Below are 112439 nucleotides of genomic sequence, written 5' to 3'. Positions count from 1 at the left end.
CCACCTTGATGGCCGCGTACGTGTCGGTCTTCGACTTGGGGTCGATACCGTCTTCCTGGAGGTAGCCGACGGCCTTCTCGCCGCCCTGCCAGCCCTCGGCGTACTGACCGCGGACCGTGCTCTCGCCCAGGTCCTGGGGCAGCCGCACCGCGCCGAGCACCTTGGTCTTCTCGGCGGCGAGCGCGTCCGCGTCGAAGGAGGCGGGCTCCTCCATGGCCGTGAGGGCCATCAGCTGGAGCAGGTGGTTCTGGATGACGTCACGGGCGGCGCCGATGCCGTCGTAGTAGCCGGCCCGGCCGCCGATGCCGATGTCCTCGGCCATCGTGATCTGTACGTGGTCGACGTACGACCGGTTCCAGACCGGCTCGAACATCTGGTTCGCGAAGCGCAGCGCCAGGATGTTCTGGACCGTCTCCTTGCCCAGGTAGTGGTCGATGCGGAAGACCTGGTCCGGGGCGAAGACCTCTTCGACGGTGGTGTTCAGGTCCTCGGCCGACCTGAGGTCGTGGCCGAAGGGCTTCTCGATGACCGCGCGCCGCCAGGAGCCGCCCGTCTGGTCGGCGAGACCGTGCTTCTTCAGCTGCTGGATGACCACCGGGAACGCGCCCGGCGGCACGGACAGGTAGAAGGCGAAGTTGCCGCCCGTGCCCTGTGCCTTGTCCAGTTCACCGATCGTCTCGCGCAGCCGCTCGAACGCGTCGTCGTCGTCGAAGGTGCCCTGGACGAAGCGCATCCCCTGGATGAGCTGCTGCCAGACCTCCTCACGGAACGGCGTACGGGCGTGTTCCTTGACGGCGTCGTGGACCTCCTGGGCGAAGTCCTCGTTCGCCCACTCGCGGCGTGCGAAGCCGACGAGGGAGAAGCCCGGCGGCAGCAGGCCGCGGTTGGCAAGGTCATAAACAGCAGGCATGAGCTTTTTACGGGACAAATCGCCCGTGACCCCGAAGATGACGAGGCCCGACGGCCCCGCGATACGCGGGAGCCGTCGGTCCGCCGGGTCACGCAGCGGATTGCTGCTTGACAAGATTTCAGCCCTCCGAGGGGGCGAGGCGCTTGAGTTCCGCCTCGGTCGACTTGAGCAGGTCGTTCCAGGCGCCTTCGAACTTCTCGATGCCCTCGTCCTCCAGCAGCTGGACCACCTCGTCGTACGAGATCCCGAGCTTCTCGACCGCGTCGATCTCGGCGCGGGCCTGCTCGTACGTACCGGCGATGGTGTTGCCGGTGATGCTGCCGTGGTCCTCGGCGGCGAACAGGGTCGCCTCCGGCATGGTGTTCACCGTGTTCGGCGCGACCAGGTCGTCGACGTACAGGGTGTCCTTGTAGGCCGGGTCCTTGACGCCGGTCGAGGCCCACAGCGCGCGCTGCTTGTTGGCCTGCGCCTTGTCCAGGGCCGCCCAGCGGTCCGAGGTGAAGACCTCCTCGTACGCCTGGTAGGCGAGGCGCGCGTTGGCGAGGCCCACCTTGCCGCGGGCGGCCTTGGCCTCGTCGGTGCCGAGGGCGTCTAGGCGCTTGTCGATCTCGGTGTCCACGCGGGACACGAAGAACGACGCCACCGAGTGGATCTTGGAGAGGTCGAGACCGGCGTCCTTGGCCTTCTCCAGGCCCGTGACGTACGCGTCCATGACCTCGCGGTAGCGCTCAAGGGAGAAGATCAGCGTGACGTTGACGCTGATGCCCCGCGCGATCGTCTCGGTGATCGCGGGCAGGCCCGCCTTGGTCGCCGGGATCTTGATGAGCGTGTTCGGCCGGTCGACGAGCCAGGCGAGCTGCTTGGCCTCGGCGACGGTCGACTTGGTGTTGTGCGCCAGACGCGGGTCGACCTCGATCGACACCCGGCCGTCCTGGCCCTGCGTCGAGTCGAAGACCGGACGCAGGATGTCGGCGGCGTCACGGACGTCCGCCGTCGTGATCATGCGGATGGCCTCTTCGACCGTGACCTTGCGGGCGGCGAGGTCGGAGAGCTGCTGGTCGTAGCCGTCGCCCTGCGAGATCGCCTTCTGGAAGATCGACGGGTTGGTGGTGACGCCCACGACGTGCTGCTGGTCGATCAGTTCGGCGAGGTTGCCGGACGTGATCCGCTTGCGCGACAGGTCGTCCAGCCAGATCGCGACGCCTTCCTCGGAGAGGCGCTTCAGTGCGTCTGTCATGGAAAATGCATCTCCTACTGTTGTATGTCAGCGTCAGCGCTGGGCTGCGGCGATCGATTCCCGCGCTGTGGCGGCCACGTTCTCGGCAGTGAAGCCGAACTCCTGGAAGAGGACCTTGCCGTCGGCCGAAGCACCGAAGTGCTCCAGGGAAACGATGCGGCCCGCGTCCCCGACGAAGCGGTGCCAGGTCAGACCGATACCGGCCTCGACCGCGACCCGCGCCTTCACGGACGGGGGAAGCACCGAGTCCCGGTACCCCTGGTCCTGCTCGTCGAACCACTCCACGCACGGCACGGACACGACCCGCGTCGGGGTGCCCGCCGCCTGCAGCCGCTCACGTGCCTCGACGGCCACGTGCACCTCGGAACCGGTGGCGATCAGGATGACCTCGGGCTCGCCGCCGTCCGCCTCGAAGAGCACGTAGGCACCCTTCGCCGCGTCCTCGTTGGCCTCGTACGTCGGAACACCCTGGCGGGTCAGCGCGAGACCGTGCGGATTGCCCTTGCCGAAGACCTTGGTGTAGCGGCGCAGGATCTCGCGCCACGCGAGCGCGGTCTCGTTGGCGTCGGCCGGCCGTACGACGTTCAGTCCGGGGATGGCGCGCAGCGAGGCCAGGTGCTCGACCGGCTGGTGGGTCGGGCCGTCCTCGCCGAGCCCGACGGAGTCGTGCGTCCACACGTACGTCACCGGCAGGTGCATCAGCGCGGACAGGCGGACGGCGTTGCGCATGTAGTCGGAGAACACCAGGAAGGTGCCGCCGTAGATACGGGTGTTGCCGTGCAGCGCGATGCCGTTCATCTCCGCGGCCATGGAGTGCTCGCGGATACCGAAGTGGATCGTGCGGCCGTACGGGTCCGCCCCGGGGAGCGGGTTGTCCGCCGGGAGGAACGACGACGTCTTGTCGATGGTCGTGTTGTTCGAGCCCGCGAGGTCGGCCGAGCCGCCCCACAGCTCGGGGATGACCGCGCCGAGGGCCTGGAGGACCTTGCCGGACGCGGCACGCGTGGCGACGCCCTTGCCCGTCTCGAAGACCGGGAGCTTCTCCTCCCAGCCGGCCGGCAGCTCGCCCGCGGCGATGCGGTCGAACTCGGCGGCGCGCTCCGGGTTGGCGGTCCGCCACGCGGCGAAGCCCTTCTCCCACTCGGCCTTGGCCTCACGGCCGCGGTCGAGCGCCTTGCGCGCGTGCGCCAGCACCTCGTCGGCGACCTCGAAGGACTTCTCCGGGTCGAAGCCGAGGACCCGCTTGGTGGCCGCGACCTCGTCGTCGCCGAGCGCCGAGCCGTGGGCGGCCTCGGTGTTCTGCGCGTTCGGGGCGGGCCAGGCGATGATCGAGCGCATCGCGATGAACGACGGCTTGTCCGTGACGGCCTTCGCGGCCTCGATCGCCGCGTACAGCGCGGCCGGGTCGAGGTCGCCGTTCTCCTGCGGCTCCACGCGCTGGACGTGCCAGCCGTAGGCCTCGTACCGCTTGGGGGTGTCCTCGGAGACGGCCGTCTCGGTGTCGCCCTCGATCGAGATGTGGTTGTCGTCCCACAGCAGGACCAGGTTGCCGAGCTTCTGGTGGCCCGCCATCGAGGACGCCTCGCCGGAGATGCCCTCCTGGAGGCAGCCGTCACCGGCGATCGCGAAGACGAAGTGGTCGAACGGGGAGGTGCCGGGGGCCGCCTCCGGGTCGAACAGGCCACGCTCGTAACGGGCGGCCATCGCCATGCCCACCGCGTTGGCGACACCCTGGCCGAGCGGCCCGGTCGTCGTCTCCACGCCGGTGGTGTGCCCGTACTCGGGGTGTCCCGGGGTCTTCGAACCCCATGTCCTGAACGACTTCAGGTCGTCCAGCTCCAGACCGAAGCCGGCCAGGTACAGCTGCGTGTAGAGAGTCAGGGACGAATGGCCGGCGGACAGCACGAAACGGTCGCGCCCGGTCCAGTCGGCGTCCGCCGGGTCATGCCGCATCACCTTCTGGAAGAGGGTGTACGCGGCGGGTGCCAGACTCATCGCCGTACCCGGATGGCCGTTGCCGACCTTCTGTACGGCGTCGGCGGCCAGGATGCGGGCGGTGTCGACCGCCCGCTGGTCCAATTCGGTCCACTCGATGTCTGTTGTGGTCGGCTTGGTGCTCACCCTGGGTCAGGGCTCCTCTCCACATGTTGCACATGTCGAATGCCGGTGCACGCGGCGCCCACCGGCTCGCTGTCGAGCCTACCCCCGTGGCAACGCGCATTCTTTCGAGTCATTCCAGACTGCCGGGACTTGCCCTCTTCCGCCTCCCGACCGGCGGGTTCCGTATTCGGCAAGTGAATACGGAGCCGCTCGTCCGACTGCTCAATCCGAAGCCGATCAGTCCTTCGCGCGACCCTTTCAACACGACCTGACCCCCGCGAAGGCCGGGGTCTGGGCAACGTCTACAGTGGCGTGGTACGCGTGAGCCTTTACCGGGAGTTCACACCCGGGGCTCGCTGGGATGTCTCTGTCAGGGGTGTGCGTGACGGCCGTCGAATCCCGTCCAGCGGGAGTAACCGGTGGGACGAGCAAGGGCACGAACCACCGGCCGTTCGGGGCCCGGGTCATGGCGTTCGTCGCTCTCACCAAGCCGCGGATCATCGAACTGCTGCTGATTACCACCGTGCCCGTGATGTTCCTGGCGCAGCAGGGGGTGCCCGACCTGAAGCTGGTGCTCCTCACCTGCCTCGGCGGCTACCTCTCCGCCGGTGGCGCCAACGCGCTGAACATGTACATCGACCGTGACATCGACGCGCTCATGGAACGTACGTCGCAGCGCCCGCTCGTCACCGGCATGGTGAGCCCCCGCGAGTGCCTCGCCTTCGGCGTCACGCTCGCCGTGGTCTCCACGCTGCTGTTCGGCCTGACCGTCAACTGGCTGTCGGCCTGGCTGTCGCTGGGAGCCCTCCTCTTCTACGTCGTCGTCTACACGATGATCCTCAAACGGCGTACGTCGCAGAACATCGTGTGGGGTGGGATCGCCGGCTGTCTGCCCGTACTCATCGGCTGGTCGGCCGTCACCAACTCCATGTCGTGGGCCCCGGTCATCCTCTTCCTCGTCATGTTCTTCTGGACGCCGCCGCACTACTGGCCGCTGTCCATGAAGGTGCGGGAGGACTACGCGCGCGTGGGCGTGCCGATGCTGCCCGTCGTCGCCTCGAACAAGGTCGTCGCGCGGCAGATCGTCCTCTACAGCTGGGCCATGGTGGCCGTCTCCCTGCTTCTCACTCCGCTCGGCTACACGGGGTGGTTCTACACCCTGGTGGCTGTGGTGACCGGAGCCTTCTGGCTCTGGGAGGCCCATGGGTTGCAGTCGCGGGCCAAGGGTGGGGCCGTGGGGGCGAAGCTGAAGGAGATGCGGCTGTTCCACTGGTCGATCACGTATGTCTCGCTGCTGTTCGTGGCGGTTGCGGTGGACCCCTTCTTGCGGTGACGCCCCGCGTCCCTGAAAACACATGGATTGCGCCGTTCCCCGCACCCCTGACGGTGCTACTCGTCGGTAGCATCTGGGTATGGCAGATATTCAGCAGGTTGACGGCGGCGGGCGGCGTACGGGCAAGCTCGTCAAGCAGATCTCCTCCTTCGCCGAGGCCCATGGTGGAGCCGAGGGGCAGATCGCGTATCTCGGGCAGAAGGGTGCCCGGATCGTTCTCGTGGGGGAGGACGGCGAGTGGGGCGACCTCGTGGCCCCGACCCACGCCCTGGCCGAGGAAGCCGTGAAGCAGTCCGGCATCACCGTCCATGAGGCCTTCGACGGCGACTTCGCGAACAGGGTCAGGACAGGACCGTACGAGTGGACCCGCATGGCGGGCATCCAGGTGGGCGGCCCCAAGCCCCGTCAGGGGCGCCCGTAAGAGGCGCGGACCCGCACCCGACGACGCACCTCCCCCGTTAGGCCCTGCACAAGGCGGAGCCACACGTGGGGGAGGTCCGGATGATCGAAACGCCGTCGCTGGTGGACCAGTACTGCCACGGCGTACTGCGGACGGAGCTGGGCCTCGGCACCTTCGAGGCCCACCTGGCCCGCGGCGAGGGCCCGCCCGCCGCCGGCACCACGTTCTTCGACACCCAGACCGGTTTCGCCGTACGCCGCTGGTGCCCTCCTCTGCTGGGTCTCGAACCCCACTGCGCGCCCGCCCGCTATCTGGCACGCCGCCGTGAGCTCGGCGTCCTTGAGGCGGGACGCAAGCTGCTGCGGGGGAGCGGCATCACGACGTATCTGGTCGACACCGGACTGCCGGGTGATCTGACCGGTCCCGGCGAGATGGCCTCCACGGGGGCCGCCGACGCCCATGAGATCGTCCGTCTCGAACTCCTCGCCGAGCAGGTCGCCGACACCTCCGGCACCGTCGAGTCGTTTCTCGCCAACCTCGCCGAGTCGGTGCACGGGGCCGCCGCGACCGCGGTGGCCTTCACCTCGGTGGCGGGCGTACGGCACGGACTGGCGCTCGCGCCCGAACCGCCAGGACCCGGAGAGGTACGCGGCGCCGTGGGCCGCTGGCTGGCGGGCCGCCGGGTGGGCGGCGCGCTGAGCGATCCGGTTCTGCTCAGGCATCTGCTGTGGATCGCCGTCGCCTCCGGCCGCCCGCTCCAGCTGCATGCGGGGCTCGGCGAGTCCGGCCTGCGCATCGACCGTACCGACCCCGTCCTGCTCACCGACTTCGCCCGCGCCACGGCCGGGCTCGGCACCGACCTGGTGCTGCTGCACGGCTACCCGTACCACCGCCACGCGGCGCACCTCGCCGGGGTCTTCCCGCATGTGTACGCCGACCTGGGCGCCGCGCTCGTGCGTACCGGCGCGCGGGCGGCGGCCGTGCTCTCGGAGATCCTGGAGCTCGCCCCCTTCGGCAAGCTGCTGTTCTCCAGCGGGGCCCATGGACTGCCCGAACTCCATGTGGTCGGCGCACGTCTCTTCCGTGAGGCGCTCGCCCGGGTGCTGGGCGCCTGGGTGGCCGAGGGCGCCTGGTCGCTGGTCGACGCGCAGCGGGTCGCGGGACTGATCGCGGCGGGCAACGCGAAGCGGGTGTACGGAGTGCGGTGAGGTGCACAGACTGGGCGCATGACTCGCAGCGACGCGACCGACCGGCTCCTCGACCGCTTCCGCACCGAACTCCGCGGCCTCGACCCCGTGGCCGTGTGGGCACACGGCTCGCTCGGCGCGCTGGGCGGTGACGACTACCAGGAGGGCCGCAGCGACCTGGACCTCATCGTGGTCCTGGACGGCCCGATCACCGCGAGAACGGTCTGGCGGACGGCCCGGCTGCACGCCCGGCTGCGCGACGAACCGCTCGTCGCCAAGCTGCACTGCAGCTATCTGACGCCCGGGACGGCGGCCGATCCGGAGCGTCGGCACCTCACCTGGGCGCACGAGCGGCTCTTCAGGCGGCCGGTCACACCGGTGACCCGGCGCGAGCTGCACGCCTTCGGACTGGTCCTGTCCGGCGAGCGGCCCGAGACCCTGCTGCCGCCGGTGACGGACGCTGAACTCGCCGCGTTCGTGGTCCGGGACCAGCGGGACTTCTGGCGCCGCGAGGTGGACCGCGTCGGCAACTGGACCCAGGACGCCTGGGTGGACGTCGGCATGACCACCCACGCGCGTGCCGCGGTCACTCTGAAGGACGGCCGACTGATCACCAAGCGCGAGGCCCTGGACCTGCTGCCCGGTCTGGGCGCCCCCGTCGAGGTGGTCACGGACATCCGGCAGCGGCGCTACCCGGAGCCGGGGGCGCCGGTGACGCCGGTCCAGAAGGTCCAGGAGATCCGGGAGGTCCAGGAGTGGGTGGCCCGCAGAGGCCGGCTGACCAGGGACTACCTCGGCCCGGCGATCGACCGCCTCGTGGCCGCGTACACGCCCTCGTGACGGGTCAGGTGCGGCTGAGCGCCGACTCCGTCGACTGGCCCGGCAGGTCCGCCACGGCCTCCGGGCGTTCCCGCAGTGCCAGCAGGACGCGGAGTGTGGCGATCCACACCAGGCAGGAGCCGAACATGTGGAGGCCGACCAGGACCTCGGGCAGATCGGTGAAGTACTGGACGTAGCCGATGGCACCCTGCGCGAGGAGTACCAGGAAGAGGTCGCGGGTGCGCTGCAGGGGGCCCCGGGGAGCGTCGACGGCCTTCAGGACGAACCACAGGGCGAAGGCCAGTGTGACCACGATCCAGGCCAGGACGGCATGCAGCTTGGTGACGTTCTCCCAGTTCAGCGGGATGCGGTGGACCTCGCTCGAATCGCCGGCGTGCGGGCCCGCGCCGGTCACGACCGTGCCCACCGCGATCAGCAGGACGGTGGCGGTGACCAGGATCCACCCCATCTGCCGCACCGGCTCGCCGACCAGCGGACGGGGTGAGTCGTCACCCTCCCGGGTGCGCTGCCACATCACCGTGGCGACGGCGATCAGGGCGGTGGAGAGGAGGAAGTGCGCGGCGACCGTGTACGGGTTCAGGCCCACGAGGACGACGATCCCGCCGAGGACCGCGTTGCTCATGACGACCCAGAACTGCGTCCAGCCGAGTCGGGTGAGGCTGCGGCGGTACGGCTTCTGCGAGCGCGCGGCGATGATCGCCCAGCCGACCGCGGCGCACAGGACGTACGTCAGCATGCGGTTGCCGAACTCGATGACGCCGTGCACGCCCATCGCGCTCGTCGTGGTGAGCGAGTCGTCGGTGCACTTGGGCCAGGTCGGGCAGCCGAGGCCCGAGCCGGTCAGCCGGACGGCACCACCGGTGACCACGATCAGTACCGCCATGACAAGAGCGGCGAGAGCGGCGCGCCGGACCGTCCGGGGGGACGGGGTCCAGCGCCCGGCGATGAAGGCGAGTGGGTTGCGCACGGCTTGAGCGGCGTCCGCTCGGGTCACGTTCGGCACGGGAACCATCGTAGGGGGCAGCTTGTGCACGCGTTCACGAGCCCCCTCGCTGGGGCCGCGTGTCCGTGTGCCGTCACTCCCAGCGGAAGAACCTGCCGGCCGCCGCCAGGCCCACGACCGCCCACACGGCCAGGATCGCGAGATTGCCCCAGGGCATCCCGGCCCCGTGCTGGAGCACGTCCCGCAGCCCTTCCGAGAGGGCCGAGATCGGCAGCAGACCGAGGACGTCCTGCGCCCCCGGCGGGAACTTGTCCAGCGGGACGATCACGCCGCCGCCGACGAGCAGCAGCAGGAAGACGAGGTTCGCGGCGGCCAGCGTGGCCTCCGCCTTCAGCGTCCCCGCCATCAGCAGGCCGAGCCCCGAGAACGCCGCCGTGCCCAGGACCAGCAGGAGCAGCACGGCGAAGGGATTGCCGTGCGGGGACCAGCCCAGCGCGAGGGCGATCGCCGTCACGAGGAGCACCTGGAGGACTTCCGTGACCAGTACGGAGAGGGTCTTGGCCGTCATCAGGCCCCAGCGGGGCAGCGGGGAGACGGCGAGCCGCTTCAGCACGCCGTACCGCCGCTCGAAGCCCGTCGCGATCGCCTGGCCGGTGAACGCCGTCGACATCACGGCCAGCGCGAGGATGCCCGGCGCGAGGAAGTCGACTGCCTCGCCGTCGCCCGTGTCGACGATGTCCACCGCGCTGAACAGCACGAGCAGCAGCGTCGGGATGATCACCGTCAGCAGCAGCTGCTCGCCGTTGCGCAGCAGCATCCTCGTTTCGAGCGCCGCCTGCGCCGCGATCATGCGGGGCAGCGGAGCCGCTCCCGGCCTCGGCGCGTAGGTGCCCGCGGCCGTCGACCGGGCGCCCGTTCCCGGTCCCGTTCCCGTCGTTTCCGCGCTCATCCGCGCAGCTCCTTACCGGTGAGCTCCAAGAAGACGTCCTCCAGGGTGTGCCGCTCCACGGAGATCTTCTCCGGCATCACCCCGTGCTGGGCGCACCAGCTCGTGACGGTCGCGAGCAGCTGCGGATCGATCTTGCCGCCCACCCGGTACGAGCCCGGCGTCAGCTCGACCGCCGTGGAGTCCGCCGGGAGGGCCTTGAGGAGGGAGGCCACGTCCAGGCCGGGGCGCCCGCCGAACCGCAGGGTGTTCTCGGCGCCGCCGCGGCACAGCTCCTCGGGGGAGCCCTGCGCGACGACCCGGCCGGCGTCGATGATCGCCACGTCGTCGGCGAGCTGCTCGGCCTCGTCCATGTGGTGCGTGGTCAGGATCACCGAGACCCCGTCGGCGCGCAGATCGCGTACGAGGTCCCAGGTGGCCCGGCGTGCCTGGGGGTCGAGGCCCGCGGTCGGCTCGTCCAGGAAGACCAGCTCGGGGCGTCCGACGACGGCCATGGCGAGCGCGAGGCGCTGCTGCTGGCCGCCGGAGAGCCGTCGGTACGTCGTCCGGCCGCAGCTGCCGAGGCCCAGGCGTTCGATCAGCGCGTCCACGGCCAGCGGGTGCGCGTGCAGCCTGGCCACATGCCTGAGCATCTCGTCGGCGCGGGCGCCGGAGTAGACGCCGCCGGTCTGGAGCATCACTCCGATCCGGGGGCGCAGGGCCGAGGCCTCGCGCACCGGGTCGAGGCCCAGTACCCGGACCGTTCCGGCGTCGGGGCGCCGGTATCCCTCGCAGCTCTCGACGGTGGTCGTCTTGCCCGCGCCGTTGGGTCCCAGTACGGCCGTGATGCCCGTCCGGGCCACCAGATCCAGGCTGTCCACAGCGGTCTTGCCGCCGTAGCGCTTCACCAGACCGCTGACCTGGACGACGGGGTCACTTCGCATGGGCGGCCTCACTTCGCATGGTCGCCAAGTCTAGGGACGGCCGGGCGGGCGCATGAGGGCGGGGCGCGTCACGAGCGGCGCGGGAGAGCGCGCGGGACGGCGCGCGAGAGAGGCACGTCGTTCGTGATCCACTCCTCGCGCGAACGGTGCACAGCGAGCCACCGCTGGGCGTAGGCGACGGCGTCGACCAGGGGGAACAGCCGTACGCCGGCCGTGCCCACCCGGCCCCGTACGACCGGACGGTCCCGCTCGAAGTCGGCGCCCAGGGTGTCGAACTCCTCCGAGCTGATCGCGACCTCCGTGACGATCTCCCAGCGGGGCCCACGCGGCGTACGGACGGGCCGTCCCACCTGCACGCGGGGCGCGGGTATGCGGTACTCGGCCAGGTGGAAGCAGGTGCAGGTGTCGTAGCCCGTGCCCAGCAGCAGGACCCGCGCGCCCCTCTCCTCCAGCCGCGCCAGCGGGCTGCGCTCGCCCAGCCGGCAGTCCGGCGCGTGTTGCTCGACGATCGCCGCCGCGGCCGGGCCGACGGCCGCGAAGGAGGTCTGAGGATGCGCGCTGCGCAGGGCGCCGGGCCAGGAGCGCACGGTCTCCGGGACCACGCCCACCCCGCGCGAGGGCGTCACGAGCGGGTCGTACGCGGGCATCGTGTCGCGGATCACCGGCCACCACTCCTCGGGCACGGGCGGGTTGCTCCACAGGGCCGGGTCGGAGAGGTGGCCGGACTGGGTGGGGACCACGAGCGTGCCGTCGGGACCGAGTGCGTCGAGCAGTCCCTGGACGACGGCGACCGCGCCGCCGTTGACCCATCCGAGGGAACGCAGCGACGCGTGTACGAGGAGCGTCTCGCCGGGGCGTACGCCCAGTGCGCGCAGGTCCGCGGCGAGGGTGGCGCGCGTCACAAGAGGGCCGGTGGGAGGGGGTGTCGGCATGGTTCGCCAGTCTTGCCGACGACCCCGGTCCAGGCCACCGAATTGATCGATCAAAGATCGTTCCCGCAGGTCAGATTAGGTTCACCTAAGTGATGCACCGCACCCCATCGGGGGCGGGCACGGCTTGTCACTCTCTGAGGAATTACGCAACAATGGTGTTGTGAAATACGTCGGCGAGGCTCAGGAGACCCCCACGGGGGCCCCTCAGGAGGAACTCGCGACCGGGGAGCGCTCCACGCGCAACCGGGTCGCGCGGTCCATCCTGGACCACGGCCCGTCGACCGTGGCCGATCTCGCCGGACGGCTGGGTCTGACCCAGGCGGCTGTCCGCCGCCACCTCGACGCCCTGGCCTCCGACGATGTCGTGGAGCCCCGCGAACAGCGGGTCTACGGCGCTCGTACGCGCGGACGGCCCGCCAAGGTGTTCGCCCTGACCGACTGCGGCCGGGACGCCTTCGACCAGTCCTACGACAAGCTCGCCGCGGACGCCCTGCGCTGGATCGCCGAGCGCGAGGGCGGGGAGGGGGCGCTCGTCGCCTTCGCCCGCGCCCGGATGGCCGCCCAGGCCGGCGCGTACCGCGAGGCCGTCGAGTCCGCCGCGCCCGAGAAACGCGCCGAAGCCCTGGCCAAGGCCCTGAGCGCGGACGGGTACGCTGCTACGGCGCGCAGCGCACCGGTCGGTGAGCAGCTCTGCCAGCACCACTGCCCGGTCGCCCATGTCGCCGAGCAGTTTCCGCAGCTGTGCGAGGCGGAGACCGAGTTCTTCTCGCAACTGCTGGGTACGCACGTGCAGCGGCTGGCGACCATCGCCCACGGCGACGGCGTCTGCACGACCTTCATCCCCAAGATTTCCCACGCCCCGAAGATCTCCAAGGCTCCACCAGTTCCCACGCCTTCCAAGACCACTGATTCCAAGAGCACTGACAACGCATCCGCACGTACCGCCGGGAGGAACCCCGCATGACGCTCCCCATCGAGGAGACCGCCCACCCCGAGCTTGATGGGTTGGGCAACTACGAATACGGCTGGGCCGACTCCGACGTGGCTGGTGCCTCTGCCAAGCGCGGTATCAACGAACACGTCGTCCGGGACATCTCCGCCAAGAAGAACGAGCCGGAGTGGATGACCAACCTCCGTCTCAAGGGCCTGCGTCTGTTCGGCAAGAAGCCCATGCCGAACTGGGGCTCGGACCTCTCGGGGATCGACTTCGACAACATCAAGTACTTCGTGCGCTCCACGGAGAAGCAGGCGCAGTCCTGGGAGGACCTCCCCGAGGACATCAAGAACACGTACGACAGGCTCGGCATCCCCGAGGCGGAGAAGCAGCGCCTCGTCGCCGGTGTCGCGGCCCAGTACGAGTCCGAGGTCGTCTACCACCAGATCAACGAGGAGCTGGAGGCGCAGGGTGTCATCTTCATGGACACCGACACCGCGCTGAAGGAGCACCCGGAGCTCTTCAAGGAGTACTTCGGCACCGTCATCCCGGTCGGCGACAACAAGTTCGCGTCGCTGAACTCCGCGGTGTGGTCCGGCGGCTCGTTCATCTACGTGCCGAAGGGCGTGCACGTCGAGATCCCGCTCCAGGCCTACTTCCGCATCAACACGGAGAACATGGGCCAGTTCGAGCGGACCCTGATCATCGTCGACGAGGGTGCCTACGTGCACTACGTCGAGGGCTGCACCGCCCCGATCTACAAGTCGGACTCGCTGCACTCCGCGGTCGTCGAGATCATCGTCAAGAAGGGTGGCCGCTGCCGTTACACGACCATCCAGAACTGGTCGAACAACGTCTACAACCTGGTCACCAAGCGCGCCGTGGCGTACGAGGGCGCGACCATGGAGTGGATCGACGGCAACATCGGCTCCAAGGTCACCATGAAGTACCCGGCCGTCTACCTGATGGGCGAGCACGCCAAGGGCGAGACCCTCTCCATCGCCTTCGCGGGCGAGGGCCAGCACCAGGACGCCGGCTCCAAGATGGTCCACATGGCGCCGAACACGTCCTCCAACATCGTGTCGAAGTCCGTGGCACGCGGCGGCGGCCGTACGTCCTACCGCGGTCTCGTCGAGATCGGCGAGGGCGCCCACGGCTCGAAGTCGAACGTGCTGTGCGACGCGCTGCTCGTCGACACCATCTCCCGCTCGGACACGTACCCCTACGTGGACGTCCGCGAGGACGACGTGTCCATGGGCCACGAGGCGACCGTCTCCAAGGTCTCCGACGACCAGCTCTTCTACCTGATGAGCCGCGGCCTCTCCGAGTTCGAGGCGATGGCCATGATCGTGCGTGGCTTCGTGGAGCCCATCGCGAAGGAGCTGCCCATGGAGTACGCCCTGGAGCTCAACCGGCTGATCGAACTGCAGATGGAAGGCGCGGTCGGTTAGGACCCGCCCTCCGGAGCAGTCGCCAGATTTCTGACGTAGACGTAGGAAGAGAGCAGACCGACAGCCATGGCTGAGGCTCAGAACATCCCGGTGGGATCAACCACCGCCGGCCAGATCGCGGTCGCCGCCGAGTCGACCGTCGCCACGCGCATGAGCGCGCCCCCGTCCTTCGACGTGGCGGACTTCCCCGTCCCCCACGGCCGTGAGGAGGAATGGCGGTTCACGCCGCTGGAGCGGCTGCGCGGGCTGCACGACGGCACCGCGGTCGCCACCGGCGACGGCGTCAAGGTCGGCATCGAAGCGCCCGAGGGCGTCACCGTCGAGACCGTGGGCCGCGACGACGAGCGGCTCGGCCGGGCGACCCCGGTCGACCGCGTCGCCGCCCAGGCCTACTCGGCGTTCGAGAAGGCCGGTGTCGTCACCGTCCCCAAGGAGACGGTCCTCACCGAGCCGATCCGCATCGCCGTGCACGGCGCGGGCGGTGTCGCCTACGGCCACCAGGTCATCGAGCTGGGGGCCTTCGCCGAGGCCGTCGTCGTCATCGACCACACCGGTGACGCGGTGCTCGCCGCCAACGTCGACTACATCGTCGGCGACGGCGCCAAGCTCACCGTCGTCTCCGTCCAGGACTGGGACGACAAGGCCGTCCACGTCGGCCAGCACAACGCGCTGATCGGCCGCGACGCCACCTTCAAGTCCTTCGTGGTCACCTTCGGCGGCGACCTCGTACGCCTCCACCCGCGGGTCGCCTACGCGGGACCCGGCGGCGAGGCCGAGCTGTTCGGCCTGTACTTCACGGACGCCGGCCAGCACCAGGAGCACCGCCTCCTGGTCGACCACAGCACCCCGCACTGCAAGTCGAACGTCGCCTACAAGGGCGCGCTCCAGGGCGAGGGCGCCCACGCGGTGTGGATCGGCGACGTCCTCATCGAGGCCACCGCCGAGGGCACGGACACCTACGAGATGAACCGCAACCTGGTTCTGACCGACGGCGCCCGGGTCGACTCCGTACCGAACCTGGAGATCGAGACCGGCGAGATCGTCGGCGCCGGACACGCCTCGGCGACCGGCCGCTTCGACGACGAGCAGCTCTTCTACCTGATGGCCCGCGGTATCCCGGCCGACGACGCCCGCCGTCTGGTGGTCCGCGGCTTCTTCGCCGAGCTGGTCCAGCAGATCCGCGTCCCGGACATCCAGGAACGCCTTCTCGCCAGGATCGACGAGGAGCTGGAGGCGTCCGTCTGATGACTGCCGCCGACCGTGCTCAATTCCTTCGGGCCTGTGGGCTGAGCGAGCTGGAGGAGGACACCCCGAAACGGGTGGAACTCGACGGCACGCCGGTCTCCGTGGTCCGTACCGAGGGGGAGGTGTTCGCGATCAACGACATCTGCTCGCACGCGAACGTCTCGCTCTCCGAGGGCGAGGTGGAGGACTGTCAGATCGAGTGCTGGCTGCACGGCTCCGCGTTCGACCTCAGAACCGGCAAGCCGTCCGGCCTTCCCGCGACGCGCCCCGTCCCCGTATACCCCGTAAAGATCGAAGGGGACGACGTGCTCGTCTCCCTCACCCAGGAGTCCTGAGGAACCCATGGCTACGCTTGAAATCCACGACCTGCACGTCACCGTCGAGGCCGACAACGCCACGAAGGAGATCCTCAAGGGCGTCGACCTCACCGTGAAGCAGGGCGAGACGCACGCCATCATGGGCCCGAACGGCTCCGGCAAGTCGACTCTCGCCTACTCGCTCGCGGGACACCCGAAGTACACGATCACCGGCGGCACCGTCACCCTCGACGGCGAGGACGTCCTGGAGATGTCCGTCGACGAGCGCGCCCGCGCGGGCCTGTTCCTGGCGATGCAGTACCCGGTCGAGGTGCCCGGTGTCTCCGTCTCCAACTTCCTGCGCACCTCCGCCACCGCGATCCGCGGCGAGGCCCCCAAGCTCCGCCTGTGGGTCAAGGAGGTCAAGGAGGCCATGCAGCGGCTGAACATGGACCCGGCCTTCGCCGAGCGCAACGTGAACGAGGGCTTCTCCGGCGGCGAGAAGAAGCGCCACGAGATCCTTCAGCTGGAGCTGCTCAGGCCGAAGATCGCGATCCTCGACGAGACCGACTCCGGTCTGGACGTCGACGCCCTGCGCGTCGTGTCCGAGGGCGTCAACCGCGTCCGTGAGAGCGGCGAGGTCGGCACCCTGCTGATCACGCACTACACGCGCATCCTGCGCTACATCAAGCCCGACCACGTGCACGTGTTCGCGAACGGCCGCATCGCCGAGTCCGGTGGCGCCGAGCTCGCGGACCAGCTTGAGTCCGAGGGCTACGACAAGTATGTGAAGGGTGGACCCGTGACCGGAGGGAACTCGCAGGAGGATGTAGCGTGACACAGCTGTCGGGCCTCCTCGACACCGAGGCGATCCGCAAGGACTTCCCCATCCTGGACCGCCGGGTCCACGACGGTAAGAAGCTCGTGTACCTGGACAACGCGGCGACCTCGCAGAAGCCGCGCCAGGTGCTGGACGCACTCAGTGGCTACTACGAGAACTACAACGCCAACGTCCACCGCGGTGTGCATGTGCTCGCGGAGGAGGCCACGGCGCTGTACGAGGGCGCGCGCGACAAGGTCGCCGCGTTCATCAACGCGCCGAGCCGCAACGAGGTGATCTTCACCAAGAACGCCTCCGAGTCGCTCAACCTCGTGGCCAACATGCTCGGCTGGGCGGACGAGCCCTACCGGGTCGACCACGAGACCGAGATCGTCATCACGGAGATGGAGCACCACTCCAACATCGTCCCGTGGCAGCTGCTCGCGCAGCGCACGGGCGCGAAGCTGAAGTGGTTCGGCCTGACCGACGACGGCCGGCTCGACCTGTCCAACATCGACGAGATCATCACGGAGAAGACGAAGATCGTCTCCTTCGTGCTGGTGTCGAACATCCTGGGCACGGTCAACCCGGTCGAGGCGATAGTGCGCCGTGCGCAGGAGGTCGGCGCGCTGGTCTGCATCGACGCCTCCCAGGCCGCCCCGCACATGCCGCTGGACGTACAGGCCCTGCAGGCCGACTTCGTGGCCTTCACCGGCCACAAGATGTGCGGCCCGACCGGCATCGGCGTTCTCTGGGGCCGCCAGGAGCTGCTGGAGGACCTGCCCCCGTTCCTGGGCGGCGGCGAGATGATCGAGACGGTGTCGATGCACTCGTCGACGTACGCTCCCGCCCCGCACAAGTTCGAGGCGGGCACCCCGCCGATCGCCCAGGCGGTCGGTCTCGGTGCGGCCATCGACTATCTGAGCGCGATCGGCATGGACAAGATCCTCGCCCATGAGCACGCGCTCACCGAGTACGCGGTGAAGCGGTTCGCCGAGGTCCCGGGCCTGCGCATCATCGGCCCGACGACCGCCGAGGACCGCGGGGCGGCGATCTCGTTCACGCTGGGTGACATCCACCCGCACGACGTGGGCCAGGTTCTCGACGAACAGGGCATCGCGGTCCGGGTCGGACACCACTGCGCACGGCCGGTCTGCCTGCGGTACGGAATTCCTGCGACCACACGAGCGTCGTTCTATCTGTACTCCACGCCGACCGAGATCGACGCACTGGTCGACGGCCTGGAGCACGTACGGAACTTCTTCGGCTGAGGAGCTGGCTGAGTCGTGAGGCTTGATTCGATGTACCAGGAAGTCATCCTGGACCACTACAAGCACCCCCACGGGCGCGGTCTGCGGGACGGCGACGCCGAGGTGCACCACGTCAACCCGACGTGCGGCGACGAGATCACCCTGCGCGTGAAGTACGACGGCACGACGATCAGTGACGTCTCGTACGAGGGCCAGGGCTGCTCCATCAGCCAGGCCTCCGCCTCCGTGCTGAACGAGCTGCTCGTGGGCCGGGAGCTGGCCGAGGCGCAGAAGATCCAGGAGACCTTCCTGGAGCTGATGCAGTCCAAGGGGCGTATCGAGCCGGACGACGCGATGCAGGAGGTCCTGGAGGACGCGGTCGCGTTCGCCGGGGTCTCCAAGTACCCCGCCCGTGTGAAGTGCGCGCTGCTGAGCTGGATGGCCTGGAAGGACGCGACGGCCCAGGCCCTGAGCGAGGCCGGCGCCGAGAGGAAGACGGCATGAGCGAGACCATCGAGATGAAACCGGCCTCCGAGGAAGAAGTCCGCGAGGCGCTGTACGACGTCGTCGACCCCGAGCTGGGCATCGACGTCGTCAACCTCGGACTGATCTACGGGATCCACATCGACGACGCGAACATCGCGACGATCGACATGACCCTGACGTCGGCGGCGTGTCCGCTCACCGACGTCATCGAGGACCAGGCCAAGTCCGCCACGGACGGCATCGTGAACGAGCTCCGCATCAACTGGGTGTGGATGCCGCCGTGGGGCCCGGACAAGATCACGGACGACGGCCGTGACCAGCTTCGGGCGCTGGGCTTCAACGTCTGAGCACGTTTCTTCACGTATGCGTGCGGCCCTCGGCGATTGCGCCGGGGGCCGCGTGCGTGGTGCGCCGGCTGGGTGCTGTGCGGCTCAGCCCAGGCTCAGCCCAGGCCCTTGACCAGACGGAACGCCGAGTCGGCCTGATAGAGACGGCTGCTGTCGTACGGATCGAGGCGGAGCCGGAAGTCGCTGTGGCGCAGGAAGCGGCCGCGGTAGTTGACCGACTCCAGCATGACGGCGTCCGAGAACGCCGACGGGCGCGGGCAGAACGTGGCGTCCTTCTCGAAGAGCTCCGAGCCGTCGTGGCGGTCGGCGCGCAGCCGGAACTGCGCGTGCCGCAGATAGCGGCCGTCGCCCAGCGAGAAGGAGACACAGCCCGCGTCGGCGAGGCCCGGGACGAGCTTGAAGGAGGCCTCCTGCCTGGTCCGGGAGGAACTGCGCGAGTCCACCCGGTCGAGCCGCACGGAGTCGTGACCGAGATGCCAGTAGCGGTCGGGGTAGTTGACCGCCTGGACGGACTTCCGCGCGGACGAGGGCTTGGACACCGGAGGCTTGTCGCCGGACGCGGGCTTCGACGCCGACGCCGACGGCTTCGGTACGGGGTCGGCGCCGCCCTGCTGCTCCGCGGGCGACGCGGAGCCGTCCGGGGAACTCCCTGAGGGCGAGGGGGCGGCCAGTCCGCTCTTCCCGCTGGGAGCGGTGGCGGCGACGGGCGGAGCGGCCACCAGCGGCTCGTCCTGTGCGGAGGTGTTCTCCGTCCGGTCCTTCGGTGCGGTCCCCCTGTCCTCGTCCAGCACGGTCACCGCGGTCACCGCGGAGGCGAGAACCGCCAGCAGCAGCGCTCCGGCCAGCCAGAGCCTGCGTGTCCCGGGTATGGGGGACTGGTCCAGGCTCTCGCCGGTCTCCCACACCTGCGGGAGGTGGGGGGACGGGTCGGGAGCGGACTCGGTGTTTCTTTCGGGCATGCGCGGTTCCCCCCGGCGTCGCCGATGGCGGACGCGGTTCGGTCATTGGTCGTGGCACATGAGGATGCGGAGGCCGCGGGCACACGGGACGGCCATGGCAGGGCGGTCCGTGTGCGCGACGAGGGGAACATTAGTGGAACTTGTGCGGGTCGAGTAAGCGTTCCTGAGAGCGGTTTCCGTCCGAACCGGCGGGGCTGGTCGCCGAGTTGGCCGCGGCCTTCGGACTCGGTGGCCGGGACGGACAGTTCAAGGCCTAAGGATTTGAGATCAGGGCCCTGAGAAGGGGGTTTCGGCGCCCGAGGGGAAGCCGGGCGCCGAAGGGGCAGTTTCCGGTGCGGCCGGAAGATTTCCTCTCAGGGCACAGGGCACAGGGCACAGGACGTACTGGACGTACTCGGGTCGTGCGACAACGCCGCGAGGTGCCGTGCCGGGCGCCGCGGACCCGGGCTGATCCAAAAGAAACGCCCTAACGCCTTCCGAAGGCGGACAGGAGAGTGGCGATCCGTTCGCGGCTCCCGTCGTTCTGGACCGGGGCCGCCGTGAGGACGTCCAGATGCTGGTAGCCGGGGAGCACGACGGGATTCTTCTCCGCCGGAACGCGGTCCGCCAGGATGCCGTCACCGGCGACGAAGGTGATCGCCGGACGGGCGGTCGGGCCCTCGGGGTGCGCCATGTGCCGGGCGATCCGCGCGTCGTCCACCAGGGAGAGATCCGTGACGAGCTTCGTCGGGAAGTAGTCCTCGGTGAAGTCCAGCGGCTGCTCGGAGAGGCTGCGGGCCAGTTCCCCGATGTCCGAGACCTCCTTGGCGGCCGTGGTGAACGGCGTACCGTCGGCCGAGCGGTGCACCGGGTCGTCCGGCGCGCCCACCCGGTCGAAGTCGCGCCAGGTGTAGAGGGGGCCGCCCGGTTCGTCCGGGATCGCCTTCAGCTCCGTACCGAACAGGGCGGGGGAGCCCTGGACGTCGTTCGAGACGGGGAAGTCCTTGTCGGCGAGGCGCCCGCCGTCGAAGAGGCCCACGCTGGTCTGGATGAAGGACAGCGGGGCCGAGTTGTCGTCCATGAAGGCGCCGAGGACGGCCTCGTTGGTGAGCCGGAAGTCGCGGATCGTCGGTTCGCCGCTCAGGAAAACGGCCGCGTTCTTCGAGAACATCGTGCGGGTCGTCGTCTCGATGTTGTCGTTCGCGGGCAGGTCGCTCTGCAGCGTGGACTGTGTGCCGGGCGCGGTGCGCGCGGCGAGGCCGCTGATCGCGAGGACGTTCATGATCTCCGGGTTGATCACCGCGGGCAGCGCCAGGAAGCGGGGCAGGACCCCGGAGCGCAGACCGGCCTGTACGACGGTGTAGCCGAGGCCCGTCTCCGGGACCGTGCCCTTGGGCAGCAGATCACCGTTGAGGGTGCCCGAACCGCCGTTCAGGTCGTCGAGGTCGACGGCGATCGTGGTGTCCAGGGCGAAGTAGCCCGCGCACTGGTTGAAGCCCGCGTCCGCCTTCGTCGCGCTGTTCCCGTCGAAGTCCCAGGTGGAGAAGACGCCGGTGAGCACCCCACCGAGCGAGTGCCCGCCGCACAGCACCTTCTCCTTGCGCAGCTTCTGGTCGGGCAGTTCGGCGGTCAGCAGGTCGTACTGGTCCCGGACGGTCTGCTCCAGGCCGATCTCACCGAGCCAGCCCACCTGGTCGCTGGTGAGGAAGCCGTCGAAGGCACGCCCGTCGATCTTCTGGCCCTCGTAGTAGTAGCCGACTGCCCGGCTCACGCTGCCCGTCGCGACACCGGCGTTGTCCTCCAGGCAGTTGGAGCGCCGGTCCAGGGCCCAGAACTCGATGTGCTCGCCCTGGTCGGCCGCCGCCCGCACCGTGTTGCGGGCCACGCTGTCGAAGGCGCCCGCGCCCTCCAGGATGCCGGGCTGGGCGACCAGGACCCGGTCGGCTTCGGCGGATTGCGACGGCCCGTCGGAGGAGCGGTAGCGCAGGTACGACAGCCGGTCGCAGCGGGCCGGGTGGCTCCCCGCGGAGGCGGGCAGCGGGATCCGCAGGGAGACCTGGGTCTCGGTGATGCCCGTGACGGGGGAGGCGGAGGACACCGGTGTCTCGGTGCGGGCCGTGCCGGCGGCGGCCGGTGTTCCGTCGGCGGGTGCTCCGCCGGCCGAGGGGGCCGCGGTCAGTGCGGCCACGGCGAGCGCTCCCGCGAGGAGCGGGCGCGGCCATCGGGCACGGCGAGGGGGGACTCCTGTGCTCATGATTCTCTCCATCGGAAGGAGTGAAGGGAGGCGGCTCGGCGCCGGTGGTCCGGAGTGCCGAGTGCCGAGTGCCGCACAGTACCTACCGGTAACTTCCGTCTGCCATAGGGGAAATGAGCGAACGAGGGGTGCGTGCCGCGCACATTTCCACAGGCGTGCCGCGGGCCGGCCCGGTGTTGTGTACGGGCGTACGCATCGATGCGTACACTCGTACGCATGGGATATGTGCTGCTTGCCGGAGCCATCGCCGCGGAAGTGGCCGCCACGACCGCCATGAAGTACAGCGACGGTTTCAGCAGACTCTGGCCCTCCTTGCTGACCGCCCTCGGCTACGTCGTCGCCTTCCTGCTGCTCGCGCAGACGCTCAGGACGGTGTCCGTCGGCACGGCGTACGCGATCTGGGCCGGGCTCGGTACGGCGGCCATCGTGGTGATCGGGGCGGTGTTCCTCGGGGAGGGGCTCAGCTTGGCCAAGTGCGCCGGCATCGCGCTGATCATCGGCGGGGTCGTGGTGCTGAACCTGGGCGGGGCGCACTGATGGCCAGGCGGTACGACCCCGAGCGGCGGCAGCGGATCATCGACGCGGCGATCCGGGTCGTGGCGGCCAAGGGCATCGCGGGGCTGAGCCACCGCTCGGTGGCGGCCGAGGCCGATGTGCCGCTCGGCTCGACGACGTACCACTTCAAGACCCTCGACGAACTGCTGGTCGCCGCGTTGCGCCAGGCGAACGAGGGCTTCGCGAAGTCGGTCGCCGCGCGCGAGGCCCTGCGGGACTTCGACACCGACCTCGCCGCCGAACTCGCCGGACTCGTCGGCGAATGGCTCGCGGACGACCGTACGGGAGTGGAGGTGGAGTACGAGCTCTACCTCGCCGCCCTGCGCCGGCCCGTGCTTCGGCCCGTCGCCGACGAGTGCGGCCGGGACTTCGCCGACCTTCTCGCCCGCCGCAGCGACCCGGTGACCGCGCGGGCGCTGGTCGCGCTGATCGACGGCATCTGTCTCCAGGTGCTGCTGACGGGGGAGCCGTACGACGAGGAGTACGCGAGGGAGGTGCTGGCGCGGGTGGTCGGTACCTGAGACGGCGAGTGCGCTGGTTGGCTCGGGCAGGGTCGGCCAAGTTAGGTTTCTGTCATGACCGACACGACTGCTACACGCACCACCACCGGCGCCGTCGCCGCCGGACTCGCCACGATCGCCACCGACGGCACCGTTCTCGACACGTGGTTCCCGGCCCCCGAACTGGTCGCCGAACCCGGCCCCTCCGGCTCCGAGCGGCTGCCCGTCGAACGCGCGGTGGAACTGCTCGGCGAAGGTGCCGTGAAAGCGATCGGCCCGGACGCCCGCCGGGGCGTCGAGGTGGTCGCGGTCCGCACGGTCATCGCCTCGCTCGACGAGAAGCCGGTCGACGCGCACGACGCGTACCTGCGTCTGCACCTGCTCTCGCACCGGCTGGTGAAGCCGCACGGGCAGAGCCTGGACGGTCTCTTCGCCCACCTCGCCAACGTCGCCTGGACCTCGCTCGGACCGGTGGCCGTGGACGACGTGGAGAAGGTCCGGCTGAACGCCCGTGCCGAGGGGCTGCACCTGGCCGTGACGTCCATCGACAAGTTCCCGCGCATGACGGACTACGTGGCGCCCAAGGGTGTCCGTATCGCCGACGCCGACCGGGTCCGTCTGGGCGCGCACCTCGCCGAGGGCACCACGGTCATGCACGAGGGCTTCGTGAACTTCAACGCCGGCACGCTCGGCACGTCGATGGTCGAGGGCCGCATCTCCGCCGGTGTCGTGGTCGGTGACGGCACGGACATCGGCGGCGGCGCCTCCACCATGGGCACGCTGTCGGGGGGCGGCAACGTCCGCATCACCATCGGCGAGCGGTGCCTCATCGGAGCGGAGGCGGGGGTCGGTATCGCCCTCGGTGACGAGTGCGTGGTCGAGGCCGGGCTGTACGTCACCGCCGGTACGCGGGTGACGATGCCCGACGGGCAGATCGTCAAGGCCCGTGAGCTGTCCGGGGCCTCGAACATCCTGTTCCGGCGGAACTCGGTCACGGGGAAGGTCGAGGCTCGGCCGAACAACGCGGTGTGGGGCGGGCTGAACGAGATTCTGCACAGTCACAACTGAGTTGTGCCGGGGCTTTGACGCGAGCGCCTTTCCGCTGACGCTGTGCGGGAGGGCGTTCGTCGTGTGCGGGTGCGGATGCAGGTGAGGGTGCGTGTGCGGGTCCGGTGGGGGCTTGTCGCGCAGTTCCCCGCGCCCCTGTGCGCAGGGAACTGCTCGGGCGGCCCCCATGCACCCGCAGTTTGCGACGGTGGTGAGGAAACCTGTCCGCCGAGGCATAGCGGGGGTCCGGTCGAGGCGTCAGTTCAGGTGGGAGCGGGGGAGACGCCCGCGGGGAAGAGACGGTGACGATGGATGCCCAGGGGCACGAGGCGTTCAGAGAGTTCGTGGAGAACAGGTCGACGGCGCTGCTGAGGACCGCCGTGCTGCTCAGCGGCGGCGACCGCCACGCGGCCGAGGACCTGTTGCAGAACGCGTTGATCAAGGCCGCCGGACGATGGCACCGGATCGACGAGCCGGAGGCGTACGTACGTCAGATCCTGTACCGGCAGCAGGTGAGCCGGTGGCGGCTGAAGTGGCGCCGGCGGGAGCTGACCGTCGCCGAGCCGCCCGAGACGACGGACGGAGCGACGGGCGGGACTACGGGCGGGGCGGACGCCGCCGCAGCGACCGAGCTGCGGATCCTGATGCGCGGAGCGCTGGCGCGGCTCACCGCCCGGCAGCGGACCGTGCTCGTCCTGCGGTACTTCGAGGACCTGCCGGAGGCCGACGTGGCCCGGATCCTCGGCTGCTCGGTCGGAACCGTGCGGTCCACGACACACCGCTCGCTCGCCAGACTGCGCGTGCTGGCGCCGGAGCTGACCGCACTCGGTCCGGCCGACGCCGAACAGAGCCCTTCCCGCGACTTCTCGCCCGTGGAGGTTCGTCCGTGAACATGGATCAGCTCGTACGCGACGCCCTGAACGAGCAGGCCTCGCAGGCCACGGCCCCGCCGCCCGACTTCGGCAGCCGTGTCCTCGCCGTCCGGCGGCGCCGCCGGACCCGCAGGCTGGCCGGCGCCGCGGTGGCCGTGGCGGTCGCGGTCGCCGTCGGAGTGGGGGTGCCGGTCCTGAACGGCGAGGACGAGCCGCGGCTCGCCAGCCAGATGAACCGGAGCGACATCATCGCCCACCCGGACCAGACACCGCCGCGCGACCTCATCGCGGCGGGCGACACCGCGATGGCCGCCTACTACACGACCCGCACGGTCAAGGAGACCCCGGATCGGGGCGTCTACCGGCGCACCTACAGCCTCCTCGACCAGAAGACCGGCAAGTACGTGAAGACCACCAAGTGGTCCTTCCTCGACGTCGCCCCCGGCATGCGCACCGCCGCCGTCCTGGAGAAGGGCCTGCCCACCAAGCGGATCGGACTGCTCGACCTGCTCACCGGCGAGGTCGAGCGCTGGATCACCGTCGACCGTGCCGTCGCGGGTGTCGGCTTCTCGCCCGACGGCACCAAGCTCCTCGCGACGACGTACAGCAAGAACCCCGACCTGCGGTTCCGGGCGGACTACGACAGCGACGGGGACGGCAAGAAGAACGACTGGGAGACGCGGTTCGGCCAGTCGGACCGGACCGGCTTCTACGTTCTCGACGTCGACTCGGGCGACGGCTCCTGGAGCAGGGTCACGGGCCACGAGGAGGACCTCAACGTCCGCCAGGACTTCGCCTTCAGCGAGGACGGCAAGCTGGTCTACTCCGGACTCACCTCGGAGCCTCAGACGCAGTACTACGACTTCGCGGGCAAGGAGGTCGGCAAGCCTGCGAACGAGAAGTACCTGCACTGGTTCGTCCAGGCCGGACTGTCGCCCAACGGCAAGCTCGCCGCGGGCGACTTCGCGGGCGGCGCCAGGACCACCGCCTCCGAGATCAACGATCCCCGCACCGGCAAGAGGCTCTTCAAGATCCCCGGTCAGCAACTGCTTGCCTGGGTCGACAACAAGCGGCTCATCGCCTGGGACATCACGCCTGGCACGAACGAGTTCCACAACCGGCTCGTCCTCGTGACGATCGGCAACAAGAAGACCGTTCCGCTGAGCGGTTTCCGCCAGGGGAACGACGGCGCGGGCGGGCGCTGGGAGCCGGTCTTCGCCGAACGCTGATCAGGCGGCGGCCCATCAGGTGGCGGCCATCAGGCGTTCGTACTCGGTCAGCAGTCCGTCGGTCGTCTCCCGGCCGGCGGACCGCAGCGGCGCCCTCACCGGACCGGCCGGCAGGCCCAGCGCGCCCAGCAGCGCCTTCGTCGTCACCGCGCCGGGCAGCCCGGAGGCCATCATCGACTCGGTGAGCGCGATGCCGAGTCGCTGCAGGCGGGCCGCCTCGTCCGTCTCGCCCCTGTCGAACGCGTCGATGATCGACCGGAAGTGACGTGGTGTCACATTCGCCACCGTGCTGACGTATCCGGCACCGCCGATCGCGTACAGGGCGAGTACGTATTCGTCGCAGCCCGTGTAGTACGCCAGCTCCGCCCTGGCCAACACCTTCTGCGTACCCAGCAGGTCGTAGGCGCAGTCCTTCACCGCCACGATCCGCGGGTGCTCCGCGAGCCGCAGCATCGTCTCCGGCTCGATACGGGTCCCGGTGCGGCCCGGGATGTCGTACAGCGCGAGCGGTAGTCCGCAGGCGTCCGCGATCGCCCGGAAGTGTGCCTCGACGGCGTCCTGCGGAGGCCTGCTGTAGTAGGGCGTGACGGCCAACAGGCCGTCCGCGCCCGCCTTCTCGGCCTCCAGGGCGAGCGCGACGGAGTGACGGGTGTCGGCGGTCCCGATGCCCGCGACGACCGAGGCGCGGTCTCCGACTGCCTCGGCCACCGCCCGCACCAGCGCGGACCTCTCGGCGTCCGTCAGGGTCGGCGACTCCCCGGTGGTCCCGGACAGGACGAGTCCGTCGCAGCCCTCGGCGACCAGTCGCTCGGCCAGCCGCTGGGCGCCGTCCAGGTCGAGCAGTCCCTCCCCGGTGAAGGGTGTGACCATCGCGCACAGGGCGCGGCCGAAGGGGCGGGGCCGGGGTTGGGAGCGAGGGCGGAGGAGTGGCGGTGGGGTCGTGGTCATGGGAGTAGTTTCGGTCCGCCGACCTGGAAGCTCCACTTAATTCTTCTACGGGTTATCGGTAAGGGGTGCTACTGGGTGGGTTCGGGTCCGGTGCCCGGCCGGGCACCGGGCTGCCTTACTCCTCGAAGTGACGGTCCTCGCCGCGTACAAGGGGTAGTGACGGCTCAGCCGGGTACCCGGGCGGTCCCCCCGGACGAAAGGAGGCGGAACGCCATGACCGGGACCACGGACCGGCGGCCGGACGAGCAGCACTCGGTGGGTGAACTCGTCGGGCAGGCCACAGAACAGCTTTCCGAACTCGTACGACAGGAAGTGCGGCTCGCCAAACAGGAGCTGACCGAGAAGGGGCGGCGCGCGGGGCGCGGCGGCGGACTGCTCGGCGCGGCCGGTGCCGTCGCCTACGTGGGGCTGATGGCCCTTTCGGCGACCGGCGCCGCCGCACTCTCGCTGGTGCTGCCCGTGTGGGCGGCGGCACTCATCGTCACAGCCGTGCTCTTCGTGGTCGCGGCCGTACTGGCGAAGACCGGCCGTACGCAACTCGGCCGCGCCACCCCTCCGGTGCCCGAGGAGACACTCGACAGCGTTCGGGCCGACGTCGACGAGATCAAGGAAAGGGCGCACCGATGAAGGACACGAATGATCCGGTCGAGATCGGCGGGGCCTCGGACAAGCCCGCCGCCGGGGCCGAGGGGCCGGACGAACTGAGGCGCCAGATCGAGGAGACCCGTAGTCAGCTCGGCGACACCGTGGAAGAGCTGGCGGCGAAGGCCGATGTGAAGGGCCGGGCGAAGGCCCGGGGTGCCGAGCTGAAGGACAAGGCGTCCGAGGCCGGTCACACCGTCCAGGGCAAGGCGGTACAGGCCGGCCACGTCGTGCAGGAGAAGGCCACCGAGGCCGGGCACGTGGTGCAGGAGAAGGCGGCCCTGGCCGGCCACGTGGTCCAGGAACGCGTACCTCAGCCGGTGCGCAACGCCGCGACCGCCGTCGTCCAGGCCGGACTGCGCAACCCCAAGCCCGTACTGATCGCCGGGGCCGGAGTGGTGGTCGCGGCCGGGCTGCTGCGGCGGCGTCACAACGGCCACCGCTGAGCGGGCGGGCGCGGGCGCGGAGGGATCACAGCGAGCGGCGGGGCCGGATCACCCGGCTCCGCCGCTCGTCGCGTCGAACGGGCTCGGGTCGAACGGAGGGGACCCGCACGGGCTTGACCTGAAGTCAGGTCGAGGTCGGAGGGTGGGTGTCGCAGGCGTTGAGCAGCGATCACCGGAGGTTGTGATGACCCGTCGTACCGATGTGCACCCCGAACCGGCCCGTCCCGAGGCCGGAGCCCCGTTCTTCAGCACCTGGCGGGTGGGCACCCCCGAGCGGCAGCGGGCGACGGTCGAGTCGATCGCCGCCACCTGGCAGAAACGGCCGTGGCCGGCCGAGGGGCTGCTCGGGTACTACGTGCACACCGGGAACGACGGCAGCACCCTGCTGCACCAGTCGCAGTGGCGGAGCGAGCAGGACTACGAGGCTTTCGTCAAGGTCCACCGGCAGGAGCGGGTGGACGAGATCGACGTGGCCGTGCCCGGCATCGAGCGGGTCGGACTCGACCGGTACCGGCGCGGTCGCAGCGCTGTCCGGCCCGCGGAGACGCGGGTGCCCGGTTGCGTCGTGATCGTCGAGATCGAGTTCGAAGGGGCGGATCCCGAGCGGCAGCGGGCCTGGGTGGACGCGGTGTTCGAGGCCCTGGAGAGCGAGCCGAACCCGCATCCCGGCGGGATCTCCGCCCACTTCCACCTGAGCACCGACGGCACGAAGGTCCTCAACTACGCCGAGTGGGAGAGCGCGGAGGCCCATAGGGAGGCGATGGCCCGGCCCGGTGGCGGAGTGGGGTCACGCACGCCGCAGTGGGAGCGCGTGCGGACGTACCCCGGACTGAAGCGGTCCACGGTCAGCCGTTACACCTATGCCCTGGGGCTCGTGCCCGGGTGAGCCCCGTGCGATCGCCGCCCGGAGCGTGGGGATCGACCGACGGGTCGCTCGGTCGGTGTCTCGGAAATCCTTCTCGAACGCGGCCTCGATGTCGGATTTCCGGGATACCGGGGCCGTGGCTGGCCTCGCTTCGGCGCTGCGGCCGAAAGTGGGCGCGGTAACAGCAGACTGCGGCGTGTGGCGCCGCGAGGGGGAGAGTTCCGTGAACGTCACAACTACCGCGAGCGTCTCGCAGGGCCGGCGGGCGGCCACGCTCGTCATGGCCTGTGTGGGCGTGTTCGTCGCCTATCTGCCGGTGACCACCGTCTCGGTGAGCCTGCCGGCCATCCAGCGGGCGATGCACGCGTCGACCGCCCAACTGGCCTGGGTGTCGGACGCGTACGTGCTGCCCATGGCCGCCCTCATTCTCACCGCCGGGGTCGTCGGTGACGTCCACGGCCGTAAGAAGGTCTTCCAGGCGGGCCTGGCCTTCTGTGCCGCGGGAGCGGCCACGGCCCTGTCCGCCCAGTCGATCGAGGTCCTCTGGACAGGCCAGGCCCTCGCGGGTGTCGGGGCCGCGGCGCTGCTGCCCACCACCCTGGCGCTGATCAGCCATGTCGTCCCCGACCCCCGGGAGCGGGGCAAGTTCATCGGCCTGTGGGCGATGTCCCTGCTGTCGGCCCTGGCCCTCGGACCGATCATCGCCGGGCTCGTCCTGGAACACTTCGCCTGGCGGTGGATCTACCTGCTGGCGGTGCCGGCCTCGCTCGTCGCCATGGTCTTCGCGGCCCGGCTGCTGACCGACTCCCGCGCCGCCGGCTCGCGCAGACTGGACTGGCCCGGCCAGCTCACCGCCGCCCTGGCGATCACCGCGCTCGTCTACGGAGTCATCGAGGGCGGTGCCGAGTCCTTCACGGACGCCAAGGTGCTGGTGGCCCTGTTCACGGCCGTCGTCGCCGGTGTCGCCTTCGTGCTGGTGGAGCGGCGCAGCGACAGCCCGATGCTGGACCTGAAGCTGTTCCGCAGCGCGGCCTTCAGCGCCACCACCCTGGTCGCCATGATCAGCTTCATGGGCCTGATCGGGTTCTTCTTCGCCCTCAGCCTCTACTTCGGCATGGTCCAGCAGCTCAGCACCCTGGAGGCGGGCGCCCGACTGGTGACGGTCAGCCTCATGGCCATCCTGGTGGGAGCGCCGGTCGGCCGCCTGATGCACCGGGTGCCGGCACGTCTCCTGATCACCGGCGGCCTGCTCGTCAGCGCGGGCTCCCTGCTGTCCCTTACCACGATCGACGCCGACACCTCGTACCTGTCACTGGTCTGGCGGCTGGCGCTGCTCGGCCTCGGCATGGGACTGGTCATCACGCCCATGACCGCCACCGCGGTCGCCTCCGTACCGCACCACCTGGCGGGCATGGCCGCCGCCGGGAACAACGCCTTCCGGCAGGTCGGCGGCGCCCTCGGCCCCGCCGTCCTGGGCGCCCTGCTCACCAGCCGGGCCACCGACTCCCTGTCCGGGCACCTCACGGAGGCGGGCCTGACGAGCGCTCAGCGGCAGAGTGTCGTCTCGGCCGTGGACGAGGGAGGACTGGGCGCGGTCGCGGGGATGGACCTGGGCCCGGCCCAGGGGCGCGCCCTGGGGGCGCTGTCCGAGGCCTTCCTCGACGGCCTCCACCTGTGTCTGATCGTCTCCGCGCTGCTGACACTGCTCGCCGCCGCGGTCGCGGCCGTCCTGCTGCGCGGCCCCCGCCGGACGACGGTGCCGGTGACCGGCTCCGGGGCCGACTCCGGGGCCGACTCCGGGGCCGGAGCCGGCTCGGGCGCCGAAACCGGAACCCGATCGCCGGTGGGGATGAACCCGCGGCGGTGATCCGGCGTCTTACCGGGTGCCCTCCGTGGGGACGGGATGGGCGCCGGTGCGAGGCCCGGACCCAGGAACACACTCCTGGGTCCGGGCCTCACTGCTCCTCCGCACGGCGCACGGACGCCCGCCCCGGCGCACGGGCGCCCTCCTCGGGTCCTGGATACGATGATCGTCCGAAGCCCGCCGTCGGAAGTCCCCCGTCCTCAGCCCTCAGCCCTCAGTCCGCCGTCCGTGCCGGCCCTCGTCGAGAAGAGCGGAAGCGCGCCCGTGGAGTCCCGCACGACCGACCCTCTCGACCGTCTCGACCTGAAACTGCTGCAGGCGCTCCAGCTGGACGGCCGTGCGCCGTTCAGCCGTCTCGCGGAGGTGCTCGGCGTCTCCGACCAGACCGTCGCGCGGCGCTACCGGCGGCTGCGCACCACGGCGGGCCTGCGCGTGCTCGGCATGACCGACGAGAGCCGGCTCGGCAGGCAGAGCTGGGTCGTCCGGCTGCGCTGCACGCCCGACGCGGCGGAACAACTGGCCGCCGCACTGGCCCGGCGCCCCGACACCTCGTACATCGGGCTGTTCTCGGGGGGCACCGAGTTGATGTGCGCGATGAAGCCGCGATCGAGTCAGGAACGGGACGAGCTGCTCTTCGACCGGCTGCCGCGCACTCCGCGCGTCATCTCGGTCAGCGCGCACTGCCTGCTGCACTCCTACTACGGCGGCCCGCTCGGCTGGCTCAACAAACTGCGGGCCCTCGATCCCGACGAGGAGGCCGCCCTGACCCCGCCGCCCGTCGGGACGCCCGCCGCTCCCGTCACCCTGGACGCGCAGGACGAGGCGCTGCTCGCCGTGCTCCGGCGCGACGGCAGGACCCCGCTCACCGAACTCCGGACGAGCACCGGGCAGACGGAGTCGGCGGTCAAACGGCGCCTGGACCGACTGCGCGCCTGCGGAGTCCTCTACTTCGACGTACAGAACGACCGCCAGTTCCTGGGGCACTCCATCGACGCGATGCTCTGGCTCACGGTGGCTCCCTCCGCCCTCGCCGAGGTCGGGCGCGCTCTGGCGGGGCATCCCGAGGTCGGCTTCGCCGCGGCGGTCACCGGCCGGGCCAACATCGTCGCCGCCGTCCTCTGCCGCGACACCGGCGCCCTGTACACGTACCTGAACGAGCGGATCGGGGTCCTCGAAGGGGTCCAGGCCGTGGAGACCGTCCTCACCCTGCGCCGGATCAAACAGCTCACCTATGAACCCGGCCGCTGACAGCCCGCCGTCCCGCCTCCGGACACGACCGGGCCCGGCCCCCCTGACATCGGGGCCGGGCCCGGCGGCGTACGGCCGCGGCGGTTCAGGACGGGACCTGGACGGCTACGGGCGGAACCGCAGCACCTGCGGGTCGTGATCGCTGATCTGGTCGGAGAACTCCGCGTTGATGTGCACGCTGTCGAAGGTGAAGTCGCGGTCCTTGCGGATCGACGGGCTGATCAGGATCTGGTCGAGGACCTGGCTGTTGCCCTGGTAGTCGTAGCTGTAACGCTCCCCGGCCGGCAGGGACTTGACGGCCGACCAGAGGGCGCCGTCGGCCTCCAGGAGCTTCGTCGTCGCCGAGAACTCGAAGTCGTTGATGTCGCCGAGCGTGATGACGTCCGCGTTCCGCTGCTTCGCCAGGATGTCCTTGACGAAGGCGTTCACCGCGGTCGCCTGGAGGTGGCGCTGCGTCTCCGAACCGCGTACCGGCGGCTGGACCTGCGAGTGCAGCGACTGGTCGCCGCCCTTCGACGCGAAGTGGTTCGCGATCACGAAGACGCTCTCGCCGCGGAAGACGAACTCGCCCGCGAGCGGCTTGCGGCTGTTCGTCCAGGCCGCGTTCGCCGGGTCGACACGGCCGGGAGACGCCGTCAGCCGCGCCTTGCCGCGCACCTTGGTGACCCCGACGGCGGTGGTGGCGTCGCCGCCCGCGCGGTCGACGAAGGAGACCCGCGCCGGGTTGTAGAGGAACGCCTGGCGGATGTTGCCGCCCGGCTCACCGCCGTCCGCGAGGTCCACGGGGTCGATGGACCGCCACTCGTAGGCCGGTCCGCCGGCGGCGACGATCGCGTCGGTCAGCTTCCTCATCGTCAGGTCGGCGGCGACCGTACCGTCGTTCGTCGCGCCGTTGTTGTCCTGGATCTCCTCCAGGGACACGATGTCGGGCGACTGCAGGTGGTCCACGATCGCGGCCGCGTGATCGGCGAACGTACCGTCGGTCGGGTCCAGGTTCTCGACGTTGTACGTGGCGACCGCGAGCTCCGTGCGCGACTGCTTGCGGGTCGTCTCGCGCTCCAGGCCGCCGGCCTCGACCGTGCCGATGGTGCGGGCGGTCAGCGTGTAGCCGCCGAACTGGTTGTAGTCGAGCGGGCCCTCGGTGGTGCCCTTCAGGGTGTCACCGACGTTCGCCGTCGGGAACGGCTGCGTGGCGGTCGGTACCAGCGACTGGATCTGCAGCCGGCCGGTGTTCTGCGAGGAGTACGAGCCGTAGACGGTGCCGCCGCGGCGGTTCGGGTTCTCGTGCGGCTTGACCGTCACCCAGAGTTCGGAGTACGGGTCGGTCGCGGTGACCACGCGCGACGAGCCGATCGCTACGTTCATGCCCTCCAGGGACTCGTAGAAGTCGAGGGCGTACTTCTTCGGCCGCAGGGTGAGACCGTTGACCGAGCCACCCGCCGCGGTGTCGCCCTCGGGCGCGTACGCGGCGGGTACGGAACGGCTGTCGACGACCGTGGCCGCGGGCAGCGCGTTGCCGCTCGACACGACCGCGACCGTCGGGCGGGTGATCTCGGTGACCGACTGGTTGCCGGTCGAGGCACCGCCCGGAACGAACTCCGTGACCGTGCCCGAGACGGTGACCGAGTCGCCGACGGCGACCTTCGGCGTGGAGCTGGTGAAGACGAAGACGCCCTCACTGGTGGCCGGGTCGGTGTCCGCGGACGGGCCCTGGAGCCAGAAACCGCGGGACGAACCATAGGTCCGTACGCCCGTGACGATTCCGGCCACATCCGTGACCTGCTGACCCGCGAGCGGGGAGGTCCGGGTGGAACCCTGGATGTCGTGGACGGCCACGGCGTCCGCGTGAGCGGGCGAGGTCATGACCACCGAGGAGACCGTGGAACAGACGGCGGCGACAGTGAGCGCGGCGATGCGTGCGGAAGACTTGCTCGGCAACGAAATCCCTCCGGGGACGTGCGTGGGCGCCGGGACGAGGGTGCTATCTCTGTTATCTACGCGCGTCAATCTCGTGCCCGGTCAGGGCACTTGTCAAGGTTTCCTGGCTCAACACTTCTGTCAGGTTCATGAACCGGGCGGCATGGGCCCAAATCCGTCTAGGCTGAGGTCGTGTTTCCGGGCGGCCGGAGGGTGTTCTCCCGGGCGGCCCCGGGGCGCCGTGCCGTGCGTCCGGACGGGCGCCGGATGCGCGAGTTGCGTCCAGAAGGGCGCCGAGATACGAGATCGACGTCCGACGTTCGTCCTAGGAGAACCAGCCGATGTCAGACAGCTCCCCCCTGCCGCCGGTGCGTCTGCACTCCGAAGCGGAGCTCGCACGGGACGCGCTCGCCACGCCGCTCCTCTCGCGCGCCGTGCGGCTCGCCCGCTGGGCCGGCCCGGACACCCGGGTCGGCGCCGGAGGCGAACTCGTCGAGGAACAGCTGACGGCCGCCGCCGCGGAACTGGCACTCGACGGCGAGGACGGCGCGGCCCGCGCCGGTGCGGCCTGGCGGGTGGCCGTGGACACCGGGCTCGTCGCGGTCGTGGACGAGGCGGAGGGCACGGTCGCCGCCGGTGCCGAACTGACCCTCGTCCTGTCCGGAGCGCCGCAGGATGTACTGGGGCTGTGGCTGGGCGCCCTGGAGACGGTCCTGGCCGACGCGAGCGTGCCCGACCTCGACGACCTCGTGGGGGCCGTGGACGGGGTCGTGGACGAGGGCGGCGAGATCGACCTCTCCGCGCTGGACTGGGATCCGGAGGCCGAGGCCGAGTTCCTCGACGGGGTCCTCGGCAACCTCTATCTGCTGACCGCCAACGAGGACGGGCCCGGCGACGGCCCGGTGCCGCTGCCCGCGCTCGCCGCGTCGATGATCGTGCCGGACGGCATGGGGGAGCCCACCAACGACGTCCTGGAGCAGGTCTCGGACGCGATGATGCGGCTCGACGACCAGTTCCGGACGCTGGAGCCGGTGGGGCTTGTCGACTTCCAGCCGGTCGATGAGGCGCTCATGGCTGATGTGGGGGAGGAGGCCGGCTCGTCCGATGCCTCCGATGCCTCCGCTTCATCCGATGCCTCCGTTTCGTCCGAGTCGGCTGCTTCGGCTGCTGAGGCCGTGGACGATACGGATGTCTCCCGGTACGGGATGGTGCGGCTCACCCCGCTCGGGGTGTACGGCATCCGGGCGCGGCTTCTGGAGGCCGGGTTCGCTGCGCCCGCGGTGGGCGACCTCGCGGACAAGGGTGCCGACGTGCTGCTCGACAGCACGTCCACGTTCCCGCCCATGGCCGCGCGGGCGGAGACCGAGCAGTGGCTCGCCCGGCGTGAACCCCTCGCAGCCGCACGGGAGTTGCTCGCCGCGGCGCGTGGGGCCGACGCGGGGGCGCCGCTGCGGCGGCTGCGCTGCCAGCAGGCGCTGTCCCTCGTCGGGACGGAGGCAGCGCCCGCGCTGCACGAGGTGCTCGACGATGCCGAGCTGGGCGGGCTCGCGCGGGTCTGGCTCGCCGAGCGCGGCGTTCCGGACGTGCCCGCGCCGTCCGAGGAGATGGTCTTCTGGCTGACCGTCGACACGATCGCCGCGCAGCTTGCGGCCGAGGGCAACTCCGAGGAGTTGCAGGCGCTGGTGGAGGGGCTCGCGGCGCAGCACGGGTCGTTCTTCGCCGCGGCGTGGCGGGTGGAGCATCCTGCCACGCCGGATGTGCTGGAGGCGATGGGGCGGTTGCATCCTGACAAGAAGGTGGCGAAGGAGGCGCGGAAGGCTGCGTTCAAGGCGCGGTCGCAGCAAGGTCACTGACTCTCGGGGGCGCTGCCCCCGGGACCCCCGTTGTCCTCAGACGCCGGACGGGCTGATGGGTTCTGTCCGCGGGTTCGGTGGGGGCTGGTCGCGCAGTTCCCCGCGCCCCTGAAGAAAGGCGGGGGCTGCGCCCCGCCCTTCTTCTTAAGCCTGTCCGGCGTTCGAGGACGAGCGCGCCGGCGCGACAGGGGGTCTGGGGCGCAGCCCCAGGGATGGGACGGGCAGGGGCGGCGGGGGCGAGGGAAAGCGGGTCAGGGCTCGGAGGTCTCGTCCATGGAGAGGACCCGCACCGGGATGCCCTCCAGGGTGTCCGGGATCGTGTCCTCGGGGCGGAGCCCGTCGCGGGGGACCTTGCGCGTGACGAAGACGACGACGACGTCCTCGCCGGACTCCTCGTCACGGCCCGTACCGACGCCGCTCACATTGGCCATCGCCAGCAACCGCTCCTCATGGAGATGGCGTGCCTGACGTACGTCCACTTCGGCTCGCCTCCCATGGGTCGTGCGGTCGGGGGTCGTGCGGTCGTGATGGTCCTTGGTGTCGAGGTTATTCCGGCCCGCAGTTCGGACGCGAGGGCTGGTGGGCCGTATGGGGTACATGTGATCCGGAGGGACGGATGGAGCCGCGTTCACACAACGGGGGCCCGGAAGGACGGGCGGCGTTCAACCGGCGTTAAGTCACGGGCGGGACCGTGTGGCCGACCCCCGGGTCCGCCGCCTCTCGCTCGCCGCGGTCACACTCCACCGTCACAGGAGACAGCATGTCGCTCACCCGCAGGGACTTCGCCAGACGATCCGCGATCACCGGTGCCGGTGTCGCCCTGATCGGCAGCGTCGGCACACTCGCCACCGCGCCCGGCGCCCTCGCGTCCACGGACACCGAGACCGCGGGCGACGACGGCGACGACGGTGCTGACGCCGGAGAGCGGCACGGCGGAGCCGTCGGGTACGGGCCGCTCCTGCCCGACCCCGAGGGCGTCCTCGCGCTGCCCGCCGGGTTCTCCTACCGCGTCGTCACCCACAGCGGGAAGACCAGGCTGGAGTCGGGCGAGTACACCCCCTCCAACCACGACGGCACGGCCACCTTCGACGGTCCCCGCGGCACGACCCTCCTCGTCAACAACCACGAGCTGAAGGGCCCGCGCGCCAACTGGGAGTACCCCGTGCCGCTGACCGAGGGCCTCGTCTACGACCCGGCCGCCTCCGGTGGCTGCACGGTCGTCGAGGTGCGTCCCGGCGGCGCGGTCGCCGAGTGGGTCGGCATCGCGGGCACCTCCACCAACTGCGCGGGCGGCAGCACTCCGTGGGACACCTGGCTCACCTGCGAGGAGAACTCCGACCGGGCCGGCGAGAACGGCATGACCAAGGACCACGGCTACGTCTTCGAGGTCGACCCGAGCGACCGCCGGGCCAACCGCGACCCCAAGTCTTTGAAGTTCTTCGGCCGGTACGACCACGAGGCCGTCGTCATCGACCCGAAGCGCGGCCACGCCTACCTCACCGAGGACGACTCCGAGCCCAACGGCCTGTTCTTCCGCTGGAAGCCCCCGCACGGCTTCACCCACGGCCGCGGCAAGTTCCGTACCCTCGCGGACGACGCGGGCGTGCTCCAGGCGCCCAAGTGCTACGACTCCGGCGGCCGTTACGTGGACGACCTGTCCCGTGCCACGAAGATCGGCACGGTGTACGGGGTCGACTGGGTCGACGTGCCCGACCGGGACGGGAAGACCGTTCCGGTGCGTGAGCAGTTCGACACCGGCGAGGTCACCCGTGCCCGCAAGCTCGAAGGCATGTGGTGGGGTGACGGCGGCGCGTACATCGTGTCCTCGTACGCCCGCGCGGAGAGCCCTGTGCAGCACGACGGACAGGTCTGGTTCTACGACCCCAAGCGGCGCACGCTGACCCTGAAGGTGCTGCTCGGGGTGAATCCCGACCCGTCGAAGGACGGTGCCTTCGACGGTCCCGACAACATCACCGTCTCCCCGTACGGGGGTCTCGTCATCGCGGAGGACGGCGAGGGCGTCTCTCATCTTCTCGGTGCGACGGACAGCGGGCGTACGTATCCCATCGCCCGCAACGATCTGAACATCGGTACCGCGGAGGAGCCCGAGTTCAGCGAGTTCACCGGCGTCACCTTCTCGCCCGACGGGAAGACCCTGTACGCCAACATTCAGGTGCCGGGGATCATGGTGGCGATCAAGGGGCCGTGGAGGCGGCAGAAGCGTCGCTGACGTTTCGCGCCATCGAGGGCGTGGTCGCCGATCCCGTGCGGAGTGGGGGTGGGGGTGGGGCCGCGCCGGTGTGTCCGTTCGCAGCCTCCCGTGCGCACTGCCCTGAGTTCCATGGGTGGGCGTTTCCAGCGGGAGCCGTACGCTGCGAACGTGACACACCGGCACGGCCCCGCCCCCGGTTCGTTGGCGGGTGCGGCGGGGCGGGGCGGGCCCGCGCGGGGGGAGTGGCTGTCTACAGAGCCTGGGCCGACGGCTTCACCATGCCTCGGACCGTGCGGGACTTGACGAAGTTGCCGAGGGCCGTCATCTCCCACTCGCCGGAGAACTGCTTGATGAGCTTGGCCATCATCACGCCGGTCTGGGGCTCCGCGGTGGTGAGGTCGAAGCGGACCAGCTCCTCGCCCGTGGCGGCGTCCAGGAGACGGCAGTAGGCCTTGGCTACCTCGGTGAACTTCTGGCCGGAGAAGCTGTTCACTGTGAAGACCAGGCCTGTCACCTCCTGGGGGAGGCGGCCGAGGTCCACGACGATCACCTCGTCGTCGCCGCCGCCCTCGCCCGTGAGGTTGTCGCCGGAGTGCTTGATCGCGCCGTTCACGATCGAGAGCTTGCCGAAGTAGCAGCTGTCGATGTGGTTGCGCTGCGGGCCGTAGGCGATGACCGAGGCGTCCAGGTCGATGTCCTTGCCTCGGTACGCCGGCTCCCAGCCCAGGCCCATCTTCACCTGGGCGAGGAAGGGGCTGCCGCCCTTGGTCAGGGATACGGTCTGGTTCTTCTGGAGGTTTACTCGGCCCTTGTCGAGGTTGATCTTGCCGGTGCCCGGGGCGGGGGCCGCCGGGGGCGCGGGCGGGGCCGGGGGTGCCTGCGGCGTCTGGGGTGTGGGGGCGGGGGCGGCCACCGGGGCCTGAGGTGTGGGGGCGGCCACCGGGGCCTGGGCGGCCGGCTCCTCCACCGTCACGCCGAAGTCCGTGGCGATGCCCGCCAGGCCGTTCGAGTAGCCCTGGCCGACGGCTCGGGCCTTCCACGCGCCGTTGCGGAGGTAGACCTCGACGATGACCAGGGCCGTTTCCGTGCCGAGCTGGGGCGGAGTGAAGGAGGCGAGGACGGAGTTGTCTTCCGCGTTGCGGATCGTGGCCGTCGGCTCGACACCCTGGAACGTCTGGCCCGCAGCGTCCGGGCTGGCGGTGACGACGATCTTCTCGATGCCCTGGGGCACGGCTGTCGTGTCGACCGTGATCGAGTCGGGGGTGCTGCCGCCGCCGGAGCGGTACGTCACGCCCTGGCCGGACGGCTGGTTGTAGAAGATGAAGTCGTCGTCGGAGCGCACCTTGCCGTCGGCGGTGAGCAGCAGGCCCGATACGTCGAGCCGCACCGGGGCGGCGACGTCCACCGTCACGCGGGTGACGGGCAGAGGGATGTTCGAGCCGGGGGTCATAGCTGTCATGCCGGGTGAACGAGCGGACCGGCTTTGCCGTTCCCTTACCAAGCGGGTAATCGGCCGACCGGGTCAGTGGCGGTTGCGGGGCGGGGCGGGGGCTGATCGCGCGGTTCCCCGCGACCCCAGATGCCTGGGGGCGCGGGGAACCGCGCGAACGGGGGCGAGGGAAGCTCTATGGGATCACGACGATCTTTCGGCCGATGCCTGCGGCGAACTGGTCCAGGGCCTGCGGGTACTGGTCCAGGGGGAGGCGGTCGCTGATGAAGATGTCCGGGTCCAGGACGCCTGTCGCGAACAGCTCCGCAGCGCGTTCGAAGCTGTGGAGGACCGCCATCGAACCCGTGATGGTGATCTCCTGGTTGTAGATGCGGTACGGGTCGATGGACACCCGTGTCGCGTAGTCGGCCACCCCGAACTGCAGGAACGTGCCGGCCTTGGCGACCCGCTCCAGACCGTCCTGGATCGCCGCCGCGTTGCCCGTGGCGTCGACCACCAGGTCCCAGCCCTGCGGGCGGTCCAGCTCGTCGGCGCTCGTCGCGGACGCGGAGACGCCCAGCTTCTGGGCGGTCGTCAGGCGCTGCGCGTTGATGTCGACCATGTCGACGCTCGCCGCGCCCGTCCGCTTCGCCAGCTCCAGCATCATCAGGCCCATCGTTCCCGAGCCGTAGATCAGGACGTGGGAGCCGAGTCGGGAGTTGAGGACGTCGTAGCCGCGTACCGCGCAGGAGAGCGGTTCGATCAGGGCCGCGTCCTGGGTGCGTACGTGCTCGGGGAGCTTGACGCAGTTGGCCACCGGTGCGACCGCGTACTGGGCGGCGCCGCCCGCCGTGGTCACGCCGATCGCGGCCCAGCGCTCACAGAGGTTGTTGTGGCCCGTACGGCAGTACCGGCACTCGTAGCAGTAGAGGGAGGGGTCCACGGCCACCTGGTCGCCGACCGAGAGTTCTGTGACCTGCCTGCCGATCCCGACGACCTCGCCCGCGAACTCGTGGCCCGGGACGATCGGCAGTCTGGGTGCGAACTCGCCCTGGAGGATGTGCAGGTCCGTGCCGCACAGCCCGCAGGCCGACACCTCCACGACGACCTCGCGGGGGCCCGGCGTCGGGTCCGGGACCTCGGAGACGACGGCCTTTCCCACGGACTCGATGACGGCGGCCTTCATTTCACGGCTCCCAGCGAAAGGCCCTGGACCAGTTTGTCCTGGGCGGCGAACCCCGCGGCGAGTACCGGCAGGGAGACGACGAGCGACGCGGCGCACACCTTGGCCAGGAACAGGCCCTGGCTGGTGATGAAGCCGGTGAGGAAGACCGGGGCGGTCTCCGCCACCACGCCCGTCAGCACGCGGGCGAAGAGCAGCTCGTTCCAGCTGAAGATGAAACAGATGAGGGAGGTGGCGGCGATGCCCGGGAGGGCGATGGGCGCGACGACGCGGGTCAGGATCGTGGGAAGTTTCGCGCCGTCTATCTGCGCCGCCTCGATGATCGCCACCGGGACCTCGGAGAGGAAGGACTGCATCATCCACACAGCGATCGGCAGGTTCATCGAGGTGTAGAGGATGACCAGGAGCCAGATGTTGTCCAGCATTCCGGTGTTCTTCGCGAAGAGGTAGATCGGCAGGAGGCCCGCGACGACCGGCAGCATCTTCGTGGAGAGGAAGAAGAAGAGGACGTCCGTCCATTTCTTCACCGGGCGGATGGAGAGCGCGTACGCCGCGGGGAGGGCGAGGATCAGCACCAGGAGCGTCGAGGCCAGGGACGCCACCAGGGAGTTCGTGAGGGCCGGCCACGGGCTCGCGCCGCCGCCCGTGCCGAAGAACTCGCGGTAGCCGTCGAGGGTGAGGGGCGCCGCGAAGGACGGCGGGTTGGTCGCCGCGTCCCCCTCGGAGTGGAAGGACGTCAGCGCCATCCAGGCGATGGGCAGGAAGAAGACGATGCCGGCCAGCCAGGCGACCAGCCCCAGGCCCCGTCCCTTGGGGCGGCGGGGGCCGGGTCCGGTGGACTTGGTGCTGCTGGGACGTGTTCGTACGGCGGTGTCGCTCATGCGCGGCCCACCTCCTCGCGGAACAGGGACGAGACCACGCGCAGGGCGAAGGTCGCGATGATGATCGAGCCGATGACGACCAGGACGCCGGCCGCGGAGGCGAGGCCGTTCTCGTGGGCCTGGTAGAAGGTCTGGTAGACGGTGTAGGGGAGGTTCGCCGTGCCCAGACCGCCCGATGTGATCGTGAAGACCGCGTCGAAGTTCTGCACGATGTAGATCGAGCCGAGCAGGGCGCCCAGTTCGAGGTAGCGGCGCAGGTGGGGCAGGGTGAGGTAGCGGAAGACCTGCCAGGCGCTCGCGCCGTCGACCTCGGCCGCCTCGATCTGCTGGTGGTCCCGGCTCTGCAGGCCCGCCAGCAGGATCAGCATCATGAACGGCGTCCACTGCCAGACGAGGGACATCTCGATGGCGAGCAGCGGGGTGTTGGAGATCCAGTCCGGCTCCGGGCCGCCGACGTAGTGCAGCAGACCGTTGAGCAGGCCGTACTCGGGGTTGTAGAGCACGTGCTTCCAGAGCAGGGCCGCCGCTACGGGGACCACGAGGAAGGGTGCGATCAGGAGGGTGCGGACCAGGCCGCGGCCCCGGAACTTCCGGTCGAGCAGGAGGGCGAGGCCCAGGCCGAGGACCAGGCTGGCCAGGACGACGGAGACGGTCAGCAGGATGGTCGTCCAGACCGACTTGCGCAGGGCCTCGTCGGTGAGGACCTCGGTGTAGTTGCCGAAGCCCGTGAAGCTGCGGGCGTCCGGGTAGAGGGAGTTCCAGTCGAAGAAGGAGATCACCAGCGTGGCCACGAACGGCAGCTGGGTCACGGCGATCATGAAGATCAGGGCGGGCAGGAGCGGGGCCCGGGTCGCCCAGGCGCGCATGCGGCCGGAGGGCGGCTTCTTCGCCGTGCGGACGGGTGGTGCTGCCACGGGGGCTGTCGTTGTCGCGGTCATCGTCCCTCGTACTCCTCGGCGATCTCCTCGGCCAGCTTCTGGGACTTCTTCAGGGCCGACTCGACGGACTGGCGTCCGGCGATGGCCGCGCTGATCTCCTGCGAGACCTTGGTGCCGAGATCGGTGAACTCGGGGATGCCGACGAACTGGATGCCGGGCGCGGGCCGCGGCTGTACGCCGGGATCGGTGGGCCGGGCGCCCTCGATGGCTTCCTTCGTCATCTCCTGGAAGGCGCCGGCCTCCTTGCGGTAGTCGGCGTTCGTGTACGTCGAGGCGCGCTTGCCGGCCGGCACGTTGGACCAGCCGATCTCGTCGCCCACCAGCTGCTCGTACTCCTTGCTGGACGCCCAGGAGACGAACTTCCACGCCTTGTCGGGGTTGCGGGACGCGTCCTGGATGCCCCAGGCCCAGGTGTAGAGCCAGCCGGAGGACTCCGTCTTGTCGACCGGCGCCGGTACGTAGCCGATCTTGCCCTTGACCGGGGACTTCGCAGACTCCAGGGAACCGGCCGCGGAGGTGGCGTCGTACCACATGGCGACCTTGCCCTGGGTCAGGTTGTTGAGGCACTCGGCGAAGCCGGACTGGGCCGCGCCCGACTCACCGTGCTCGCGGACGAGGTCCACGTAGAACTTGGTGGCCTTCTCGAACTCGGGGGAGTCGAGCCGCGCCTTCCAGTCCTTGTCGAACCAGGTGCCGCCGAAGGTGTTCACGACCGTGGTGAGCGGGGCCATGATCTCGCCCCAGCCGGGCAGGCCGCGCAGGCAGATGCCCTTCATGCCCGGCTCGGCGCCGTCGGCCTCGGCGGCGAGGTCGGCGACCTCGTCCCAGGTCGGGTGGTCGGGCATCGTCAGGCCCTTCTCGGCGAACACGTCCTTGCGGTACATCAGGAAGGACGACTCGCCGTAGAAGGGCTGCCCGTAGAGCTTGCCGTCCTCCGCGGTGAGGGACTGGCGCATGGGCTTGAGGACGTCCTGCTCGTCGTAGCCCGGGTCCTTGGCGACGTACGAGTCCATCTCGCGCAGCCAGTCGTTCTTGGCGTAGATCGGTATCTCGTAGTTGGAGAGCGTCGCGACGTCGTACTGGCCCGCCTGGTTGGCGAAGTCCTGGCTGATCTTGTCGCGGACGTCGTTCTCCGGCAGCACGGTGAAGTTCACCTTGATGCCGGTCTTCTTGGTGAAGTGGGCGGCGGTGAGCTTCTGCAACTCCACCATCTGCGGGTTGTTGACCATGAGGACGTTGATGGAGTTGCCACCGGAGCCCGCACCGCCCGCTCCGGCCCAGCAACCGGAGAGCAACGGGGCGAGCAGCGTCCCTGCGGCGGCCGCGGCGAACATCGCGCGCGGCCTCCGTCGGCTCTGGGTTCGCATGGATCACTCCTGGATGTATCAGTGCAAAATGGGATGACAAAGGACGCAAAAGGGATGGCAGGGGCGTGGCAGGGGGAGTGTGGTGCCGCTGTGGTGGGTCAGTTGGTTTTTCGAACTCTTGCGTCAGACTCGGATCACCTGGGGGCCCTGCATCGAGTAGCGGTGGGCCTCGGAGGTGGGGAGGAACGTACTGGTGACGATCGCCTCCAGAGCGCTGATCTCCGCGAAACGGCAGAAGCTGACGGCGCCGAACTTGGTGTGCACGCCCGCGAAGACCGTGCGGCGTGCGGCCCGGATCGCCTGTGACTTGACCTCGCTGACGGCCGGGTCGGGGGTGGTGAGGCCGTGTTCGCGGGAGATGCCGTTGGCGCCGATGAACGCCAGGTCGATGACGAAGCCCGCGAGCATCTTCGTCGTCCAGTGGTCGACGGTGGCCAGCGTGCCGGGCCTGACCCGGCCGCCGAGCAGCAGGACCGTCTTGTTGTCGGCCTCGGCGAGCGCGCCCGCGGTGGCCAGGGACGCGGTGACCACGGTCAGTGGCCGGTCCCTGGGCAGTGACTCGGCGATGAGCTGGGGGGTGAAGCCCTCGTCGACGAAGACCGTCTCCGCGTCCCCGAGCAGCTCGGCCGCGGCTGCCGCGATCCGGCGCTTCTCGGGTACGTGGCTGGTGGCGCGGAAGGCGAGCGTCGTCTCGAAGCCGGCGCTCTCCACGGGGTAGGCGCCGCCATGGGTGCGGCGGACGAGGCCGTGGTCCTCCAGGGCACGCAGATCGCGGCGCACGGTCTCCCTGGCGACGCCCAGCTCGGCCGCGAGCTCGTTCACGTCGACGGCGCCTGCGCGTCGGGCGGTCTTCACGATCGCCCGCTGCCGGTCTTCAGCGCTCATGCCCGACACCCGCTTCCGCTCCCTTGCGTACTGCCCGTTCGGGCCCGTTCGACCCTTGGGGGAAGTTCTACAGCGGGTACGCGCCACTGACCAGGTCTGTTGCGGGTCCGATGGCGCCCGTGTGTGCCCGTTGAGTGAGACGGGCGCCCACGGCGGACCTGCGGTGGAGCGTAATTCGGGCAGGGGGCGTGCCCGAACGGCGGGGCGGACGGGCCCGTTCGGTGCCCGTCCGCCCCGTGGGGTCGTCCGTAGGGAGTGGCTCGAAGTGTCGGCGGGGCCCGGCGGGGCCGGCCGGGAGCGTCAGTAGGGCCACACCGGAGGGCTGGTGACGAAGGCGCCGCCGAGGCGGGCGTGGTCCGGGTTCTGCGGATCGAGTCCGCCCTGTTCCGCGATCAGCTTCTCGGCGTACTGCTCGGAGTCGTCCTGCGGCTCGTAGCCCAGTGCGCGGGCGGTCGAGAGGTCCCACCACAGGCGGGTGTTGGCGGACGAGCCGTAGACGACGCTGTGGCCGACGTGCTCGGCGGTCAGGGCCGCGTGGAAGAGGCGGGCGCCGTCGCCGGGGCTCATCCAGACCGACAGCATGCGCACGGTGGTCGGTTCGAGGAAGCAGGAGCCGATGCGCACGGAGACGCTCTCCAGGCCGTGCTTGTCCCAGTAGAACTGCGCCAGGTCCTCGCCGAACGACTTCGACAGGCCGTAGAAGGTGTCCGGGCGGCGGGGTGTGCCGATGGGGATGAGTGCGCCGGGCTCGTGGGGCGCCTCGCCCCCGGGGCGCGGGGTGAAGCCGACCGCGTGGTTGGAGGAGGCGAAAACGACCCGCCCCACGCCCTCCTCGCGCGCGGCCTCGTACAGGTTGTACGTGCCCTCGATGTTCGCCTTCAGGATCTTCTCGAAGGTGGACTCCAGGGAGATGCCCGCGAGGTGGATGACGGCGTCCACGCCGCGCACGGCCTCGCGCAGGGCCTTCTTGTCGGCGAGGTCCGCGGTGATCGCGTCGGGCTCACCCTCGATGGGCCGCATGTCGAGGAGGCGCAGTTCGTAGCCGTAGGCGGGGAGCAGCCCGCGCATCAGGGTGCCGAGGCCTCCGGCGGCGCCGGTGAGCAGGACGGTGCGGGGAGCGGTGCGCGGAGCGGGCATCCTCGGGTCTCCTAGAATCAGCAGCCGTATGCATATGTGTAAGCGTGTACGGCATTCACATCCATGGACAAGCTAGGGATCCTTCGCCGTCCGCGTCAAGTGTCCCGCGGAGGGGGCGGACCCGCTGTAGCCCGTCCTCGTTTCCGGTCCTTTCCTGCCCCGGAATTGCTCCGGGAATGCGGGTTTGCCCGCTTGACCGGCCCCGACGGCGAGCTCTAGCGTGGGCAGGTTCAGAGATATGGACGCAAATCAGAAACGTGCACGGGTGGCGTGTACGTACATGCTCTAGGGAGAGCCCGTGTCGTCAGCCCCCCTCGCCGCTCGACTCAGTATCCCCAGCGGGCCGCTGTTCTTCCCCGTCACCGCGTACGACCGTGCCGGAGCCGTCGACCTCGACGTCTACCGCGAGCACGTCCGGCGCGGCGTCGAGGCCGGTGCCGCGGCCGTCTTCGCCTGCTGCGGCACCGGCGAGTTCCACGCGCTCACGCCCGAGGAGTTCCAGGACTGTGTCCGGGCGGCCGTCGAGGAGACCGCGGGCCGGGTGCCCGTCGTCGCGGGCGCGGGCTACGGGACCGCCCTCGCGGTGCGGTACGCACGGCTCGCCGAGGAGGCCGGCGCCGACGGGCTGCTCGCCATGCCGCCGTATCTCGTGGTCGCCGGGCAGCAGGGGCTGCTGCGGCACTACACGGAACTGGCCGGCGCCACCTCGCTCGACATCATCGTGTACCAGCGGGACAACGCCGTGTTCACCCCGGAGACCGTGGTCGCGCTGGCCCGCACCGAAGGGGTCATCGGCTTCAAGGACGGCACCGGCGACCTCGACCTCATGCAGCGCATCGTCAGCGCCGTACGGTCCGAAGTGCCGGGTGGCCTCCTGTACTTCAACGGGCTGCCGACCGCCGAACTCACCGGCCTCGCCTACCGCGGCATCGGCATCACGCTCTACTCGTCCGCCGTCTTCTGCTTCGCGCCCGAGATCGCCCTCGCCTTCCACCGCGCCATGGGCTCCGGCGACGACACCACCGTGAACCGGCTGCTCGACGGCTTCTACCGGCCGCTCGTCGAACTGCGCGCCCAGGGCCGCGGTTACGCCGTCTCGCTCGTCAAGGCGGGCGTACGGCTGCGGGGGCTCGACGTGGGTGAGGTACGGCCGCCGCTGCACGAGCCGTCCGAGGACCATCTCAAGCAGCTCGCCCAGCTGATCGAGCGCGGCCACGCGCTGGTGGAGGAGGCCAAGTGAAGGCGTCGACCTTCGTCTATCCGTGGGACGTCAACGGCGACCCCGGGGCGGCGGCACGCGTCGCCGGGCTCGGGGTACGGCAGGCGACCCTCGCGTCCGCGTACCACTCCACGCGCGCGCTGACCCCCAGGCACCCCCGCCACCGCATCGTCACGGCGTCGCACGCCGCCGTCCTCTACCCGCCGGACACCGGGCGCTGGCGGGGGCGCAGGCTGCGGCCGTACACCGCCGGGGACTGGGCGCCGGGAGACGCGTACGGGGAGGCCGCCGAGGCGCTCGCGCGGGCGGGGCTCGATGTGCACACCTGGGTGGTCCTCGCGCACAACTCCCGGATGGGCGAGGAGTTCCCGGACACTGCCGTGGTCAACGCCTACGGGGACCGCTATCCGTGGGCCCCCTGCATCGCGCGGCCCGAAACCCGCGCCTACCTGACCGACCTGGCCGTCGAGGCGGCCGTACGGCCGGGGGCGGCGGGTACGGAACTGGAATCCCTCGGCTGGTACGGACTTCCGCATCTGCACGCCCACGACAAGACGTCGGGCGTGGCGCTCGGGGACGCCGGGACGTACCTGATGTCGCTGTGCTTCTGCCCGTCGTGCCGCGACGGGTATACGCAACTGGGTCTTGACGCCCGCGAGTCGGCGGCCTCGGTCCGGCGCGCCCTGGAGCCCGTGTGGCGCGGCGAGACGCCCGCCGGGGGCTGGGAAGCCGTGGAGAGGCTGCTGGGCGCCGAGCTCGCGACGGCCACGCGCGCGTGGCGCGACTCCGTCGCCCGCTCCCTCCAGACGGACGTCGTCGGCGCCGTCCGGGCGGCGGCCCCCGAGGGCTTCCGGATCCTGCTGCACGCGGACCCCGACTCGTACCACGTGGGGGCGAACGCCGGGGTGGACCCCGAGCACATCCTGACGGTTGCCGACGGCGTGGTCGTGCCGTGCGCGGGAGGGTCCGGGCTGCTGACTCCCTTCGCGGCGCACGCCGTCGAGGGGAACGTGCTGGCGGCCAACTTCCCCGTGGTGGCCGGGATGGGCGGCAGCCCCGCGACCCTCTTCGAGGACGCGACACGGGCGGCCGGCCGAGGGGCCACCGAACTGCGGCTCTACCACGCGGGGTTGGCGTCGGAGGGGGACTTGGCACTGGTGGAGCAGGCGCTGAGGAGGCTGGCCTGACGTCGAGATTGACGGCAGGGTCGAAAGGCAGGGGCGAGGCCCCGCCTTTCAGGGGCGCGGGGAACCGCGCGGCCGGCCACAGCCGGGCAGCACGGTGACGAGCCGCGCGACCCCCAGCGCCACCAACAGGGCCTGATACGGCAGGAGTTCCACCAGACCCGCGCCGACCGCGAGCCCCACCGCGTTCGGCGCGAACAGCAGCGTGTTCGCGGTCGCCGCCGTACGGCCCAGCAGGGCGTCCGGAGTCTCCCGCTGCACCGCGGTCAGTGTCGCGATCAGAACGCACGGGAGCCCGACCCCCACCGCCACGGCCGAGGCGAGCGCCACCGCGTCGTACGGGAGCGCCCGGACCGTCACGGCCACGGCGGTCAGCGCGATGCCGTACCGCGCGAAGCGGCTCTCGCCCCACCGGCGCAGGAGTGGGCCCGCGGCCAGGCCGATCGCCACCGAACCGGTGCCCTGGGCGACGTACAGCAGCCCCACATAAGCGGGGGAGTGCCCGAGGCCCTCCGCCACGGCGTAGACCATCGCGCCGCTGACGCCCGCGAAGAGCATCGTCGTGCCGCCGGCGAGGACGAGCGGGCGCAGTACCGCGTGGCCCCACAGGTAGCGCGCGCCCTCGGCCGTCCGGGCACGCCATCCGTCGGCGCCCTCCGCCGGGCGCGGCGGCTCGTGGACGCGCAGGAGCGTGTAGAGGCCCGCGGCCAGGACGAAGGTGACCGCGTCCAGGAGTGCGACGCGGGCGCCCCCGTACGCCGCGTACAGGCCCGCTCCGGCGAGCGGGGCGATCAGTTTCATGCCCTCGTTGGCCGTCATCCGCAGCCCGTTGAAGTCACCGAGGAGCTGTTTGTCGACGGCGGTGGCCACCAGCGCCGCCTCCGCCGCGTCATGGACGACGCCCGCCGCCCCGTAGCCGAGGAGCACGGCGAACAGGACCCACAGGGTGCCCGGCGAGTCGACTGCGAGGAGCGGCAGGAGAAGCGCGGCCAGGCCCAGGTTGGTCCACACCAGCAGGGGCCGGCGGCGGGTGCGGTCGGCGAGGGCGCCCAGAGCCGGGCCGATCAGGGTGGGTGCCCAGAGGGCGAAGACGCAGAGGGCGGCCAGGCCGTCCGAGCCGGTCAGGTCCTTCACCCAGATCCCGGCCACCAGCCACATCGCCGACGAGCCGAAACCGGAGACCACCACCCCGCCCAGGTACAGGCCGGCGTTGCGGTCCCGCAGGACACGGGACACCGCCCACGCCGGCCGGGCGGCCCGGGATGTCCGCGGTGCCCGCGGCGTTTCTTCCGTCATGCCCGGTCATCGTGGGGCTAAGGCCCCGGAGCGGGGATCGGGCAGGTGCCTCAGGCGGGGTACGCGGCAGGGGCGCCGGGCCGCCGGCTCCTAAGGGCGTCCGCCAGTAGGTCATCGGATGCGAGGGCTTGGTGGGCGGGTGTCCCAGCGGTAGAGCGTCCAGGCGCGTCGGATGAGGCTGCGCACGACGCCACGCCGTGTCCGGACTACGCGGTACGCCATCTGGTCGGGCATCTGGTCGGGCATCTGACCGGCCTCTCCGCGGCCTTCCGGGACGCCGGGCGCGAACATCTCGGGGCCACGACGGACACCGCGCCCACCGCCGGGCTGCCCGACCTGACACCCGGATGGCGGACCGAACTGCCCGAACTGCTCGGCGAGTTGGCCGAGGCCTGGCATGACCCGGCCGCGTGGACGGGGCAGACGCGGGCGGGCGGTGTGGAGCTGCCCGGCGAGATCGCGGGCATCGTCGCCACCGACGAGCTCGTCGTGCACGGCTGGGATCTGGCCCGTGCGACCGGACAGGAGTACGTGCCCGACGCGGCGGCCCTGCGGGCGGCGTACCGGATGCCGGCCGCGTCCGTCGACGACCCGTCGCGCAACAGCATCTTCGGCCCGGTGGTGGCCGCCCCGCAGAGCGCGCCCCTGCTGGACCGGGTGATCGGGCTGAGCGGGCGTGACCCGGGGTGGAGGGCTGCCGCCGGAGGGCGCTGAGGAGATCTCAGGCCCCGGGCAGTTCCACCGTGACGCGCAGCCCGCCGGCGGGGCGCGGGGTGAGGGCGAGCGTTCCGTCGTGTGCGTGGGCGATGGTCCTGACGATCGCCAGGCCGAGGCCGACGCCTCCGTGGTCGGTGTGCACGCGTTCGGCGCCGCGCCGGAACGGTTCGGTGAAGGTCGAGGCGAGCTCCGGGGAGATCCTCTCGCCGGAGTTCTCGACCGTGAGCACCACACCGCCGGGCCGGACGCCGGTACGCACCCACACCCTGCCCCGGTCGGGCAGATTGTGGACGATCGCGTTCTGCACGAGGTTCGTGGTCAACTGCAGGAGGAGCGCGTGCGATCCGGCGGTGGGGGTGATGTCGCCGCGCGTCTCCAGGACGACGCCACGCTTCTCCGCGAGGGGCAGGAGCGTTTCGGCGGCCTCTTCGGCCAGGAGTGACAGGTCCACCCGTTCCCGGGTGAAGGTCCGCCGCTCGGCGTGGCTGAGCACGAGCAGTGCCTCGGTGAGGTCGATGGCCCGGGTGTTGACGGCGTGGAGGCGTTCGACGACCTCGCCGGTGTCGTGGTCCGGATCGGTGCGGGCCACATCGATGAGGGCCTTCGAGATGGCCAGCGGGGTGCGCAACTCGTGCGAGGCGTTCGCCGCGAATCTCCGCTGCTCGGCGACGTGCTCTTCGAGCCGGGCCAGCATCGTGTCGAAGGCGTCGGCGAGTTCGCGGAACTCGTCCTTGCGGCCCGGCAGCCGGATGCGGTGGGAGAGGGTCCCGGCCGAGGTCAGGCGGGCGGCGCCGGTGATGCGGGTCAGCGGGGCGAGCATCCGGCCGGCCAGGATCCATCCTCCGACGAGACCGAACACCAGCAGGAACGCCAGCACCGCCGCCGCCCTCGGAGCGAACACGCGCAGAAGGCCGGACCGGATGGGAAATACACCGTCCATGGCGCTGTCGTCGGCGTTGATGAGCATCGCGCGGTCGGGGACGTAACGCAGGAGGAACAGCCACACCGCCGCGAGCAGCAGAACGCCGGCCAGCATGAGGAATCCGGCGTAACTGAGGGCGAGCCTGGCGCGCACGCTCAACCCGGGGGCTCTATCCACGCTCGTCTCCCTCGTGCTCGGCGTCTCCCTCGTGCTCGGCGTGTCCGGCGTGCTCGGCGTATTCGGTGTGTCCGGCAGCCCCCGCCTCCGGGCGCGCCTCGATGCGGTAGCCGACGCCCGGCACGGTGGCGATGATCCAGGGTTCGCCGAGCCGTTTGCGCAGGGCCGAGACGGTGATGCGCACGGCGTTGGTGAACGGGTCGGCGTTCTCGTCCCAGGCGCGTTCCAGCAGGTCCTCGGCGCTGACGACACCGCCCTCGGCGGCGACGAGGACTTCCAGCACGGCGAACTGCTTCCTGGTCAGCGCGACATAGCGGTCGTCGCGGTGGACCTCGCGGCGGAAGGGGTCCACTCGCAGGCCCGCGATTACCCGCACGGGTGGCCTGCTGTGGGCGCGCCTGCGGTCGAGTGCTCTGAGCCGCAGGACGAGTTCCTTGAGGTCGAACGGTTTCGTGAGGTAGTCGTCGGCGCCCAGCTCGAACCCGGTGGCCTTGTCGTCGAGACGGTCGGCGGCGGTGAGCATCAGGATCGGCATGCCGCTGCCGGAGGCGACGATGCCCCTGGCGATCTCGTCACCGGACGGCCCGGGGATGTCGCGGTCGAGTACGGCGATGTCGTACGCGTTGACGCCCAGCAGTTCCAGCGCGGTGTCGCCGTCGCCCGCGATGTCCGCCGCGATCGCCTCCAGACGCAGGCCGTCGCGGATGGCTTCCGCCAGATAGGGCTCGTCCTCGACGATCAGCACACGCATGTGCTTGAGGCTACGAGCCGACGCCTGTCGTCGGCGTATCGAAAACCGGATACACCCGGGCAACATCGCGCCGCCTTGACTGGCGGTATGACTCGCAACCCGCCACCGGCGCGATGACCGGCCCGCCGGATCCGATGGCTCCTCCTCCTCCTCGTCGTCGTGGCAGGCGTGGTGGCGGTCCCCGAAGTACCGGAACCAGCTTCTTCGCGACGCGGTCTCCGCCCACGGGTCGAAGGACGGCACGTGTCGGGGGACGCCGCCGGCATCGGGCACTCCGACGCGGCGAAGTGGCTCTCCGGGCACGGCGTCGACCACGGCTGTGCCGGATCCACCGGAACGAGCCCTGGCACTTCGCACTGTGTACCCGTGCGATCGGGCGCCGGTGCCGGACATGCACGCCAACCCCACCGACGACCCGAGGACGCAACAGTGACCGACAACGAGCGGGGACGGACGATGACGCGGGCCGACACGGCGGACGCCGCCGACACTGCGGGCACGGCGGGCACGGCGGCTGTGGCCGGCATCCGCCGCGCGGTCCGCGTCGGCCTGCGGCCGGGCCCCTGGAAACGCGGCCCGGTGCTCGCGGCGCCGGCCCTGCTGCTCGGACTGGCTCTGCTGCTGCACGCGAGGATCCCGAACCGGATCGGGAACTTCGGCAGCCTGGTGGAGACCTTCCTGCCCTGGCTCGGCCTGTTCGTCCCGGTGCTGCTCGCCGGAGCACTGTGGCGCCGCTCCGCCTCCGCGGTGGTCGCGCTGCTGCTGCCGGTCACGGTGTGGCTGAGCCTCTTCGGCGGGCTGCTCGGCGACAGGTCACACCCGGGCGGCGACCTCACCGTGGCGAGTCACAACGTCGGCGCGGCCAATCCCGACCCGGCCGGCACCGCCCGCGCCCTGGCCGCCTCGGGCGCGGACGTGCTGGCGCTGGAGGAACTGACCCCGCAGGACCGGGGCACGTACGAGAAGGGGCTGGCGAAGGCGTACCCGCACCACGCGGTGCTCGGCACGGTCGGGCTGTGGAGCAGGCTGCCGCTGTCCAACACCCGGCCGGTCGACATCAGGACGGACGCCGGGCCGCTGGCGAGGAGCAGACCGGCCGACGCCACGACGGCCGAGAACCGGGCGCTGCGCACCACGGTGGCCACGGACCACGGGCCGCTGGCGGTGTACGTGGCCCACCTGGGATCCGCGCGGGTGAATCCCAGGTCGGGCTTTTGGACGGACTCGCGGGACAGGAACGCGCAGGCGCTCGGTGAGGCCGTCGCCGCCGAACGGAACGAGCGCGTGGTGCTGCTCGGTGACCTGAACGGCACCATGGACGACCGCGCGTTCGACGGCATCACTTCGCAGATGCACTCGGTCCAGGACGCGGCCGGGGACGGCTTCGGGTTCACCTGGCCGGCGAGCTTCCCGGTGGCGCGGATCGACCAGATCCTGGTCCGTGGAGTGCAACCGAGGAGCGCGCGGGTGCTGCCGGCCACCGGCAGCGACCACCTGCCGGTGGCCGCCGCGGTCACCTGGTGAACCCACGGCCGCCGGACGTCGGCGGCAACTTCTTCTGTCGGAAGCATTGACGAAACACAGAGGCGCTTCTAGCTTCGTCGCGTCGTACTTCGTACGTCATATATGAGACGCGATACGCGAGATCAGATACGCGATCCCTCGATCCCTGAGGGCTCCGCGCCACCGAGAGGCGAGCATGACCTCTGTGCCCATGCCGATCCCCTCCCGCACGCAGTACGTGCAGGAAGGGATCAAACACCGCATCCTCACCGGGCAGTTGAGCCCGGGCCAGGCCCTGGTCGAGACCGAGCTCGCCGCACAGTTCGGGGTGTCCAAGACCCCGGTGCGCGAAGCGCTCAAGACCCTCGCCGGCACCGGGCTCGTCGTGATGAACCAGTACAAGGGCGTCACGGTGCGCATGGTGGACGCGGACATGGCGCGCGAGGTGTACGACGTGCGGCTGCTGCTCGAACCGGAGGCCCTGCGGCGCTCCGTCCTGCGCGGCACCTCCCTCGACACGGCGCGCGAGGCGCTCGAACGCGCCGACGCCGCCACCGACACCGCCCAGCGGTCCCTCGCCAACCGCGAGTTCCACCGCTCCCTGTACGTCCGCTGCGGCAACCCGCTGCTCGGCCGGATGCTCGACGAGGTCCGGGACCAGGCCGCCCTGGTCTCCGCGGTGGCCTGGGCCGCCGACCCGTCCTGGGAGCGCGAGGCCACCGAGCACCGGGAGATCCTGCGGCTCGCCCTCGAAGGCGACTCGGACGGCTCGGCACGCGCCCTGCACTCGCACATCGCCTCCTTCGTGCAACGGGCCTTCCCCGAGGTCCAGGGAAAGGGTGAACAGGAATGACCGCGACCACGACCACGTTCGAGGCTCAACGGGCCGCCCTCGCCGACGTGGTGGCGATCCCCGTGACCCCCTTCGCCGAGGACGGCTCCATCGACAGGGACGTCCATCGCGCGCTGCTGCGGCGGGCGCTCGACGCCGGCGTGCGTATCGTCACGCCGAACGGCAACACCGGCGAGTACTACGCCCTCAGCCCCGAGGAGCGGCGCCTGGTCACGGAGTTGACCGTCGACGAGGCGCGCGGCCGGGCCGCCGTCCTGGTCGGGGTCGGGCACGACCTGCCGACCGCCGTCGCCTCCGCCCGTCACGCCCGGCAGCTCGGGGCCCAGATGGTGATGGTCCATCAGCCCGTGCATCCGTACGTGTCGGAGGACGGCTGGGTCGACTACCACCGGGCGATCGCGGAGGCCGTCCCCGAACTGGGCGTGGTCCCCTACATCCGCAACCCGGTGCTCGCCGGCGCCCGGCTCGCCGAACTGGCCGACGCCTGCCCGAACGTGATCGGCGTGAAGTACGCCGTGCCGGACGCGGCCCGCTTCGCCGCGTTCGCCCGGGACGCGGGGCTCGAACGCTTCGTGTGGGTGGCCGGTCTCGCGGAGCCGTACGCGCCCTCGTACTTCTCGGCGGGCGCCACGGGCTTCACCTCCGGGCTCGTGAACGTCGCCCCGGCCGTCTCGCTGAACATGATCGAAGCACTGCGCTCCGGTGACTACGCGGGCGCGATGAAGATCTGGGAGCAGATCCGCCGCTTCGAGGAACTGCGCGGGGCCAACGGCTCAGCCAACAACGTGACGGTCGTCAAGGAGGCCCTGGCCTCGCTCGGCCTGTGCCGCCGGGACGTCCGCGCGCCCAGCAGGCAGCTTCCCGAGTCCGAACGGGCCGAGGTCGCCGCCATCGCCGCGGGGTGGTCCATATGACCGGCGTCAGCCCGTCGACACCCGAAAGCAGCCGGATCCCGGCCCCGGAAAGGCAGTTGCGCAGCCACCAGTGGTACGGCAGCGGCGTCTCGTCGGGCTTGCGCTCCTTCAGCCACCGGGCCCGCACCCGGCAGCTCGGCTACCTCCCCGAGGAGCACCTCGGCAAGCCGGTCATCGCGATCCTCAACACCTGGTCCGACATCAACCCCTGCCACGTCCACCTGCGCGACCGTGCCCAGGCGGTCAAGCGGGGTGTGTGGCAGGCCGGCGGCTTCCCCCTTGAGTTCCCGGTGTCGACGCTGAGCGAGACCTTCCAGAAACCCACCCCGATGCTCTACCGCAACATGCTCGCGATGGAGACCGAGGAGCTGCTGAGGTCGTACCCGGTCGACGGGGCCGTCCTCATGGGCGGCTGCGACAAGTCCACGCCCGCGCTGCTGATGGGCGCCGCGTCCGTCGACCTGCCGGCCGTGTTCGTGCCCGCCGGTCCCATGCTGCCGGGCCACTGGCGCAACGAGATCCTCGGCTCGGGCACCGACATGTGGAAGTACTGGGACGACAAGCGGGCCGGGCTCATCGGCGACTGCGAGATGACCGAACTGGAGAGCGGTCTGGCGCGCTCGCCCGGCCACTGCATGACCATGGGGACGGCGTCCACGCTCACCGCCGCCGCCGAGGCGCTCGGGGTCACCGTGCCCGGCGCCTCCAGCATCCCCGCGGTCGACTCCGGGCACGACCGGATGGCCGCCGCCTCGGGGCTCAGGATCGTCGAACTGGTCCGCCAGGACCGCAAGTTGTCCGACATCCTCACCCAGGAGGCCTTCGAGGACGCCGTGACGACCGTCCTGGGACTCGGCGGCTCCACCAACGCCGTGATCCACCTCATCGCCATGGCGGGACGGGCCGGAGCCCGGCTCACCCTCGACGACTTCGACCGCATCGCCCGTACGGTTCCGGTCCTGGCGAACGTACGGCCCGGCGGCCACACGTACCTCATGGAGGACTTCCACTTCGCCGGCGGACTGCCCGGGTTCCTGTCGCGGATCACCGACCTCCTGCACCTGGACCGGCCGACCGTCTCGCACGACAGCCTGCGCGAACAGCTCGCCTCCGCGCAGGTGCACGACGACGAGGTCATCCGCACCCGGGACAACCCCGTCGCCGCCGAGGGAGGCGTCGCCGTGCTGCGTGGCAACCTCTGCCCCGACGGCGCGGTGATCAAGCACATCTCCGCCGAGCCGCACCTGCTCAGGCACACCGGCCCCGCGGTCGTCTTCGACGACTACCGGACCATGCAACGCACCATCAACGACCCGGAGTTGGGCATCACGGCGGATACCGTGCTGGTACTGCGCAATGCCGGGCCCAAGGGCGGCCCCGGCATGCCCGAGTACGGCATGCTGCCGATCCCCGACCATCTGCTGAAGCAGGGCGTACGGGACATGGTGCGGATCTCCGACGCCCGGATGAGCGGGACGAGTTACGGCGCCTGTGTGCTGCACGTGGCGCCCGAGTCGTACATCGGCGGGCCGCTCGCCCTGGTCCGCACCGGTGACACCATCACGCTCGACGTCGACGCACGCTCTCTGCGACTCAACGTGGACGACGAGGAGCTGGAGCGGCGGCGGGCGCGGTGGACCGCGCCGCCCGAGCGCTACGAGCGCGGCTACGGCGCGCTCTACAACGACCAGATCACCCAGGCCGACTCCGGCTGCGACTTCGCCTTCCTGGCCCGGCCGGGCAAGGTGCCGGACCCGTACGCCGGCTGATCCGTCATACCCGGGACCGCCTCGCACCTCGCGGTCCGGCTCCCGCACACCGTACGTGAAAGCGCTTGCCATCAAGATCGCGCGCCCGTACCACCGGCTTGATCCGTACCACCGGTTCGACCCGCACACCCGAGAACGGAGAACAGTCATGGCACAAGCCGCAGCCGTGGCGAAGCAGCCCGCGCCACCGAGGCGGCGCCGTGGCTCGGCGACGCCCCGCAGGCTCCCGTATCTGCTGATCGCCCCGGCGGGACTGCTGATGCTGGGCTTCATCGCCTACCCGGTGCTCAGCGTCTTCTACTACAGCCTGCAGAACTACAACCCCACCAAACCGTGGCGCAACGGCTACGCGGGCTTCGACAACTTCACCCGCATCTTCACCGAGGACCCGCAGTTCTGGGACACGCTGGTCTTCAGCGGCAAGTGGGTCGTCGTCGAGGTCGGGCTCCAGCTGATGTTCGGCCTGGCGCTGGCACTGATCGTCAACCAGACCTTCGTGGGCCGCTCGCTCGGCCGCGCCATGGTCTTCTCACCCTGGGCCGTCTCCGGTGTGCTCACCTCCGCGATCTGGGTCCTGCTCTACAACTCCCAGACGGGCATCACCCGTTACCTCGCGGACCTGGGCATCGGGGAGTACGGCACCAGCTGGCTCTCCGACACCTCCACGGTCTTCTCCGCGGCGGTGGTCGCCGACCTGTGGCGCGGAGTCCCCTTCTTCGCGATCCTCATCCTCGCCGACCTCCAGTCCGTGTCGAAGGACCTCTACGAGGCCGCCGAGGTCGACGGCGCCAGCCGCCTGAGGCAGTTCCTGCACATCACACTGCCCCACCTGAAGGACGCGATCATCCTCTCCACCCTGCTGCGCGCGGTGTGGGAGTTCAACAACGTCGACCTGCTCTACACGCTCACCGGCGGCGGGCCGGCGGGAGAGACGACGACACTGCCGCTCTACATCGCCAACACCAGCGTCGACGCACACAACTTCGGCTACGCCTCGGCCTTGACCACCGTCGCGTTCGTGATCCTGCTGTTCTGCTCGATGGTCTATCTGCGGCTGAGCAAGTTCGGAGTGGGTGGGGACAAGTGATCACCAAGGACATCGACACCATCACCCCGGCCGAGCGGTCCGTACCGGTGGCCGACGAACCGCCGCAGCGCCCGCGCAAGGGCAGGCGCGCCTGGGACGAGGCCCCGCGCTGGCAGATCTACCTCCCGCTCGGCATCTACCTCGTCTTCACGCTCGTCCCCTTCTACTGGATCCTGCTGTTCGCGCTCAGGCCGACCGGCTCCACCTCGCTCGTGCCCTGGCCGATGACGTTCGAGCACTTCGACAAGGTGTGGAACGACCGCAGCTTCGGCACGTACTTCAAGAACAGCGTGTACGTCGGCCTCGCCACGCTCTTCATGACCACGCTCGTCGCCCTGGCCGGCGGCTACGCGCTGGCCCGCTTCGACTTCAGGATCAAGCGCGCGTTCATGCTGGCGCTGCTCTGCTCGCAGTTCGTGCCGGGCGCGCTGCTCCTGGTGCCGCTGTTCCAGATCTTCGCCGAACTCCAGATGATCAACTCGCTGGGCAGTGTCATCATCGCCGAGACCGTCTTCCAGCTGCCGCTGTCGATGATCCTGATCGGCGGTTTCATCCGGAACGTGCCGTACTCCCTCGAAGAGGCCGCCTGGGTCGACGGCTGCAACCGCTTCACCGGCTTCCGGGTCGTCGTCCTGCCGCTGCTGCGGCCCGGACTGATCGCGGTGGGCTCCTTCGCCTTCGTGCACTCCTGGAACCACTTCCTGTTCGCCCTGATGTTCCTCAGCAACCAGGAGAAGCAGACGATCCCCGTCGGCCTCAACAGCCTGATGAGCGCCGACAGCGTCGACCTCGGCGCACTCGCCGCGGGCGGCATCATCGCGGCCGTACCGGTCGTGATCGTCTTCGCCTTCATCCAGAAGTGGCTGATCACGGGCTTCAGCGCCGGGGCGGTGAAGGGATGAGCGACCACGGGGGACCTCTTCCCGTCGTTCTCGCGGGCGCCCGCGGGCACGGCCGCTGGCACCTGGAGAACATCCGACGCCTGCAGGACAAGGGCCTGGTGCGTCTCGCGGGGATCTGCGAACTGACCCCGCTCACCCAGGAGGAACTGGCCGGCTTCTCCGCGCCCGGTGAACTCTCGGTGCAGGGCGCCGACTTCGGCGCCCTGCTGGACTCCACCGGCGCCGCGATCGCCGTGGTCTGCACGCCGATCCCCACCCACACCGACCTGGCGCTGACGGCCGCCGCCAGGGGCGTGCACCTGCTGCTCGAAAAGCCGCCGGCCCCGTCGTACGACGAGTTCCGCCGGATGGCCGACGGGGTCGCGGCGGCCGGGGTGGTGTGCCAGATCGGCTTCCAGTCGATGGGCTCGCACGCCGTGCCCGCGATCCGGGAGCTGATCGCGCGGGGCACGATCGGCAGCGTGCACGGTATCGGCGGGGCCGGGGCCTGGGGCCGCGCCGAGGAGTACTACCACCGGGCGCCCTGGGCAGGACGGCGCCGGATGAACGGGGCCGACGTGGTCGACGGGGTACTGACGAACCCGCTGGCCCACGCCGTGGCCACCGCCCTCGCGCTCGACGGCGCCACCCGCGCCGAGGACGTCGCCGGCATCGAGACCGAGCTGCTGCGCGCCAACGACATCGAGTCCGACGACACCTCCTGCGTCCGTGTCACCACCGCGGGCGGCAGCCGGATCACCGTCGCCGCGACCCTGTGCGCCGAGCATCCGGGCGAGCCGTACGTGGTCGTGCACGGGACCAGCGGGCGCGTCACCTTCTGGTACAAGCAGGACCGCGTCCTCGTCCAGCGCTCGGGGCACGGCCCGCAGGAGTTCACGTACGGGAGGACCGATCTGCTGGAGAACCTGGTCGAGCATCTCGAAGGCAGGGCCGGGCTGCTCGTCGCCCCCGACACGACGGGCGCCTTCATGAAGGTCGTCGAAGCGATCCGGCAGGCGCCGGACCCGGTCGCACTGCCCGACGACGCCTGGTACCTCGACGCCGACGAGAACCGTCGGGTCGTGCCCGGGGTCGACGGGCTCGTCGCGGCCGCCGCCGACACCCTCGCCCTCTACTCCGAGCTGGGCGCCTCGTGGGCACTGTCGAAAGAGGTCAGCACCTGATGAACAACGAGTCGCTGGTCCTGCGCGTCGCGGGCCGCCCGGTCGGCCGTTACACCGCCCGGCCCGAACTGGCCCCGACGCTGTCACCGCGTCCGTACCTCCATCCCGTCACCACCCTGGCCGGCACGGCTGTCACCGAGCTCAGCCCCGCCGACCACCTCCATCACCTCGGCGTCGGTGTAGCCGTTCCCGACGTCGAGGGTCACAACTTCTGGGGCGGCCGCACCTTCGTACGCGACCAGGGGCCGACCGAGCTGGACAACCACGGTGCCCAGCGGCACTCCGCGTTCCAGCTGCGCGACCCGGACGGCTTCGTGGAGGAGCTGCGCTGGGTCGCCGCCGGAGCCGAGCTGCTGCGGGAGCGGCGTACCGTCGCGGCGACCGAACTCACCGACACCGCCTGGGCGTTGGACTTCACCTTCTCGCTCACCAACACCACCTCCGAACCCCTGTCGATCGGCAGCCCGGCGACCAACGGCCGGCCCGGCGCGGCCTACGGCGGTTTCTTCTGGCGGGCCCGCAAGGAGGCCGAACCGCCGGCCGTGTTCACGGCGGACACCGAGGGTGAGGACGCGGCGCACGGCACACGCGCCGGCTGGGTGGCGCTCGCGGGAGCCGGCTGGACGCTGGTGTTCGCCGGGGCCACCGACCGCACCCGGCGCGACCCGTGGTTCGTGCGCAGCACCGAGTATCCGGGCGTCGGCTCGTCCCTGGCCCACGAGGAGCGGCTGCCGGTCCCGGCGGGGGAGACCGTCGTACGCCGGGTCGTCACCGTGGTCGCCGACGGCCGGCTCGACCGGGCCGAGGCGGCGGCGCTCGTCCGCAAGGCGGTGAGCCCGTGAGCGGCCGGAAGGAGCCCTTGAGCGGCCAGGACAGATCCGTGAGCGGCCAGGAGAAGCCCTTGAACGACCAGGACGCACCCGCCTTCACCGCCGACCTCGGCGACGGCACGTACCGCAATCCGGTCCTGAACGCCGACTGGTCCGACCCCGACCTCCTGCGCGTCGGCGACGACTACTACCTGACCGCCTCCAGCTTCGGCCGGGCCCCGGGCCTGCCGCTGCTGCACTCCCGCGACCTGGTCAACTGGACGCTGATCGGCCACGCGCTCCAACGCCTGGAACCCGCAAGGGAGTTCAGGAAGCCCCGGCACGACTGCGGGGTGTGGGCACCGGCGTTACGGCATCACGACGACCGCTTCTGGATCTTCTGGGGCGACCCCGACCACGGCATCTTCCAGGTCAACGCACCCGAGATACGCGGCCCCTGGACCCGGCCCCACCTCATCAAGGCGGGCAAGGGACTCATCGACGCGTGCCCCCTGTGGGACGAGGAGAGCGGCGAGGCGTACCTCGTGCACGGCTGGGCCAGATCCCGCTCCGGCATCAAGAACCGGCTCACCGGGCACCGTATGCGGCCCGACGGCACCGGCCTGCTCGACGAGGGCAAGCTGATCGTGGACGGCGACCGCATCCCCGGCTGGTTCACCCTCGAAGGGCCGAAGCTGTACCGGCACGACGGCTGGTTCTGGATCTTCGCCCCCGCGGGCGGGGTCGAGACCGGCTGGCAGGGCGCCTTCCGCTCACGCGGCTTCTTCGGCCCGTACGAGGAGAGGGTCGTCCTGGAGCAGGGCGACACCGACGTCAACGGCCCCCACCAGGGCGGCTGGGTGACCACCCCGTCCGGCGAGCACTGGTTCGCGCACTTCCAGCAGAAGGGCGCGTACGGGAGGGTCGTCCACCTCCAGCCGATGCGCTGGGGCCGGGACGGCTGGCCGGTCATCGGTGACGAGGGCACCCCCGTCGCCGTGCACCGCAAGCCCGATCTTCCGCCGCAGCCGCCTGCCGCGCCCGCCACCGACGACGACTTCCCCGGCGGGCGGTTCGGGCGGCAGTGGCAGTGGACCGCGAACCGGCAGGACGGCTGGGCGACCCAGCACTCCGGCGACGGACTGCGGCTGAGCTGTGTGCGGTCGGCGGACGCCGACGATCCGCGCAAGCTGGCGAACGTGCTCACCCAGCGGCTGCCCGGCTCCCCGTGCACCGTCGAGGTGGAGCTGCGGCTCGACGCCGAGGAGCCGGGCGCACGGGCCGGACTCGCCGTGCTGGGCGACGCGTTCAGCTGGATCGGGCTCGAACGGGGGGCCGACGGGACGGTCCACCTCGTGCACCGGTTCGGCGACCCGGTCGCGGAGCGGGAGCGCGACGCCGCGCATCCGCGGATGGCGCCCGACGGACGGGTCCGGCTGCGGATCGAGAGCGGCGCCGGGGCGCGCTGCCGCTTCTCGTACGACCTCGGCGGCGGCTGGGAGCCCTCCGGCCAGGTGTTCGCCGCCACGCCCTGGCGCTGGGTCGGCGCCCTGCTCGGCCTCTTCGGGGTCGCGCCGTCCGGCGCGGGACACGCCGGGGCGGCCACGTTCACGCGGTTCCGCATCACCGCCCACGAGACCGGCCGGCACACCGCGCCACCTGCCTGACCGCACCACGTCATCATCGTTGTAAGCCTGTTGGGAGCCGCAATGACGCACTTCCTGAGCAAGCGCTTGCCGAAACCGAGGCCGGGTCCCGGTCCCGGCCGGGTACTGGTCACGGTCGCCGCACTGGTGGCCGCGCTGGGGCTGGGGGCCCTCACACCGGCCGAGGCGGCCACCGAGGGGTCCTCGGTGACGGTGTCCGAAGCCGACGTCTCGACCTCGTCGGCCACGGACCGTTCGGCCGGCACCGCGCACGGCTTCGCCTCCCTCGAAGGCGGTACCACGGGAGGGGCCGGCGGCAAGGTCGTCACGGTGACCACCCAGGCCGACCTGGAGCGCTACGCGACGGCCGAGGAGCCGTACGTCATCCGGGTGGCCGGCGCGATCAAGGCGGAGCCGTTCGGCGCGAACATCGCCGTGGCCTCGGACAAGACCGTCATCGGCGTCGGCACGGCGGGCGAACTCGTCCAGGGCGAACTGCACCTCGCCCCCGGCACCCACAACGTGATCATCCGCAACCTGACGATCCGCGACTCCTACGTCGAGGGCGACTGGGACTGCAAGGACACCGACTTCGACGGCATCCAGATGGACACCGCCCACCACGTCTGGATCGACCACAACCGCTTCTCGCGGATCTGCGACGGGCAGCTCGACATCCGCAAGGACAGCGAGTACGTCACCGTCTCCTACAACCGCTTCGAGAACAACAACAAGACCTTCGGCATCGGCTGGACGCCGAACGTGAAGACCCAGATCACCGTCGACCACAACTGGTTCCGCGGCACGAAGCAGCGCAACCCGTCCGCCGACAACTGCGCCTACGCACACCTCTACAACAACTACATGACCGCGCAGGCGGACCCCGGCGACCCGGTGTGGACGTACGGCAACTGGTCCCGTGGCGCGACGAGGATGGTCATCGAGAACAGCTACTACGACGGCGTCCAGCATCCCTACCAGGCGGACACCACCGCCGAGTTGGTGCAGCGCGGGTCGATCCTCAGGAACACCACCGGACGGCACGAGGAGTGGGGCGCGGCCTTCGAACCGCGGGACTTCTACGCGTACCGGCCGGACCCGGCGGCGGCCGTCCCCGGGCTCGTGTCCCGGTTCTCCGGGCCGCGGGAGGAGCTGGGCGGGAACACCGTGCTGAACGTGCCCGGCGACCACCCGACGCTCCAGGCCGCCGTGGACGCCGTACCCGACGGCAACGACGGCACGATCACGATCCGCCTCGCGCCGGGCACGTACCGCGAGCAGGTCCGCATCGCGGCGGCCAAGTCATCGCCGTGGACCGACATGAGCGGTTTCTCGTGGCGGGACGCGCGCTTCGCCGAGTACCGCACGTACGGCCCGGGCGCCACGATCACCGCCGACCGGCCGCAACTGCCGGACGCCGACGCGGCCACGCACACGGTCACCGACCACCTCGCCGGGACCGACGGCTGGGCACCTCATGCCCGCCACCACTGACCCCCACGGATGCATGGCTTCACAGTTCGCCGCTCCATCGCGGCAGAGCCGCACAGCGACACAACCCTCGTCGGAACCAGAAGAAGAGAGCCGATCATGAAGAGCAGCATGCGCAGCAGCAGTGGAGGAGCGCGCCGCTCCGCAGCCGCCGTCGCCGTGACCGCCGTCCTCGCGCTGACCGCCACCGCGTGCGGTGACGACGGCGGCGGTTCGTCGGGCGACAAGGGCGCCGAGGGCAGTGGCAAGGGTGAGATCACCTTCTGGGACAACAACGGCGGTGTCCGCACCGACATCTGGAAGGAGATCATCGCCGACTTCGAGAAGGCGAACCCGGACATCGACGTCAAGTACGTCCCGATCGCCGCCACCGAGTACCAGTCCAAGGTCGACACCTCCATCCAGGCCAAGGGGCTGCCGGACGTCGGCGGTGTCGGCGCGGCGATGCTCGCGGGCTTCGCCGCGCAGAACGCGCTGGAGCCGCTGGACGACCGCCTCGGCAAGTCCTCCCTGAACGCCAAGCTCAACGAGGACATGGTCAAGTCGCTGAAGGCCGCGGGCGGCGGCGGCGCCGACGACAGCACGCTGTACTCGGTGCCGACCTCGGCCAACAACGGCGTCCTCTACTACCGCACCGACCTGTTCAAGAGCGCCGGCCTGGACGCGCCCACCACCTGGGACAAGTTCTACGAGTCCGCCGACAAGCTCACCGACAAGGACAAGAACGCCTTCGGCTACACCATCCGCGGTGGCGCCGGTTCCATCGCCCAGGCACTGGACGCGATGTACGGGCAGTCAGGCATCACCTCGTTCTGGGACACCGGCAACGAGAAGACAACGGTCAACGACCCGAAGAACGTGGCGGCCCTGGAGAAGTACACGGGCCTCTTCAAGAAGGTCACCCCGGCCGCCGACCTCAACAACGACTTCACCAAGATGGTCGCCCAGTGGGACTCCGGCACGATCGGAATGCTCAACCACAATCTGGGCTCCTACCAGGACCACGTGAAGGCGCTGGGCGCCGACAAGTTCCGCGGTATCCCGCAGCCGGTCGGGCCGGGCGGCAAGCGTGTCCAGGTCTCCAACCCCGTCGACGGGCTGGGCATCTTCAAGACCTCCAAGAACAAGGAAGCCGCCTGGAAGTTCATCGAGTTCGCCACGGAGAAGGCGCAGAACTCCAGGTTCAACGAGTCCGCGGGGGCGGTGCCGTCGAACAACGACGCCGCGAAGGACGCGTGGGTTTCCGAGGCCGAGCCGACGAAGCTGGCGGCCGAGGCGCTGACCGACGGTTCCACGACGATCGTTCAGCTGCCGTACTACCTGCCCGACTGGAACACCATCTCGAAGACGGACAACGAGCCGGCTTTCCAGAAGGTGCTGAACGGGTCCTTGAGCGAGAAGGACTTCCTGGACACGTTGGCCGACCAGCTCGACACCGCTCAGGCGGAGTGGAACGAGCAGAAGGGTTAACCCTGGCCGGGGGTGGCTTGATGGTGGGGCTTGTGGGGTGACTGCGGGGCCGCTGTGGCGGGTCGCGCAGTTCCCCGCGCCCCTGAGAAGCCAAAGATTGCGCCGTTCCCCGCGCCCCTATGGGCAAGAGATTGCGCCGTTCCCCGCGCCCCTAGAGGCACAAGACTGCGCCGTTCTCCGCGCCCCTCAAAACGAAAGGCATGCTGACGTGAGCCTCACTCGTAGACAGGTCACCACGGCTGCGCTCGCCGCCGTTCCGCTCGCCGTCGCCGGGACGGGGCCCGCTGTCGCCGCCTCGCAGGGGCGGCCCCGTGGGCGCACGCTCTTCATCGCCGGTGACTCCACCGCTGCTCAGAAGTACGCCGCTGCCGCGCCCGAGACCGGGTGGGGCATGGCGCTGCCGTTCTTCCTGCGGGAAGGGCTGGTCGTGGCCAACCGTGCCGTGAACGGGCGGAGTTCGAAGAGTTTCATCGACGAAGGGCGTCTTGACGTCATCCTCGCCGCTGTTCGGCCCGGCGATCTTCTGCTCGTCCAGTTCGGGCACAACGACTCCAAGGTCGCCGATCCCACGCGGTACACCGAGCCGTGGACGACGTATCAGGACTATCTCCGTCAGTACGTCGACGGGGCGCGGGCGCGGGGAGTACGGCCCGTGCTCGCCACGTCCGTGGAGCGGCGGAAGTTCGACGCCGACGGGAACGCCGTGGCGACCCACGGCGACTATCCGGTGGCCATGCGGGCCCTCGCCGAGGAGGAGGGGGTGGCTCTGCTCGATATCCAGGCCCTGTCGATGGCCCGCTGGCAGGAGTTGGGGGTCGAGGAGACGAAGAAGTACTTCAACTGGACCGATGTCGAGCAGGACAACACGCATTTCAATCCGCCGGGGGCGATTGCCGTCGCCCGGTTGGTCGCGGGGGAGTTGTCGCGGCGCCGGGTGATTCTGCCGCGCGATGTCCGGCGGCTCGGTGAGGTGATTCCTGAGTCCTGGATCAGTTGGCCAGAAGCCTGAGCGTTCAGCAGGTCCGTCTGCAGGTGCCGGTCCGTTGTGGCTGGTCGCGCAATTCCCCGCGCCCCTGAAGACAGAAGATCGCGCCGTTCCCCGCGCCCCTAGGCATATCGCCTCACTCTCCGTTTGAAAGGAACCGTAGCTATGCGTACTTCTGTATGGCATGCGCATGCCATAGCGACCTTCGCCGGATGCACCGCACTCGCCCTCGGTGCGACCGCGACCGTCGCCCATGCCCAAGCCGGTCAGGCAGCCCAGGGCCGTGATCTCGGGCGGGAGACCCTTGCCGCCGGGGACGGGTGGGGGTCCGAAGGGGCCGGGACCAGTGGAGGGTCCGCGGCCGATGCCGAACACGTCCACACCGTCACCACCTGGGACGCGTTCAGGGCCGCGTTGAAGGCCGGCGGGGACGCGCCGAAGATCGTCAGGGTCAAGGGAGTCATCGACCCGGTCGCCGAGGGGTGTGCCTCGTTCGCGGCCCCCGGGTACGACTTCGACGCCTATCTGGAGAAGTACTCGCCCGAGAACTGGGGCCTGGACACCGACCTGTCCGGGGAGCCCGCCGACAGTCCCGAAGGGCTGCGGGCCTCCTCGGCCGCCGGCCAGGACGCCGCCATCAAGGTGAACGTCCCCGCCAACACCACCATCGTCGGCATCGGCAAGGGCGCCGGCATCAGAGGCGGCAGCCTGCAGATCAAGGGCGTCGACAACGTCATCCTGCGCAACCTCACCATCGAGGCCCCGCTTGACTGCTTCCCGCAGTGGGACCCGACCGACACGGCCACCGGCGCCTGGAACTCCGAGTACGACGCGGTCGTCGTGTACGGCTCCACCCATGTGTGGGTCGCCAACAACACCCTGACCGACGGCCGCTACCCGGACAGCACCCTGCCCACCTACTTCGGCCAGACCTACCAGCAGCACGACGGCCTGCTCGACATCGTGCGCGGCGCCAACCACGTCACGGTGTCCTGGAACTCGGTCGAGGACCACGACAAGACCATGCTCATCGGCAACAGCGACAGCGCCGGAGCGACCGACACCGGCAAGCTCAAAGTCACCCTGCACCACAACAAGTTCGAAGGCGTCGTCGAGCGGGCGCCGCGTGTCCGCTTCGGGCAGGTCGACTCGTACAACAACCACTTCGTGGTGCGCGAGGGGCAGTCGTACGGCTACACCTTCGGCGTCGGGATCTCCTCGCAGCTGTACGCCTCCCACAACGCGTTCTCGCTGCCCGCCGGGGTCAGCGCGGCCAAGACCCTGAAGAAGTGGAGCGAGGCGCCGCTCACCGCCGAGAACAACTACGTCAACGGCCGGAAGACAGATCTCATCGCCGTCCACAACGCGGAGATCCCCGCCGAGACCCTCCAGTCGGGCGCCGGATGGACACCCACCCTGCGTACCAGGGTCGACTCACCGCGTGCCGTGCCCGGCATCGTCGACGGCCGCGCGGGCGCCGGAAAGGTCTGCTGATCATGACCCTGCCGACAGGCGCGAGCAGACGGTCCTTCGTCGTCGCGAGCGTCGGGGCCGCCCTCGCGCTGGGGACCGGCGGCACCGCCCGAGCGCGCGACCGGTCCCCCTTCGGGCGGTACGGTTCGCCGTCCGCCCGGCTCGACGGGCGGACCCTGTACGTCCACCCCGGCGGCCTCGGCGACCACACCACGGTCCAGGCCGCGGTGAACGCCGCGAGCGGGAGCGGGCACACACTGGTCATCGCCCCGGGAACGTACCGCGGGACGGTCGCCGTCAGCGCCGCGCGTACGGAACTGACCTGGCTCGGGGCCTCCGGGGACGCGCGTGACGTCGTGATCGTCCACGACAACGCCAACGGGACGCAGAAGCCGGACGGCTCCGGCCCCTACGGCACGACCGGCTCGGCCACCACGACCGTGCAGGCGGACGGGTTCACCGCCCGGGACATCACCTTCGCCAACGACTGGCTGCGCGCCGACCACCCCGAGATCACCGGCACTCAGGCCGTCGCCATCAAGGTGCAGGGCGACCGGTCGGCGTTCCTCCGCTGCCGGTTCCTGGGCCACCAGGACACCCTGTACGCCGACTCCCTCGCGCTCACCGCCTTCGCCCGGCAGTACTTCGCGCACTGCTACGTCGAGGGGGACGTGGACTTCGTGTTCGGGCGGGCCACCGCCGTGTTCGAGCACTGCCACTTCCGCACCCTGCGCCGGACCGACCTCGCCGCGGCCCCGTACGGCTTCATCTTCGCTCCCTCGACCGCGGTCGCCAACCCGCGCGGTTACCTCGTGACGAGCAGTCGGGTGACGAGCGGGGCGCCGGACGCCTTCTACAAGCTGGCCCGGCCCTGGGTACCCGGGTCCGACCCCACCGCGCGGCCCATGCTGACCGTGCGCGAGACCCGCCTCGGCGCCGGGATCGACGCGGTGGAGCCGTACACCAACATGTCGGCCACCTATCCGTGGCAGAGCCAGCGGTTCGCCGAGTACCGCAACAGCGGTCCGGGCGCCGTGATCACCGTCCCCGCGAACCGGCCCCGGCTCACGCCCGCGGAAGCCGTCTCGCACACCCGCGGAACGTATCTCGGTGACTGGAGGCCGTATGAGCACCGGTAGTGAGCAGTCGCCCCTGGGCCGGTCGCCCCTGGGGCGGCGGTCGTTCGTGGCGGGTGCCGGCGCGGCGGCGCTGCTGGGCGCGGCGGGCGCCGGAGCGCCCACGGCCCACGCGGCCCACAGCACGGGCATCGTGGAGGGCAACCTCCCCGACTTCCACCCCCTCCTCAAGGACGAGCTGCGCTTCCCGCTCGCCTGGGGCACCTCCCCGGTCCGGGACTTCCGGGCCTGGCGGCGGACGGCCCGCTCGAAGGTCGAGGAGCACCTCTTCGTCGAGCGGGACCACACCCCGTACGAGCCGTCGTACGAGCCGTCGTACGAGCCCTCCTTCGACGAGGGCGAGCGGGCCGAGGCCGACGGATACACCCGGCAGTCGGTGACCCTCTCCCTCACCCGGTACGAGCGGGTCCGCGGTTCCCTGCTCACCCCGCACGGCACCGGCCCCTTCCCCGCCGTCCTCCTGCTCCACGACCACGGCGCCAAGTTCGACATCGGGAAGGAGAAGCTGGTCCGGCCCTGGGACGACGAGTCACGGCTGGCCTCGGCGCAGGCCTGGGCGGACCGCTGCTTCAGCGGGCGGTTCGTCGGTGACGAACTGGCCCGGCGCGGATACGTGGTCCTCGCCCTGGACGCGCTCGGCTGGGGCGACCGCGGCCCGGTCACGTACGAGCAGCAGCAGGCACTGGCGAGCAACTTCCTCAACCTGGGGTCCTCGCTCGCCGGGCTCATGGCCCGCGAGGACGTGCGCGCCGCCGGCTTCCTGGCCGGTCTCGACCGGGTGGACCGGCGTCGGGTCGCGGCCGTCGGGTTCTCCATGGGCGCCTTCCGCGCCTGGCAGACGGCCGCCCTCAGCGACGACATCGCGGCCGCGGCGAGCGTGTGCTGGATGACCGGGCTGAAGGAGGTCATGGTGCCCGGCAACAACATCCTGCGCGGCCAGTCCTCGTACTGCATGCTCCACCCCGGGCTCGCCCGGCATCTCGACTTCCCCGACGTGGCGAGCATCGCCGCGCCCAAGCCGTCGCTCTTCTTCCACGGCGCCCAGGACTCCCTGTTCCCCGCGGAAGGGGTGCGGGTCGCGTACGACAAGCTGCGCGCCGTCTGGCGCTCACGGCACGCCGGGGAGCAACTGCGCACCAAGGTCTGGCCCGAGCTGGGCCATGTGTTCACCGCGCCCCAGCAGGACGAGGTCTTCAGCTGGCTCGACGCCGTCCTGTGACAGCTTCCCCCCACACCGCTCACCTCACCCGCCGAACGACGAACGACGAACGACGAAAGGTCCCCCCACCATGTCCCGTCGTACCGCCCTCTCCCTGACCGCGGCCCTCGCCCTCGGTGCCGGACTCGCCGTGGTCCCCACCCAGGCGCAGGCAGCCACCGTGGTCGTCAGCACCACCACCGACCTGACCAACGCCCTCAAGAACGCCACCGCCGGTACGGTCATCCAGGTGCGCGCAGGCACCTACTACCCGACGGCGACCCTCCAGTCGACCGCCAACGGCAGCTCCTCCAGCCGTATACACCTGCAGCCCTACGGCTCCGAGACCGTGAAGATCGACGGCTCGAACCTCCCGGACGGGGACTGGATCTTCAAGCTCACCGCCGACTACTGGACCGTCTCGGGCATCACCTTCCAGAACTCGCCGGACAGCGCGGTCGTCTGCCAGTCGTGCGCCTCCACGGTCTGGGAGAACATCAGGACGATCAACGGCGGCGACTCCGGGTTCACGCTCACCGGTGACAGCACCACCGACAACACCGTCCGCAACATCGACTCCTACGGCCACTACGACGCCGCCACCCACGGGGAGAACGCGGACGGCATCGCCGTGAAGTTCGGCTCCGGCAGCGGCAACCTCATCACCGGGGCGCGCCTCTACAACAACTCGGACGACGGTCTCGACTTCTGGTCGTTCTCGTCGCCGGTGACCGTCGAGCACACCTGGGCCATGGGCAACGGCAAGAACCGCTGGTCGGACTCGGCGTTCGCGGGCGACGGCAACGGCTACAAACTCGGTGGCGACGGCGAGGTGGTGCCGCACGTCATCAACAACTCGGCGGCCTGGGACAACGCGGGCAGCGGCTTCACCGAGAACAGCAACAAGGGCGCCATCGTCATCAACCGCACCACCGCCTACGCCAACGTCAAGTACGGCTACTACTTCGCCACCGGCGCGGCCAAACTCGGCAAGAACCTGGCCGTGAGCAACGGGACGGCAGTCAGCAGGGGCAGTTCGGTCGTCTCCGCCGGCAACAACTGGGACTCCGGCATCTCGACACCCTCGTTCCGCTCCACGGACGCCTCGACGACGTACAACAGCCGTCAGTCGAGCGGCGCGCTGCCCGTGACCACGTTCCTGACCACGGGCAGCACCACGATCGGCGCGACGATGGACTGAGAGCCCGCGTCCCGGACGCAGGGCTCACCCGGGCGCCCTCACCGAGCCACAGCTTCGGCGCGAGTCTCGACAGGCTCTCGCCCGGCCCCATCGGGAGGACGACCTCGGAGGCGGCCCGGTGACGACCGCGTACCCCTGTTTCGCGGGGGGCACGCGAACGCCCCTCGCCGGTCGTCACCGGCGGGGGGCGTCGCTCTGACTGGCCGAGGGGGGCTCAGGCCAGCAGATCTGCGGGGTCCAACGACACGGTGGTCACTGGTACGTGATGTCAGATGCCGTGTAGTCGCAGTAGGTTGCGTCCGGGCCCGAACCGTTTGTCGTCGGCTCGGCACCCGTGTTGTTGCCGATGTACTTCTGGCACGGCACGATCTTCTTGCTGCTGTCACCGACGACCGTGATGTTCCGCAGGGCCGCGGTGTCACCGTAGTTGGTGTTGATGCCGACCAGCCGTGAACCCGGCGCGGTCACCTCGACGGTGTTGAAGATCGAGGTGCGCTTGTACTGCGTCGAGCAGTTGCCGCACGAGCGGTACAGCGTCTTGAAGTCCTGCACCGCGAACTTCGAGACGACGAGCTTGCCGCCGCCGTTGTGCTGGAACACCTTGTCCGCGGCCTTCTTCGCCCCGCCGCCGTACACGGTGTAGACGGCGGAGTTGCCGCCCTTGAAGGTCGCGGCGTCCTCGCCGACGTCCTCCCACCAGACGTTCTGCAGTGTGCAACTGCCCTGGCAGTGGACGCCGTCGGCGCCCGGCGCGCCGATGATGACGTTCTTGAGCGTCGCTCCGTCGGCGAGCTGGAAGATCGGGTCCTGGCCCTCCTCCTGGCCGTCACCGGCCAGCTCGCCGCTGCCGTAGTAGCGCTTGTAGCCCCCGTCCCGGGTACCCGAGACGGCGATGGTCGACGAGACGGCCTCGCTGCCGGTGGCGGTCGGCCAGGTGGTGGCGGCGCTCGCCGTCGACAGCATCGTGCTGGTGAACATCGCGGCTCCCGTCAGGGTGAGCGCGGACACGCCACCGATGAGGGCACGCTTGCGGTCGGTCCTGCGGCGGTGACGTGCACGGGGTTCCACGCGTGAGGTCATGTCCCGTTCCTTCACATGGGGAGAGATCTTGCGTCTCCTGGTCGCCACCCGGACGGCAAGGGTTGCCGCGCGCCGCGATTCGTTTCACCGCCCCGGGCTACGGGGCTACGGGGCGACGTCGTCGGACGCGGACGCGGACCCGCCGCGTGCGAAGTCGCCCACCACGGTCAGCGTATGGCCGTCGGCCCGGGCGTCGGCCGTATACGTGTCGCCCCCGGCGTCGCGGCCACCGCGGTCGTGGTCGTACTGGCCCGCGAATACCCACTCGCCCGGCCACACCGTACGGCCCGGCCTGAGCGTCCATGTGTAGGTGAGGAAGCCGTCCCGCTCGGCGACGGACACGGCGAAGTCATCCTCGGGGGCGGAGCGCCAGGAACCCGCCGAGGTGACCCCGCCGGTCTGCTCGACCTTCAACACGACGGTCAGTGCGGTGAGTTGCTTGTCGGTCTTCACCGTCACATCGCTCTGCGCCCAGAACTCGTTGCTGTGCGGGTCGACCGACCCGTCCGACCACAGCGGGCCGTCCTCGGTACCGGCGGCGGGGGACGCCGGCGGGCTCGAACGCCTCGGCGGGTCCGGCGACCCGGCCGGGTCCGGCGGGAGCGGGGCACGACTCGACGCCTCCTGCTCCGGGGTGGGAGCCGGGCTGGAGGTGACCGCCACCGTCCGGTCGCCGGGCGCCCCGCCCTTCAGCGCCGACGCGACGGCGTAGCCGCCGACCGCGAGCACGCCCGCGACCGCGGCCGTGGCACCGACGACACGGAACCAGCCGAGCGCGCTCGGACGAGGGCCGGGACCCGGCGTGCTCTCCTCACCGGCCATACCGCGTTCGACGCGGGCGAGGATGCGGGCGCGATCGGGCCCGTACGACTCGGCCGAGTCCCGCAGCAGGGCGCGCAGTGCGTCGTGCACGTCCTTCACCGCCCCCTCGCCCCGGTGATCCCCCCGGTGCCACCGGCACGCAGCGCCGCCGCGTGCATCCGCCGCGGAGCGTCCCGCGACCCCAGCAGTCGCTGCAGCTCCGCCATCCCCTTCGACGTCTGGCTCTTCACCGTACCCACCGAGACACCGAGGGCGAGCGCGGTGTCCTTCTCCGACAGGTCGAAGGAGTGGCGCAGGACCACACACGCCCGTTTGCGGAACGGCAGTCTGCGCAGCGCCTCCTGGACGTCCACCATGCCGGGCACGTCGGGGTTCTCGGTCCTGTCCTCGCGCTGCGACCAGAACAGGGTGATCCGTCTTCGCTCGCGCACCGCGCTGCGGATCCGGCTGCGCGCCATGTTGGCGACCACACCACGTGCGTACGCCACCGGGTGGTCCGCGGCGCGCACGCGGTCCCAGCGGTGCCACAGCGCGAGCAACGCGTCCGCCGCGAGATCGTCGGCGGCGTCCGACTCACCCGTCAACAGATGGGCCAGACGGGCCAGTTCGGAGTAGTGCCGCTCGAAGAAGTCGTGGAACTCCACGGAGGCGGCGTCGTCGACGACAGTGCCCACGGACGACCTCTCCCTGTCGGTTCATTCTGTAACACGATGAAAACCTGAAACTGGTTCAACGCGGGAACAATCCAGCCAGCATCCGCTCACCAGGCACGCAGGTAACGAGGAGTATCCGCCATGTCCGAAACGCAGCAGGTGGAGGACCGGCCAGGTGCCGGAGCGCCCCAGGCCAACAGCGTCGACCGGTTCTTCAAGATCTCCGCCCGGGGCTCCGGCGTCGGCCGGGAAGTGCGCGGCGGCTTCGCCACGTTCTTCACGATGGCCTACATCCTTGTCCTGAATCCCATCATCCTCAGCAGCGCCGAGGACAAGTTCGGCGACCGGCTCGACAGCGTGCAACTGGTCACCGCCACCGCCCTGGTGGCCGCGGTGATGACGATCGTCAGGGGTGTCGGCGGCAACCTGCCGCTCGCCCTCGCCGCGGGCCTCGGCCTCAACGCCGTCGTCGCCTTCCAGATCGCCCCGCTGATGAGCTGGGACGACGCGATGGGCCTCATCGTCCTCGAAGGCCTGCTGATCTGCGTCCTGGTGGTGACGGGACTGCGCGAGGCCGTCATGTACGCGATCCCGCAGCCGCTCAAGCAGGCGATCAGTGTCGGCATCGGGCTGTTCATCGCGTTCATCGGCTTCGTCGACGCCGGATTCGTCAGCCGTGTACCGGACGCCGCCAACACCACCGTGCCGGTGCAGTTGGGGGCCACGGGTGCGCTGACCGGCTGGCCGGTCCTGGTCTTCTGCCTCGGGGTGCTGCTGACCATCGGGCTGCTCGCCCGCAGGGTCAAGGGCGCGATCCTGATCAGCATCGTGACCATGACGGCCGTCGCGATCGTCATCGACGAGATCGCGGACGTCGAGAGCTGGGGCCTGACCACGCCCCGGGTGCCCGACGACGTGGTGGCCTCGCCCGACTTCGGACTGCTCGGTGAATTCAGCCTGTTCGGCGCGTTCGGCGAGGTCGGTGTGATCACCGTCGTGCTGCTGGTGTTCACGCTGATCCTGTCGGACTTCTTCGACACCATGGGCACCGTCGTCGGCGTCAGCGCGGAGGCCGGGCTGCTGGACGAGGACGGCAAGGTGCCGAACCTGGGCCGCGTCCTGCTCATCGACGGCGCCGCGGCGGTCGCGGGCGGCGCGTCGTCCGCGTCCTCCGCCACGTCGTACATCGAGTCGGCGGCGGGGGTCGGCGAGGGCGCCCGTACGGGGTTCGCGAATCTCGTCACGGGCGGGTTGTTCGCCTGCGCGCTCTTCCTCACGCCGCTGCTGACCATCGTGCCGATGCAGGCGGCGGCGCCGGCGCTGGTGGCCGTCGGGTTCCTGATGATGACGCAGGTCAAGCACATCGACTGGGACAGGTACGAGATCGCCATCCCCGCGTTCCTGACGATCGCGGTGATGCCGTTCACGTACTCGATCACGAACGGGATCGGGGCGGGGTTCGTGTCGTACGTCCTCATCAAGACGGTGCTGGGCCGGGCGAAGGAGGTGCACTGGCTGTTGTGGGGCACGTCGGTGCTGTTCCTGATCTACTTCGCCATAGACCCGATCGAACAGCTCCTGAACGTGAAGTAGCCCCCTTCCGGGGCGGGGCCTTCGGGAGCCTACGGGCCGGTGAGGGCTGGCCGCGCAGTTCCCCGCGCCCCTAGGAAGGGCTGCGCCCCATCAGGGGCGCGGGGAACGGCGCAGTCTTTTGTCTTTGGGGGCGCGGGGAACTGCGCAATCTTTTGGCTCAGCCCCCACCGGCCCGCAGCCAGCCGACGAGCCGCCCCCGGAGGGGGAACCCTCAGTCGCGAAGCGCGGCCCGCATCATGGCCTCCGCGACAGGCGCAGCCAACCCGTTCCCGCTCACTTCCGACCGCGCCGCATCCGACTGCTCCACCACCACGGCGACAGCGACCTCCTTGTCGGAGGAGTCGGACTTCGCGTACGACGTGAACCAGGCATACGGCGTCTTGCTGTTGTTCTCGCCGTGCTGAGCCGTACCGGTCTTACCACCGACCGTCGCCCCGGCGATCCGCGCGTTCGTCCCCGTCCCCTCCTCGACGACCGTCTGCATCGCCGACTGAAGCTGCTCGGCGGTGGACGAACTGACGATCTCCTCGCTCTCCGTCTCGTCGTCGTAGTTCTCCAGCACATCGCCGTTCGCGTCGCTGATCCGCGACACCATGTGCGGCGAAACCAGCTTCCCGCCGTTGGCGATGGCGGCCGACACCATGGCCATCTGCAACGGCGTCGCGGTCACGTCGAACTGCCCGATACCCGTCAGCGCGGTGGACGACTTCTCCATGTCCGACGGGTACACGCTCGTGTAGGCCCGCACGGGCACGTCCTGCGACGCGTCGTTGAAGCCGAACTTCTCCGCCATCGCCTTCAGCTTGTCCTGACCGAGGTCGACGGCCATCTTCGCGAAGACGTTGTTGCACGAGTACTGGAGCGCCACCCGGATCGACGCGTTCTCACAGGGCGCCGACTTGCTCTCGTTCGCCAGGACCGTCGTCGTACCCGGCAGGGTGTACGGGTTCTCGCTGTCCGTCCTCTCGTCCACCGAGGAGTACAGGTCGTCCTCCAGCGCGGCGGCCGCGACGACCAGCTTGAACGTCGAGCCCGGCGGCAGCGGCTGGCGCAGCGCCCGGTTCGTCATGGGCTTCTCGGAGTCCTTGGTCAGCTTGTTCCAGGCGTCGGAGTCGCCCCCGCTGAGCACCGAGGGGTCGTAGGACGGGGTGGACACGACACCGAGGATCCTGCCGGTCCCCGGGTCGATCGCCACGGCCGCGCCCTTTTTGTCACCGAGCGCCTCGTAGGCCGCCTTCTGCACGTCCGGGTCGATGGTGGTGATCACATCGCCCGGGTCGGAACGCTTGCCGGTGACCGTGTCGAGGGGGTTCTTCAACCGGTTGTCCGTGCCGTCGAGCAGCTGCTGGTAGACGCCCTCCAGCTGCGTGGCCCCGAACACCTGCGAGCTGAACCCGGTGACGGCCGCGTAGAGACTGCCGTCGGTGTACGTGCGCTTGTACTTGAGGTCACCGCCTGTCGTCCGCGCGGAACCGGTGACCGCGTCACCGCCCACGACGATGTTCCCGAGCGGGTACGCGTACTGCTCGATCGCGTTCCGACGGTTGTCCTTGTCCTCTGCGAGCGCCCGGCCCTCGTAGAACTGCACCCAGGTCGCTCTGACCAACAGAGCGAACACGAGCAGCAGGGTGAAGACGGAGGCGCGCCTGATCGTTTTGTTCATCCCGCCCAGAAGACGAGCAAGAACCCCCCGAACGTTCCCTTCGCCCCACTTTTCTCATGCACAGTTCATGAATCCCGCCCCCCGCCCCGCAGGGGCGCGGGGAACGGCGCGATCTTCTGCTTCTCAGGGGCGCGGGGCTGCGACATTCGGCGGCTCCGCCGCGGGGCGCGACCAGCCACGACGCACCCGCACGTCACTCCCGGAGCACCAGCACGACCTCATCGATCTCAACCCCCCGCGCGTTGGCGAACCCCCGCTCCCGCCCAGTCACGACGAACCCGCACTTCTCCAGCACTCGCACAGACCCCAGGTTGTCCGCCGCCGCCCGCCCGTACAGCGGTCGCTCGGGCACAGCGGCGAGCAGCGCCCGCAACGCGGCCGTGGCGATCCCCCGCCCCCAGTACGCGCGATCGATCCAGTACGTCACCTCGCGCTCGCCAGGTTCCCCGTACACCGCCGCGCTGCCCACGACATCCCCGTCGGCGAGGATCGTGCGGTTCACGGCGGACGAGGCCCGGACCCGTTTCCAGTGGGCCTCGAAGGCGTCCCGGTCGGTCGGGTCCTTGTGCGTGAACGCGGCCATCCGCGCGGACTCGGGATCGTTCGTCTGCCGGAAGAACACCGGCAGATCACTGTCGTGGACGGCCCGGAGCTCGACCTCGATGTCGGGTGTGCCGGACACGTCAGAGCCTCCGGGTGGCGAGCGTCAACCGGTCCCGCGCGTCGAACAGCGCGTCCTTCACCATCTGTTCGTGCGCCGGCGTCAGCCGCGCCACCGGCACCGAGCAGCTGATCGCGTCCCGCGCGGGCGTCCGGTAGGGGATCGCCACGCCGAAGCAGCGCAGCCCCAGCGTGTTCTCCTCGCGGTCCACCGCGATGCCTTGCTCCCGTACCTGGTGCAGCTCCTCGATGAGCTTCTCCCGGTCGGTGATCGTGTGCTCGGTCAGCGCGGGGAGAGACTCCGGCAGCAGCTTCCGTACCTGCTCGTCCGTGTGCGTCGCGAGGAGCGCCTTGCCGAGCGACGTGGAGTGGGCCGGCAGCCGGCGCCCCACGCGCGTGAAGGGGCGCAGATAGTGCTGGGACTGGCGGGTCGCGAGGTAGACGACGTTCGTGCCGTCGAGGCGGGCCAGGTGGATCGTCTCCGTCGTGTCGTCGGAGAGGCGGTCCAGCGTCGGCCGCGCCGCCGCGACGACCTCGTCGCCGTCGATGTACGACGTGCCGACGAGCAGCGCCCGTACGCCGATGCCGTACCGCGTGCCCGTCGCGTCGGTCTCGACCCAGCCGAGCTCGACCAGCGTGCGCAGCAGCATGTAGAGGCTGGACTTGGGATACCCGACGGCCTCCTGCACGGCGGCCAGGGAGTGCATACCGGGGCGTCCGGCGAAGTACTCAAGCAATTCAACCGTCCGCACCGCGGACTTGACCTGTGCTCCGCCGCCCGTCTCGCCTGCCGACATCGGCCTTGACCCCCTAGTTCGCCGGGAAATAGTCTCGACAGCATATTCACCATCAGAGACAGCGTTCAGCATATCGAACGCCCCTGGCACATGTACTTCGGCATTACATCTGGAGGGACCCGCGGTGGCAGCAGCACCAGTCTGGAGTGTCGACCCCCGAACCGGGAAGCAGCGCGAGCAGGTTGCGGTGGAAGCCACAGCCCAGGAGGTGGACGAGGCCGTCCGCGCCGCGCACGCCGCCCGGAGGGCTCTCGCCGACCGCACGGTCCGCGCGGCCTTCCTGCGCACCGCGGCCGACGAGCTCGAAGGCGCCAAGGAACACCTCGTGGAGGCCGCCGACGCGGAGACCGCGCTCGGCCCGGTCCGGCTCACAGGCGAACTCACCCGCACCTGCTACCAGCTGCGGGCCTTCGCGGACATCGTCGACGAGGGCGAGTTCCTCGGCGTCGTGATCAACCACCCCGACGCCACGGCGACGCCGCCGATCCCGGATCTGCGGCGCTACAAGGTGCCGCTGGGTGTTGTAGCGGTCTACTCGGCCTCGAACTTCCCCTTCGCCTTCTCGGTGGCCGGCGGCGACACCGCGAGCGCGCTCGCCGCGGGCTGCCCGGTCGTCGTCAAGGCGCACCCCGACCACCCCGGTCTGTCCGAGCTGGTCGCCTCCGTCGTGCGCCGGGCCGCGGCCCGGCACGACATCCCGGACGGCGTCCTCGGTCTCGTGCACGGCTTCGAGGCGGGCGTCGGGCTGGTCAAGCACCCGCTGGTGTCGGCCGCCGGATTCACCGGTTCGGTACGCGGCGGACGCGCCCTCTTCGACGCGGCGGCGGCGCGGCCCGCGCCGATCCCGTTCCACGGCGAGCTGGGATCGCTCAACCCGGTCGTGATCACCGAGGCCGCCGCCGCCGAGCGCGCCGAGGCGATCGGTACGGGGCTCGCGGGCTCCATGACGCTGGGCGTCGGCCAGTTCTGTGTGAAGCCGGGCCTGGTGCTGGCGCCGTCCGGCGCGGCGGGCGACCGCCTGCTGAAGTCCCTGACGGACGCGGTGAGCGACACCGAGGCGGGGGTCCTCCTCGACCACCGCATGCGCGACAACTTCGTCGCCGGTGTCGCCGAGCGTGCGGGGCTGCCCGGCGTGGACGCGCCGGTGACGCCGGGATCGGGCGGTGAGCACACGGTGAGCGCCGGCTTCCTGACGGTCTCCGCGCGGAAGCTGGCCGCCGAGGGCGAGTACGACCTGCTGCTCGAAGAGTGCTTCGGGCCGGTGACCGTGGTCGCGCGCTACGAGGACGAGGCCGAGGCGAACGCGGTGCTCGCGCGGCTGCCCGGCAACCTCACCGCGACGGTGCACCTTTCCACGGAGGAGGAGGCCGGTGAGGGGCGTGGCGCGGAGATCCTCGCGGAGCTCACACCGCTCGCGGGACGGGTGGTCGTGAACGCGTGGCCGACGGGGGTCGCGGTGGCTCCGGCCCAGCAGCACGGGGGGCCGTATCCGGCCACGACGTCCACGTCCACGTCGGTGGGCGGGACGGCGATCGAGCGGTGGCTGCGGCCCGTCGCGTATCAGAACGCGGCTGAGGCGTTGCTTCCGGCGGAGCTGCGGGACTCCAACCCGCTGGGACTGCCTCGCCGGTACGACGGGCGTCTTGAGCGGTAGCGCTCCGCTGGTTCCGCTGTGGGGCCCGTGGCCGATTGCCGGCCGCGGGCCCGCCGTGGTTGCTCGCGCGGTTCCCCGCGCCCCTGAAAGCCAAAAGACTGCGCCGTTCCCCGCGCCCCCAAGGGCGCCCGCGGCCCGCTCGGAGGCCCGGGGAGCTGGCAGACTCTGCGGATGGACGTGAAAATTCCTGAACTTCCCTTTTCGCTTCGGTCTTACGGGCCCGACGGGCACTGGTCCTACGAGGGCGGGGTGCTCACCGGGTGGGCCGGGGCCCGGCAGGACCGGTTCGTACCGCCCACCGACGAAGGGCTGGACCCCGCGTCCGACGCGCCCCGGCTGCTGGGGGCGCCCGAGGGGGACTTCCAGCTCATAGCCCGCGTCACGGTCGGCTTCGCCGGGGCCTTCGACGCGGGCGTCCTCTACGCGCACGTGGGCGAGCGCGCCTGGGCCAAGCTCTGCCTGGAGAACTCCCCGGACGTGCCCACCGTCTGCACGGTCGTCACCCGCGGGCACTCCGACGACGCGAACTCCTTCACGGTCGACGGCAGCTCCGTCTGGCTCCGGATCAGCCGCACCGGCCGCGCCTTCGCCTTCCACGCCTCCAAGGACGGCGAGCGCTGGACCTTCGTCCGCCTCTTCACCCTGGGAGAGGAGAAGGAGACCGGGGCCGCCCTCGTCGGATTCATGACCCAGTCACCCATGGGCGAGGGCTGTGTGGTCACGTACGACCACCTGGAGTTCCGCCCGGACTGGCCGGCGGACCTGAGGGACGGTCACTGAGCGCGGCTCTCCCCAATTCCGGGCCCGCTTTGAATTCGGGCCTAATTCTGCTTTTATCTGCTTAGGGTTTTCCATAAGCTCCTGCCCGATTTATCGGAACCTAAACACCAAAGTTTTGCGAAGATCGATCTCGCAATTCGGGCAGGTCTCGCGGCGGTTAAGTCCTTGTGACGCAATACACAACCACGCCACTTTGTCCGGTATTTCCCGGACAAAGTGGCGCTTTCAATCAGCTCCACGCGCCGCCTGCGCCCGCGTGATAACACACGCGCCCTGCTTGTGTAACCCCACTCGGCGATGCAATTTCACCTTTTGCTGGGTAAATTCAATCGACATGACCGCCGCACAAGCAGACCTGCAAGCGGAATTCCTGGACATGCCAGAAGGGCTGCGGATCGACCGTCCGCACGTGGACGACGGAGCCGCACTCTGGCGCATTGCCAAGGACTCCGGGACCCTCGACCTGAACTCCTCCTACAGCTACCTGCTGTGGTGCCGTGACTTCGCCGGCACCTCCGCGGTGGCGCGTACGGCCGACGGCGAGCCCGTCGCCTTCGTCACCGGTTACATCCGGCCCGAGCGCCCGCACACGCTGCTCGTGTGGCAGGTGGCCGTCGACGCGGCGCAGCGCGGTCGCGGTCTCGCCGCCGCGCTCCTCGACGGGCTGACCCGCCAGGTCGCCGGCCGGCACGAGCTGACCTCCATGGAGACCACGATCTCCCCGGGCAACACCGCGTCCGAGCGGCTGTTCACCTCGTACGCCGCGCGCCACGGCGCGAGCGTCGAGCGTGAGGTCCTGTTCGAGACAGGGCAGTTCCCCGACGGCCCGCACGATCCCGAAGTGCTGTACCGCATCGGCCCCCTGTCCTTCTGAACCCCCCACGCCCGAGGAGTACCACCGTGACCATCACCCAGCCCGACCTGAGCGTCTTCGAAACCCTGGAGTCGGAGGTCCGCAGCTACTGCCGCAGCTGGCCCACCGTCTTCGACCGCGCGCAGGGCAGCCGCATGTACGACGAGGACGGCCACGCGTACCTCGACTTCTTCGCGGGTGCCGGCTCACTCAACTACGGACACAACAACCCGGTACTGAAACGGGCCCTGATCGACTACCTGGAACGCGACGGCGTCACGCACGGTCTCGACATGTCGACGACCGCGAAGCGCAGCTTCCTGGAGTCGTTCCAGAACCTGGTGCTGCGCCCGCGCGACCTGCCGTACAAGGTCATGTTCCCCGGCCCGACGGGCACCAACGCCGTCGAGTCCGCGCTGAAGCTGGCCCGGAAGGTCAAGGGCAGGGAGTCCATCGTCTCCTTCACCAACGCCTTCCACGGCATGTCGCTCGGCTCGCTCGCCGTGACCGGCAACGCCTTCAAGCGGGCCGGCGCCGGCATCCCGCTCGTGCACGGCACGCCGATGCCGTTCGACAACTACTTCGACGGCCAGGTCCCGGACTTCCTCTGGTTCGAGCGGCTCCTCGGGGACCAGGGCTCCGGCCTCAACAAGCCCGCCGCCGTGATCGTCGAGACGGTGCAGGGCGAGGGCGGCATCAACGTCGCCCGCGTCGAGTGGCTGCGTGCCCTCGCCGAGCTGTGCGAGCGCCAGGACATGCTGCTGATCGTCGACGACATCCAGATGGGCTGCGGCCGCACGGGCGCCTTCTTCTCCTTCGAGGAGGCGGGGATCGTGCCCGACATCGTGACCGTCTCCAAGTCCATCAGCGGGTACGGGCTGCCGATGTCCCTGTGCCTGTTCAAGCCCGAGCTGGACATCTGGGAGCCGGGCGAGCACAACGGCACGTTCCGCGGCAACAACCCCGCGTTCGTGACGGCCGCCGCCGCCCTCCAGACGTACTGGTCCGACGGGCCCGCCATGGAGAAGCAGACCCGCACCCGCGGGGAGCAGGTCGAGCAGGCGCTGATCTCCGTCACCGAGGAGAACCTGGCCGACGTGAAGGAGTACCGCGGCCGGGGCCTCGTCTGGGGCATGGAGTTCCACGACAAGGCGCGCGCGGGACGGGTGGCGCACCGCGCCTTCGAACTCGGCCTGCTGATCGAGACGTCGGGCCCGGAGGGCGAGGTCGTGAAACTCCTCCCGGCGCTCACCATCACGCCCGACGAGCTGGACGAGGGGCTCCGCACCCTCGCCCGGGCCGTCCGCGAGACGGCCTGAACCACCACACCCCCTGCACGCCGGCCTGAAGGAGGCTTCGTCACACCGTGATAGTCCGTTCGTTCAAGGAGATCGAAGGCACTGACCGACACGTGAAATCGGCGTCGGGCACCTGGGAGAGCAAGCGCGTCGTCCTCGCCAAGGAGCGGGTCGGCTTCTCGGTGCACGAGACGATCCTGTACGCGGGTACGGAGACGTCGATGTGGTACGCGAACCACATCGAGGCCGTCGTCTGCGTGGAGGGCGAGGCCGAACTCACCGACGACGAGACCGGCGAGAAGTACACGATCACGCCGGGCACCACGTACCTCCTCGACGGCCACGAGAGGCACACGATGCGGATCAAGGAGGACTTCCGCTGCATCTGTGTCTTCAATCCGCCGGTGACCGGACGGGAGGACCATGACGAGAACGGCGTCTACCCCCTGCTGACCGAACCCGAGGAGGTCTGAACGATGACGACCGTCACCGACCTGTATCCCAGCCGCGGCACCGGTGAGGTGTCCGTACCCCGGCAGGACCCGGTCGTGTGGAGCGAGCCGGGCGCACCGGGGCCGATCCCGGCGGCCGACCTCCAGGGTTACGAGCGGGACGGCTTCCTCGCCGTCGAACAGCTCATCGACGACGACGAAGTGGCGCTCTACCGGGCCGAGTTGGAGCGCATGGTCACCGACCCGGCGGTCCGCGCCGACGAGCGCTCGATCATCGAGCCGCAGTCGCAGGAGATCCGCTCGGTCTTCGAGGTGCACAAAACCAGCGAGATCTTCGCCCAACTCGTGCGCGACGAGCGCGTGGTGGGCCGCGCCCGGCAGATCCTCGGCTCCGACGTGTACGTGCACCAGTCGCGGATCAACGTGAAGCCCGGGTTCGGCGCGAGCGGCTTCTACTGGCACTCGGACTTCGAGACGTGGCACGCCGAGGACGGACTGCCGAACATGCGGACGGTGTCCGTCTCGATCGCGCTGACCGACAACCACGACACCAACGGCGGCCTCATGATCATGCCGGGGTCGCACCACACGTTCCTCGGCTGTTCCGGAGCCACACCGAAGGACAACTACAAGAAGTCGCTGCAGATGCAGGACGCGGGCACGCCCTCCGACGAGGCGCTCACCAAGTACGCCTCCCAGCACGGCATCAAGCTCTTCACGGGCCGGGCCGGCTCGGCGACCTGGTTCGACTGCAACTGCATGCACGGTTCGGGCGACAACATCACGCCGTTCCCGCGCTCGAACGTCTTCATCGTGTTCAACAGCGTGGAGAACGCGGCGGTGGAGCCGTTCTCGGCGCCGGTACGCCGGCCGGAGTTCATCGGCGCGAGGGACTTCACCCCGGTGAAGTGACCTTCCTCCGTGAAGTGACGTACGCCTGATGGCGATTGGCCCGGTGTCCGACTCGCGTGAGTCGGACACCGGGCCGACTGCCTCGTGGGGCCTGCCCCTACAGTGCCGGGTAGTCCGTGTAGCCCTTCGCGTCCCCGCCGAAGAACGTCGCCGGGTCGGCCTCGTTGAAGGGGCCGCCGGCCTGCAGCCGGGCGGGCAGGTCGGGGTTGGCGAGGAACAGCTGACCGTAGGCGACCAGGTCGGCGACGCCGTCCTCGACGAGCGTCAGGGACTCGGGCCCGGTCGGCCCCTCGGTCGCCGGGTTGAGGATGAACGTACCGCTGAACCGCTTGCGCAGCGCGAGGGTCAGCTCACGGATGTCGCCCACCTCGGTGATGTGCAGATAGGCCAGGCCCAGCGGCTCCAGCGCGTCCACCAGCGCGGTGTACGCCGGCTCCGGCTCGGGCTCCTGGATGCCGTTGTACGGGTTGCCGGGGGAGAGGCGGATGCCCGTGTGCCCGGCGCCGATCTCGGCGGCGACGGCCTTGACGGTCTCGACCGCGAACCGGACGCGGTTCTCGACCGGGCCGCCCCACTCGTCGGTGCGGTGGTTGGAGCCGGGGGCGAGGAACTGGTGAATCAGATAGCCGTTGGCGCCGTGCAGCTCGACCCCGTCGAAGCCGGCCTCGACCGCGCCCCGGGCGGCGCTCACGAACTCGCCGATGGTGGCGCGCACCTCGTCGCCGGTGAGCTCACGAGGGATGACGAAGTCGAGGGGGCCCTCGTGGGTGTAGACCTGCCCCTCGGCCCGTACGGGCGAGGGACCGACATTGACGAGTCCGTCGGGCAGCAGGCTGGGGTGGCCGATCCGGCCCGCGTGCATGAGCTGCGCGAAGATCCGGCCGCCCGCGGCGTGCACGGCGTCGGTCACCTTGCGCCAGGCCGCGATCTGCTCGGCACTGTGCAGCCCCGGGGTGTCCGGGTAGCCCTGGCCCACCACGGACGGCTGGACGCCCTCGGTGACGATCAGGCCCGCGGAGGCCCGCTGTGCGTAGTACTCGACGCTGATGTCGGTCGGCGCTCCGCCGCCGCCGGCCCGGCTGCGGGTCATCGGCGCCATGACGATGCGGTTGGCGAGCGGTGTGCCGGACAGGTCGATCGGGTCGTATGCGGTGGTCACAGCTACTCCTTGGGAGAACACGGGGAATGTATGTGGTCGGCCAATCATTGGAACAAGGGGCCACCGTAAACCATTCCTTGGTCGGCCAAGTTATTGTCCGTGAAAAGCTGGCCGCCACGAACGTGCGCGGAACCGGGAGCCAGGATGAGTGCCACCCACGAGGTCGCGGCCTCTCAGGCCGACCCCGCCTGTAGCGAGGAGACGCCCTCCGCGGCGTGCGGCGGCGAGGTCGGCTACGCCATCTCCAGGGTGGCCCGAATGCACCGGGCCGCGGCGGGCAGGCTGCTGCGCGGGGCCGGTCTCTACCCCGGCCAGGAGTTCGTGATGATGCATCTGTGGGACGCGGGCGCGATGCGTCAGTCGGAGCTGATCAAGGCGGTCGAACTCGATCCGTCGACGGTCACGAAGATGCTCCAGCGGCTGGAGCTGGCGGGACACGTCCGCCGCCGCCCCGACCCCCGGGACGGCCGGGCGGTCCTCGTCGAGGCGACGGAGGACAGCTGCGGCCTGCACGACCAGGTCGCCCAGGCCTGGACCGGTCTGGAGGAGCACAGCCTCGCCGGGCTGAGCCCCGCCGAGCGCGCGCAGCTCGCCGGACTCCTCGCACGCGTCGAGGCGAACCTGTGCACGGAGACGGCCGACTGCCCGGCCGGGCCGGGCAGCGGCGACAGGCCCTGAGGTCCGGCGCCTGGCCGGTGCCGGCGGTGAGGTCAGAGCCAGGCCAGTGAAGCCGCCCGCTCCAGCACGTCGCGTACGGCGTCCTCGTCGCCCACCACGCCACGGGGTACCGAGGCGGGCGTGTGCCGTCCTCCCACCAGCAGGCAGAAGTCCACTGCCCGCAGGGCGAGTTCACCCCGGACCGGCTCGTCCTCGGAGCCGAGCACCCACTGGGGGTCGCCCTCGACGCCCGTCACGGTGAACAGCACCGGCGGCGCCGCAGGACCCAGCGCCAGACAGAGCATCCGGACGGCCAGCCGGACCATCTGCCCCAGATGGGCCTCGACGGGCGGCGGCACGGCGAGCCCGAGCGCGCGGCCGATGTCCACCGTGTGGATCCAGGTCTCGAAGGCGCGCCCCAGGAAATGGTCCGCCACGGGCAGTCGTGCGCCCAGCATCGTCGTGGCGTGCGAGGCCCGTTCGGGGTCCCGCGCCTCGGGCGTCGCCAGCAGCGCCGAGCTCTGCGCGGACCACGCGGCGACCGTCTCCTCGGGGGAGCGCGTCCGCTGGTACGCGATCATGTCGGCGGTCCTGGCCTCCCAGGCCTCCTCCCACGGCATCTCCTCCGTGCTCCGCGAGGCCGGCGCGTGCGCCGCCACGCCGAGGAGCCGGGCCAGCTCCTCGTCGGCGGCGATCAGATGGCCGACCGTGTCCCGGACATCCCAGTCGTGCACGACGGGAGTGCCCCACGGCCGGTGGCCGTCCACCTCGCGCAGCAGCGCGGTGAGACCGGTGACCGCGGCGGCGTACGGGGCCGCGTGCGGGGCGACGCGCGGCGCGGTGGGCCGCGCCCGCAGGGCGGCGGCGCGTACGCCTTCCGGCAGGGCGGAACCGGTGTGCGTGGCGGCCTGCTCAGGTACTCCCGGTGGCCCGTCCAGCAGCCGTACGGTCGCACGGAGCCGCTCTGCCTCCGCGGCGCAGCTCTCGCACCCGGCCAGATGCGGCGGCACGGCTTTCTCGTCCGCGGGCTGCAGCGCGCCGAAGGCCCAGGCGGCCAGCAGTTCGGGCACGCCGTCGTGGTCGTCGCTCACCGGAGGCCTCCTTTCCCTGTCGCCATCATGCGCCCCTTTCCCACGCCGGATCCGACGGGTCGCCCAACGACACGGCCAACTTGCGCAACGCGGACCGTAATCGGGTCTTGGCGGTGCCCTCCGGGATGCCCAGCTCGTCGGCCGCCTGGCGGTAGGTGCGGCCCGCGAAATAGGCGAGGTGGACCACCTCCCGCTGGGGCTCGGGGAGTTCGGCGAGCGCGGAGTGCAGCAGGAGCGAGCGCTCGCGGTCGACGACCGCCTCGTCGGGCCCGGGCCCGGTGGCCGGGATGGAGTGCAGCGCCGAGTCGTCCGCCCGGATGTCCTTACGGTGCCTGGCCTCGCTGCGCACCCAGTCCACGGCCCGCCGGTGCGCGAGCAGGGACAGCCAGGTGCGCATCGAACCCCGGCCCGGGTCGAACGCGTACGGCCTGCTCCACAGCTGGGCGAAGACCTCCTGCGCCACGTCCTCGGCGGCCGCCGCGCTGCGCGTGACCCTGACCGCGACGCGCCGGACCAGACCGCCGTACGTGGTGTACGCCTCGGCCAGCGCGGACTCGTCGCCGTACACCAGCCGCCGGTGCAACTCCGCATCCGCGGACGGCCGTTCGGACGTGTGGAGAGTTGGCTCCACCGGCACCACCACCTCGTGATGCCCTTCCTAGCGTTCTCGTGGGCCGCGCGCCAGTGGGCCGGGGAGTCATCCGGACAGGACATCCAGCAGGCGGTCGACATCCGCGGGCGCGTTGTACAGGTGGAAGGCGGCCCTCAGGTTGCCCGCGCGGTCGGAGACCTCGACGCCCGCCCGGCTCAGCTCCGGCTGCCGGCGGCCGAGACCCGGCACGGAGACGATGGGCGAGCCCGGCGCCGGGACCGGTTCCTGTCCCAGCGAGGCGAGACCCGCCCGGAAGCGTTCGGCGAGGCCGAGGTCATGGGCGCGTACGGCCTCCACACCCAGCTCCTCCAGCAGTTGGAGGGAGTGGCGGGCGCCGGCGTACGAGAAGAGGCTGGGACTCTCGTCGAACCGCCGCGCGGAGTGGGCCAGTTCCTTGACCGGCCCGTAGCAGCTGTCCCAGGGATTCTCTCCCGCCACCCAGCCCGCGAAGACGGGATCGAGCCCGCCGAAGTCCTCCGGAACGACGAGGAAGGCCACGCCGCGCGGACAGACGAGCCACTTGAAGGCGACGGAGGAGACATAGTCGTACGCGTCCGCGTCGACCGACAGCCATCCGGCGGCCTGGGACGCGTCGATGTACGTACGGGCACCGTGTGCGCGGGCGGCCTCGCGCAGTGCCGGCAGGTCCGCGATCCGGCCGTCCGCGGACTGCGCGGCGCTCACCGCGACGAGCGCGGTGCCGGGGCGCACCGACTCGGCGATCCGCTCCAGCGGCACCGTGCGCACCTTGAGGCCGCGGCGCACATGGAAGGGGTTCACCACGGAGGTGAAGTCGCCCTCGGCGGTGAGTACTTCGGCGCCCTCGGGCAGTGCGGCGGCGATCAGTGCGGTGTAGACGGCGACCGAGGCCCCGGCCGCGACACGGCTGTCCGGGACTCCGACGAGCCGCGCGAAGGAGGCACGGGCCGCCTCCACGTCGGCGAACATGTCCTGCGGCCGGCCGTCCGCCACGGACTCGATACCGGCCCGCATGGCCGCCACCGCGCGGGCCGGGAGCAGCCCGGTACTGGCGGTGTTCAGATAGGTGTTCCTCGGGGCGAACTCGGCACGGACGAGGCTCTCGAAGGTCTCCATGCCACCACTCTGCGGCGCGGAGAACCCCCCGTCCATTGCGTTCTTTTAAGTGGTTCCGCTAAGGAACGCTTATACGTGCAGGTCAGAGACGCAGGCCAGAGACGCAGGTAAGAGGTGTAGTTCAGAGGTGCAGGTCAGTGTTGCTGGGGGACCGCGCAGCCGTCCGGGCCGCACGCCTCGGCGTCGCCCTGGCTGTCCGGCCGGATCAGCTTGAGCGGGGAGTGACTCGCCCAGGCCTGCTCCAGGGCCTGCGCGAAGACCTCGGCGGGCTGGGCGCCGGAGACGCCGTACTTGCGGTCCAGGACGAAGAACGGCACACCGTTCGCACCCAGCTCGGCGGCCTCGCGCTCATCGGTACGGACCTCGTCGGCGTACGCGGACGGGTCGGCGAGCACCGTGCGGGCCTCGTCCGCGTCGAGCCCGGCGTCGACCGCCAGCTCCACGAGCCGCTCGTCGTCGCCGAAGACGGAACGCTCCTCGGCGAAGTTCGCCCTGTAGAGGTTCTGGATCAGCTCGTCCTGGCGGCCCCGCTCCTTGGCGAGGTGCAGGAGCCGGTGCATGTCGAAGGTGCTGCCGTGGTCGCGGTCCTTCGTGCGGTACGCGAGGCCCTCGGCGGCGGCCTGGGTGCCGAGGTTCTCCTCGCCGGCCTGAGCCTGCGCCTCGCTCATGCCGTACTTCTCGGTGAGCATGGGGATGACGGGCTGGATGTCGCCCTTGGCACGGTTCGGGTCGAGCTCGAAGGAGCGGTGGACGACCTCGACGGCGTCGCGGTGCGGGAAGGCGGTGAGTGCCTTCTCGAAGCGGGCCTTGCCCACGTAGCACCATGGGCAGGCGATGTCGCTCCAGATCTCGACGTGCATGTCTTGAACTCTCCCTCACTCAACCGATCAGCTCCGCTGGTGCGTGAACGTTCAAGAAGCGTCGCGCATTCCCCGCGGTCCCGCCCCCGAGGGGCGCGGGGAACTGCGCGGCCAACCCCCACCGGGCCCGCAGGTGACGTCCGGGCTCAGGCGGCTGCCAGGGCAGCGCGCAGCGCGGTGAGGCAAGCGTCCACAGTCGCCACGTCGGCCGCAGGCCCGTAGTGGTTGACCCGGATCATCGACGACGCCAGCGCACCCCCACCCGCGGCCAGCGGAAGCGAGGGATCGACGGCCAACGCGGCGGCCACCAGCTCGGACGCGTCCACCCCGGCAGGCGTACGCAGGGTCGTGGCGACCGGCGCCGCATCGGACGCCGCGTACACATACGGCTCAAGACCCCCGCCCAGCGCGACCGCCCCCGCCCGGGTGGCCGCCGCCGCCGACGCGTGCCGCGCCATCACCGTCTCCAGGCCCTCCGACTCGACACGGTCCACACACGCCTCCAGCGCCAGCATCTCCAACTGCGCCGGAGCATGCAGAAGGACCTTGCGCCCGGCGTCGACCCACCGCTCCTTCCAGTCCAGGAGGGAGAGGTACGAGCGTCGCGGCGCGTCCGGGTTCGCGGCCATCCGCGCCCACGCCCGCTCGCTCACCGACACCGCCGAGACCCCAGCGGGCCCGCCCATCGCCTTCTGCGCCCCGATCACACACAGGTCCACGCCCCACGCGTCCGGCAGCACCGGCTCGGCGCCGACCGAGGCCACCGCGTCCAGGTAGAAGAGGGCGCCGTGCTCCCGTACGACCTCGCCGATCTCCGCGACCGGGTTGGTGTTCCCGGTGGCCGCCTCCGCGTGCACCAGGGAGACGAAGTCGATCCGAGGGTGCTCGGCGAGAGCGTCGCGGACCTGTGCGGCCGTGACCGCCGTGTGGAAGGGGACGGCCAGGTCGTACACGGTCGCGCCGCAGTCCCGGAGCCAGTCGCCGAACGTCTGCCCGTACGGGCCGGTGATCACGTTGAGAGCGGTCGTACCGGGACCGGCCGCGCCGCGAATCGCCCCTTCCAGCGGAAGCAGTGCCTCGCCCTGCATGATCACGACGTCCTGCTCGGTGGAGAGCAGACGCGCCACGCGGTCCTCGATCGCCGCGAAACGCGCGGCGCTCAGCGGCGCCAGGTCCAGGAAGGGGTGGGTCACGGCGTTGCTCTCTTCACTCACGTTGCTCTCGTCACTCACGGGGTAGGCAGCAACGAGCGTAACCGCCGTCCCGGCGGTCGCCCACCGACGATTTCCGAGGCCGGACAGCCCAAAGGCCATGGGATTGGTTTGAGCGCCTCAAACCAATCCTTATAATCAGCAGTCACAGTTTCCCCACAGGAGGTCTCCCCCGTGAAGATGGTCCCCGGGCGCCGAACCCGCATGCTGGCCGCCACCACCGCGACGGCCGGGCTGCTGCTCGTGTCCGGCTGCTCCTCGGACGACGACGGGGGCAAGAAGACCACCGCGAACGGGGTCGAACTCGTCAAGGGCGGACAGCTCACCACCTGCACGCACCTGCCGTACCCGCCGTTCCAGTCGGAGATCGACGGCAAGGTCCAGGGCTTCGACGTGTCGCTGGTCGACCTGGTCGCCAAGGACCTGGGTGTGAAGCAGGTGGTCCTCGACCAGCCCTTCGAGAACTTCAAGACCGGCGGATCCCTCAACTCCGGCCAGTGCGACCTCGCCGCGGCCGGTATGACGATCACCGACGAGCGCAAGAAGAACGTCGACTTCTCCGACCCGTACTTCGAGGCCACCCAGGGAATCCTGGCCGACAAGAAGAGCGGCATCTCCTCCCTCGCGGACCTCAAGGGCAAGAAGGTCGGCGCGCAGGCGCAGACCACCGGCGAGGAGTTCGCGAAGGGCAAGGGCCTCGACCCGGTCTCCTTCGAGTCCTCGGACGCACTCCTCAACGGCCTGCGCACCGGACAGGTCAAGGCCGTCGTCATCGACTACCCGGTGGTCCAGGGCTGGCTGAAGGACAAGGCCAACGCCGCCGCCTTCGAGGTCGCCGACAACATCAACACCGGTGAGGAGTACGGCTTCACGCTGAAGAAGGGCAACACCAAGCTCCTCGAAGCCGTGAACAAGGCGCTGGCGGACGCCAAGGCCGACGGCACCTACAAGAAGCTGTACGAGAAGTGGATCGGCCCCTACGACGAGACCGCCGCCTCCGCTTCGCCCTCCGCCTCCTCATGACGGAGACCGACACCCGAATCCAGCCCCGCAGGCGCGGTCTGACCAGAAGCCAGAAGCGGGCCGTGTCGCGGGGCGTCCAGTACGCGGTCTTCGTCGCCGCGCTGGTCGCTTTCGGGTTCACGGCCGACTGGGGACAGCTGCGGAACCAGTTCGCCCAGGTCGAGCTGGCCGAGCGGATGTTCCCGGACATCATCACGCTGGCGCTCAAGAACACCGTCCTCTACACGGTGTCCGGTTTCGTCTTCGGCCTCGCCCTCGGCGTGGTCGTCGCCCTGATGCGGCTCTCGTCGGTCGGCCCGTACCGCTGGCTGGCCGGTATCTACATCGAGATCTTCCGCGGGCTGCCCGCCCTGCTGATCTTCATCTTCGTGGGCGTCGCCGTGCCGTTGGCGTTCCCCGGCACGGAGATCCCCGGCGGCACGTACGGGAAGGTCGCGCTCGCGCTCGGTCTCGTGGCCGCCGCGTACATGGCGGAAACGATCCGCGCGGGCATCCAGGCCGTCCCCAAGGGACAGATGGAGGCGGCCCGTTCGCTGGGCTTCTCCTACGCCCGCGCCATGGTCTCCATCGTCATCCCGCAGGCCTTCCGCATCGTGATCCCGCCGCTCACCAACGAGTTGGTCCTCCTCTTCAAGGACTCCTCGCTTGTGCTGTTCCTCGGGGTCACGCTGGAGGAGCGCGAACTCTCCAAGTTCGGCCGAGACCTGGCCAGCGAGACCGCCAACTCGACACCGATCCTGGTGGCGGGCCTGTGCTATCTGCTGGTCACCATCCCGCTCGGTTTCGTCGTACGCCGCCTTGAGGCGAAGGCCGGGGAGGCCAAGTGAACACCGAGAACAATGTCGGCGGCCGAAGCGGCACGCCCGAGATCCAGGTACGCGGACTGCACAAGTCGTTCGGCGACAACGAGGTGCTGCGGGGGATCGACCTGGAGGTCGCCTCCGGCGAGGTCGTGTGCGTCATCGGCCCCTCAGGCTCCGGCAAGTCGACCCTGCTGCGCTGCGTGAACCTCCTCGAAGAGCCGACCGAGGGGCAGGTCTTCGTCGGCGGCACCGAGATCACCGACCCGGACGTCGACATCGATGCCGTACGCCGCCGGATCGGCATGGTCTTCCAGCAGTTCAACCTCTTCCCGCACCTGACGGTGACCGACAACCTGACGCTGCCGCAGCGCCGGGTGCTGGGCCGCGACAAGGCGGAGGCGGCGAGGGTCGCCGCCGAGAACCTCCGGCGCGTCGGGCTCTCCGAGAAGGCGACGGCCTACCCCGCCTCGCTCTCCGGCGGCCAGCAGCAGCGCGTCGCCATCGCCCGCGCGCTCGCGATGGGTCCCCAGGTGATGCTCTTCGACGAGCCCACCTCGGCGCTCGACCCGGAACTGGTCGGGGACGTCCTCGCCGTGATGCGCATGCTCGCCGACGAGGGCATGACGATGATGGTCGTCACCCACGAGATGTCCTTCGCCCGCGAGGTCGCCGACCGGGTCGTCTTCATGGACGGCGGCGTGATCGTGGAGCAGGGCCCGCCGGCCCAGGTGATCGGCTCCCCGACCCACGACCGGACCCGCCACTTCCTCTCCCGCCTGCTGGACCCGGCGATGGCGGACGTGGAGGAGGGCACTCCTCCGGAGGGGCCGGGCAAGTCCCTGTAGGAGCGGGCGGTTGTGCCGATCTGCGGGCCCGCAGGAGACGCGCGCCCGTGGAGAACTAGGCTGCCGTTCATGAGCGATCAGTCGGTGGTGCTGCACGTGAGGGGCCGGGTGCTGGTCGCCCCCGACGAGGCCCGGGACGAACTCTGGGTCGTCGACGGCAAGGTCACGTACGAACGCCCCCGGCGCGAGGCCGCGAGGGACGTCCGCACGATCGACGGCTGGACCCTGCCGGGCCTGGTCGACGCCCACTGCCACGTCGGCCTCGGCCCGCACGGCGCCGTCCCCGACGACGAGTCGGAGAAGCAGGCCCTGGCCGACCGGGAGACCGGCACCCTGCTCATCCGGGACGCCGGCTCTCCCGCGGACACCCGGTGGGTCGACGACCGCGACGACCTGCCGAAGATCATCAGGGCGGGCCGCCACATCGCCCGCACCCGCCGCTACATCCGTGGCTTCGCGCACGAGATCGAGCCCGCGGACCTCGTCGCGTACGTGGCCAGGGAGGCCCGGCGCGGCGACGGCTGGGTGAAGCTGGTGGGCGACTGGATCGACCGCGGCACGGGCGACCTCGGCGCCTGCTGGCCGCGCGACGCGGTCGAGGCGGCGATCGCCGAGGCCCACCGGCTCGGCGCCCGCGTCACCGCGCACTGCTTCGCCGAGGACTCGCTGCGGGACCTCGTCGAGGCGGGCATCGACTGCGTCGAACACGCCACCGGCCTGACCGATGACACGATCCCGCTCTTCGCCGAGCGCGGTGTCGCGATCGTCCCGACCCTCGTCAACATCGCGACGTTCCCGAGGCTCGCGGACGGGGGCGAGACCAGGTTCCCCCAGTGGTCGGCGCACATGCGGCGGCTGTACGACCGGCGTTACGACACCGTGCGCGCCGCGTACGACGCCGGGATCCCGGTGTTCGTCGGCACCGACGCGGGCGGCACGCTTCCGCACGGACTGGTGGCGGGGGAGGTCGCCGAACTGGTGACGGCCGGCATCCCACCCCTCGAAGCGCTGTCGGCCACCACGTGGGGTGCCCGCGCGTGGCTGGGGCGGCCCGGCCTGGAGGAAGGGGCCCCGGCCGACCTCGTCGTGTACGAGCAGGATCCGCGGGCGGACGTACGGGTCCTGGCGGCGCCGCGACGGGTGGTGCTGGACGGCAGGGTCGTCGGTTGACGGAGAGTGACTGATGGCCCCGGTCCGCCGCCTCTGAAGGACTGCGCAGTTCCCCGCGCCCCCAAGAGCCAGGCCGCGCCGCAGCCCGCTTTCAGGGGCGCGGGGAACGGCGCGACAAGCCCCCACCGAGCCCGCGGTATTCGCACGGGCCGCAGCCCCATCCCCTCAGGGGCGCGGGGAACGGCGCGACAGTCCCGCACCGGCCCGCACGTTCCCGTCAGCCGCCAGCCCCACTCCCCAGGGGCGCGGGGAACTGCGCGAACAGCCCGCACCGGCCCGCAGGTTCGAGCCCGCTCAAGCCCCTGGCGAACCGCCGGTCAGGCTGAGCGCCTGGTCCAAGGCCTGGAGGAAGCGGTTGACCGTCGGACGGTCGCGTACCGCCAGCCGCAACCACGTCCCGTCAAGACCAGGGAACGTGTCCCCCCGCCGCACCGCGAACCCCAGCCGCCGCAACCGCTCCCGCACAGCACCCGCCCCGGGCAGCGAGACAAGGACGAACGGCCCCTCCGCGGGCTCCGCCACCCGCACCCCGTCGGACGCGAACTCCTCCAACCCGGCGACCAGATGCGCCCGGTCCGTGGCCACACGCCGAGCCGCCAGCGCCTGCTCGGCGAGCGCCTCCGGTGTCATACAGGCCTCGGCGGCGGCCAGCGCGGGCGTGGACACCGGCCAGAGCGGCTGCGCCCGTTCGAGCTCGCCGATCGTCTCCGGCGCCGCGAGCACGTATCCGATCCGCAGCCCCGCCAGCCCCCACGTCTTGGTGAGGCTGCGCAGCACCACGAGCCCCGGTACGTCCGTCCGCCCCGCGAGCGCTTCCCGTTCGTCCGGCACCGCGTCCATGAACGCCTCGTCGACCACCAACGTCCGCCCGGGACAGGCCAGTTCCGTGATCAACCCGGCCGGATGGAGCACGGACGTGGGATTGGTCGGGTTGCCGATCACGACCAGGTCAGCGTCCTCGGGGACGGCCGCCGGGTCGAGCCGGAAACCCTCCTCGGGACGGAGCAGCACCCGGTCCACCGTGTGCCCCGCGTCCCGCAGCGCCGCCTCCGGCTCGGTGAACTGCGGGTGCACGACGACAGGGTGACGGACCTTCAGCGCGCGCGCGAGCAGCACGAAGGCCTCGGCGGCCCCGGCCGTGAGCAGCACCCGTTCCACGGGCAGCCCGTGCCGTGCCGCCACCGCGGTCCGCGCGGCCCGCCCGTCCGGGTAGGCGGCCAGCCCTCCCAGCGACTCGGCGATACGGCCGCGCAGCCAGTCCGGGGGAGTACCGGCACGGACGTTCACGGCGAGGTCGACGAGCGCCGAGCCGTCGTCACGCACCTCGGCGTCACCGTGATGCCGCAGATCGTGTCCCTGTCCCTGTCCCTGCTCGGGCCCGTACCCACCGGCGTCCCAGGAGTCGGGACCACCTCTCCCGTCCCGCCCGTCCCGCCCGTCTCTTCCGCCGCTGTCAGTGCGCATGAGAGGAAGCGTGGTCGTGGTGGAGGTCGCGGACATGGTGTCCGTGGCCGTCGTCGCCCGGCTGCGTCTCGCGGTAGCGCTCCATCACCAGGTCGAGCAGTTCGGGCTCCGGCCCGATGACGTCGGCGGAGACCACCTCGACCTCCGGGTGCGCCGTCGCCCACCCCTCACTCTGCTGCCGGATCCGCTCCGGGAGAACGCCGGTGAACAGGAAGTAGGGCAGCACGACGATCCGCCGCGCGCCGAGTTTCACGCAGCGGTCCAGGCCCGATGGCACGTCCGGCGCGGCCAGTGACACGAACGCCGTCTCGACACCCGCGTAACCACGCCCCTCCCACAGCAGCCGCGCCGCCCTGTGCACCTCCGCGTTGGCCTCCGGGCCGGTCGAGCCGCGGCCGACGAGCAGCACGGTCACCTCGGCCCGGTCCTGGGGTGTGCGAACCGAGCCGCCCAGGGCGTCGTCGAGCCGCCGCTCCAGCATGGCGAGCAGCGCGGGGTGCGGACCCAGCGGACGCCCGTACGCGTACGAGGTCCCCGGGTGCCGTTCCCGCTCACGGGCGAGCGCGGCCTGGAGGTCGCCCTCGGCGGGCCCGGCGGGCCCGAGCATCAGCGGGACCGCGGCGAACCGGCGCACCCCCTGGGCGGCCAGCTCGGCCACCGCGTCGCCGAGCGGCGGCCGGGAGAGCCCGATGAAACCGCCCGCCACGGGCAGGCCGGGGTTGCGCCGGCCCAGTTCCCGTACGAAGTCGCGGAACGCCTCGGCTCCGGCATCGTCCCGGGTGCCATGGCCGGCCAGGAGCAGGGCTGGGACGGGGGTGGTCACGATGTCTCCTCGGGATACGTCATGGAGTGGGGGGCTGGGGAACTGAGAAGGCGGGGTGCTGACCGAGGGCGGGGCAGGAGAAGACGAGTGCCTGACGTGCCCGACGTGCCCGACGTGCCTGAAGTGCCTGATGGGTGTGATGCGTGTGATGGCTCATTGGGGCTCCTCCCGCCGACGGTGGCCGCGCTGCGTCACCCTACGACCGCAGGCCTCGCGGGTCGCCGTCCCGCCCACACTCATCTCGGGCACCCCGGCCCCGGCCGTACGGTCCCGCTCCACCGCGATCCCGGCTCCGGCCCCGGCGTCGACCACGGTCCCGACCGCCGGGAGCGGCCCGTGCCCGGTCCGGCGTACGACCGCGCAGGTCGCCCTCGCCGGTCGCGCGGACGACGTGCGCTTGGGGACGAGGAGCTCACCGCCACGGGCGAGGGCCGCGGCCTCGGCGACCGAGGGCGTACCGACGGCGGAGAGCGGCGCGTCCGAGGGGTTCGGCACGTCGACCCGTGCCAACTCCTCGGCGCTGTACGTCACCACGGGCACCCCCAGCCGCTCGGCCGCACCGAGGATCCCGGGCTCGCCGGCCTTCGTGTCGACGGTGGCGAGTTCTACGACCGACAGCGCGGACAGGCCGGCATCCCGCAGGGCGTCCTCGACGAGCCCGAGCAACTCGGCGACCGGTACGCCCCTGGAGGCTCCCACGCCGACGACGAGGGACGGCGATCTTTCCGGAAGCCGTGCAAGTCGGGAGCGATCCGGAGTGCGGCGAACGTGCGTGAAGGCGCCTTGATCGGATAGCAAGGGCGTATGGCGGTGTTCGTCGCGCTCGGCGCGTTCCTCATGACGCTGGCCGGCGGCTGGACGGCGCAACGCGTCACAGACCGCCGCCACCTCGTACTCGGCCTGGCCGGCGGCCTGATGCTGGGCGTCGTCGGCCTCGATCTGCTGCCGGAGGCACTCGACGCGGCGGGCGAGCAGATCTTCGGCGTCCCGGCCGCGCTGCTGCTGTTCGTGGCCGGCTTCCTCGCGGCCCACATGGTGGAACGGCTCCTCGCCGTGCGCCAGGCCTCGCACGGCGGCGGGGAACACGACGGGCGGACGCCCCAGGTGGGCCTGACCGCCGCCGCCGCGATGGTCGGTCACAGCGCCATGGACGGGGTGGCGATCGGCGCGGCCTTCCAGGTGGGCGGCGGGATGGGAGCGGCCGTGGCGGTCGCGGTGATCGCCCATGACTTCGCGGACGGCTTCAACACGTACACGATCACGACCCTGTACGGGAACGCCCGCCGCAAGGCGGTCGCGATGCTCCTCGCGGACGCCGCCGCCCCCGTGGCCGGTGCCGCCTCGACGATGCTTTTCACCCTTCCCGAGCATCTGCTCGGCGGGTACCTCGGCTTCTTCGGCGGCGCGCTCCTCTACCTGGCCGCCGCCGAGATCCTTCCCGAGGCCCACCACGAACACCCCGCCCGCTCCACACTGCTGTGCACGCTCGCCGGAGTGGCCTTCATCTGGCTGGTCGTCGGGGCCGCGGAGTGAGCCGCGGGAGACCGCCCCCCGCGCGCCGGAAGCCGGTCTCATGACCCGGCACTCCCAGCACTCCCAGCACTCCCGGAACCCTCGGCACACCTCTCCACGAACCGCCGGGCGACGCCGGGCGAGCCCGCCCAGTGCGTGTGCAGATAGCTCGCGTGCACACCCCGCTGCACGAATCCCTCGACCCGGCGCACGGGTGTGCGCAGCCCCCAGGCGGGAGCCGCACCCGCACCCGGCTCGACGACGGTCCGGTGGAACTCGTGCCCCCGCATCCGGGTGCCCGCCGCTGCCAGCGGGCTGTCGGACACCGCGACGGCATCGCGGTACCCGAGCGTCAGGCGCGCGTCCATCCGGGCCTCGGCGTCGATGACACCGCACATCGGCAGCCCGTCGAGCTCACGGGAGAGGTAGAGCAGCCCCGCGCACTCGGCCGCGATCGGCGCCCCGCTCTCGGCGAGCGCGGCAACGGCCTTGCGCAGCGGCTCGTTGGCGGACAGCTCCGGCCCGAACACCTCGGGAAACCCGCCCCCGAGGACCAGCCCACGGGTCCCGTCCGGCAACTGCTCGTCCCGCAACGGATCGAACATGACGACCTCGGCCCCGGCGGCAGCCAGCAACTCGGCCTGCTCGGCATAGGAAAAGGTGAAAGCGGCCCCACCGGCAAGAGCAACAACGGGCGCACGCCCCGTACCCTTCAAGGCACTCCTCGCCCCACCCAGCCCGTCCGGCGGCTTCGAGGCAGTGCCCGCCCCACCCAGCCCGTCCGGCGTTTGAGGACGAGGCCGTTCAGGCCGACAAGGGGGTCCGGGGGCGGAGCCCCCGAGGGTCGGGACGGGAAGGGGCGGCGGGGGCGAAAAAGCCAGCACCTCACCCGCGTCCCAAACCCCACCCCCCAAGTCCCCGGCGCCGCGCGCCAACGCGAACAACGCCTCCAGATCACACCCGGCCCGCACCCGAGCCCCCATCGCCGCGACAGCGGCAACCGCCTCGGCCCGCCGCTCGGCAACAGGCACCAGCCCAAGATGCCGGGACGGCGTACCCACCTCCTCGGCCCGCCGCAGAGCGCCCAGCACAGGCACCCCGGACTGATCCATCGCCTCCCGCAACAGCGCCTCGTGCCGATCGGACGCGACCTTGTTCAGGATCACCCCGCCGATCCGCACCCCGGGGTCCCAGGAGGCGAACCCGTGCACGAGCGCGGCCACCGACCGCGACTGCGAGGACGCGTCCACGACCAGCACCACGGGCGCCCGCAGCAACTTCGCCACATGGGCGGTGGAAGCCAGCTCTCCTTCCCCGGAAGCCCCGTCGAACAGCCCCATCACACCCTCGACCACGGCGAGATCACACCCGCGCGCACCATGGGCGAACAGCGGAGCGATCAGCTCGGGCCCGCACATGTAGGAGTCGAGATTGCGCCCCACCCGCCCGCTGGCGAGCGAGTGATACCCGGGATCGATGTAGTCGGGACCCACCTTGTGCGGGGACACGGCGAGCCCCCGCGAGGCGAACGCGGCCATCAGTCCCGTGGCCACGGTGGTCTTGCCGCTCCCGGAGGCGGGCGCGGCGACGACCAGCCGCGGGACGGACCCGGAGCCCGAGGCCCCGGAGGTTGAGGACATCACCACTCGATGCCCCTCTGCCCCTTCTGACCGGTGTCCATCGGATGCTTCACCTTGGACATGTCGGTCACCAGATCGGCGAACTCGACCAGCTTCTCAGGAGCGTTGCGCCCGGTGATCACGACGTGCTGGGTCCCGGTCCGGCCCCGCAGCACCTCCACGACCTCGTCGACGTCGATCCAGCCCCAGTGCATCGGGTAGGCGAACTCGTCGAGCACGTACAGCTTGTACGTCTCGGCGGCCAGGTCCCGCTTGACCTGCTCCCAGCCCTCGCGGGCCTTCTCCTCGTTGTCCAGCTGGGAGTCGCGCTGCACCCACGACCAGCCCTCGCCCATCTTGTGCCAGTCGACGGACCCGCCCTCACCGCTGGCGCCGAGGACGCGCAGCGCGTTCTCCTCGCCGACCTTCCACTTCGCGGACTTGACGAACTGGAACACCCCGATCGGCCAGCCCTGGTTCCAGGCGCGCAGAGCGAGCCCGAAGGCGGCGGTGGACTTTCCCTTCCCGATGCCGGTGTGCACCATGACGAGCGGCCGGTTCCGTCGCTGACGTGTCGTCAGTCCGTCGTCCGGTACGACACTCGGCTGTCCCTGAGGCATTACGCGGCCTTCCTGCCGTTGCCCTGGCTGCCCTGGCTGTTGCCCCGGCTGCCGCTCTGCACATCCCTGACCAGACCGGCGATCGAGTCGGCCCGCAGCTCGTCGAGCGTCACGGCCGTACCGCCGAGTTCACCCGCGAGCCGCCCCGCGAGTCCGAGCCGCACCAGGCCCGACTCGCAGTCGACGACGACGGACGCGACCTTGTCGGCGGCGAACAGCCGGGCGGCCCGCCCGGCGAGCGCCACCGGTTCCGGCCCGCCCGTGGCCCGCCCGTCGGTCACCAGGACGACCAGCGCGCGCCGGGCCGGATCACGCAACCGCTCCACCCGCAGCACGTCGTGCGCCCGCAGCAGCCCTGCCGCGAGCGGCGTACGCCCGCCGGTGGGCAGCGACTCCAGCCGCACCGCCGCCGCGTCGACCGACGACGTGGGCGGCAGCGCCACCTCCGCCGTGGACCCGCGGAAGGTCACGAGCCCCACCTTGTCCCGCCGCTGGTAGGCGTCGAGGAGCAGGGACAGCACCGCTCCCTTCACGGCGCCCATCCGCTGCCGGGCCGCCATCGACCCGGACGCGTCCACGACGAACAGCACGAGGTTCCCCTCGCGGCCCTCCCGGGTGGCCTGCCGCAGATCGTCCCGCCGTACGACGAGGCCGGGCCCTGACCGTCCCCGCGCCCGCTGATGCGGTGCCGCGGCCTGCACGGTCGCGGCCAGATGCAGCTTGGTGAGCGCCCCGCGCGGCCGGCGCGCCCCGGTGGTGCGCCCGTGCTCGGTCCGGGCCCGCGAGCGCCGCCCGGCGGCTCCCTCGCCGAGACCGGGCACGCTCAGCACCTTCGTACGGAACGGCTCGGCGGCCCGTACGGGGGACTGCTCGCCCACGCCGGACGACGGCGCCCGCCCGTTCTCGGACTCGTTCGCGGGGGCCTCGCCCTGCGCGGGCACCTCACCGGAACCGTCGCTGCCGCCGTCGCCGCTGTCACTGTCGCCGCCGTCGGGCCCGTCCTGCGGGGGCCGCCCGCCACCGCCACCGCCACCGGGCCCGTCCGGATCCGGGTCCTCGTCGCCCGAGTCCCCGGAGTCCCCGGAGTCCCCCAAGCCGTCCTCGTCGCTCGCGAACTCCTCCATCGTCTCGTCGAGCTTGTCCTCGTCGAGACCGGGCGCGTCGAAGGGATTGCGCCGGCGCCGGTGCGGCAGCGCGAGGAGCGCGGCCCGCCGTACGTCCTCGGCGAGCACGTCGGTCCGCCCCGCCCAGGCGGCCAGCGCGGTGGCGGTCCTGGCCATCACGATGTCGGCCCGCATGCCGTCCACCTCGAACGCGGCGCAGGTCGCCGCGATCTGCCGCAGCGCGCCGTCGCCGAGCCGCACCGACGGCAGCAGCTCCCGCGCGGCCACGATCCGCGCCCGTACGTCGGACTCCTCTTCGGCCCAGCGCGTCGCGAACCCCTCCGGGTCGTCGTCGTACGCGAGCCGCCGCCGTACGACCTCCACCCGCTGGTCGGGGTCGCGCGAGGCCGCCACCTCGACGGTGAGCCCGAACCGGTCGAGCAACTGCGGTCGCAGCTCGCCCTCTTCGGGGTTCATGGTCCCCACGAGCAGGAACCGCGCGGCATGCCGTACGGAGACGCCCTCGCGCTCCACGTACGAGGCACCCATCGCCGCCGCGTCGAGCAGCAGGTCGACCAGGTGGTCGTGGAGGAGGTTGACCTCGTCCACGTACAGGAGTCCGCGGTGGGCGTCGGCCAGCAGGCCGGGCTCGAAGGCCTTCACGCCCTCCGAGAGCGCCCGCTCGATGTCGAGCGCGCCGACGAGGCGGTCCTCGGAGGCGCCGACGGGCAGTTCGACCATCCGGGCGGGACGCGGCACACCCGGGCCCGCCTCGTGGGGGCCGTCGGGGCAGGCCGGATCGGGGGCGTTGGGCGCACAGGAGAAACGGCAGCCGGGGACGACGTCGACGTGCGGCATGAGCGCCGAGAGCGCGCGCACGGCCGTGGACTTGGCGGTGCCCTTCTCGCCGCGGACGAGCACACCGCCCACCGCGGGGGAGACGGCGTTCAGCAGCAGTGCCAGTCGCAGGTCGTCCTGACCGACCACGGCCGTGAACGGAAACGGGGTACTCACTGGTTGTCGTCCTCCAAATAGCCCAAACGGACTTCGTGGCCCAGGCGGCCTGCGCGCAAGCTCATGCGGGCGCTCCCGGTGGAATGAAAGGCAGTCCGGCCGGTGCGCCGGACTCGATGAGCCGCCACAGCGCGTCCGTGTCCGCGTGTTCCTCGATCAGATCGCCCAGCCGGTCGAGCTGCTCCTCGCGCAACCCTTCGAACGAGGTGTCCGGGGCGGGTACGAAGCGCCGCCCCGCCGCGGACGCCACCTCGCGCAGGAAGGCACGCCGGAAGCCGTCCGACTCCAGTGAACCGTGCCAGTGCGTCCCCCAGACCTGCCCGACCCGGCAGCCGTCCAAGAAGGGCTCCCCTCCTGTGACATGGGCGACCCCGTGATGGATCTCGTACCCCTGGACGGGTTCGCCGAGGGCCTCGCCGACGGGCCGGGTGAGGGTCTTCTCGCGCGCGAACCGCACGCGTACCGGGAGGAGTCCGAGGCCGTCGACGGCACCGGCCCTCGACTCGACCTCGTCCTCGATGTGTTCGCCGAGGAGCTGGAAGCCGCCGCAGATGCCCAGCACGGGGCGCCCTTCGGCGGCCCTGCGCACCAGGGCGTCCGCGAGGCCGCGCCGCCGCAGCCACTCCAGGGCCCGGACCGTGCCCCGGGTGCCGGGTACGACGACCAGGTCGGCGTCGACGAGTTCCTCGGCGCGGTCCACGAACCGTACGACGACGCCCGGTTCGGCGGCGAGGGCGTCCAGGTCCGTGAAGTTGGACATCAGGGGGATCGCGCAGACGGCGACCCGCAGGATGTCCTCGCCGACGGGGGAGGAGACCTCGGACTCGCGTACCGACCCCCGCAGGGACACTCCGAGCCCGTCCTCCTCGTCGATGCCGAGGCCGTGCCGGAAGGGCAGGACGCCGTAGGTGTGCCGCCCGGTGAGCCCGTGCAGCATGTCGATGCCGGGTTCGAGCAGCGAGACGTCCCCGCGGAACTTGTTCACCAGGAACCCGGCGACCAGCTCCTGGTCCTCGCGCGACAGCAGGGCCACCGTCCCGAAGAACGAGGCGAAGACCCCGCCGCGGTCGATGTCCCCCACCACGAGCACGGGCAGCCGCGCGCCCCGCGCGATCCCCATGTTCACGATGTCGGTGCGCCGCAGATTGATCTCGGCGGGACTGCCCGCTCCCTCACAGATCACCGCGTCATACGTGCCCCGCAACTCGGCCAGACAGTCCAGCACGGTTCCGAGCAACGCCTCCTGGCGTCCGCCGTGATAGCCGCGCGCACTCAGCTCGCCGACGGGCTTCCCCATCAGGACGACCTGACTGCTGCGGTCACCGCCCGGCTTGAGCAGGACGGGGTTCATGAGCACGGAGGGCTCCACGCGGGCGGCCTGCGCCTGCATGGCCTGCGCGCGCCCGATCTCCGCGCCCTCGCGCGTCACGAACGAGTTCAGCGACATGTTCTGCGCCTTGAACGGCGCGACCTTGACGCCCCGGCGCACCAGCCACCGGCAGATCCCGGCGGTCACGACGCTCTTGCCCGCGTCGGAGGTCGTACCGGCGACGAGCAGCCCGCCGCCCGGCCTCCCGCCCGGTCCTCCGCCCGGCCTCCCGCCCGTTCCCCCGCTCATGACGTACGCCCTCTCGTGACCCGCGACTTGGTGAGCGACCTGGTGAGCGAGGTGGCGAGCAGCCGCCCGGCGACACTCGCGCCCAGCGCGAGCAGGCCCACGCGCCGCGAGAGCCGGACGGCCCGCTCGATGTCCTCGATGCGCACGGCCTGCCCCGGACCGTTGAGCACGGGCCGGTGCTCGACCCGTCCCGCGTACGAGAGCGTGCCGCCGAGCCGTACTCCGAGCGCACCCGCGAACGAGGCCTCCACGGGCCCGGCGTTGGGACTCGGATGCTTGGCGGCGTCGGCGCGCCAGGCGCGGACGGCCCCTCGCGGATTCCCCCCGGCGACGGCGGCGAGGACCGCGGTCAGCCGTGCCCCGGGCCACCCCACCACGTCGTCGAGGCGGGCGGACGCCCATCCGTACCGCCGGTGACGGGCCGACCTGTGCCCGACCATGGCGTCCAGCGTGTTGACGGCCCGGAACCCGACCAGACCGGGTACGCCCGCGACCGCGCCCCACACCAGGGCGCCCACGACGGCGTCGGAGGTGTTCTCGGCGACCGACTCGACCACCGCGCGGGCGATCCCGTCGGCGTCCAGCGCCTGCGGGTCGCGTCCGCACAGATGCGGCAGCCGCTCACGGGCCACCTCGATGTCCCCGGCGGCCAGCGCCCCGCCGACGGCCCGGGCCTCGCGCCCGAGCGAGGTCCCCCCGACCACGGCCCAGGTGGCGGCCGCGGTCAGGACGACGGAGGCGACGGGGGAGGTACGTACGGAACGCTCGGCGGCCACGGCGAGGGAGACGGCGCCGCCCGCGCACACGGCGGTGTGCAGCGCGCCCCGGCCCCGGTGGTCGCGCCACAGAGCCCGCTCGACGGCTCCCGCGGCCCGGCCGAACGCGGCGACCGGATGTCCCCGGCGGGGATCGCCGAGCAGCAGGTCACCGAGGAGGCCGGCGGCGGCGCCGTACGCGAAGACGCGATCGGCTCGCATCCGTTCAGCCCGCCACTGCACGAGACGAGATCCTCGTACCTGGCCTGGGCACACCGGTCCACAACAGGTGGGCGCGCATGGCGATATGTCCTCACTCAGGGTGTCCACGCCCTGGTTCGACGAGACCGACGGAGAGAGTTCCTGGCTCCCGGGGGGATCGATTCCCCGGTGACAGTGGCGGGACCGCGCCGGATTCGCACCGGCTTCCTCTTCTGCCGACGTACATGGCCTCGGCAGTCCACCACGGTCCGAGAACACCCGTCAACTTGCCGTTGACCTGCGGCGGGAGAGTGTGCTGAGGCCCACACACGGACGCGGGACGGCCCCGCCGACCGTGGGGGTCGACGGGGCCGTCCCGTACAGAACGGACGTGCCGCGAGGGTCAGGCGACGATCAGATAGATCCCGTACGCCACGGCCGCCGCGCAGGCGGCGAAGCAGGCGTACGCGCCGGTGACCGCGAGGGTCGCGGAGCCACCCTGTGCGGCGGCCGACTCGCGCTTGGTGAGGCCGACGATGCCGAGGGTGAAGAGGCCCACGAGGGCGACGGTGGAGATGAGACTGACTCCGAACACGGAGCCGAGGGCTGCCCAGTCGATCTGCATGCGGTTCGTTCCTTACACCGTGGCCGGACGGGCGGGCTCGGCGTCCGGGCCCGGGATGGTGGTCTTGAGGTCGTCGGTCGCCTTCGTGGTCGTGGCGACGGGGCCCGCGGGAGGCGGGGTGACCGCGGCGATCGCGGTGGTCACGACGCCCGCGGGCGCGTGGTCGTCGTTGACGTTGTCGACGGTGACGGGCTGGCGGCGGGACAGCGTCCAGATGACCGCGGAGCCGGCGATCAGCAGCGCGCCGGTGAGGATGATGCCCCAGGTGCCCTGCTGGGTCAGGAACTCGGCGCCCGCGCCGACCAGACCGGCGGCGGGGAGCGTGAGGCCCCAGGCGACGAACATGCGGGTCGCGGTCGACCAGCGGACGACACCGCCCTTGCGGCCCAGGCCCGAACCCATCACGGCGCCGGAGCAGGACTGGGTGGTCGAGAGGGAGAAGCCGAGGTGCGAGGAGGCCAGGATGACCGTCGCGGCGCTGGTCTGGGCGGCGAAGCCCTGCGGCGGCGCGAGATCGGTGAGGCCCCTGCCCATGGTGCGGATGATGCGCCAGCCGCCCAGGTAGGTGCCGAGCGCGATGGCGATACCGGCCGAGACGATGACCCACAGGGGAGGGTTCGAGCCGGGCGCGAGCACGCCGCCGGTGACCAGGGCCAGGGTGATGATGCCCATGGTCTTCTGCGCGTCGTTCGTGCCGTGGGCCAGCGAGACCAGCCCCGCGGAGGTGATCTGACCGGCGCGGTACCCCTTGGAGGTCGCCTTCTCACCGGCCTGCCTGCTGATCCGGTACGTCAGCCGGGTGGCGAGCATCGCGGCGAGTCCGGCCACCACGGGCGCGGCGATCGCCGGGAGGAGGACCTTGGTGATCACGGTCGAGCCGTTCACCGAGGACCAGCCCGCCGACATCACCGCGGCGCCGATCAGGCCGCCGAAGAGCGCGTGGGACGAACTGGAGGGCAGACCCAGGAGCCAGGTCAGCAGATTCCACAGAATGGCGCCGACGAGCGCCGCGAAGATCACCTCGGTGCGGATTCCCTCTTCGTTGATGAGGCCGCCGGAGATCGTCTTGGCGACCTCCACGGAGAGGAACGCACCGACGAGGTTCAGCACGGCGGACATGGCCACCGCCGTCTTGGGCTTGAGGGCGCCGGTCGAGATGGTCGTCGCCATCGCGTTGGCAGTGTCGTGGAAACCGTTCGTGAAATCGAACACGAGAGCGGTAACGATCACGATTCCGAGGAGGAGCGTGATGTGTTCCATTTACCCAGGCTTCTGTTGGACGACAGTGGCACAGGGAACGTAAGCAACCTGGGTGAACGGAAGATGAACTGAGTCGGGCGGTGGGGTGACCCAATCGAGGTGCCGCCCTTCCGCTTGTGTCGAAGTGGCGGCGAGGGCTCTCGAAAGTGCGGGGAGGTTCTCGAACAGAGGCGGAATACGGGGGTCCGCTACCCGGTTCACCCCCGGGCGAAGGCCTTCGGCTGGGACAGCGAACCGTTGAAGAGATCCTGGTCACCCGGCAGGCTGCCGCTGTCGTCGTACTGCCAGAACGTCCAGAAGTTCCAGCCCGAGGGCAGGGGCCCCGCGGTCGCGCTTCAGCGGGCCGCTCCTGCTCGGCCCGTAGCACTTCTTCTTCTTGTCGTACGGGTTGTACTCGATGTGGCGAAGCAGGCGGCCTGTTCGGTGTGCGAGGACACGTCGTGCCCTCAGTGGCCCTCAGCGCCCTCGCCCGAACGGAGCAGGGCCCGCCGGCCGGCGGCTGGCAGGATCACGGCATGGCTGAGCAGCGGCGGGACACAGAAGACGGACGAGACGCCGGGGAGACGGGCGCACCCCGGCCCGGGGAGGCGCTGGAGCGGGCGTGGGGCGACCTCGTCGCCACGGCCCGCCGGACGGTTGCCGACGGCCTGGTCGTCGGCACGTCGGGCAACGTGTCCGTGCGCGTGGGCGACACCGTCCTGGTCACCCCGACCGGGGTGCCGTACGACCGGCTGACGCCCGAGGACGTCTGCGGGGTCTCCCTGGACGGGCGGCGCGTGCTCGGTTCACTCGTTCCGACCAGCGAACTGCCCATGCATCTCGCCGTCTACCGCTCCACGGACGCGCGTGCCGTCGTCCACACCCACGCCGTGCACGCCACGGCCGTCTCGACCCTCGTGGCCGAGCTGCCCCTCGTCCACTACATGTCCGCCTCCCTCGGCGGGCCCGTCCGTGTCGCGGCCTACGCCACCTACGGCACGCAGGAGCTGGCCGAGAACATGCTCCTGGCCCTGCGGGACCGCACGGCCTGCCTGCTGCGGAACCACGGCACCCTCGCCCACGGCGCCACCCTCGACCAGGCCTACGACCGCACCGCCCAGCTCGAATGGATGTGCCGCGTATGGCTCACCGCGTCGTCCGTCCCGGGCCTCACGCCCACCCTGCTGACCGAGGACCAGGTGGCGCAGGCGGGCGAGCGGCTGAAGGGGTACGGCCAGCCGTGACACCGGGCCGTACCCGTACGGCCGCGTACGTGTACGGCTGTACGTGTACGTACGCACAGGCCCGGCCGGACGGGGCCGTGATCAGCCCGGCCGTACGCGGCTGTGCACAGAAAGCCGCGCCGGCCGTGGCCGCGGCGCACCCTCACGGCTGACGCCGGGCTCACCCGTGCCGCCCTTCCACTGGCCGACAGCGGGCCCGATCAGGAGACTGGACCCGTGCGCACCGTGAAGCCGACGACCGCAGCCCTCACCACCGCCCTCACCGTGGCCGTGGCCGGCGCGGCCGGTATCGCCGCCGGCCGTTTCGCCAGCGACGCCGCCCTGAAGGCGACGCCGGGCCGGCCGCTGCCCACCGAACCCCGCCTGACCGTGCACGCCACGGCCGCGGGCCAGATCGCCCTGACCCGCGCCCTCGCCTCCCGGCGCCCGGGCGTGTACGGCCTCGGCGGCCACGGCACCCACGCCGTCGTCGGCCCGCTCCTGGCCGGGGCCGCGCACACCGCCGACACGGTGGTACGCCGCCTGGAGCGCGTCACCCACGGCACGCTGGAACCCGGCGACAAGGTGTGGTTCACGCCCGGCGTGCACGTCGGCGACCCGGGCGCCGCCCTCGGCCTCCCCTTCACCGACGTGGAGATCCCCGGCGAGCTGGGCACCCTGCCCGCCTGGTTCGTGCCCGCCGCCCGTGACACCTGGGTGATCACCGTGCACGGCCTCGGCGCCACCCGCGAACACCCCATGAACGTCATGGACTTCCTGTACCGCCAGCAGTTTCCCGTCCTCGGCCTCGCCTATCGCGGGGACGCCGGCGCACCGCGGCCCCCGGACGGCCTGAACCACCTCGGCGAGAGCGAGTGGCGCGACCTGGACGCCGCCATCCGCTTCGCCGTGCGGTACGGCGCGGAACGGGTCGTCCTGCACGGCTGGTCGACCGGCGCCACCATGGCGCTGCGCGCCGCCGAGCACTCCGCGCTGCGCGAGCGGATCTCCGGGCTCGTCCTGGACTCGCCGGTCCTCAGCTGGGAGGCCACCCTGCGGGCCCTCGCCACGGCCCGCCGCACCCCCGGCGCCCTGCTGCCGCTGGCCGTCCGCGCCGCCCAGGGCCGCACGGGCCTGGGCGGCGGCCGCGTCGAGGGCGCCGCCCACCCGGTACGGCTCAAGGTGCCCACCCTCGTCCTGCACGGCCCCGACGACACCGTCGCCCCCTGGGGACTCTCGCGCCGCCTCGCCGACCGCCACCCCGACCTCGTCACCCTGCACGCGGTCCACGACGCCCCGCACGGCGCCATGTGGAACGCCGACCCGGCCGGTTACGAAGAGGCCCTCCGCCGCTTCCTCACCCCGCTGATGTAGCCGCCTTCCCGTCCCGGCGGAGAAGCTTCCGTTTAACCCTGTACCAGTGGCCGGAACCCCCTCACAGCGCCTGCCGGGCCCGGTGCGCGGACCGCCCCTGTGGCCTCCTGTGACATTCCGTTTGGGTTTTCGGACCGTCAACCGGAAGACTGCTCCCGTGACGTCCCGTATCCCGCGCGACTCCAGGCTCCGACTCGTCCGCCCGCGAACCCTGGCCGCCGCCCCCCGAGCGATGACCCAGAGGCCCGCCCGCCGACCTGCCCCCCGCCCACCGGAGGGCACACCGGCACCGGCGGAACTCGCCCGCATGGCGCGCGCCGTGCTCGCAGGCGCGGCCCGGGTCGCCCACTGGGCCGACGCCACCCTGAGCCCCGGCCCCGGCCCCCGCCGCGAGCGTGACGCCGAAGTCTCCGACAGCGGTTCCGCGGAGAACGGCAGTTCCGGAGGGAAAGGCACACTCTCCGACGCGTTCGCGCAACAAGCCGCCACCAGTCTGAACCTGACCCCGGATCAAGTACGGGCGGACTGGGACATCGCACGGCTCGCCGGCCTCATCGAGGTGCACGGCGACACCGCGCGCCCCGGCTGGCGCCTGCGCGCCTGGAACCGCGACGACAGCGCCGTACTGCGCGGCTGGGTCGCCTTCTTCGACGCCTGGTCGATCGCCCATCCCGGTCCCGACGGACGCGAGCCCTCCGCCGTCGCCGAGGTCGTCTCGGCGATGCCGCAGGTTCTCTCCTTCCTTCAACTGTCCGCGGGCCCCGTCCCCGTCCCGCAGCTCCTCGACCTGCTGGAGCAGCGCGTCACGGAACTGCGCACCGAACGCTGCGAGATCCCCTACGGCCCGCAGGCCGAGCCCGTGGAGAGCCCGGCCGAGGACACCCCGCTCGCCCCCCTTCTCGACTGGGCGCTGCACGCCCTCGCCGCCGTGGGCGCCCTCACCTGCGCCGACGGCCAGGCCACGCTCACCCCGCTCGGCAGCTGGGCCGTGTGGGTCAAGCTGGAGCAGATCTGCGTGGCCGCGCAGAGCCCCGCCGGGAACATCGAGCAGGGCGCCGAGGACATGCTCCGCGGCTGCGCCCAGCTCAGACCCAACGCGGCCCGTGCCGAGTACCGCGCCTGGCTCGCCGCCCGCCCCGTCGGCAGCGCCGTCACCGAACTCCTCGCCGCCGCCCGCGGTGAGGACGCCCTGTCGCGCGGGCTGGCCTTCGAGGCCCTACGCGTGGTCGGAGCCCCCGCCGAGCCGGACATCCGCGCGGTGGCGGACGAGACCCCCTTGCGTCCGTACGCCCTGTTGTGGCTCGCCGAGCACGACGGACACGACCCCGAGGACGCCCACCTGGTGCTCACCCGCGAGGAGGCCACCTGGCTGTGGGTCGACACCGCCGCGGCCGTCGCCGACCACGGCGAGGCCCCGCTCCTCGTGCGGCACCTGGAGTCCGCGGTGCAGCCGACCGTCCCCGCGCTCCTCGACGAGGTGCGCGCGGTCGGCCACCCCCGCACCGTGCAGGTCCTGGTCGCGCTCGCCGCCGCCCACCCCGACCCGGCCCTCGCCAAGGCCGTGCGCCGCGCCGCCTTCCAGGTCCACCGAGGGGGCTAGGCCGGACGGACCGGGTAGCCGGACGGGACCGGGCGGCCGGGCGGCGGGCTCAGACCCTGGTCTCCGGGGCGTACGTGCCGAAGCTCCAGATGTTGCCCTCCACGTCCCGGGCCATGTAGTCCCGTGAGCCGTAGTCCTGGTCCGTCGGGGGCATCAGGATCTCCGCCCCGTGGTCCACGGCCCGCTGGTGGTGTGCGTCCACGTCGTCCA

102 protein-coding genes, 3 pseudogenes and 1 riboswitch (2 of these 106 running past the window's edge) are annotated in these 112439 nt (G+C 70.8%); of the genes and pseudogenes, 59 read left to right on the top strand and 46 right to left on the bottom strand.

Annotation, left to right across the window (positions count from 1 at the left end):
- The 3 genes in view from zwf to tkt are tightly spaced (at most 33 nt apart) and all read right to left on the bottom strand, a layout consistent with a single transcriptional unit that may run on beyond the window.
- Positions 1 to 1027: the 5' portion of a glucose-6-phosphate dehydrogenase gene (zwf, locus tag ACIOKD_RS07645; protein ID WP_402080658.1), read on the bottom strand. 500 nt of this gene lie to the left of the window's left edge; only the first 1027 of its 1527 coding nucleotides appear in the window; its start codon is at positions 1025 to 1027; its stop codon lies off the left edge, out of view.
- A gap of 1 nt (position 1028) precedes the next feature.
- Positions 1029 to 2147, bottom strand: coding sequence for a transaldolase (tal, locus tag ACIOKD_RS07640; RefSeq protein ID WP_402079643.1), 1119 nt, complete (start codon positions 2145 to 2147; stop codon positions 1029 to 1031).
- Positions 2148 to 2180: 33 nt separating this feature from the next.
- Entirely contained in the window at positions 2181 to 4268 is a 2088-nt protein-coding gene (gene tkt, locus ACIOKD_RS07635; RefSeq protein ID WP_402079640.1) for a transketolase, read from the bottom strand.
- A gap of 355 nt (positions 4269 to 4623) precedes the next feature.
- On the opposite strand from tkt, the gene ACIOKD_RS07630 reads away from it, so the two are divergent.
- The 4 genes from ACIOKD_RS07630 to ACIOKD_RS07615 all read left to right on the top strand — a co-directional run bounded on the left by ACIOKD_RS07630 (position 4624) and on the right by ACIOKD_RS07615 (position 8007).
- On the top strand, positions 4624 to 5580 hold the full coding sequence (locus ACIOKD_RS07630; RefSeq protein WP_402080655.1) for a heme o synthase: 957 nt from the start codon (positions 4624 to 4626) through the stop codon (positions 5578 to 5580).
- A gap of 79 nt (positions 5581 to 5659) precedes the next feature.
- Positions 5660 to 6001: a hypothetical protein gene (locus ACIOKD_RS07625; RefSeq protein WP_402079638.1), complete on the top strand. Its 342-nt coding sequence runs from the start codon at positions 5660 to 5662 to the stop codon at positions 5999 to 6001.
- Positions 6002 to 6081: 80 nt separating this feature from the next.
- Positions 6082 to 7188, top strand: coding sequence for an amidohydrolase family protein (locus tag ACIOKD_RS07620; protein WP_402079635.1), 1107 nt, complete (start codon positions 6082 to 6084; stop codon positions 7186 to 7188).
- Between the two features lie 18 nt (positions 7189 to 7206).
- Positions 7207 to 8007 carry a nucleotidyltransferase gene (locus ACIOKD_RS07615; RefSeq protein ID WP_402079633.1) on the top strand — a complete coding sequence of 267 codons (801 nt, stop codon included), beginning with the start codon at positions 7207 to 7209 and terminating at the stop codon, positions 8005 to 8007.
- Positions 8008 to 8011: 4 nt separating this feature from the next.
- Here the strand turns inward: ACIOKD_RS07615 and ACIOKD_RS07610 are convergent, their stop codons facing one another.
- The 4 genes from ACIOKD_RS07610 to ACIOKD_RS07595 all read right to left on the bottom strand — a co-directional run bounded on the left by ACIOKD_RS07610 (position 8012) and on the right by ACIOKD_RS07595 (position 11751).
- On the bottom strand, positions 8012 to 9019 hold the full coding sequence (locus ACIOKD_RS07610; RefSeq protein WP_402079630.1) for a heme A synthase: 1008 nt from the start codon (positions 9017 to 9019) through the stop codon (positions 8012 to 8014).
- Positions 9020 to 9083: 64 nt separating this feature from the next.
- Entirely contained in the window at positions 9084 to 9899 is an 816-nt protein-coding gene (locus ACIOKD_RS07605) for an ABC transporter permease (protein ID WP_402079627.1), read from the bottom strand.
- Positions 9896 to 10819: an ABC transporter ATP-binding protein gene (locus ACIOKD_RS07600; RefSeq protein WP_402079624.1), complete on the bottom strand. Its 924-nt coding sequence runs from the start codon at positions 10817 to 10819 to the stop codon at positions 9896 to 9898. Before ACIOKD_RS07600 ends, ACIOKD_RS07605 begins: the two co-directional genes overlap by 4 nt.
- Before the next feature lie 68 nt (positions 10820 to 10887).
- Complete coding sequence (locus ACIOKD_RS07595) at positions 10888 to 11751, bottom strand: aminoglycoside N(3)-acetyltransferase (RefSeq protein WP_402079621.1); 864 nt, start codon at positions 11749 to 11751, stop codon at positions 10888 to 10890.
- Positions 11752 to 11911: 160 nt separating this feature from the next.
- On the opposite strand from ACIOKD_RS07595, the gene ACIOKD_RS07590 reads away from it, so the two are divergent.
- The 8 genes from ACIOKD_RS07590 to ACIOKD_RS07555 all read left to right on the top strand — a co-directional run bounded on the left by ACIOKD_RS07590 (position 11912) and on the right by ACIOKD_RS07555 (position 18580).
- Complete coding sequence (locus ACIOKD_RS07590) at positions 11912 to 12715, top strand: helix-turn-helix transcriptional regulator (protein WP_402079619.1); 804 nt, start codon at positions 11912 to 11914, stop codon at positions 12713 to 12715.
- Positions 12712 to 14136: a Fe-S cluster assembly protein SufB gene (gene sufB, locus ACIOKD_RS07585; protein ID WP_402079616.1), complete on the top strand. Its 1425-nt coding sequence runs from the start codon at positions 12712 to 12714 to the stop codon at positions 14134 to 14136. Before ACIOKD_RS07590 ends, sufB begins: the two co-directional genes overlap by 4 nt.
- Positions 14137 to 14202: 66 nt before the next feature.
- Positions 14203 to 15381: a Fe-S cluster assembly protein SufD gene (gene sufD, locus ACIOKD_RS07580; RefSeq protein ID WP_402079613.1), complete on the top strand. Its 1179-nt coding sequence runs from the start codon at positions 14203 to 14205 to the stop codon at positions 15379 to 15381.
- Positions 15381 to 15716 (top strand): non-heme iron oxygenase ferredoxin subunit, encoded by a 336-nt coding sequence (locus ACIOKD_RS07575; protein WP_362074509.1) that lies wholly within the window; start codon positions 15381 to 15383, stop codon positions 15714 to 15716. Before sufD ends, ACIOKD_RS07575 begins: the two co-directional genes overlap by 1 nt.
- 7 nt (positions 15717 to 15723) lie before the next feature.
- Positions 15724 to 16515 carry a Fe-S cluster assembly ATPase SufC gene (gene sufC / locus ACIOKD_RS07570; protein ID WP_402079610.1) on the top strand — a complete coding sequence of 264 codons (792 nt, stop codon included), beginning with the start codon at positions 15724 to 15726 and terminating at the stop codon, positions 16513 to 16515.
- Positions 16512 to 17768 (top strand): cysteine desulfurase, encoded by a 1257-nt coding sequence (locus ACIOKD_RS07565; RefSeq protein WP_402079607.1) that lies wholly within the window; start codon positions 16512 to 16514, stop codon positions 17766 to 17768. Before sufC ends, ACIOKD_RS07565 begins: the two co-directional genes overlap by 4 nt.
- Before the next feature lie 15 nt (positions 17769 to 17783).
- Positions 17784 to 18251, top strand: a complete 468-nt coding sequence (gene sufU, locus ACIOKD_RS07560) for a Fe-S cluster assembly sulfur transfer protein SufU (protein ID WP_402079604.1) — start codon at positions 17784 to 17786, stop codon at positions 18249 to 18251.
- Positions 18248 to 18580 carry a metal-sulfur cluster assembly factor gene (locus ACIOKD_RS07555; protein WP_107017666.1) on the top strand — a complete coding sequence of 111 codons (333 nt, stop codon included), beginning with the start codon at positions 18248 to 18250 and terminating at the stop codon, positions 18578 to 18580. Before sufU ends, ACIOKD_RS07555 begins: the two co-directional genes overlap by 4 nt.
- A 95-nt stretch (positions 18581 to 18675) precedes the next feature.
- Here the strand turns inward: ACIOKD_RS07555 and ACIOKD_RS07550 are convergent, their stop codons facing one another.
- A complete protein-coding gene (locus ACIOKD_RS07550) occupies positions 18676 to 19539 on the bottom strand; it encodes an AbfB domain-containing protein (RefSeq protein ID WP_402079601.1) in 864 nt (287 codons plus the stop codon).
- Between the two features lie 466 nt (positions 19540 to 20005).
- Complete coding sequence (locus ACIOKD_RS07545) at positions 20006 to 21772, bottom strand: hypothetical protein (RefSeq protein ID WP_402079598.1); 1767 nt, start codon at positions 21770 to 21772, stop codon at positions 20006 to 20008.
- 216 nt (positions 21773 to 21988) lie between these two features.
- Here ACIOKD_RS07545 and ACIOKD_RS07540 point away from each other — a divergent pair, with 216 nt between their 5' ends.
- From ACIOKD_RS07540 to ACIOKD_RS07520, 5 genes are all read left to right on the top strand, one after another.
- Positions 21989 to 22309: a DMT family transporter gene (locus tag ACIOKD_RS07540; RefSeq protein ID WP_402079596.1), complete on the top strand. Its 321-nt coding sequence runs from the start codon at positions 21989 to 21991 to the stop codon at positions 22307 to 22309.
- Positions 22309 to 22848 carry a TetR/AcrR family transcriptional regulator gene (locus ACIOKD_RS07535; protein WP_402079593.1) on the top strand — a complete coding sequence of 180 codons (540 nt, stop codon included), beginning with the start codon at positions 22309 to 22311 and terminating at the stop codon, positions 22846 to 22848. Before ACIOKD_RS07540 ends, ACIOKD_RS07535 begins: the two co-directional genes overlap by 1 nt.
- A 54-nt stretch (positions 22849 to 22902) precedes the next feature.
- Complete coding sequence (gene dapD, locus ACIOKD_RS07530; RefSeq protein WP_402079590.1) at positions 22903 to 23895, top strand: 2,3,4,5-tetrahydropyridine-2,6-dicarboxylate N-succinyltransferase; 993 nt, start codon at positions 22903 to 22905, stop codon at positions 23893 to 23895.
- A gap of 287 nt (positions 23896 to 24182) precedes the next feature.
- Positions 24183 to 24764, top strand: a complete 582-nt coding sequence (locus ACIOKD_RS07525; protein WP_402080653.1) for a SigE family RNA polymerase sigma factor — start codon at positions 24183 to 24185, stop codon at positions 24762 to 24764.
- Positions 24761 to 25975: a WD40 repeat domain-containing protein gene (locus ACIOKD_RS07520; RefSeq protein WP_402079587.1), complete on the top strand. Its 1215-nt coding sequence runs from the start codon at positions 24761 to 24763 to the stop codon at positions 25973 to 25975. The genes ACIOKD_RS07525 and ACIOKD_RS07520 overlap by 4 nt, the downstream gene beginning before the upstream one ends.
- A gap of 15 nt (positions 25976 to 25990) precedes the next feature.
- On the opposite strand, the gene dapA is transcribed toward ACIOKD_RS07520, so the two are convergent.
- The gene (gene dapA / locus ACIOKD_RS07515) at positions 25991 to 26923 is read right to left on the bottom strand and encodes a 4-hydroxy-tetrahydrodipicolinate synthase (protein ID WP_402079585.1); all 933 of its coding nucleotides are present in this window, start codon (positions 26921 to 26923) and stop codon (positions 25991 to 25993) included.
- Positions 26924 to 27136: 213 nt separating this feature from the next.
- On the opposite strand from dapA, the gene ACIOKD_RS07510 reads away from it, so the two are divergent.
- The 5 genes from ACIOKD_RS07510 (at position 27137) to ACIOKD_RS07490 (ending at position 31988) form a co-directional block, all read left to right on the top strand.
- The gene (locus ACIOKD_RS07510) at positions 27137 to 27550 is read left to right on the top strand and encodes a phage holin family protein (protein WP_402079582.1); all 414 of its coding nucleotides are present in this window, start codon (positions 27137 to 27139) and stop codon (positions 27548 to 27550) included.
- On the top strand, positions 27547 to 28011 hold the full coding sequence (locus ACIOKD_RS07505) for a DUF3618 domain-containing protein (protein ID WP_402079579.1): 465 nt from the start codon (positions 27547 to 27549) through the stop codon (positions 28009 to 28011). Before ACIOKD_RS07510 ends, ACIOKD_RS07505 begins: the two co-directional genes overlap by 4 nt.
- Before the next feature lie 184 nt (positions 28012 to 28195).
- Positions 28196 to 28897: an antibiotic biosynthesis monooxygenase family protein gene (locus ACIOKD_RS07500; protein ID WP_402079576.1), complete on the top strand. Its 702-nt coding sequence runs from the start codon at positions 28196 to 28198 to the stop codon at positions 28895 to 28897.
- 202 nt (positions 28898 to 29099) lie between these two features.
- Complete coding sequence (locus tag ACIOKD_RS07495) at positions 29100 to 30743, top strand: DHA2 family efflux MFS transporter permease subunit (protein WP_402079573.1); 1644 nt, start codon at positions 29100 to 29102, stop codon at positions 30741 to 30743.
- Between the two features lie 261 nt (positions 30744 to 31004).
- Entirely contained in the window at positions 31005 to 31988 is a 984-nt protein-coding gene (locus tag ACIOKD_RS07490; protein ID WP_402079570.1) for an Lrp/AsnC family transcriptional regulator, read from the top strand.
- Positions 31989 to 32093: 105 nt separating this feature from the next.
- On the opposite strand, the gene ACIOKD_RS07485 is transcribed toward ACIOKD_RS07490, so the two are convergent.
- Positions 32094 to 33926 (bottom strand): endonuclease/exonuclease/phosphatase family protein, encoded by a 1833-nt coding sequence (locus tag ACIOKD_RS07485; protein ID WP_402079568.1) that lies wholly within the window; start codon positions 33924 to 33926, stop codon positions 32094 to 32096.
- Between the two features lie 320 nt (positions 33927 to 34246).
- On the opposite strand from ACIOKD_RS07485, the gene ACIOKD_RS07480 reads away from it, so the two are divergent.
- Positions 34247 to 35758, top strand: coding sequence for a hypothetical protein (locus ACIOKD_RS07480; RefSeq protein WP_402079566.1), 1512 nt, complete (start codon positions 34247 to 34249; stop codon positions 35756 to 35758).
- A gap of 251 nt (positions 35759 to 36009) precedes the next feature.
- On the opposite strand, the gene ACIOKD_RS07475 is transcribed toward ACIOKD_RS07480, so the two are convergent.
- Complete coding sequence (locus ACIOKD_RS07475; RefSeq protein ID WP_402079563.1) at positions 36010 to 36237, bottom strand: hypothetical protein; 228 nt, start codon at positions 36235 to 36237, stop codon at positions 36010 to 36012.
- A gap of 281 nt (positions 36238 to 36518) precedes the next feature.
- Here ACIOKD_RS07475 and ACIOKD_RS07470 point away from each other — a divergent pair, with 281 nt between their 5' ends.
- Entirely contained in the window at positions 36519 to 37988 is a 1470-nt protein-coding gene (locus tag ACIOKD_RS07470; RefSeq protein WP_402079561.1) for an alkaline phosphatase PhoX, read from the top strand.
- A gap of 232 nt (positions 37989 to 38220) precedes the next feature.
- On the opposite strand, the gene ACIOKD_RS07465 is transcribed toward ACIOKD_RS07470, so the two are convergent.
- The 7 genes from ACIOKD_RS07465 to ACIOKD_RS07435 form a co-directional block, all read right to left on the bottom strand.
- Positions 38221 to 39420: a TerD family protein gene (locus ACIOKD_RS07465; RefSeq protein WP_402080650.1), complete on the bottom strand. Its 1200-nt coding sequence runs from the start codon at positions 39418 to 39420 to the stop codon at positions 38221 to 38223.
- Between the two features lie 175 nt (positions 39421 to 39595).
- On the bottom strand, positions 39596 to 40585 hold the full coding sequence (locus tag ACIOKD_RS07460) for a zinc-dependent alcohol dehydrogenase family protein (RefSeq protein ID WP_402079558.1): 990 nt from the start codon (positions 40583 to 40585) through the stop codon (positions 39596 to 39598).
- Positions 40582 to 41463, bottom strand: a complete 882-nt coding sequence (locus tag ACIOKD_RS07455; RefSeq protein ID WP_402079555.1) for a carbohydrate ABC transporter permease — start codon at positions 41461 to 41463, stop codon at positions 40582 to 40584. Before ACIOKD_RS07455 ends, ACIOKD_RS07460 begins: the two co-directional genes overlap by 4 nt.
- Positions 41460 to 42401, bottom strand: coding sequence for a carbohydrate ABC transporter permease (locus tag ACIOKD_RS07450; RefSeq protein ID WP_402079553.1), 942 nt, complete (start codon positions 42399 to 42401; stop codon positions 41460 to 41462). Before ACIOKD_RS07450 ends, ACIOKD_RS07455 begins: the two co-directional genes overlap by 4 nt.
- Positions 42398 to 43768 carry an ABC transporter substrate-binding protein gene (locus ACIOKD_RS07445; RefSeq protein ID WP_402079549.1) on the bottom strand — a complete coding sequence of 457 codons (1371 nt, stop codon included), beginning with the start codon at positions 43766 to 43768 and terminating at the stop codon, positions 42398 to 42400. The genes ACIOKD_RS07450 and ACIOKD_RS07445 overlap by 4 nt, the downstream gene beginning before the upstream one ends.
- Positions 43769 to 43891: 123 nt before the next feature.
- The gene (locus ACIOKD_RS07440; RefSeq protein ID WP_402079547.1) at positions 43892 to 44662 is read right to left on the bottom strand and encodes a DeoR/GlpR family DNA-binding transcription regulator; all 771 of its coding nucleotides are present in this window, start codon (positions 44660 to 44662) and stop codon (positions 43892 to 43894) included.
- Between the two features lie 291 nt (positions 44663 to 44953).
- A complete protein-coding gene (locus ACIOKD_RS07435; RefSeq protein ID WP_402079544.1) occupies positions 44954 to 45790 on the bottom strand; it encodes an NAD-dependent epimerase/dehydratase family protein in 837 nt (278 codons plus the stop codon).
- 298 nt (positions 45791 to 46088) lie between these two features.
- Here ACIOKD_RS07435 and ACIOKD_RS07430 point away from each other — a divergent pair, with 298 nt between their 5' ends.
- A complete protein-coding gene (locus ACIOKD_RS07430; protein WP_402079541.1) occupies positions 46089 to 47030 on the top strand; it encodes a 5-dehydro-4-deoxyglucarate dehydratase in 942 nt (313 codons plus the stop codon).
- Positions 47027 to 48196: a hypothetical protein gene (locus ACIOKD_RS07425; RefSeq protein ID WP_402079538.1), complete on the top strand. Its 1170-nt coding sequence runs from the start codon at positions 47027 to 47029 to the stop codon at positions 48194 to 48196. The genes ACIOKD_RS07430 and ACIOKD_RS07425 overlap by 4 nt, the downstream gene beginning before the upstream one ends.
- A 48-nt stretch (positions 48197 to 48244) precedes the next feature.
- Here ACIOKD_RS07425 and ACIOKD_RS07420 read toward each other — a convergent pair whose 3' ends face one another.
- Positions 48245 to 49489: an MFS transporter gene (locus ACIOKD_RS07420; protein ID WP_402079535.1), complete on the bottom strand. Its 1245-nt coding sequence runs from the start codon at positions 49487 to 49489 to the stop codon at positions 48245 to 48247.
- A gap of 186 nt (positions 49490 to 49675) precedes the next feature.
- Between ACIOKD_RS07420 and ACIOKD_RS07415 the strand changes: the two are divergent.
- Positions 49676 to 50203, top strand: a pseudogene (locus ACIOKD_RS07415) (TIGR03086 family metal-binding protein); the annotation flags it as partial.
- A 7-nt stretch (positions 50204 to 50210) separates the two neighbouring features.
- Here the strand turns inward: ACIOKD_RS07415 and ACIOKD_RS07410 are convergent.
- Positions 50211 to 51305: a sensor histidine kinase gene (locus tag ACIOKD_RS07410; protein ID WP_402079532.1), complete on the bottom strand. Its 1095-nt coding sequence runs from the start codon at positions 51303 to 51305 to the stop codon at positions 50211 to 50213.
- Entirely contained in the window at positions 51298 to 52056 is a 759-nt protein-coding gene (locus tag ACIOKD_RS07405; protein WP_402079529.1) for a response regulator transcription factor, read from the bottom strand. The genes ACIOKD_RS07410 and ACIOKD_RS07405 overlap by 8 nt, the downstream gene beginning before the upstream one ends.
- 456 nt (positions 52057 to 52512) lie before the next feature.
- Here ACIOKD_RS07405 and ACIOKD_RS07400 point away from each other — a divergent pair, with 456 nt between their 5' ends.
- The 16 genes from ACIOKD_RS07400 to ACIOKD_RS07325 all read left to right on the top strand — a co-directional run bounded on the left by ACIOKD_RS07400 (position 52513) and on the right by ACIOKD_RS07325 (position 71656).
- Complete coding sequence (locus ACIOKD_RS07400) at positions 52513 to 53580, top strand: endonuclease/exonuclease/phosphatase family protein (RefSeq protein WP_402080647.1); 1068 nt, start codon at positions 52513 to 52515, stop codon at positions 53578 to 53580.
- Positions 53581 to 53755: 175 nt separating this feature from the next.
- Positions 53756 to 54412 (top strand): GntR family transcriptional regulator, encoded by a 657-nt coding sequence (locus tag ACIOKD_RS07395; RefSeq protein WP_402079527.1) that lies wholly within the window; start codon positions 53756 to 53758, stop codon positions 54410 to 54412.
- Positions 54409 to 55326: a dihydrodipicolinate synthase family protein gene (locus tag ACIOKD_RS07390; protein WP_402079524.1), complete on the top strand. Its 918-nt coding sequence runs from the start codon at positions 54409 to 54411 to the stop codon at positions 55324 to 55326. Before ACIOKD_RS07395 ends, ACIOKD_RS07390 begins: the two co-directional genes overlap by 4 nt.
- Positions 55323 to 57095: an L-arabinonate dehydratase gene (gene araD, locus ACIOKD_RS07385; protein WP_402079522.1), complete on the top strand. Its 1773-nt coding sequence runs from the start codon at positions 55323 to 55325 to the stop codon at positions 57093 to 57095. Before ACIOKD_RS07390 ends, araD begins: the two co-directional genes overlap by 4 nt.
- A gap of 148 nt (positions 57096 to 57243) precedes the next feature.
- Positions 57244 to 58182 (top strand): carbohydrate ABC transporter permease, encoded by a 939-nt coding sequence (locus tag ACIOKD_RS07380; RefSeq protein ID WP_402079519.1) that lies wholly within the window; start codon positions 57244 to 57246, stop codon positions 58180 to 58182.
- Positions 58179 to 59084, top strand: a complete 906-nt coding sequence (locus ACIOKD_RS07375) for a carbohydrate ABC transporter permease (RefSeq protein ID WP_402079517.1) — start codon at positions 58179 to 58181, stop codon at positions 59082 to 59084. Before ACIOKD_RS07380 ends, ACIOKD_RS07375 begins: the two co-directional genes overlap by 4 nt.
- Positions 59081 to 60247: a Gfo/Idh/MocA family protein gene (locus tag ACIOKD_RS07370; protein WP_402079514.1), complete on the top strand. Its 1167-nt coding sequence runs from the start codon at positions 59081 to 59083 to the stop codon at positions 60245 to 60247. The genes ACIOKD_RS07375 and ACIOKD_RS07370 overlap by 4 nt, the downstream gene beginning before the upstream one ends.
- A complete protein-coding gene (locus ACIOKD_RS07365; RefSeq protein WP_402079512.1) occupies positions 60247 to 61089 on the top strand; it encodes a PmoA family protein in 843 nt (280 codons plus the stop codon). Before ACIOKD_RS07370 ends, ACIOKD_RS07365 begins: the two co-directional genes overlap by 1 nt.
- Positions 61090 to 61148: 59 nt before the next feature.
- Entirely contained in the window at positions 61149 to 62723 is a 1575-nt protein-coding gene (locus tag ACIOKD_RS07360) for a family 43 glycosylhydrolase (RefSeq protein ID WP_402080645.1), read from the top strand.
- A gap of 42 nt (positions 62724 to 62765) precedes the next feature.
- A complete protein-coding gene (locus ACIOKD_RS07355) occupies positions 62766 to 64196 on the top strand; it encodes a right-handed parallel beta-helix repeat-containing protein (protein WP_402079509.1) in 1431 nt (476 codons plus the stop codon).
- Between the two features lie 96 nt (positions 64197 to 64292).
- Positions 64293 to 65663: an ABC transporter substrate-binding protein gene (locus tag ACIOKD_RS07350; protein ID WP_402079506.1), complete on the top strand. Its 1371-nt coding sequence runs from the start codon at positions 64293 to 64295 to the stop codon at positions 65661 to 65663.
- Positions 65664 to 65871: 208 nt separating this feature from the next.
- On the top strand, positions 65872 to 66672 hold the full coding sequence (locus ACIOKD_RS07345; protein ID WP_402079503.1) for a rhamnogalacturonan acetylesterase: 801 nt from the start codon (positions 65872 to 65874) through the stop codon (positions 66670 to 66672).
- 141 nt (positions 66673 to 66813) lie between these two features.
- Positions 66814 to 68142: a polysaccharide lyase family 1 protein gene (locus ACIOKD_RS07340; RefSeq protein WP_402079501.1), complete on the top strand. Its 1329-nt coding sequence runs from the start codon at positions 66814 to 66816 to the stop codon at positions 68140 to 68142.
- A gap of 2 nt (positions 68143 to 68144) precedes the next feature.
- Positions 68145 to 69260, top strand: a complete 1116-nt coding sequence (locus ACIOKD_RS07335) for a pectinesterase family protein (RefSeq protein WP_402079498.1) — start codon at positions 68145 to 68147, stop codon at positions 69258 to 69260.
- Positions 69247 to 70476, top strand: a complete 1230-nt coding sequence (locus tag ACIOKD_RS07330) for a dienelactone hydrolase family protein (RefSeq protein ID WP_402079496.1) — start codon at positions 69247 to 69249, stop codon at positions 70474 to 70476. Before ACIOKD_RS07335 ends, ACIOKD_RS07330 begins: the two co-directional genes overlap by 14 nt.
- A gap of 70 nt (positions 70477 to 70546) precedes the next feature.
- Positions 70547 to 71656 carry a right-handed parallel beta-helix repeat-containing protein gene (locus ACIOKD_RS07325; RefSeq protein WP_402079493.1) on the top strand — a complete coding sequence of 370 codons (1110 nt, stop codon included), beginning with the start codon at positions 70547 to 70549 and terminating at the stop codon, positions 71654 to 71656.
- Positions 71657 to 71908: 252 nt separating this feature from the next.
- Here the strand turns inward: ACIOKD_RS07325 and ACIOKD_RS07320 are convergent, their stop codons facing one another.
- The 3 genes from ACIOKD_RS07320 to ACIOKD_RS07310 form a co-directional block, all read right to left on the bottom strand.
- Complete coding sequence (locus tag ACIOKD_RS07320) at positions 71909 to 72736, bottom strand: pectate lyase (RefSeq protein ID WP_402079492.1); 828 nt, start codon at positions 72734 to 72736, stop codon at positions 71909 to 71911.
- 105 nt (positions 72737 to 72841) lie between these two features.
- A complete protein-coding gene (locus tag ACIOKD_RS07315) occupies positions 72842 to 73657 on the bottom strand; it encodes a hypothetical protein (protein ID WP_402079489.1) in 816 nt (271 codons plus the stop codon).
- A complete protein-coding gene (locus tag ACIOKD_RS07310) occupies positions 73654 to 74232 on the bottom strand; it encodes a SigE family RNA polymerase sigma factor (RefSeq protein ID WP_402079487.1) in 579 nt (192 codons plus the stop codon). Before ACIOKD_RS07310 ends, ACIOKD_RS07315 begins: the two co-directional genes overlap by 4 nt.
- Positions 74233 to 74352: 120 nt before the next feature.
- Between ACIOKD_RS07310 and ACIOKD_RS07305 the strand changes: the two genes are divergently transcribed.
- On the top strand, positions 74353 to 75804 hold the full coding sequence (locus ACIOKD_RS07305) for an NCS2 family permease (protein WP_402079484.1): 1452 nt from the start codon (positions 74353 to 74355) through the stop codon (positions 75802 to 75804).
- A 211-nt stretch (positions 75805 to 76015) separates the two neighbouring features.
- Here ACIOKD_RS07305 and ACIOKD_RS07300 read toward each other — a convergent pair whose 3' ends face one another.
- The 3 genes from ACIOKD_RS07300 to ACIOKD_RS07290 form a co-directional block, all read right to left on the bottom strand.
- Entirely contained in the window at positions 76016 to 77467 is a 1452-nt protein-coding gene (locus ACIOKD_RS07300) for a peptidoglycan D,D-transpeptidase FtsI family protein (protein WP_402079482.1), read from the bottom strand.
- Between the two features lie 193 nt (positions 77468 to 77660).
- On the bottom strand, positions 77661 to 78131 hold the full coding sequence (locus ACIOKD_RS07295) for a GNAT family N-acetyltransferase (RefSeq protein WP_402080642.1): 471 nt from the start codon (positions 78129 to 78131) through the stop codon (positions 77661 to 77663).
- A gap of 19 nt (positions 78132 to 78150) precedes the next feature.
- Positions 78151 to 78924, bottom strand: coding sequence for an IclR family transcriptional regulator (locus ACIOKD_RS07290; protein WP_402079480.1), 774 nt, complete (start codon positions 78922 to 78924; stop codon positions 78151 to 78153).
- Positions 78925 to 79048: 124 nt separating this feature from the next.
- Between ACIOKD_RS07290 and ACIOKD_RS07285 the strand changes: the two genes are divergently transcribed.
- From ACIOKD_RS07285 to thpD, 6 genes are all read left to right on the top strand, one after another.
- Complete coding sequence (locus tag ACIOKD_RS07285) at positions 79049 to 80578, top strand: aldehyde dehydrogenase (NADP(+)) (RefSeq protein ID WP_402079478.1); 1530 nt, start codon at positions 79049 to 79051, stop codon at positions 80576 to 80578.
- 171 nt (positions 80579 to 80749) lie between these two features.
- Entirely contained in the window at positions 80750 to 81358 is a 609-nt protein-coding gene (locus tag ACIOKD_RS07280; protein ID WP_402079475.1) for a DUF1349 domain-containing protein, read from the top strand.
- 334 nt (positions 81359 to 81692) lie between these two features.
- Positions 81693 to 82232, top strand: a complete 540-nt coding sequence (gene ectA / locus ACIOKD_RS07275; RefSeq protein ID WP_402079473.1) for a diaminobutyrate acetyltransferase — start codon at positions 81693 to 81695, stop codon at positions 82230 to 82232.
- A 26-nt stretch (positions 82233 to 82258) separates the two neighbouring features.
- A complete protein-coding gene (gene ectB, locus ACIOKD_RS07270; protein WP_402079470.1) occupies positions 82259 to 83530 on the top strand; it encodes a diaminobutyrate--2-oxoglutarate transaminase in 1272 nt (423 codons plus the stop codon).
- Positions 83531 to 83577: 47 nt separating this feature from the next.
- The gene (locus tag ACIOKD_RS07265) at positions 83578 to 83982 is read left to right on the top strand and encodes an ectoine synthase (protein ID WP_402079467.1); all 405 of its coding nucleotides are present in this window, start codon (positions 83578 to 83580) and stop codon (positions 83980 to 83982) included.
- Between the two features lie 3 nt (positions 83983 to 83985).
- Positions 83986 to 84873: an ectoine hydroxylase gene (gene thpD, locus ACIOKD_RS07260; RefSeq protein ID WP_402079465.1), complete on the top strand. Its 888-nt coding sequence runs from the start codon at positions 83986 to 83988 to the stop codon at positions 84871 to 84873.
- Positions 84874 to 84970: 97 nt separating this feature from the next.
- On the opposite strand, the gene ACIOKD_RS07255 is transcribed toward thpD, so the two are convergent.
- Positions 84971 to 86032, bottom strand: coding sequence for an alkene reductase (locus ACIOKD_RS07255; protein ID WP_402079462.1), 1062 nt, complete (start codon positions 86030 to 86032; stop codon positions 84971 to 84973).
- Positions 86033 to 86176: 144 nt separating this feature from the next.
- Between ACIOKD_RS07255 and ACIOKD_RS07250 the strand changes: the two genes are divergently transcribed.
- The gene (locus tag ACIOKD_RS07250) at positions 86177 to 86710 is read left to right on the top strand and encodes a MarR family winged helix-turn-helix transcriptional regulator (protein WP_402079460.1); all 534 of its coding nucleotides are present in this window, start codon (positions 86177 to 86179) and stop codon (positions 86708 to 86710) included.
- A gap of 32 nt (positions 86711 to 86742) precedes the next feature.
- Here ACIOKD_RS07250 and ACIOKD_RS07245 read toward each other — a convergent pair whose 3' ends face one another.
- The 5 genes from ACIOKD_RS07245 to ACIOKD_RS07225 all read right to left on the bottom strand — a co-directional run bounded on the left by ACIOKD_RS07245 (position 86743) and on the right by ACIOKD_RS07225 (position 91580).
- Positions 86743 to 87780 (bottom strand): maleylpyruvate isomerase family mycothiol-dependent enzyme, encoded by a 1038-nt coding sequence (locus ACIOKD_RS07245; RefSeq protein ID WP_402079457.1) that lies wholly within the window; start codon positions 87778 to 87780, stop codon positions 86743 to 86745.
- 25 nt (positions 87781 to 87805) lie between these two features.
- The gene (locus ACIOKD_RS07240) at positions 87806 to 88423 is read right to left on the bottom strand and encodes an RNA polymerase sigma factor (protein ID WP_402079454.1); all 618 of its coding nucleotides are present in this window, start codon (positions 88421 to 88423) and stop codon (positions 87806 to 87808) included.
- 54 nt (positions 88424 to 88477) lie between these two features.
- Positions 88478 to 89527 (bottom strand): aminotransferase class V-fold PLP-dependent enzyme, encoded by a 1050-nt coding sequence (locus ACIOKD_RS07235; RefSeq protein WP_402079452.1) that lies wholly within the window; start codon positions 89525 to 89527, stop codon positions 88478 to 88480.
- Positions 89528 to 89661: 134 nt separating this feature from the next.
- Positions 89662 to 90387, bottom strand: coding sequence for a DsbA family oxidoreductase (locus tag ACIOKD_RS07230; protein WP_402079450.1), 726 nt, complete (start codon positions 90385 to 90387; stop codon positions 89662 to 89664).
- A gap of 146 nt (positions 90388 to 90533) precedes the next feature.
- Positions 90534 to 91580, bottom strand: coding sequence for a pyridoxal-phosphate-dependent aminotransferase family protein (locus tag ACIOKD_RS07225; protein WP_402080639.1), 1047 nt, complete (start codon positions 91578 to 91580; stop codon positions 90534 to 90536).
- Positions 91581 to 91772: 192 nt separating this feature from the next.
- Here ACIOKD_RS07225 and ACIOKD_RS07220 point away from each other — a divergent pair, with 192 nt between their 5' ends.
- The 4 genes from ACIOKD_RS07220 (at position 91773) to ACIOKD_RS07205 (ending at position 95439) form a co-directional block, all read left to right on the top strand.
- Positions 91773 to 92621: an ABC transporter substrate-binding protein gene (locus ACIOKD_RS07220; protein WP_402079448.1), complete on the top strand. Its 849-nt coding sequence runs from the start codon at positions 91773 to 91775 to the stop codon at positions 92619 to 92621.
- Positions 92618 to 93448: an amino acid ABC transporter permease gene (locus ACIOKD_RS07215; protein ID WP_402079445.1), complete on the top strand. Its 831-nt coding sequence runs from the start codon at positions 92618 to 92620 to the stop codon at positions 93446 to 93448. Before ACIOKD_RS07220 ends, ACIOKD_RS07215 begins: the two co-directional genes overlap by 4 nt.
- Positions 93445 to 94269: an amino acid ABC transporter ATP-binding protein gene (locus tag ACIOKD_RS07210; protein ID WP_402079443.1), complete on the top strand. Its 825-nt coding sequence runs from the start codon at positions 93445 to 93447 to the stop codon at positions 94267 to 94269. Before ACIOKD_RS07215 ends, ACIOKD_RS07210 begins: the two co-directional genes overlap by 4 nt.
- A 69-nt stretch (positions 94270 to 94338) precedes the next feature.
- Positions 94339 to 95439 carry an amidohydrolase family protein gene (locus ACIOKD_RS07205; RefSeq protein ID WP_402079439.1) on the top strand — a complete coding sequence of 367 codons (1101 nt, stop codon included), beginning with the start codon at positions 94339 to 94341 and terminating at the stop codon, positions 95437 to 95439.
- Positions 95440 to 95733: 294 nt separating this feature from the next.
- On the opposite strand, the gene cobC is transcribed toward ACIOKD_RS07205, so the two are convergent.
- From cobC to ACIOKD_RS07190, 3 genes and pseudogenes are all read right to left on the bottom strand, one after another.
- Positions 95734 to 96903: an Rv2231c family pyridoxal phosphate-dependent protein CobC gene (gene cobC / locus ACIOKD_RS07200; RefSeq protein ID WP_402079437.1), complete on the bottom strand. Its 1170-nt coding sequence runs from the start codon at positions 96901 to 96903 to the stop codon at positions 95734 to 95736.
- Positions 96893 to 97726, bottom strand: coding sequence for a sirohydrochlorin chelatase (locus ACIOKD_RS07195; RefSeq protein WP_402079435.1), 834 nt, complete (start codon positions 97724 to 97726; stop codon positions 96893 to 96895). The genes cobC and ACIOKD_RS07195 overlap by 11 nt, the downstream gene beginning before the upstream one ends.
- Positions 97727 to 98041: 315 nt before the next feature.
- A pseudogene (locus tag ACIOKD_RS07190) lies at positions 98042 to 98449 on the bottom strand (cobalamin biosynthesis protein); the annotation flags it as partial.
- An 81-nt stretch (positions 98450 to 98530) separates the two neighbouring features.
- On the opposite strand from ACIOKD_RS07190, the gene ACIOKD_RS07185 reads away from it, so the two are divergent.
- Positions 98531 to 99259, top strand: coding sequence for a ZIP family metal transporter (locus ACIOKD_RS07185; RefSeq protein WP_402079432.1), 729 nt, complete (start codon positions 98531 to 98533; stop codon positions 99257 to 99259).
- Between the two features lie 38 nt (positions 99260 to 99297).
- Here the strand turns inward: ACIOKD_RS07185 and ACIOKD_RS07180 are convergent, their stop codons facing one another.
- The 8 genes and pseudogenes from ACIOKD_RS07180 to ACIOKD_RS07145 all read right to left on the bottom strand — a co-directional run.
- Complete coding sequence (locus ACIOKD_RS07180; protein ID WP_402079429.1) at positions 99298 to 100878, bottom strand: cobyrinate a,c-diamide synthase; 1581 nt, start codon at positions 100876 to 100878, stop codon at positions 99298 to 99300.
- Positions 100878 to 101477 (bottom strand): cob(I)yrinic acid a,c-diamide adenosyltransferase, encoded by a 600-nt coding sequence (gene cobO, locus ACIOKD_RS07175; RefSeq protein WP_402079426.1) that lies wholly within the window; start codon positions 101475 to 101477, stop codon positions 100878 to 100880. Before cobO ends, ACIOKD_RS07180 begins: the two co-directional genes overlap by 1 nt.
- Positions 101477 to 103594: a putative cobaltochelatase gene (locus ACIOKD_RS07170; protein WP_402079424.1), complete on the bottom strand. Its 2118-nt coding sequence runs from the start codon at positions 103592 to 103594 to the stop codon at positions 101477 to 101479. The genes cobO and ACIOKD_RS07170 overlap by 1 nt, the downstream gene beginning before the upstream one ends.
- 61 nt (positions 103595 to 103655) lie before the next feature.
- The gene (locus ACIOKD_RS07165; RefSeq protein ID WP_402079422.1) at positions 103656 to 105212 is read right to left on the bottom strand and encodes a cobyric acid synthase; all 1557 of its coding nucleotides are present in this window, start codon (positions 105210 to 105212) and stop codon (positions 103656 to 103658) included.
- Positions 105209 to 106189, bottom strand: a complete 981-nt coding sequence (locus tag ACIOKD_RS07160) for a cobalamin biosynthesis protein (protein WP_402079419.1) — start codon at positions 106187 to 106189, stop codon at positions 105209 to 105211. Before ACIOKD_RS07160 ends, ACIOKD_RS07165 begins: the two co-directional genes overlap by 4 nt.
- A 113-nt stretch (positions 106190 to 106302) precedes the next feature.
- Positions 106303 to 106439: riboswitch (cobalamin riboswitch) on the bottom strand.
- A gap of 132 nt (positions 106440 to 106571) precedes the next feature.
- A complete protein-coding gene (locus ACIOKD_RS07155) occupies positions 106572 to 106793 on the bottom strand; it encodes a hypothetical protein (RefSeq protein WP_402079416.1) in 222 nt (73 codons plus the stop codon).
- A gap of 12 nt (positions 106794 to 106805) precedes the next feature.
- Positions 106806 to 108053, bottom strand: a complete 1248-nt coding sequence (locus tag ACIOKD_RS07150) for an anion permease (protein ID WP_402079413.1) — start codon at positions 108051 to 108053, stop codon at positions 106806 to 106808.
- A gap of 197 nt (positions 108054 to 108250) precedes the next feature.
- Positions 108251 to 108388: pseudogene (locus tag ACIOKD_RS07145) on the bottom strand (hydrolase); the annotation flags it as partial.
- 180 nt (positions 108389 to 108568) lie between these two features.
- On the opposite strand from ACIOKD_RS07145, the gene ACIOKD_RS07140 reads away from it, so the two are divergent.
- From ACIOKD_RS07140 to ACIOKD_RS07130, 3 genes are all read left to right on the top strand, one after another.
- Complete coding sequence (locus tag ACIOKD_RS07140) at positions 108569 to 109276, top strand: class II aldolase/adducin family protein (protein ID WP_402079411.1); 708 nt, start codon at positions 108569 to 108571, stop codon at positions 109274 to 109276.
- Positions 109277 to 109492: 216 nt separating this feature from the next.
- A complete protein-coding gene (locus ACIOKD_RS07135) occupies positions 109493 to 110629 on the top strand; it encodes an alpha/beta hydrolase (protein ID WP_402079408.1) in 1137 nt (378 codons plus the stop codon).
- Between the two features lie 157 nt (positions 110630 to 110786).
- Complete coding sequence (locus ACIOKD_RS07130; protein ID WP_402079405.1) at positions 110787 to 112229, top strand: hypothetical protein; 1443 nt, start codon at positions 110787 to 110789, stop codon at positions 112227 to 112229.
- 49 nt (positions 112230 to 112278) lie between these two features.
- Here ACIOKD_RS07130 and ACIOKD_RS07125 read toward each other — a convergent pair whose 3' ends face one another.
- Positions 112279 to 112439, bottom strand: the 3' end of a protein-coding gene (locus ACIOKD_RS07125; RefSeq protein ID WP_402079402.1) for a VOC family protein. Its footprint extends 253 nt past the window's final position; 161 of the gene's 414 nt are visible here — the last part of the coding sequence; its start codon lies off the right edge, out of view; the stop codon is at positions 112279 to 112281.

Origin of the sequence: Streptomyces sp. NPDC087844 (genome assembly GCF_044742785.1) — a bacterium.
In the GTDB taxonomy this organism is placed as follows: domain Bacteria; phylum Actinomycetota; class Actinomycetes; order Streptomycetales; family Streptomycetaceae; genus Streptomyces.
Note: the sequence above shows the minus strand (reverse complement) of the source record. Positions and strands in the feature narration are given on the sequence as shown.

What these genes read in the sequence shown, in the direction of transcription:
- tal (WP_402079643.1), bottom strand. Translation starts at nt 2,147, where the DNA reads ATGACAGACGCACTGAAGCGCCTCTCCGAGGAAGGCGTCGCGATCTGG.
- ACIOKD_RS07625 (WP_402079638.1), top strand. Translation starts at nt 5,660, where the DNA reads ATGGCAGATATTCAGCAGGTTGACGGCGGCGGGCGGCGTACGGGCAAG.
- ACIOKD_RS07620 (WP_402079635.1), top strand. Translation starts at nt 6,082, where the DNA reads ATGATCGAAACGCCGTCGCTGGTGGACCAGTACTGCCACGGCGTACTG.
- ACIOKD_RS07615 (WP_402079633.1), top strand. Translation starts at nt 7,207, where the DNA reads ATGACTCGCAGCGACGCGACCGACCGGCTCCTCGACCGCTTCCGCACC.
- ACIOKD_RS07610 (WP_402079630.1), bottom strand. Translation starts at nt 9,019, where the DNA reads ATGGTTCCCGTGCCGAACGTGACCCGAGCGGACGCCGCTCAAGCCGTG.
- ACIOKD_RS07605 (WP_402079627.1), bottom strand. Translation starts at nt 9,899, where the DNA reads ATGAGCGCGGAAACGACGGGAACGGGACCGGGAACGGGCGCCCGGTCG.
- ACIOKD_RS07600 (WP_402079624.1), bottom strand. Translation starts at nt 10,819, where the DNA reads ATGCGAAGTGACCCCGTCGTCCAGGTCAGCGGTCTGGTGAAGCGCTAC.
- ACIOKD_RS07595 (WP_402079621.1), bottom strand. Translation starts at nt 11,751, where the DNA reads ATGCCGACACCCCCTCCCACCGGCCCTCTTGTGACGCGCGCCACCCTC.
- sufB (WP_402079616.1), top strand. Translation starts at nt 12,712, where the DNA reads ATGACGCTCCCCATCGAGGAGACCGCCCACCCCGAGCTTGATGGGTTG.
- sufD (WP_402079613.1), top strand. Translation starts at nt 14,203, where the DNA reads ATGGCTGAGGCTCAGAACATCCCGGTGGGATCAACCACCGCCGGCCAG.
- ACIOKD_RS07575 (WP_362074509.1), top strand. Translation starts at nt 15,381, where the DNA reads ATGACTGCCGCCGACCGTGCTCAATTCCTTCGGGCCTGTGGGCTGAGC.
- sufC (WP_402079610.1), top strand. Translation starts at nt 15,724, where the DNA reads ATGGCTACGCTTGAAATCCACGACCTGCACGTCACCGTCGAGGCCGAC.
- ACIOKD_RS07555 (WP_107017666.1), top strand. Translation starts at nt 18,248, where the DNA reads ATGAGCGAGACCATCGAGATGAAACCGGCCTCCGAGGAAGAAGTCCGC.
- ACIOKD_RS07550 (WP_402079601.1), bottom strand. Translation starts at nt 19,539, where the DNA reads ATGCCCGAAAGAAACACCGAGTCCGCTCCCGACCCGTCCCCCCACCTC.
- ACIOKD_RS07545 (WP_402079598.1), bottom strand. Translation starts at nt 21,772, where the DNA reads ATGAGCACAGGAGTCCCCCCTCGCCGTGCCCGATGGCCGCGCCCGCTC.
- ACIOKD_RS07540 (WP_402079596.1), top strand. Translation starts at nt 21,989, where the DNA reads ATGGGATATGTGCTGCTTGCCGGAGCCATCGCCGCGGAAGTGGCCGCC.
- ACIOKD_RS07535 (WP_402079593.1), top strand. Translation starts at nt 22,309, where the DNA reads ATGGCCAGGCGGTACGACCCCGAGCGGCGGCAGCGGATCATCGACGCG.
- dapD (WP_402079590.1), top strand. Translation starts at nt 22,903, where the DNA reads ATGACCGACACGACTGCTACACGCACCACCACCGGCGCCGTCGCCGCC.
- ACIOKD_RS07525 (WP_402080653.1), top strand. Translation starts at nt 24,183, where the DNA reads ATGGATGCCCAGGGGCACGAGGCGTTCAGAGAGTTCGTGGAGAACAGG.
- dapA (WP_402079585.1), bottom strand. Translation starts at nt 26,923, where the DNA reads ATGACCACGACCCCACCGCCACTCCTCCGCCCTCGCTCCCAACCCCGG.
- ACIOKD_RS07510 (WP_402079582.1), top strand. Translation starts at nt 27,137, where the DNA reads ATGACCGGGACCACGGACCGGCGGCCGGACGAGCAGCACTCGGTGGGT.
- ACIOKD_RS07505 (WP_402079579.1), top strand. Translation starts at nt 27,547, where the DNA reads ATGAAGGACACGAATGATCCGGTCGAGATCGGCGGGGCCTCGGACAAG.
- ACIOKD_RS07500 (WP_402079576.1), top strand. Translation starts at nt 28,196, where the DNA reads ATGACCCGTCGTACCGATGTGCACCCCGAACCGGCCCGTCCCGAGGCC.
- ACIOKD_RS07480 (WP_402079566.1), top strand. Translation starts at nt 34,247, where the DNA reads ATGTCAGACAGCTCCCCCCTGCCGCCGGTGCGTCTGCACTCCGAAGCG.
- ACIOKD_RS07470 (WP_402079561.1), top strand. Translation starts at nt 36,519, where the DNA reads ATGTCGCTCACCCGCAGGGACTTCGCCAGACGATCCGCGATCACCGGT.
- ACIOKD_RS07465 (WP_402080650.1), bottom strand. Translation starts at nt 39,420, where the DNA reads ATGACCCCCGGCTCGAACATCCCTCTGCCCGTCACCCGCGTGACGGTG.
- ACIOKD_RS07460 (WP_402079558.1), bottom strand. Translation starts at nt 40,585, where the DNA reads ATGAAGGCCGCCGTCATCGAGTCCGTGGGAAAGGCCGTCGTCTCCGAG.
- ACIOKD_RS07455 (WP_402079555.1), bottom strand. Translation starts at nt 41,463, where the DNA reads ATGAGCGACACCGCCGTACGAACACGTCCCAGCAGCACCAAGTCCACC.
- ACIOKD_RS07450 (WP_402079553.1), bottom strand. Translation starts at nt 42,401, where the DNA reads ATGACCGCGACAACGACAGCCCCCGTGGCAGCACCACCCGTCCGCACG.
- ACIOKD_RS07445 (WP_402079549.1), bottom strand. Translation starts at nt 43,768, where the DNA reads ATGCGAACCCAGAGCCGACGGAGGCCGCGCGCGATGTTCGCCGCGGCC.
- ACIOKD_RS07435 (WP_402079544.1), bottom strand. Translation starts at nt 45,790, where the DNA reads ATGCCCGCTCCGCGCACCGCTCCCCGCACCGTCCTGCTCACCGGCGCC.
- ACIOKD_RS07420 (WP_402079535.1), bottom strand. Translation starts at nt 49,489, where the DNA reads ATGACGGAAGAAACGCCGCGGGCACCGCGGACATCCCGGGCCGCCCGG.
- ACIOKD_RS07405 (WP_402079529.1), bottom strand. Translation starts at nt 52,056, where the DNA reads ATGCGTGTGCTGATCGTCGAGGACGAGCCCTATCTGGCGGAAGCCATC.
- ACIOKD_RS07400 (WP_402080647.1), top strand. Translation starts at nt 52,513, where the DNA reads ATGACGCGGGCCGACACGGCGGACGCCGCCGACACTGCGGGCACGGCG.
- ACIOKD_RS07395 (WP_402079527.1), top strand. Translation starts at nt 53,756, where the DNA reads ATGACCTCTGTGCCCATGCCGATCCCCTCCCGCACGCAGTACGTGCAG.
- ACIOKD_RS07390 (WP_402079524.1), top strand. Translation starts at nt 54,409, where the DNA reads ATGACCGCGACCACGACCACGTTCGAGGCTCAACGGGCCGCCCTCGCC.
- araD (WP_402079522.1), top strand. Translation starts at nt 55,323, where the DNA reads ATGACCGGCGTCAGCCCGTCGACACCCGAAAGCAGCCGGATCCCGGCC.
- ACIOKD_RS07380 (WP_402079519.1), top strand. Translation starts at nt 57,244, where the DNA reads ATGGCACAAGCCGCAGCCGTGGCGAAGCAGCCCGCGCCACCGAGGCGG.
- ACIOKD_RS07370 (WP_402079514.1), top strand. Translation starts at nt 59,081, where the DNA reads ATGAGCGACCACGGGGGACCTCTTCCCGTCGTTCTCGCGGGCGCCCGC.
- ACIOKD_RS07365 (WP_402079512.1), top strand. Translation starts at nt 60,247, where the DNA reads ATGAACAACGAGTCGCTGGTCCTGCGCGTCGCGGGCCGCCCGGTCGGC.
- ACIOKD_RS07355 (WP_402079509.1), top strand. Translation starts at nt 62,766, where the DNA reads ATGACGCACTTCCTGAGCAAGCGCTTGCCGAAACCGAGGCCGGGTCCC.
- ACIOKD_RS07350 (WP_402079506.1), top strand. Translation starts at nt 64,293, where the DNA reads ATGAAGAGCAGCATGCGCAGCAGCAGTGGAGGAGCGCGCCGCTCCGCA.
- ACIOKD_RS07340 (WP_402079501.1), top strand. Translation starts at nt 66,814, where the DNA reads ATGCGTACTTCTGTATGGCATGCGCATGCCATAGCGACCTTCGCCGGA.
- ACIOKD_RS07335 (WP_402079498.1), top strand. Translation starts at nt 68,145, where the DNA reads ATGACCCTGCCGACAGGCGCGAGCAGACGGTCCTTCGTCGTCGCGAGC.
- ACIOKD_RS07330 (WP_402079496.1), top strand. Translation starts at nt 69,247, where the DNA reads ATGAGCACCGGTAGTGAGCAGTCGCCCCTGGGCCGGTCGCCCCTGGGG.
- ACIOKD_RS07325 (WP_402079493.1), top strand. Translation starts at nt 70,547, where the DNA reads ATGTCCCGTCGTACCGCCCTCTCCCTGACCGCGGCCCTCGCCCTCGGT.
- ACIOKD_RS07320 (WP_402079492.1), bottom strand. Translation starts at nt 72,736, where the DNA reads ATGACCTCACGCGTGGAACCCCGTGCACGTCACCGCCGCAGGACCGAC.
- ACIOKD_RS07305 (WP_402079484.1), top strand. Translation starts at nt 74,353, where the DNA reads ATGTCCGAAACGCAGCAGGTGGAGGACCGGCCAGGTGCCGGAGCGCCC.
- ACIOKD_RS07300 (WP_402079482.1), bottom strand. Translation starts at nt 77,467, where the DNA reads ATGAACAAAACGATCAGGCGCGCCTCCGTCTTCACCCTGCTGCTCGTG.
- ACIOKD_RS07290 (WP_402079480.1), bottom strand. Translation starts at nt 78,924, where the DNA reads ATGTCGGCAGGCGAGACGGGCGGCGGAGCACAGGTCAAGTCCGCGGTG.
- ACIOKD_RS07280 (WP_402079475.1), top strand. Translation starts at nt 80,750, where the DNA reads ATGGACGTGAAAATTCCTGAACTTCCCTTTTCGCTTCGGTCTTACGGG.
- ectA (WP_402079473.1), top strand. Translation starts at nt 81,693, where the DNA reads ATGACCGCCGCACAAGCAGACCTGCAAGCGGAATTCCTGGACATGCCA.
- thpD (WP_402079465.1), top strand. Translation starts at nt 83,986, where the DNA reads ATGACGACCGTCACCGACCTGTATCCCAGCCGCGGCACCGGTGAGGTG.
- ACIOKD_RS07250 (WP_402079460.1), top strand. Translation starts at nt 86,177, where the DNA reads ATGAGTGCCACCCACGAGGTCGCGGCCTCTCAGGCCGACCCCGCCTGT.
- ACIOKD_RS07235 (WP_402079452.1), bottom strand. Translation starts at nt 89,527, where the DNA reads ATGGAGACCTTCGAGAGCCTCGTCCGTGCCGAGTTCGCCCCGAGGAAC.
- ACIOKD_RS07230 (WP_402079450.1), bottom strand. Translation starts at nt 90,387, where the DNA reads ATGCACGTCGAGATCTGGAGCGACATCGCCTGCCCATGGTGCTACGTG.
- ACIOKD_RS07215 (WP_402079445.1), top strand. Translation starts at nt 92,618, where the DNA reads ATGACGGAGACCGACACCCGAATCCAGCCCCGCAGGCGCGGTCTGACC.
- ACIOKD_RS07205 (WP_402079439.1), top strand. Translation starts at nt 94,339, where the DNA reads ATGAGCGATCAGTCGGTGGTGCTGCACGTGAGGGGCCGGGTGCTGGTC.
- cobC (WP_402079437.1), bottom strand. Translation starts at nt 96,903, where the DNA reads ATGCGCACTGACAGCGGCGGAAGAGACGGGCGGGACGGGCGGGACGGG.
- ACIOKD_RS07185 (WP_402079432.1), top strand. Translation starts at nt 98,531, where the DNA reads ATGGCGGTGTTCGTCGCGCTCGGCGCGTTCCTCATGACGCTGGCCGGC.
- ACIOKD_RS07180 (WP_402079429.1), bottom strand. Translation starts at nt 100,878, where the DNA reads ATGTCCTCAACCTCCGGGGCCTCGGGCTCCGGGTCCGTCCCGCGGCTG.
- cobO (WP_402079426.1), bottom strand. Translation starts at nt 101,477, where the DNA reads ATGCCTCAGGGACAGCCGAGTGTCGTACCGGACGACGGACTGACGACA.
- ACIOKD_RS07165 (WP_402079422.1), bottom strand. Translation starts at nt 105,212, where the DNA reads ATGAGCGGGGGAACGGGCGGGAGGCCGGGCGGAGGACCGGGCGGGAGG.
- ACIOKD_RS07160 (WP_402079419.1), bottom strand. Translation starts at nt 106,189, where the DNA reads ATGCGAGCCGATCGCGTCTTCGCGTACGGCGCCGCCGCCGGCCTCCTC.
- ACIOKD_RS07155 (WP_402079416.1), bottom strand. Translation starts at nt 106,793, where the DNA reads ATGCAGATCGACTGGGCAGCCCTCGGCTCCGTGTTCGGAGTCAGTCTC.
- ACIOKD_RS07150 (WP_402079413.1), bottom strand. Translation starts at nt 108,053, where the DNA reads ATGGAACACATCACGCTCCTCCTCGGAATCGTGATCGTTACCGCTCTC.
- ACIOKD_RS07140 (WP_402079411.1), top strand. Translation starts at nt 108,569, where the DNA reads ATGGCTGAGCAGCGGCGGGACACAGAAGACGGACGAGACGCCGGGGAG.